The organism is Anaerococcus murdochii, from assembly GCF_019957155.1.
GTDB classification, from domain to species: domain Bacteria; phylum Bacillota; class Clostridia; order Tissierellales; family Peptoniphilaceae; genus Anaerococcus; species Anaerococcus murdochii.
In genome coordinates, this window is sequence record NZ_JAIPME010000002.1 from 1,441,788 (window position 1) to 1,557,130 (window position 115,343).

At 35.0% G+C, this 115,343-nt stretch carries 106 protein-coding genes (2 of these 106 cut by a window edge); 86 read left to right on the top strand and 20 right to left on the bottom strand.

What is annotated here, in order from left to right; genetic code table 11:
• Positions 1 to 277, bottom strand: partial view of an exodeoxyribonuclease III gene (locus tag K8P03_RS07345; RefSeq protein WP_223419923.1) — the beginning only. Its footprint begins 551 nt before the window's first position; 277 of the gene's 828 nt are visible here — the first part of the coding sequence; it begins with the start codon at positions 275 to 277; the stop codon falls past the left edge of the window.
• Positions 278 to 425: 148 nt separating this feature from the next.
• Here K8P03_RS07345 and K8P03_RS07350 point away from each other — a divergent pair, with 148 nt between their 5' ends.
• From K8P03_RS07350 to K8P03_RS07410, 13 genes are all read left to right on the top strand, one after another.
• On the top strand, positions 426 to 1,871 hold the full coding sequence (locus K8P03_RS07350) for a hypothetical protein (protein ID WP_223419925.1): 1,446 nt from the start codon (positions 426 to 428) through the stop codon (positions 1,869 to 1,871).
• A gap of 101 nt (positions 1,872 to 1,972) precedes the next feature.
• Entirely contained in the window at positions 1,973 to 3,472 is a 1,500-nt protein-coding gene (locus K8P03_RS07355) for a hypothetical protein (protein WP_223419927.1), read from the top strand.
• A gap of 4 nt (positions 3,473 to 3,476) precedes the next feature.
• Positions 3,477 to 4,784, top strand: a complete 1,308-nt coding sequence (locus K8P03_RS07360; RefSeq protein WP_223419930.1) for a serine hydrolase — start codon at positions 3,477 to 3,479, stop codon at positions 4,782 to 4,784.
• 20 nt (positions 4,785 to 4,804) lie between these two features.
• Positions 4,805 to 5,698, top strand: a complete 894-nt coding sequence (locus K8P03_RS07365; RefSeq protein WP_223419932.1) for an RluA family pseudouridine synthase — start codon at positions 4,805 to 4,807, stop codon at positions 5,696 to 5,698.
• A 282-nt stretch (positions 5,699 to 5,980) separates the two neighbouring features.
• Positions 5,981 to 8,710: a preprotein translocase subunit SecA gene (gene secA / locus K8P03_RS07370; RefSeq protein ID WP_223419934.1), complete on the top strand. Its 2,730-nt coding sequence runs from the start codon at positions 5,981 to 5,983 to the stop codon at positions 8,708 to 8,710.
• Position 8,711: 1 nt separating this feature from the next.
• Positions 8,712 to 9,822 (top strand): peptide chain release factor 2 gene (prfB, locus tag K8P03_RS07375; protein WP_223419936.1). Its coding sequence is split into 2 segments (ribosomal slippage): positions 8,712 to 8,786 and positions 8,788 to 9,822, totalling 1,110 coding nucleotides; the frame shifts between segments, so codons are not numbered across the junction.
• Between the two features lie 46 nt (positions 9,823 to 9,868).
• A complete protein-coding gene (gene trpS, locus K8P03_RS07380) occupies positions 9,869 to 10,954 on the top strand; it encodes a tryptophan--tRNA ligase (protein WP_223419938.1) in 1,086 nt (361 codons plus the stop codon).
• Between the two features lie 2 nt (positions 10,955 to 10,956).
• A complete protein-coding gene (locus K8P03_RS07385; RefSeq protein WP_223419939.1) occupies positions 10,957 to 12,255 on the top strand; it encodes a sodium-dependent transporter in 1,299 nt (432 codons plus the stop codon).
• Positions 12,256 to 12,432: 177 nt separating this feature from the next.
• On the top strand, positions 12,433 to 13,737 hold the full coding sequence (locus K8P03_RS07390; protein WP_223419941.1) for a sodium-dependent transporter: 1,305 nt from the start codon (positions 12,433 to 12,435) through the stop codon (positions 13,735 to 13,737).
• A gap of 171 nt (positions 13,738 to 13,908) precedes the next feature.
• Positions 13,909 to 14,562 carry a response regulator transcription factor gene (locus K8P03_RS07395; protein WP_223419943.1) on the top strand — a complete coding sequence of 218 codons (654 nt, stop codon included), beginning with the start codon at positions 13,909 to 13,911 and terminating at the stop codon, positions 14,560 to 14,562.
• Complete coding sequence (locus K8P03_RS07400; RefSeq protein ID WP_223419945.1) at positions 14,550 to 15,422, top strand: sensor histidine kinase; 873 nt, start codon at positions 14,550 to 14,552, stop codon at positions 15,420 to 15,422. Before K8P03_RS07395 ends, K8P03_RS07400 begins: the two co-directional genes overlap by 13 nt.
• Positions 15,423 to 15,511: 89 nt before the next feature.
• Positions 15,512 to 16,189: an ABC transporter ATP-binding protein gene (locus K8P03_RS07405; protein ID WP_223419947.1), complete on the top strand. Its 678-nt coding sequence runs from the start codon at positions 15,512 to 15,514 to the stop codon at positions 16,187 to 16,189.
• Positions 16,152 to 18,653, top strand: coding sequence for an ABC transporter permease (locus K8P03_RS07410; protein WP_317847328.1), 2,502 nt, complete (start codon positions 16,152 to 16,154; stop codon positions 18,651 to 18,653). The genes K8P03_RS07405 and K8P03_RS07410 overlap by 38 nt, the downstream gene beginning before the upstream one ends.
• A 161-nt stretch (positions 18,654 to 18,814) precedes the next feature.
• On the opposite strand, the gene K8P03_RS07415 is transcribed toward K8P03_RS07410, so the two are convergent.
• Positions 18,815 to 19,495 carry a phosphoribosylaminoimidazolesuccinocarboxamide synthase gene (locus K8P03_RS07415; protein WP_223419952.1) on the bottom strand — a complete coding sequence of 227 codons (681 nt, stop codon included), beginning with the start codon at positions 19,493 to 19,495 and terminating at the stop codon, positions 18,815 to 18,817.
• 182 nt (positions 19,496 to 19,677) lie between these two features.
• Here K8P03_RS07415 and purE point away from each other — a divergent pair, with 182 nt between their 5' ends.
• The 13 genes from purE (at position 19,678) to K8P03_RS07480 (ending at position 34,465) form a co-directional block, all read left to right on the top strand.
• Entirely contained in the window at positions 19,678 to 20,157 is a 480-nt protein-coding gene (gene purE / locus K8P03_RS07420) for a 5-(carboxyamino)imidazole ribonucleotide mutase (protein ID WP_223419954.1), read from the top strand.
• A complete protein-coding gene (locus K8P03_RS07425) occupies positions 20,154 to 21,194 on the top strand; it encodes a 5-(carboxyamino)imidazole ribonucleotide synthase (protein ID WP_223419957.1) in 1,041 nt (346 codons plus the stop codon). The genes purE and K8P03_RS07425 overlap by 4 nt, the downstream gene beginning before the upstream one ends.
• Entirely contained in the window at positions 21,181 to 24,849 is a 3,669-nt protein-coding gene (locus K8P03_RS07430; protein ID WP_223419959.1) for a phosphoribosylformylglycinamidine synthase, read from the top strand. The genes K8P03_RS07425 and K8P03_RS07430 overlap by 14 nt, the downstream gene beginning before the upstream one ends.
• Positions 24,850 to 24,869: 20 nt before the next feature.
• Entirely contained in the window at positions 24,870 to 26,285 is a 1,416-nt protein-coding gene (gene purF / locus K8P03_RS07435; RefSeq protein WP_223419961.1) for an amidophosphoribosyltransferase, read from the top strand.
• Positions 26,282 to 27,286 carry a phosphoribosylformylglycinamidine cyclo-ligase gene (gene purM / locus K8P03_RS07440; RefSeq protein WP_223419963.1) on the top strand — a complete coding sequence of 335 codons (1,005 nt, stop codon included), beginning with the start codon at positions 26,282 to 26,284 and terminating at the stop codon, positions 27,284 to 27,286. Before purF ends, purM begins: the two co-directional genes overlap by 4 nt.
• Entirely contained in the window at positions 27,283 to 27,846 is a 564-nt protein-coding gene (gene purN, locus K8P03_RS07445) for a phosphoribosylglycinamide formyltransferase (protein ID WP_223419966.1), read from the top strand. The genes purM and purN overlap by 4 nt, the downstream gene beginning before the upstream one ends.
• Complete coding sequence (gene purH / locus K8P03_RS07450) at positions 27,843 to 29,360, top strand: bifunctional phosphoribosylaminoimidazolecarboxamide formyltransferase/IMP cyclohydrolase (protein WP_223419968.1); 1,518 nt, start codon at positions 27,843 to 27,845, stop codon at positions 29,358 to 29,360. Before purN ends, purH begins: the two co-directional genes overlap by 4 nt.
• A gap of 1 nt (position 29,361) precedes the next feature.
• Positions 29,362 to 30,600 carry a phosphoribosylamine--glycine ligase gene (gene purD / locus K8P03_RS07455; protein WP_223419970.1) on the top strand — a complete coding sequence of 413 codons (1,239 nt, stop codon included), beginning with the start codon at positions 29,362 to 29,364 and terminating at the stop codon, positions 30,598 to 30,600.
• 6 nt (positions 30,601 to 30,606) lie between these two features.
• On the top strand, positions 30,607 to 32,250 hold the full coding sequence (locus tag K8P03_RS07460; protein ID WP_223419972.1) for a formate--tetrahydrofolate ligase: 1,644 nt from the start codon (positions 30,607 to 30,609) through the stop codon (positions 32,248 to 32,250).
• Positions 32,251 to 32,560: 310 nt separating this feature from the next.
• The gene (locus tag K8P03_RS07465; protein WP_223419974.1) at positions 32,561 to 33,145 is read left to right on the top strand and encodes a hypothetical protein; all 585 of its coding nucleotides are present in this window, start codon (positions 32,561 to 32,563) and stop codon (positions 33,143 to 33,145) included.
• A gap of 43 nt (positions 33,146 to 33,188) precedes the next feature.
• Positions 33,189 to 33,782, top strand: a complete 594-nt coding sequence (locus K8P03_RS07470; protein WP_223419976.1) for a hypothetical protein — start codon at positions 33,189 to 33,191, stop codon at positions 33,780 to 33,782.
• Positions 33,783 to 33,875: 93 nt separating this feature from the next.
• A complete protein-coding gene (locus K8P03_RS07475) occupies positions 33,876 to 34,169 on the top strand; it encodes a hypothetical protein (RefSeq protein WP_223419978.1) in 294 nt (97 codons plus the stop codon).
• Positions 34,169 to 34,465 (top strand): hypothetical protein, encoded by a 297-nt coding sequence (locus tag K8P03_RS07480; RefSeq protein ID WP_223419980.1) that lies wholly within the window; start codon positions 34,169 to 34,171, stop codon positions 34,463 to 34,465. Before K8P03_RS07475 ends, K8P03_RS07480 begins: the two co-directional genes overlap by 1 nt.
• 14 nt (positions 34,466 to 34,479) lie before the next feature.
• Here the strand turns inward: K8P03_RS07480 and K8P03_RS07485 are convergent, their stop codons facing one another.
• The 3 genes from K8P03_RS07485 to K8P03_RS07495 form a co-directional block, all read right to left on the bottom strand.
• Positions 34,480 to 35,187 carry a TraX family protein gene (locus K8P03_RS07485; protein ID WP_223419983.1) on the bottom strand — a complete coding sequence of 236 codons (708 nt, stop codon included), beginning with the start codon at positions 35,185 to 35,187 and terminating at the stop codon, positions 34,480 to 34,482.
• A gap of 113 nt (positions 35,188 to 35,300) precedes the next feature.
• Positions 35,301 to 37,925, bottom strand: a complete 2,625-nt coding sequence (ppdK, locus tag K8P03_RS07490) for a pyruvate, phosphate dikinase (protein WP_223419985.1) — start codon at positions 37,923 to 37,925, stop codon at positions 35,301 to 35,303.
• Positions 37,926 to 37,939: 14 nt separating this feature from the next.
• Positions 37,940 to 38,737 carry a pyruvate, water dikinase regulatory protein gene (locus K8P03_RS07495; RefSeq protein WP_223419987.1) on the bottom strand — a complete coding sequence of 266 codons (798 nt, stop codon included), beginning with the start codon at positions 38,735 to 38,737 and terminating at the stop codon, positions 37,940 to 37,942.
• Between the two features lie 462 nt (positions 38,738 to 39,199).
• Between K8P03_RS07495 and K8P03_RS07500 the strand changes: the two genes are divergently transcribed.
• From K8P03_RS07500 to K8P03_RS07525, 6 genes are all read left to right on the top strand, one after another.
• Positions 39,200 to 41,836 carry a valine--tRNA ligase gene (locus tag K8P03_RS07500; RefSeq protein ID WP_223419989.1) on the top strand — a complete coding sequence of 879 codons (2,637 nt, stop codon included), beginning with the start codon at positions 39,200 to 39,202 and terminating at the stop codon, positions 41,834 to 41,836.
• Positions 41,836 to 42,570: a class I SAM-dependent DNA methyltransferase gene (locus K8P03_RS07505; RefSeq protein WP_223419992.1), complete on the top strand. Its 735-nt coding sequence runs from the start codon at positions 41,836 to 41,838 to the stop codon at positions 42,568 to 42,570. The genes K8P03_RS07500 and K8P03_RS07505 overlap by 1 nt, the downstream gene beginning before the upstream one ends.
• Positions 42,567 to 42,767: a cold-shock protein gene (locus K8P03_RS07510; protein WP_223419994.1), complete on the top strand. Its 201-nt coding sequence runs from the start codon at positions 42,567 to 42,569 to the stop codon at positions 42,765 to 42,767. The genes K8P03_RS07505 and K8P03_RS07510 overlap by 4 nt, the downstream gene beginning before the upstream one ends.
• Before the next feature lie 110 nt (positions 42,768 to 42,877).
• Positions 42,878 to 43,246: a zinc ribbon domain-containing protein gene (locus tag K8P03_RS07515; RefSeq protein WP_223419996.1), complete on the top strand. Its 369-nt coding sequence runs from the start codon at positions 42,878 to 42,880 to the stop codon at positions 43,244 to 43,246.
• The gene (locus tag K8P03_RS07520) at positions 43,239 to 44,822 is read left to right on the top strand and encodes an ATP-binding cassette domain-containing protein (RefSeq protein WP_223419998.1); all 1,584 of its coding nucleotides are present in this window, start codon (positions 43,239 to 43,241) and stop codon (positions 44,820 to 44,822) included. Before K8P03_RS07515 ends, K8P03_RS07520 begins: the two co-directional genes overlap by 8 nt.
• A complete protein-coding gene (locus tag K8P03_RS07525) occupies positions 44,806 to 45,600 on the top strand; it encodes an ABC transporter permease (protein WP_223420001.1) in 795 nt (264 codons plus the stop codon). The genes K8P03_RS07520 and K8P03_RS07525 overlap by 17 nt, the downstream gene beginning before the upstream one ends.
• A gap of 22 nt (positions 45,601 to 45,622) precedes the next feature.
• Here the strand turns inward: K8P03_RS07525 and K8P03_RS07530 are convergent, their stop codons facing one another.
• Positions 45,623 to 45,919 (bottom strand): rhodanese-like domain-containing protein, encoded by a 297-nt coding sequence (locus tag K8P03_RS07530; RefSeq protein WP_223420003.1) that lies wholly within the window; start codon positions 45,917 to 45,919, stop codon positions 45,623 to 45,625.
• 89 nt (positions 45,920 to 46,008) lie between these two features.
• Between K8P03_RS07530 and pcp the strand changes: the two genes are divergently transcribed.
• The 15 genes from pcp to K8P03_RS07605 all read left to right on the top strand — a co-directional run bounded on the left by pcp (position 46,009) and on the right by K8P03_RS07605 (position 62,466).
• Positions 46,009 to 46,653 (top strand): pyroglutamyl-peptidase I, encoded by a 645-nt coding sequence (gene pcp, locus K8P03_RS07535; RefSeq protein WP_223420006.1) that lies wholly within the window; start codon positions 46,009 to 46,011, stop codon positions 46,651 to 46,653.
• A complete protein-coding gene (locus K8P03_RS07540) occupies positions 46,653 to 47,657 on the top strand; it encodes an alpha/beta fold hydrolase (protein ID WP_223420009.1) in 1,005 nt (334 codons plus the stop codon). Before pcp ends, K8P03_RS07540 begins: the two co-directional genes overlap by 1 nt.
• A gap of 90 nt (positions 47,658 to 47,747) precedes the next feature.
• Positions 47,748 to 48,755: a CAP domain-containing protein gene (locus K8P03_RS07545; protein WP_223420011.1), complete on the top strand. Its 1,008-nt coding sequence runs from the start codon at positions 47,748 to 47,750 to the stop codon at positions 48,753 to 48,755.
• Positions 48,756 to 48,851: 96 nt separating this feature from the next.
• Positions 48,852 to 49,703, top strand: a complete 852-nt coding sequence (locus K8P03_RS07550) for a fructosamine kinase family protein (protein WP_223420014.1) — start codon at positions 48,852 to 48,854, stop codon at positions 49,701 to 49,703.
• A 96-nt stretch (positions 49,704 to 49,799) separates the two neighbouring features.
• Positions 49,800 to 51,470: a tellurite resistance TerB C-terminal domain-containing protein gene (locus K8P03_RS07555; protein ID WP_223420016.1), complete on the top strand. Its 1,671-nt coding sequence runs from the start codon at positions 49,800 to 49,802 to the stop codon at positions 51,468 to 51,470.
• A complete protein-coding gene (locus K8P03_RS07560; protein WP_223420019.1) occupies positions 51,463 to 52,785 on the top strand; it encodes an ATP-binding protein in 1,323 nt (440 codons plus the stop codon). Before K8P03_RS07555 ends, K8P03_RS07560 begins: the two co-directional genes overlap by 8 nt.
• The gene (locus tag K8P03_RS07565) at positions 52,782 to 54,872 is read left to right on the top strand and encodes a DEAD/DEAH box helicase (RefSeq protein WP_223420021.1); all 2,091 of its coding nucleotides are present in this window, start codon (positions 52,782 to 52,784) and stop codon (positions 54,870 to 54,872) included. Before K8P03_RS07560 ends, K8P03_RS07565 begins: the two co-directional genes overlap by 4 nt.
• Positions 54,873 to 54,929: 57 nt before the next feature.
• Positions 54,930 to 55,655: a hypothetical protein gene (locus K8P03_RS07570; protein ID WP_223420024.1), complete on the top strand. Its 726-nt coding sequence runs from the start codon at positions 54,930 to 54,932 to the stop codon at positions 55,653 to 55,655.
• A complete protein-coding gene (locus K8P03_RS07575; protein ID WP_223420026.1) occupies positions 55,652 to 56,398 on the top strand; it encodes an ABC transporter ATP-binding protein in 747 nt (248 codons plus the stop codon). Before K8P03_RS07570 ends, K8P03_RS07575 begins: the two co-directional genes overlap by 4 nt.
• Positions 56,395 to 58,293, top strand: coding sequence for an FtsX-like permease family protein (locus tag K8P03_RS07580; protein ID WP_223420028.1), 1,899 nt, complete (start codon positions 56,395 to 56,397; stop codon positions 58,291 to 58,293). Before K8P03_RS07575 ends, K8P03_RS07580 begins: the two co-directional genes overlap by 4 nt.
• Entirely contained in the window at positions 58,271 to 58,939 is a 669-nt protein-coding gene (locus K8P03_RS07585; RefSeq protein ID WP_223420030.1) for a response regulator transcription factor, read from the top strand. The genes K8P03_RS07580 and K8P03_RS07585 overlap by 23 nt, the downstream gene beginning before the upstream one ends.
• Positions 58,932 to 59,900, top strand: a complete 969-nt coding sequence (locus K8P03_RS07590; protein ID WP_223420033.1) for a sensor histidine kinase — start codon at positions 58,932 to 58,934, stop codon at positions 59,898 to 59,900. The genes K8P03_RS07585 and K8P03_RS07590 overlap by 8 nt, the downstream gene beginning before the upstream one ends.
• Before the next feature lie 9 nt (positions 59,901 to 59,909).
• Positions 59,910 to 60,341, top strand: coding sequence for a hypothetical protein (locus K8P03_RS07595; protein ID WP_223420035.1), 432 nt, complete (start codon positions 59,910 to 59,912; stop codon positions 60,339 to 60,341).
• 1 nt (position 60,342) lies between these two features.
• Positions 60,343 to 61,254: a restriction endonuclease gene (locus tag K8P03_RS07600; protein ID WP_223420037.1), complete on the top strand. Its 912-nt coding sequence runs from the start codon at positions 60,343 to 60,345 to the stop codon at positions 61,252 to 61,254.
• A 99-nt stretch (positions 61,255 to 61,353) separates the two neighbouring features.
• Entirely contained in the window at positions 61,354 to 62,466 is a 1,113-nt protein-coding gene (locus K8P03_RS07605) for a TIGR04086 family membrane protein (protein ID WP_223420039.1), read from the top strand.
• A 40-nt stretch (positions 62,467 to 62,506) separates the two neighbouring features.
• Here the strand turns inward: K8P03_RS07605 and K8P03_RS07610 are convergent, their stop codons facing one another.
• Genes K8P03_RS07610 through K8P03_RS07620 form a run of 3 tightly spaced genes read right to left on the bottom strand, consistent with a single transcriptional unit; the run spans position 62,507 to position 65,934 of the window.
• On the bottom strand, positions 62,507 to 63,904 hold the full coding sequence (locus K8P03_RS07610) for a peptidase S41 (protein WP_223420041.1): 1,398 nt from the start codon (positions 63,902 to 63,904) through the stop codon (positions 62,507 to 62,509).
• Positions 63,876 to 65,240, bottom strand: a complete 1,365-nt coding sequence (locus tag K8P03_RS07615) for a sensor histidine kinase (RefSeq protein ID WP_223420043.1) — start codon at positions 65,238 to 65,240, stop codon at positions 63,876 to 63,878. Before K8P03_RS07615 ends, K8P03_RS07610 begins: the two co-directional genes overlap by 29 nt.
• Entirely contained in the window at positions 65,221 to 65,934 is a 714-nt protein-coding gene (locus tag K8P03_RS07620) for a response regulator transcription factor (RefSeq protein ID WP_209771456.1), read from the bottom strand. The genes K8P03_RS07615 and K8P03_RS07620 overlap by 20 nt, the downstream gene beginning before the upstream one ends.
• A gap of 126 nt (positions 65,935 to 66,060) precedes the next feature.
• Between K8P03_RS07620 and K8P03_RS07625 the strand changes: the two genes are divergently transcribed.
• On the top strand, positions 66,061 to 66,312 hold the full coding sequence (locus K8P03_RS07625) for a GlsB/YeaQ/YmgE family stress response membrane protein (RefSeq protein ID WP_223420046.1): 252 nt from the start codon (positions 66,061 to 66,063) through the stop codon (positions 66,310 to 66,312).
• A 195-nt stretch (positions 66,313 to 66,507) separates the two neighbouring features.
• Here K8P03_RS07625 and K8P03_RS07630 read toward each other — a convergent pair whose 3' ends face one another.
• Positions 66,508 to 69,411, bottom strand: a complete 2,904-nt coding sequence (locus K8P03_RS07630; protein ID WP_223420048.1) for a transglycosylase domain-containing protein — start codon at positions 69,409 to 69,411, stop codon at positions 66,508 to 66,510.
• 115 nt (positions 69,412 to 69,526) lie between these two features.
• Between K8P03_RS07630 and hflX the strand changes: the two genes are divergently transcribed.
• From hflX to K8P03_RS07730, 20 genes are all read left to right on the top strand, one after another.
• A complete protein-coding gene (hflX, locus tag K8P03_RS07635) occupies positions 69,527 to 70,762 on the top strand; it encodes a GTPase HflX (RefSeq protein WP_223420050.1) in 1,236 nt (411 codons plus the stop codon).
• Positions 70,740 to 71,384, top strand: a complete 645-nt coding sequence (locus tag K8P03_RS07640; protein WP_223420052.1) for a YigZ family protein — start codon at positions 70,740 to 70,742, stop codon at positions 71,382 to 71,384. The genes hflX and K8P03_RS07640 overlap by 23 nt, the downstream gene beginning before the upstream one ends.
• 2 nt (positions 71,385 to 71,386) lie before the next feature.
• Entirely contained in the window at positions 71,387 to 72,118 is a 732-nt protein-coding gene (locus tag K8P03_RS07645) for a YebC/PmpR family DNA-binding transcriptional regulator (RefSeq protein ID WP_223420054.1), read from the top strand.
• Between the two features lies 1 nt (position 72,119).
• On the top strand, positions 72,120 to 72,920 hold the full coding sequence (gene lgt, locus K8P03_RS07650; protein ID WP_223420056.1) for a prolipoprotein diacylglyceryl transferase: 801 nt from the start codon (positions 72,120 to 72,122) through the stop codon (positions 72,918 to 72,920).
• Positions 72,921 to 73,028: 108 nt separating this feature from the next.
• Positions 73,029 to 73,442: a division/cell wall cluster transcriptional repressor MraZ gene (gene mraZ, locus K8P03_RS07655; protein ID WP_223420058.1), complete on the top strand. Its 414-nt coding sequence runs from the start codon at positions 73,029 to 73,031 to the stop codon at positions 73,440 to 73,442.
• Between the two features lies 1 nt (position 73,443).
• Complete coding sequence (rsmH, locus tag K8P03_RS07660) at positions 73,444 to 74,364, top strand: 16S rRNA (cytosine(1402)-N(4))-methyltransferase RsmH (protein WP_223420061.1); 921 nt, start codon at positions 73,444 to 73,446, stop codon at positions 74,362 to 74,364.
• 1 nt (position 74,365) lies between these two features.
• A complete protein-coding gene (locus K8P03_RS07665) occupies positions 74,366 to 74,743 on the top strand; it encodes a hypothetical protein (RefSeq protein WP_223420063.1) in 378 nt (125 codons plus the stop codon).
• An 18-nt stretch (positions 74,744 to 74,761) separates the two neighbouring features.
• Entirely contained in the window at positions 74,762 to 75,712 is a 951-nt protein-coding gene (gene mraY / locus K8P03_RS07670) for a phospho-N-acetylmuramoyl-pentapeptide-transferase (RefSeq protein WP_223420065.1), read from the top strand.
• Positions 75,709 to 77,025 carry a UDP-N-acetylmuramoyl-L-alanine--D-glutamate ligase gene (murD, locus tag K8P03_RS07675; protein WP_223420067.1) on the top strand — a complete coding sequence of 439 codons (1,317 nt, stop codon included), beginning with the start codon at positions 75,709 to 75,711 and terminating at the stop codon, positions 77,023 to 77,025. The genes mraY and murD overlap by 4 nt, the downstream gene beginning before the upstream one ends.
• Positions 77,022 to 78,101, top strand: a complete 1,080-nt coding sequence (gene murG / locus K8P03_RS07680; protein WP_223420069.1) for an undecaprenyldiphospho-muramoylpentapeptide beta-N-acetylglucosaminyltransferase — start codon at positions 77,022 to 77,024, stop codon at positions 78,099 to 78,101. Before murD ends, murG begins: the two co-directional genes overlap by 4 nt.
• On the top strand, positions 78,102 to 78,899 hold the full coding sequence (locus K8P03_RS07685; protein WP_223420071.1) for a cell division protein FtsQ/DivIB: 798 nt from the start codon (positions 78,102 to 78,104) through the stop codon (positions 78,897 to 78,899).
• A gap of 51 nt (positions 78,900 to 78,950) precedes the next feature.
• Positions 78,951 to 80,045 (top strand): cell division protein FtsZ, encoded by a 1,095-nt coding sequence (gene ftsZ, locus K8P03_RS07690; protein ID WP_223420073.1) that lies wholly within the window; start codon positions 78,951 to 78,953, stop codon positions 80,043 to 80,045.
• Position 80,046: 1 nt separating this feature from the next.
• Positions 80,047 to 80,514, top strand: a complete 468-nt coding sequence (gene nrdR, locus K8P03_RS07695) for a transcriptional regulator NrdR (protein ID WP_223420076.1) — start codon at positions 80,047 to 80,049, stop codon at positions 80,512 to 80,514.
• A 25-nt stretch (positions 80,515 to 80,539) separates the two neighbouring features.
• Positions 80,540 to 81,859, top strand: coding sequence for a replication-associated recombination protein A (locus tag K8P03_RS07700; protein WP_223420079.1), 1,320 nt, complete (start codon positions 80,540 to 80,542; stop codon positions 81,857 to 81,859).
• The gene (gene asnS / locus K8P03_RS07705; protein WP_223420082.1) at positions 81,849 to 83,237 is read left to right on the top strand and encodes an asparagine--tRNA ligase; all 1,389 of its coding nucleotides are present in this window, start codon (positions 81,849 to 81,851) and stop codon (positions 83,235 to 83,237) included. Before K8P03_RS07700 ends, asnS begins: the two co-directional genes overlap by 11 nt.
• A gap of 8 nt (positions 83,238 to 83,245) precedes the next feature.
• Complete coding sequence (gene leuS / locus K8P03_RS07710; RefSeq protein WP_223420084.1) at positions 83,246 to 85,648, top strand: leucine--tRNA ligase; 2,403 nt, start codon at positions 83,246 to 83,248, stop codon at positions 85,646 to 85,648.
• Positions 85,649 to 85,846: 198 nt separating this feature from the next.
• On the top strand, positions 85,847 to 86,317 hold the full coding sequence (tnpA, locus tag K8P03_RS07715; RefSeq protein ID WP_223418082.1) for an IS200/IS605 family transposase: 471 nt from the start codon (positions 85,847 to 85,849) through the stop codon (positions 86,315 to 86,317).
• 210 nt (positions 86,318 to 86,527) lie between these two features.
• Positions 86,528 to 87,157 (top strand): TVP38/TMEM64 family protein, encoded by a 630-nt coding sequence (locus tag K8P03_RS07720; protein WP_223420086.1) that lies wholly within the window; start codon positions 86,528 to 86,530, stop codon positions 87,155 to 87,157.
• A gap of 8 nt (positions 87,158 to 87,165) precedes the next feature.
• Positions 87,166 to 87,504 (top strand): SdpI family protein, encoded by a 339-nt coding sequence (locus K8P03_RS07725; RefSeq protein ID WP_223420088.1) that lies wholly within the window; start codon positions 87,166 to 87,168, stop codon positions 87,502 to 87,504.
• 8 nt (positions 87,505 to 87,512) lie between these two features.
• Entirely contained in the window at positions 87,513 to 87,686 is a 174-nt protein-coding gene (locus K8P03_RS07730; protein WP_223420090.1) for a hypothetical protein, read from the top strand.
• Positions 87,687 to 87,749: 63 nt separating this feature from the next.
• Here the strand turns inward: K8P03_RS07730 and K8P03_RS07735 are convergent, their stop codons facing one another.
• From K8P03_RS07735 to K8P03_RS07750, 4 genes are all read right to left on the bottom strand, one after another.
• Positions 87,750 to 88,166, bottom strand: coding sequence for a DUF2871 family protein (locus K8P03_RS07735; RefSeq protein ID WP_223420092.1), 417 nt, complete (start codon positions 88,164 to 88,166; stop codon positions 87,750 to 87,752).
• Positions 88,147 to 88,827, bottom strand: coding sequence for a hypothetical protein (locus tag K8P03_RS07740; protein WP_223420094.1), 681 nt, complete (start codon positions 88,825 to 88,827; stop codon positions 88,147 to 88,149). The genes K8P03_RS07735 and K8P03_RS07740 overlap by 20 nt, the downstream gene beginning before the upstream one ends.
• A gap of 62 nt (positions 88,828 to 88,889) precedes the next feature.
• Entirely contained in the window at positions 88,890 to 89,438 is a 549-nt protein-coding gene (locus K8P03_RS07745; protein WP_223420096.1) for a TetR/AcrR family transcriptional regulator, read from the bottom strand.
• 49 nt (positions 89,439 to 89,487) lie between these two features.
• Positions 89,488 to 89,808: a DUF4491 family protein gene (locus K8P03_RS07750; protein ID WP_223420098.1), complete on the bottom strand. Its 321-nt coding sequence runs from the start codon at positions 89,806 to 89,808 to the stop codon at positions 89,488 to 89,490.
• A 169-nt stretch (positions 89,809 to 89,977) separates the two neighbouring features.
• On the opposite strand from K8P03_RS07750, the gene K8P03_RS07755 reads away from it, so the two are divergent.
• Positions 89,978 to 90,382 carry a helix-turn-helix domain-containing protein gene (locus tag K8P03_RS07755; protein WP_223420100.1) on the top strand — a complete coding sequence of 135 codons (405 nt, stop codon included), beginning with the start codon at positions 89,978 to 89,980 and terminating at the stop codon, positions 90,380 to 90,382.
• A gap of 9 nt (positions 90,383 to 90,391) precedes the next feature.
• Positions 90,392 to 90,739: a hypothetical protein gene (locus tag K8P03_RS07760; RefSeq protein WP_223420103.1), complete on the top strand. Its 348-nt coding sequence runs from the start codon at positions 90,392 to 90,394 to the stop codon at positions 90,737 to 90,739.
• A 41-nt stretch (positions 90,740 to 90,780) separates the two neighbouring features.
• Here K8P03_RS07760 and K8P03_RS07765 read toward each other — a convergent pair whose 3' ends face one another.
• From K8P03_RS07765 to K8P03_RS07775, 3 genes are all read right to left on the bottom strand, one after another.
• Positions 90,781 to 92,541, bottom strand: coding sequence for an ABC transporter ATP-binding protein (locus K8P03_RS07765; RefSeq protein WP_223420106.1), 1,761 nt, complete (start codon positions 92,539 to 92,541; stop codon positions 90,781 to 90,783).
• Positions 92,538 to 94,277, bottom strand: a complete 1,740-nt coding sequence (locus tag K8P03_RS07770; protein WP_223420109.1) for an ABC transporter ATP-binding protein — start codon at positions 94,275 to 94,277, stop codon at positions 92,538 to 92,540. Before K8P03_RS07770 ends, K8P03_RS07765 begins: the two co-directional genes overlap by 4 nt.
• 167 nt (positions 94,278 to 94,444) lie before the next feature.
• Complete coding sequence (locus K8P03_RS07775) at positions 94,445 to 95,056, bottom strand: hypothetical protein (protein ID WP_223420112.1); 612 nt, start codon at positions 95,054 to 95,056, stop codon at positions 94,445 to 94,447.
• A 53-nt stretch (positions 95,057 to 95,109) separates the two neighbouring features.
• Here K8P03_RS07775 and K8P03_RS07780 point away from each other — a divergent pair, with 53 nt between their 5' ends.
• Both K8P03_RS07780 and holA read left to right on the top strand, forming a co-directional pair.
• Positions 95,110 to 97,299: a DNA internalization-related competence protein ComEC/Rec2 gene (locus tag K8P03_RS07780; RefSeq protein WP_223420115.1), complete on the top strand. Its 2,190-nt coding sequence runs from the start codon at positions 95,110 to 95,112 to the stop codon at positions 97,297 to 97,299.
• Entirely contained in the window at positions 97,296 to 98,309 is a 1,014-nt protein-coding gene (gene holA, locus K8P03_RS07785; protein ID WP_223420117.1) for a DNA polymerase III subunit delta, read from the top strand. Before K8P03_RS07780 ends, holA begins: the two co-directional genes overlap by 4 nt.
• Positions 98,310 to 98,697: 388 nt before the next feature.
• Here the strand turns inward: holA and rpsT are convergent, their stop codons facing one another.
• Positions 98,698 to 98,955 carry a 30S ribosomal protein S20 gene (rpsT, locus tag K8P03_RS07790; RefSeq protein WP_223420119.1) on the bottom strand — a complete coding sequence of 86 codons (258 nt, stop codon included), beginning with the start codon at positions 98,953 to 98,955 and terminating at the stop codon, positions 98,698 to 98,700.
• 143 nt (positions 98,956 to 99,098) lie between these two features.
• On the opposite strand from rpsT, the gene lepB reads away from it, so the two are divergent.
• Both lepB and lepA read left to right on the top strand, forming a co-directional pair.
• Positions 99,099 to 99,671 carry a signal peptidase I gene (lepB, locus tag K8P03_RS07795; RefSeq protein WP_223420121.1) on the top strand — a complete coding sequence of 191 codons (573 nt, stop codon included), beginning with the start codon at positions 99,099 to 99,101 and terminating at the stop codon, positions 99,669 to 99,671.
• A gap of 14 nt (positions 99,672 to 99,685) precedes the next feature.
• Positions 99,686 to 101,497 (top strand): translation elongation factor 4, encoded by a 1,812-nt coding sequence (gene lepA, locus K8P03_RS07800; protein WP_223420123.1) that lies wholly within the window; start codon positions 99,686 to 99,688, stop codon positions 101,495 to 101,497.
• Positions 101,498 to 101,526: 29 nt separating this feature from the next.
• Here the strand turns inward: lepA and K8P03_RS07805 are convergent, their stop codons facing one another.
• Both K8P03_RS07805 and K8P03_RS07810 read right to left on the bottom strand, forming a co-directional pair.
• Positions 101,527 to 102,372: a zf-HC2 domain-containing protein gene (locus K8P03_RS07805; RefSeq protein WP_223420126.1), complete on the bottom strand. Its 846-nt coding sequence runs from the start codon at positions 102,370 to 102,372 to the stop codon at positions 101,527 to 101,529.
• Positions 102,365 to 102,847, bottom strand: coding sequence for an RNA polymerase sigma factor (locus tag K8P03_RS07810; protein WP_223420128.1), 483 nt, complete (start codon positions 102,845 to 102,847; stop codon positions 102,365 to 102,367). Before K8P03_RS07810 ends, K8P03_RS07805 begins: the two co-directional genes overlap by 8 nt.
• Positions 102,848 to 102,951: 104 nt before the next feature.
• Here K8P03_RS07810 and K8P03_RS07815 point away from each other — a divergent pair, with 104 nt between their 5' ends.
• The 12 genes from K8P03_RS07815 to uxuA all read left to right on the top strand — a co-directional run.
• On the top strand, positions 102,952 to 103,812 hold the full coding sequence (locus K8P03_RS07815) for a GNAT family N-acetyltransferase (protein WP_223420130.1): 861 nt from the start codon (positions 102,952 to 102,954) through the stop codon (positions 103,810 to 103,812).
• Positions 103,805 to 104,926: a radical SAM family heme chaperone HemW gene (gene hemW, locus K8P03_RS07820; RefSeq protein ID WP_223420133.1), complete on the top strand. Its 1,122-nt coding sequence runs from the start codon at positions 103,805 to 103,807 to the stop codon at positions 104,924 to 104,926. Before K8P03_RS07815 ends, hemW begins: the two co-directional genes overlap by 8 nt.
• A gap of 59 nt (positions 104,927 to 104,985) precedes the next feature.
• Positions 104,986 to 105,939, top strand: coding sequence for a 3-hydroxyacyl-CoA dehydrogenase (locus tag K8P03_RS07825; protein WP_223420135.1), 954 nt, complete (start codon positions 104,986 to 104,988; stop codon positions 105,937 to 105,939).
• 162 nt (positions 105,940 to 106,101) lie between these two features.
• Entirely contained in the window at positions 106,102 to 107,115 is a 1,014-nt protein-coding gene (gene hrcA, locus K8P03_RS07830; protein ID WP_223420137.1) for a heat-inducible transcriptional repressor HrcA, read from the top strand.
• Between the two features lie 16 nt (positions 107,116 to 107,131).
• Positions 107,132 to 107,683, top strand: a complete 552-nt coding sequence (gene grpE / locus K8P03_RS07835; RefSeq protein ID WP_223420139.1) for a nucleotide exchange factor GrpE — start codon at positions 107,132 to 107,134, stop codon at positions 107,681 to 107,683.
• An 11-nt stretch (positions 107,684 to 107,694) separates the two neighbouring features.
• On the top strand, positions 107,695 to 109,509 hold the full coding sequence (dnaK, locus tag K8P03_RS07840; RefSeq protein WP_223420141.1) for a molecular chaperone DnaK: 1,815 nt from the start codon (positions 107,695 to 107,697) through the stop codon (positions 109,507 to 109,509).
• Between the two features lie 96 nt (positions 109,510 to 109,605).
• A complete protein-coding gene (gene dnaJ, locus K8P03_RS07845; RefSeq protein ID WP_223420142.1) occupies positions 109,606 to 110,727 on the top strand; it encodes a molecular chaperone DnaJ in 1,122 nt (373 codons plus the stop codon).
• Positions 110,724 to 112,022 carry a tRNA (N(6)-L-threonylcarbamoyladenosine(37)-C(2))-methylthiotransferase MtaB gene (gene mtaB, locus K8P03_RS07850; protein ID WP_223420143.1) on the top strand — a complete coding sequence of 433 codons (1,299 nt, stop codon included), beginning with the start codon at positions 110,724 to 110,726 and terminating at the stop codon, positions 112,020 to 112,022. Before dnaJ ends, mtaB begins: the two co-directional genes overlap by 4 nt.
• Before the next feature lie 56 nt (positions 112,023 to 112,078).
• Positions 112,079 to 112,420: a histidine triad nucleotide-binding protein gene (locus tag K8P03_RS07855; RefSeq protein WP_223420144.1), complete on the top strand. Its 342-nt coding sequence runs from the start codon at positions 112,079 to 112,081 to the stop codon at positions 112,418 to 112,420.
• Between the two features lie 40 nt (positions 112,421 to 112,460).
• Positions 112,461 to 112,643 carry a 30S ribosomal protein S21 gene (gene rpsU, locus K8P03_RS07860; RefSeq protein WP_209771563.1) on the top strand — a complete coding sequence of 61 codons (183 nt, stop codon included), beginning with the start codon at positions 112,461 to 112,463 and terminating at the stop codon, positions 112,641 to 112,643.
• A 610-nt stretch (positions 112,644 to 113,253) separates the two neighbouring features.
• Positions 113,254 to 114,834 carry a mannitol dehydrogenase family protein gene (locus K8P03_RS07865; protein ID WP_223420145.1) on the top strand — a complete coding sequence of 527 codons (1,581 nt, stop codon included), beginning with the start codon at positions 113,254 to 113,256 and terminating at the stop codon, positions 114,832 to 114,834.
• Positions 114,835 to 114,852: 18 nt separating this feature from the next.
• Positions 114,853 to 115,343, top strand: the start of a protein-coding gene (gene uxuA / locus K8P03_RS07870; protein WP_223420146.1) for a mannonate dehydratase. The gene runs 580 nt beyond the window's last position; only the first 491 of its 1,071 coding nucleotides appear in the window; it begins with the start codon at positions 114,853 to 114,855; its stop codon lies off the right edge, out of view.

Consider the following 115,343-nt stretch of genomic DNA (forward strand, 5'->3'; position numbering starts at 1 on the left):
GACCTTTTTTGTAAAGGGTCATAGTCCCTGCATAAGATTTTCTCGCAGGCTCCTCGCTTTGCCTATAAACATAATCATATTCTGGGAAATATTCAGCAAGTTTTTCCACATGTTTTTTGCTAAGGCCAGAATAAGGAAGTTTGGTTTCTTGGATGGCTATTACATCAGCATCTTCTTTTACAAGCCTATCTAAAACCAAACGGCTCAATAAAGCCCTTGCAGAATCAGATGTAAGGGCAGCATTTAGTGAATCTATATTCCATGAAATAAATTTCATAATTACCTCTCTTTATTTATTCTCTCTTATTAATATACAACTTTAAAAAAACTTTCAAAATTTCTACAAATTTAACACAAAATTAACACCTTTTTGGGTATTATATAGTTAAGAAGACACTAATATAAGAATTTTTAAGGAGGGTGTCATGAAAAAATCTAAATTATTACTAGCCCTAGCAGTGTCAGCTATGTTGATTAATAGCGCCTATGCTAGCGAAATGAGAAATGATCAAAAAGTAAATGAAATCGAAGCAGAAGACCCTATTACAAATCCAAAAGTTGCAGAATACAAGGTAAAGAAAATTTATGAAGAAGGGGTTGATATTGTGGACGTTAATAACGAAGCTGATGTCTACAATGTTCCAAAATCTTATTTTAAGGGCATGGACCTTAAAGAAGGTAAGATTTTCACCCTTTATACAAATAGGGAAATTTTAGAATCAGATCCAGCAAAATTTGGCAAGGTTTATAAGGTTATTGAAGGCAAGGAAAGCCACGTTACTTCTGATATTTATGTAATTAAGACCATAAATGAAGAAGGAGTAGATTTATACCTTAAATCAAATCCTGATGACCTTTACAATGTTCCTAAGAAAGAATTTAAGGATATTGAATTAAAAGAAGGAAAAGAAGTGGAAATTGTAGCAGATGATGTACTTTACGCTTCATATCCAGCTAAATTTACAAAAATCCACAAAATAAGTGAAGTAAAACCTAAGGAAGAAAAGGTCGTAAGAGATTTTGTTGTTAAAGAAATCAACGAAGAAGGCGTCACCCTTTATGAAGTAGGAAACGAATCAAATCTTTACAATGTGCCAAAATCTGAATTTAAGGATATGAAAGTCGAAAAAGGCAAGGTCTTTACTATTACATCTGATAATATTTCTCTAAAATCCTACCCAGCTCAATTTGGCAAGATTTTCTCAATTGTAGAAAAGAAGATGCCAGCAAAAACTATGGTGAAATCTTATGTTGTAGAAAAAGTTGCCGACGATATGGTGACTGTTCACGAAAAAGATAACAAAGATAGCAAATATAATATAGCTAAAAAAGACTTTGGAAAAGCTATGCCAAAAGTAGGCGAGACTTATAAAATAGAAACATCAGAAGAAATCCTAACTTCAGATCCAGCCCAATTTGCGAAAGTAATAAAGGCAGAGCTAGAAAAAGAAGCTCCAAAAAAGGCAGAAAAGCCTGCTGATAAAAAGAAAACACCTGAAAAATCTAAGGAAAAACCAGCTAAAGAAGAAAAGGCTAAGGAAAAAACTCTTTCTGACATCTTTGTAGTAGAAAAAATCGACCAAGATGGTGTGACTGTTTATAGAAAGTCAAACAAGGAAGATAAGTACCTTGTTCCTAAAAAAGACTTCGGTAAACTTACAATCAAAGAAGGCAAGGAATATAAGATTTTCACAAATGATGTAGTTCTCACATCTTATCCAGCCCAATTTGGAAAGATTATAAAAATCGAAGAAGTAATGGCAGGAAAGAATAAACAGTCTGCTAAAAACCCAAAAACCGGTCTAGTAGGCACAAGCCTTGCTCTTGTTACTCTAATTGGTGCAGGAATCGGCTATAAGAAAATTAAATAGAATCTAGGATCAAACGGTACCTTAGGGTGCCGTTTTTTTGTCTTTAATTCCCTTTATTTGCAAATTATGATAAAATTATTAGTAGGATAAAGGAGGCAAGCATGAATAATTCTTATTTTAAAACCGACCTGGCCCACATCTTTGATGTCGCTGAAAGATATAATTTTGTAAAAGATGAAATCGGCCATTGTTTGCAATTTTTTGCGGCAGTTTATGGTCTAAGCCTAAGTGAACTTGAATTTTTAATAGATAGTATTCATTTTGAGAGGAGTGAAATCTTTAAAAACCTTGATTCTAGTGGGTTTTTTAAGGGAGAAGACGTTTTGGAAGAATTTTTATCTTTGGTTGATAAGGGATATTTGAAAATAGAAACTCAAAATCAAAGTGATGACAATTACTATTATTCATATTTACACACCCAAAAGGCAAAAAACCTTGCAAAAGACCTAGATAAAAGGCTATCAAGCCTCCTTGATGATTTTGGTCGTGGCAAAGACTTGGTTGATTTTGCCTATACAGACGTGATTGATAAGTTAAATTACCTTTTTGATGATTTGAGGATTTTGGGAAATGATAAGTACATATTGGATATAAAAGCTGATGGTGACCTAGATCCTGAATATACCAGGCGTTATGAATTAGTGAGGGACCTTAAAAAAGCCTTAAATGAGAAATACCCTTACCTATCTATAATTAATTTTGATGAATATAAGGAGCCTTCCTTTGATGACCTTGATGAAGATGATGAAAACTTTGAGGAAGATTTTGACGATATGGTTGAAAACTACCTAAAAGATGGCAGGCACCTTGTAGAAATTGAATACACTATGAATTCTAGAAGGGTTAAGACAAGTCTACTTGTAAATGCGGAAGACTTTTCGGATGTGATTGAAATGGGAGACTTGGATGCTGATGAAATGGAGGACGGCGAGGCCTTCACACATTTTGTGATGTTGATGGATGACTTTAACAAGAACCATAAAAAAATCAAGGAAAAATTGAGAAATCTCTATTCTTTCATCGCGCCAGCCTACGATTTAACAATAGGGGAATTTGAATTTTGCCTTTATTACTCAACAATTTATACTTGTGGTGAAGAAGAAATTTACGATATAGATGGATATTTTATCGACGATTCTAGGGAAATTGTGGCAAGTCTTCTTGAAAAAAGATACTTATATAAGGATGAAGATGGATTTACCCTTACAGAAAAATCTGATGCTGTTTTTAAGCATATGGGTGCACTATTTGCAACCACTATGGAGAAAAATAAGGAAGATTATAAGACTCTTTTAACTTGTGTCAACAATTATTATGATGCAAGTGAAAGCCTTGATAAATTTACTGACGATTTTGCCTATAGATTTTGCTTTGAAGGCTTCAATATTGAGGATAAGATAAGCGATGAAATAGACGAATATAGCTTGTCTGTGCCTTTTGACAAGGCGGTCTTTCCTATAGTTAGTAAACATTTTTCAAATCCTAAAATCCTAGCCGTAAAAGATGAAGGTTCTTATATCAGCATAATTTTTACAACCGATGACCAACCAGGCAAGGAAATCCTAGGCCGAATTTTTAAAACTGCTTTGGGAGATTTGTAAGATTATGAAAAAAATATTTAAGATTCTTTGTGCTTTTGCTTTGATAAATTTGACTTTAATTGGAAAATCTTTTGCAAGTGATGATGAAAAAATCCTTAAAGACGATCTTTATCAAGCCGTTAAAGGTACTATTGATGGCAAGTTTTACTATCAGGTAAATATAAAAACTGTTTACGGACCAAGTGATATCAATATTTACATGGCAAATGCCGACAAAGATACCTTGCCAGCGGCATCTACCATTAAGCCCTTCATAGGCCTAGCTCTTTTAGAAAAGGTTGAAAATGGCCAGATGATTTATACAGAAGAAATCAAAAAAGACCTTGATCTAAGCCTTCGCCTATCAGACAATGATGCGACAAATAGGCTAATTGAGGAAATAGGTGGTTTTGAGGAAGTAAATTCCTATATAAAATCCTTTACAAAAAATGACAGGACAAGTTTAAATAGACTGATGCTAGGCAAAGGCGAGGAAAATACCGCCAATGCTAAGGACCTAACTATAGCCTTGTATAAGATTTATAGAAATGATAGTGAAATTGGCCAAGATATGGCAGTTTCCTTGTCCAATTCTTCTACAAAGAGGGTTAAATTATTAAAAAATGTTAATCCAACCTATAAAACCATGAACAAAACTGGGGAGCTAGCCCACATCGAAAACGACGTCGCCCTTGTAGAAACAGGATCCCAGGCTTATATAATAAGTCTCATGACAGAAAATGATGATTTTATGGATACCTACAACCAAATCCTCCTCATAAATAAGCTTGGAGAAAAAGTTGCTAAGGCCTACGAGAAATATGAAATTGCTAATAAAAACAAGGAGAAAATCTCCGAAGCAAAGCTTTTGGAAAGGCTTGATAGCAAGGAGAAAAAACTTGCCTATGCTGTCTATAAAAACCAAATTTTTATAAACGCAGGCCAAACTCTCCTTGAGTCTGATTTGCCAGCCATAGACCAAATTAGACCTGTCCTTAGCGAGCAAATTGAAAATTCAAAGGCTGTTTTGGACAAATCTAAAAAGACTTTGGCAAATTTTTCTAAAGAGCCTATTCAAAGTGAGGAAGATATGATTGTAAACCTAGTAAGGCTTCTTTATACCAATAAGGATTTAAATTCTGACCTTAACAGAAAGCTTGCCATAGCCTTTTATAATAACAAGTCAGCGGCCATGGCGGGGAATATAATCCTAAAGGAAGCTCCAAAGAAAAGTCTTGGGATCAGAAGACCTCTTCTTAGAAATATCAAGGCCTCAGAAAAAATCCTAGAAAAAACTCAGTCCTACTTTGAAAAGTTAAATGCAGAAAATTAATTTTCTCATATAATAATCATATGATACTAATAGCAGATGACCTTATAAGAGTTGATAAATACATATCTGACGAACTTGACGAAATACCAAGGGAGAAGATAAAAGATTTTATCAAAGCTTCTTTAATAAAAGTAAATAATGAAAAAGTAAAGCCCTCAACCAAGCTTAAGATGGGCGATGAAATTTTTATAGATGATTCACTTTTTGAAGTCCCAGAGATTGTACCAGAGGATATTCCACTTGATATTGTCTATGAAAATGATGACTTAGCTATAATTAACAAGCAAAAAAACCTAATTGTCCACCCAGCAGGGTCAATTGTGACAGGGACCTTGGTGAATGCCCTGCTTTTTAAATACGGCTACGACGGCCTTTCCCACATTGGCGGGGAAGATAGGCCAGGGATTGTCCACAGACTTGATAAGGATACGACAGGCCTAATGGTGATTGCAAAAAATAATGAATCCTATCGATATTTAAAGGAGCTTTTTGAAACCAGACAGGTAAGAAAAGAATATCTGGCCATTGTCTTTGGAAATTTTGAACAAAAGTCTGGCAGGATAGAAAATTTCATGGATAGGGACCCTCATAATAGGCGCAAGATGGCAGTTCGTCCTAGTGGGAGAAAGGCAATTTCTGAATACCAAGTTCTAAGCGAAGTAGACGGTTTTAGCTTAGTGAAGGTCCACATCATAACAGGTAGGACCCACCAAATAAGAGTTCACATGACAGACATTAACCATCCACTTCTGGGAGATCCTGTCTATGGCAATTTTAAACATAAATTCAACCTAGACCATCCACTTCTCCACTGCACCCATTTGGCCTTTACCGACAAGAACGGCAGGGAAATGGTCTTTGATAAGGAAGTCCCAGAGGAATTTGAAAAATATAAAAATATCCTAGGTTTGTAAAATTTCAAAATATTAAGTAAAAAAATTTGATTTTCAATTAATACAAGGAGTCCTAAAGGAATTTAGGGCTTTTTTCTATTAAATTTGCCTTAAATTAGGAAAATAGATTGAATTAACCATAGAAAGCTATTATAATGTATAGTGGATTAAAATCATTATCAGTTTATTTTACAAAATTAATACTTAAGTATAAAAGGATTAATCCTTGCCTAGATTGCCTATTTTTGATTGAAATTTTGTATAATAAGGGTAGGATAAGTGAAGAATTGGAAGGTGAAAAATTTGGCATTATTTAATATATTTAAATCATTTAGTCAAAAAGAAATCGAAGAAAATAAAAAAATTGTCGATAAAATCTTAGCACTAGATGAAGATATGCAAAAGTTAAGTGACGAAGACTTAAAACATAAAACAGTTGAATTTAAAGAAAGATTAAAAAACGGAGAAACCCTTGATGACCTCTTAGTTGAGGCCTTTGCTGTAGTTAGAGAAGCAAGTGATAGGGTACTAGGAATCAAGCATTATCCAGTGCAACTTTTAGGTGGTATTGTACTACATAATGGACAGATAGCAGAAATGAAGACAGGTGAAGGTAAGACTCTTGTAGCAACACTTCCATCTTACTTAAATGCCTTATCTGGAAAGGGTGTTCACGTAGTAACAGTAAACGACTACCTTGCAAAGCGTGACCAAGAGTGGATGGGCAAGGTCCATACCTGGCTTGGTTTATCTGTAGGTTGTATAATTTACGGACTTACAAATAGCGAAAGAAGAGAAAATTATAACGCTGATATCACTTATGGTACAAACAACCAATTTGGTTTCGACTACCTAAGGGATAACATGGTTATCTATAAGGAAGACATGGTTCAACGTGGTCTAAACTACGCAATCGTAGACGAGGTTGACTCAATCTTAATAGATGAGGCAAGAACACCACTTATTATTTCAGGCCAAGGCGATGAATCAACAGATACCTACCAAAAGGCAAATGAGTTTATCCAAACTCTTGAAGGTAGAATCTTAGATCCTAATGAAGATGCAGATATTGACCCATTTGATAGGGAATTTAAAGTAGAAGACGTAGACTTCCTTGTAGATGAAAAGAGAAAATCATCAAACCTTACAGAAAAAGGTACAAAAAAGGCTGAAGAATTCTTTGGTATCGACAACCTTTCTGATACAGAAAACCTAGAATTATCTCACTATATCAACAACGCCCTAAAGGCTAATACAACAATGACAAGAGACATTGACTATGTTGTAAACCATGGCGAAGTTGAAATCGTAGACGAATTCACAGGTCGTATCATGCAAGGTAGGAGATTCTCAGATGGTCTTCACCAAGCGATAGAAGCTAAAGAAGGTGTAGAAGTTAAGGCAGAAAGTAAAACACTTGCTACCATTACCTTCCAAAACTACTTTAGAATGTATGATAAACTTTCAGGTATGACTGGTACTGCAAAAACAGAAGAAGACGAATTTGACGAAATCTACAAGCTAGACGTAGTTGAAATTCCAACTAATAGACCAGTTCAAAGGGAAGATGACAACGACCACGTTTATATCAACGAACGCGGCAAGTTCAACGCAATTATAAACGAAATTAACAAGGTCCACGCAACAGGCCAACCAATCCTTGTAGGTACTATTTCAATCGAGGCAAGTGAGAGACTTTCTGATGCCCTAAAACAAGCTGGCATCAAGCACACAGTCCTAAACGCTAAAAACCACGAAAGAGAAGCAGAAATAGTTGCCCAAGCAGGACGTCTTGGTTCAGTAACAATCGCAACCAACATGGCGGGCCGTGGTACAGATATTACCCTCGGCGGTAACGTAGATTTCATGGCTAAACAAAAGCTAAGAAGAGAAGGAATTTCAGACGAATTAATCGAAGAAGTTGACTCATTCTCAGCAACAGATAACCAAGAAATCCTTGATGTTAGAAAGAAATTTAGACATTATAAAGATCAATTTAGACCAGGAATCAAGGCTGAAGAAGCCGAAGTAATCAAGGCAGGTGGTCTATACATTATCGGTTCTGAAAGACACGAATCAAGACGTATCGATAACCAGCTAAGAGGACGTTCAGGCCGTCAAGGAGACCCTGGTAAGTCAAGATTCTTTATATCTCTAGAAGATGATCTAATCAGATTAAACGGTGGTGAAGCTGTAGCAAAATTTGTTCAAAAGGCAGATTTTGACGAAAATGAGCCAATCGTATCAAGAATGGTGACAAGGTCAATTGAAAAGGCTCAAACAAGAGTAGAAGCAAATAACTTTGCGACAAGAAAGAGAGTCCTTCAATACGACGACGTTATGAACAAGCAAAGAACAATCATCTACAACGAAAGACGTGAAGTTCTAATGGGTCATGACATGAAAGAAACCATCGTCGATATGATTAAACAAGTTATAAAAGATGCAGTTTATACCTTCACTAATCCTGAAGTCAAGCCTGAAAATTGGGAAATGACAGCCCTTCTAAACTACTTAAATGGTCTAGGAGTTCCTGTAACCCAACTTCATTTTGAAAATATAAATTCTTACACCCAAGATAACCTAATTGACTATATCACAGGTGCAACCCTTGCTAAATACGAAGACAAGGAAGCTACTTTCGGACCAGAAAACATGAGAGAAGTTGAAAGAGTAATACTTCTTAGGGTTATAGACCAAAAATGGATGGACCACATCGATGCAATGGATCAAATGCGTAAGGAAATCGGCGTTAGGGCTATGGGTCAAGAAGACCCAGTTAGAGCCTACACTAACGAAGGTTTTGATATGTACGAAGAAATGACCAGAGCAATCCAAGAAGACACTGTTAGATACATGATGAATGTAGAAATCAGACAAAATATCCAAAGAAAGCAAATTCTTGTTCCAGAAGAAGCTAGCCACGAGGATATAACAGGTCCTTCTACAGATGAAGAAGACTACGAAGGTCTAAACAGAGCTGAACGCAGAAGATTAGACCGTGAAGCCAAGAAATCAACTGTAAAGAAATAGTATGAGAGAAATATTTGAACTAAAAGAAGAAATCAAAAACCTCGAAGAAACTCTAAACCTAGTCGGAGATAGTCTTTGACCCGGCTAGGCTAAAAGAAGAAATAGATGGCCTACAAAAGAAATCAATTAGCCCAGATTTTTGGGATGATTCTGACAAGGCCCAAAATGTCATGGCGACCCTTTCTGATAAGAAAGAAGATTTAAAAGCCTACACTGACATTGAAGATGCTATCAAAGATAACCAAGATTTGATAGACTTGGTAGAATTAAGCGATGATGAAGAGCTTTCCACTCTAGAAGAGGTTGATTCTAACCTTAAAAAAATCAAAAAAGACCTAGGAAGCCTAAAACTTAAGACCCAATTAAATGGAGAATATGACAAAAACAATGCCTATCTTTCCATAAATGCAGGTGCAGGTGGTCTTGAGGCGACAGACTGGGCGGACATGCTCTTTAGGATGTACACCAGGTATTGCGAAAAAAGGGGCTTTAAGGTTGAGGTCAAGGACTTAAACAACGAGGAAGCAGGCGGGATTAAGTCTGTTACCCTCCATGTCAAGGGCCCTTACGCCTACGGCTATCTAAAGGGAGAAAAAGGGGTTCACAGACTTGTGAGGATTTCACCATTTGACAGCCAATCTAGGCGCCACACTTCTTTTTCTTCAGTAGATATATTTCCTGAATTAGACGAAGATACAAGCATAGAAATTGATCCATCAGATTTAAGGATTGATACCTACAGGGCAAGTGGGGCAGGCGGCCAGCACGTAAATAAGACTGACTCTGCGGTAAGGATCACCCACATTCCAACAGGAGTGGTTGCCACAAGCCAGGCTGAAAGAAGCCAGATGCAAAATAGGGAAACAGCGATGAACCTCCTTATTTCAAAACTAATTCAGATTAAAGAAGAAGAGAAAAAAGAAAAAATAGAAGATATCCAAGGCAAGTATTCGCAAATTGCCTGGGGTAGCCAGATAAGATCTTATGTTTTCCAACCTTATACCATGGTCAAAGACCACAGGACAAACTACGAGATGGGAAATGTAGAAGCAGTGATGGATGGGGACATCCAAGGCTTTATAGACGCTTATCTAGCAAAAAATGAAAATTAATAGGGAAGCAATAGCTTCCCCTTTTTTACATCAAAAGGAGAAAATTATGGGAGATATAATTTTAACAGGTGATAGGCCAACAGGTAGACTTCACCTTGGCCATTATGTAGGAAGCCTAAGAAATAGGGTAAAGATGCAGAATGAAGGTAACTATGATAAGATGTATGTCATGATTGCAGATAGCCAAGCCCTTACAGATAATTTTGCCAATCCAGCAAAAATCCGTGAAAACCTTATCGAAGTTGCCCTCGACTACCTAAGCGTGGGCATTGACCCAGAAAAGGTGAGCATTTTTGTTCAATCACAAGTGGCAGAGCTTACAGAACTGACATTTTATTTTCTAAACTTAGTTACACTTTCAAGACTTGAAAGGAACCCAACTGTTAAACAAGAAATTAAGCTAAGAAATTTTGAAACTAGCCTTCCAGCAGGGTTTTTAATCTATCCAGTAAGCCAGGCTGCAGATATTTTGCTCTTTGATGCCAATGTTGTACCGGTTGGTGAAGACCAGGAACCAATGCTAGAACAAGCTAGGGAACTTGCAAGAAGTTTTAATAATATCTACGGAGAAATTTTTGTAGAACCAAAGGCAGTTTTGCCAGAATCAAAAATGGCTCGCCGTATGCCTGGAATTGACGGGGCTGCTAAGATGAGCAAGTCTCTAGGAAATGCGATTTATCTTGCAGATGACAAAAAAACTGTCAAGAAAAAAGTCATGGCCATGTACACAGATCCAGACCATATCAATATCGACGATCCTGGCAAGGTGGAGGGAAATATAGTCTTTACCTACCTAGATGTATTTTCAAATGACAGCCATTTTGAAAAATATTTACCAGAATACAAAAATCTTGACGAACTAAAGGCCCACTACCAAAGGGGAGGTCTTGGTGATGTTAAGTGCAAGAAGTTTTTAATCAAGGTCCTAGAAGAGGAATTAGAACCAATAAGGGCAAGGCGTGCCGAATACGAAAAAGACATAGAAAAAGTCTTTGAAATCCTAGAAAAAGGCACTGCTGACGCTAGGGCCCAAGGCGCTAAGAAAATCGAAAGAGTCAAGGCTGCCATGGGTATAGATTATTTTGAAGATACAGAACTTATAAAAGAAATCCAAGAAAAATATAGGGGCTAGCCATGAAGCTCCCTAAGACAAAATCCAAAACCATCTTTGTCCTATCAGCCACAGGTTCTGCGGTTGGTATGGCAAATGTTTGGGGTTTTCCTTATAAGTTTCACAAGGGCGGGCTATTTTTCCTGATTTTTTACCTGATTTTCATCTCGCTTTTTTCCTATGTTGGCCTATCTAGCGAATTTGCCATAGGAAGGATGGGCAAGGGATCAGTTGTAAATTCTTACGAAAAAGCCATAAAAACATCCCGCCCAAATTCAAAAATAGCAAAAATTTATGGCTATTTTCCACTTTTAATTTCCCTAATCATAGCGGTTGGCTATACAATAATAGTTTCCTATGTGGCCAAGGCCTTGGTGGATACCATAAATGGTAAACTTTTACTAACCCCACCATCAGTTTGGTTTGAAGACTTTTCTTCAAGGTCCTTTGCTGTTATGGAAGTCCATTTATTGATAATTGTCATGGTAATTTTGATAAGTCTCGGTGGTTTTAAGTCGGTTCAAAAACTAAACTCGATTTTGATGCCATCAATGATTGTAATTTACCTAATAGTTTTAGTAAAGATGTTAATGCTTCCAAACATAGGGGAAGGCTACAGACTACTTTTTAGGTTTGACTGGAAAGATTGTAATATTGGCACAGCAATTTCTGCCATGGGAGATGCCCTCTTTGCCCTTTCTATTACGGGTTTTGGCATGATTTTTGTGGGAAGGATGCTTGCTGACAACCACGATATAGTCACAAACTCAAAACTTACAGGACTTTTTGATACCATAGTTGCTCTTTTGTCAGCCTTTATAATTGTGCCAGCAATAGCAGTTTTTTCTATGGGTCACGCTGAGGGACCTGCCTTAATTTTCCACATCCTGCCTAGCATTTTTAATTCTATGAGGATAGGAAGTGGCTTTGCAATTTTATTTTACATGGCCATAATAATGGCGGGATTGACTTCGCTTCAAACAATATTCGAATCGATTTCCCATACCCTAAACAAGGAATTTAAAATGGATGACAAACAAGCTCTTCTATTAGTAGGTACACTTGTTCTAATTTTGGGAATTGACCTCCACCCACTAGCTAGGTGGTCACATTTGATGGACATAACAATCTATTACCTAATCCCACTTGGGGCCATGCTTGGCGCTGTGGTTTGGTTTTTCGTAATGGATCCTAAGGTTCTCTTAAAAGAGATAAATCTTGGGGCTAAAAAGCAAAAAAATGAAAATTTCATAAAAATTGGTAGGTATGTATATACACCGCTTGTAATAATAGTTTGTATAGGTGCAATACTCTTCCATTAAATATTACTCCTACAGAGATTCTTTGCTAGAAACTTTCCAAGTTTTTAGGTAAATAGCCAATCTTTGTAGGAGATTTTTTTTCTTGAATTATTTTCAAAATGGGTTATAATTAGACTATGCTTTAAAGTGATATACCGACAAAGAAAATAAATTTTTATATAAATAAAGGAGAAAAAAATGAATAAGTTTAGTTCGAAATTAGGATTTATCCTCACGGCAGTCGGATCGGCCGTCGGTATGGCAAACGTGTGGGGCTTTCCATATAAATTCCAAAAAGGAGGCTTAGTTTTTTTAATAGCCTACATATTTTTTGTTAGTGTCTTCTCTTACTGCGGACTCGCTAGTGAGTTTGCAGTTGGAAGATATGCTCAAACAGGCACACTCGGTGCTTACCACAAGGCTTTCAAAAGCCGTAAAGAAGACACAGTTGTAGGCAAGTTTATAGGCTACATTCCATTAATTGGGTCTTTATTAATAGCTATTGGCTATGCAGTTATAGTTGCCTACGTTCTAAAAGCCTTGGTTGATTCTTTATCTGGATTTTTATTAACTACTGACACTACATCTTACTTTGATAGTTTTTCCTTAAAGCCATTCTCAGTAGTGCCTTACCACTTTTTTATAATTGCAATTACATTGCTTTCATGTATAGGTGGAGCAACAACCATTGAAAAATCAAACAAAATTATGATGCCAACCTTCTTTGTACTTTTTGTAATTTTAGCAATTAGGATTTTAACACTTCCAAATGCTATAGAAGGCTACAAATACATGTTTAGGTTTGATAAAGAAATGCTATCTTGGGGAACAATCCTTCAGGCCATGGGCCAGGCATTTTTCTCCCTATCTGTAACAGGATCGGGCATGCTAGTAGTAGGTGCGTATCTTTCTGATGATGAAGATATAGTTTCATCATCAAAAATGACAGGATTTCTTGATACTCTAGCAGCCATGCTAGCGTCTTTTGTAATGATTCCAGCAATTATTGTTTATAGTATGGACCAAGCAGGTGGACCTGGACTCTTATTCCAAGTTCTACCAACAATTCTTCAAGACATGGCAGCAGGAAGAATTTTTGCCATTATTTTATACGTAGCAGTTGTTTTCGGCGGTATATCATCCCTACAAAATATGTTTGAAGTAGTAGCAGAATCCCTTATGCAAAGGCATCCAAAATTAAAACGTAATTTGGTTTTAGTTTTAATCGGAATCGTAGTTTTTGCCATTGGTGTGAATATGGAAATGATTAGCCAGTGGGGGCCATTTATGGACATTATCTCAATCTATGTAATCCCAATAGGGGCAATGATTGGTGCAGTGACCTGGTTCTGGATTTTGAAAAAAGACCAATTACTCGGTGCAATAAACCTAGGTTCAAAGAAAGTCTACGGCGATACTTGGTACAATATTGGAAAATTCCTATACGTACCTTTAGCAGTTATTTTATGTTTAATTGCAGTCATATTTAGAATATCATTTTAATGAAAAAAGCGGGTCTAAGACTTGCTTTTCTTATGTTTTAGATGTTATAAAATTGTTTTTTATTTATGGTATAGTTACTATAGATAGTATATAAATTAGCATAAGTGAGTTTAAATATATTCAAATTCGTATTACGATTTTTTATTAGGATTTTTATGAATAGGAAATGGTATGAAAAAGATATTAATAATTGAAGATGATACAAATTTAAATAAAGGGCTTTCTATAGCCTTAAATAAAGAATATGAAGTTTTTTCTGTAAACACAATTAGTGAAGCTAAATCTTTTATTGATGATGCGGATTTGATTTTACTTGATATGAACTTACCAGATGGAGATGGGCTTGAAATAATAAAATATACCAGAGAAACTTCATCAATTCCTATTATAGTTTTATCAGCCATAGATCTAGAAGCATATATCATTTCAGCCATAAATTTAGGTGCAGATGATTATTTAACCAAGCCTTTTTCTTTAGGAATCTTAGAAGCAAAGATAAAAAGAGCTTTTGAAAAAATAGTGTCTAGTGATTTAAATCTTTATAAGAAAGATGGTCTAGACTTTAATTTCAATGAAAATACTTTCTATGTAGATAATAAAAATATAGATCTCACAAGAACAGAGACAAAAATTTTATACTACATGATAAAAAACAAGTCTCAAGTTATTACTAAGGAATTACTTTTTGATTTTGTTTGGGGAATAGATGATGACTTTATTGATCAAAATACATTGAGCGTCAATATTTCTAGGATACGAAATAAATTAAAACCCTATGACCCAATAGAAACAGTCTTTGGAGTTGGATATAAATGGAAATTTTAATAGGTCTTTTAGTAATTATAATTGGAATTCTTTTATATAAATATATTACCTTGAGAAATGAAATGCTTGAACTTTCAGACTATATTGATAAGGCTTTGGATGGAAATTTAGAAATCACAGAATTTGATGAAAAGGAATTATCTAAAATAAAATCAAAGCTCATTAAGTTTTTGTATGCCAGCCAAGTAAAAGAAGCGAAAATAAATATAGAAAAAAGTAAAACAAAAGATTTAATAGCAGATATATCACACCAAACCAAGACACCCATTACCAACCTTTCTTTATACATCAGTCTTTTAGAAGATGATCCGAAAGATGAGTATCTTGAAATTATAAAGTATGAGCTTAATAAACTAGAATTTTTAATTCAAAACCTAGTAAAATCTTCTAGGCTTGAATCAGATATTATTTCCTTACAAAAACATCAAGCAAATTTAAAAGACATAGTAGAAGATGTTTTGAGAGAATTTAAAGTAATATTATATGAAAAAAACATAAGCATAAATTTAAAAGACGAAGACTTAATTTTCAATTTAGACGAAAGATGGCTCAAAGAAGCTATCCACAATCTAGTAGATAATGCTATAAAATACTCGCCAAATGGTTCTACTATTAATATTTCAATTTATAAATCTTACCTAAACTATAATCTAGACATAGAAAATGAGTGCAAAGACATATCAGAAGAAGCTTTGCCGAAGATATTTGAAAGATTTTATAGAGGAAAAAATTCAGTTTCAAAGGATGGTTTGGGTTTAGGTCTTTTTATAGCCAGAGAAATTATAGAAAAGCATGGCGGAAATATAAGAGCGTCTTTGGATAATAACAGAATAAAATTTTCAGTAGACTTCCCATTGTGAGAAGTCTTTTTTCTTACAAAACTGTAAGAAGTCTTGTAAGTAATTTGTAAGATATGAATGTTAATATTAAATGTAAAGAGGTGATAGATATGTTAAAAGTGGAAAATTTAAAAAGATATTATAAAACAAATGATGTGGAAGTAAGAGCTCTTGATGGAGTATCTTTCGATGTAGAAAAAGGAGAATTTATTTCTATTATAGGAGCATCTGGATCTGGTAAATCAACCCTATTACATTTACTAGGAGGACTTGATTATCCTACAAGCGGAAAAGTTTTGATTGATGATACTGACATTTATGCATTGAAAGATGATGAGAGAACAATTTTTAGAAGAAGAAATATTGGTTTTGTCTTTCAAGCATATAATCTTTTGCCAATGTTAAATGTGTATGAGAATATAATTATTCCCTTTGGTCTAGATGGGGATGTGGTAGATAAGAAATATGTTGATTCCGTAATAGACATTCTAGAGATAAGTGATCAAAAATATAAAATGCCAAACGAATTATCTGGTGGACAGCAACAAAGAGTTGCTATAGCAAGAGCCTTGGTTACCAAACCTTCTTTAATTTTAGCTGACGAACCTACAGGAAATTTAGATTCAAAATCATCTTCTCAAGTTGTTTACTTACTAAAAAAGATTAATAAAGAGCTTGGAAATACTATTCTTATGATCACTCACGATGATGCGGTAGCTCAAGCCGCAGAAAGAACTTTAAGGATAGAAGATGGAAGGCTGGCGGGAAAAAATGAAAGTCAAAAATAAAGCTTATATAAGACGTCTTGCAAAAAGTATTTTAAATGCGAATAAAAGCAGGAGAAATATTCTCTTATTAGCAATTGCCTTAACTTCTATACTATTTACGAGCCTATTTTCAGTAGCCTTAGGGTTAGGAAAGAGCATGGAAACCCAAACAATGAAAACTATTGGTACAATCAGCCATGGCTGTTTTAAAGAACTTTCTGACAAAGACATAAATATTTTATCCAAGGATAAAGACATAAAGGATTTTTCAATAAGAGAGAAAGTTGGTATTCTTAATGATGAAAAAATAAGTGCAGAACTATCCTATATGGACAAAAATGGATTTGAATGGTCGCTAATAGAAAAAGTTAAAGGGAAATTTCCTGAAAAAGAAAACGACGTATTTATAGATTTAGCAACTGCAAAAAAATTAGGTTATAAGGGTGAAATTGGAGAAGAGATTGAAATTCCCTACAATATAGAAAAACCTTACACAGGAGAAATTATCGAAAATAAAAGTGATAAATTTATTATATCGGGGACTTTTCAAAATCCTATTGACTCTAATGTCGGTGTAGGTCAAATCTATTTATCAAAAGCTTATGTAGATAAATTATCCCTTCCAAAAAATAATAGCGATTTGGGAGTAATGTTAAATAATTCTTTTAAGATAGGGGATAAGCTTTTAAAAATTGCTGAGAGAAATGGTTATAAAGTGGTAGATGACCCTGGAAATCTATCCGACAAAGAAATAAGGATTGGTGTTAACTTTGCCTATCTTTTATCTGGTGATTCTAGTTTTGATTTTAAAACATTTCTACCCTTCTTAGCTTTTTTGATTTTGGTAATAGTCGCGGGATATCTGATAATAAATAATATTTTTAAGATATCCGTAAATGAAGATATTAAACTTCTAGGACTTTTAAAAACAATTGGAATGACAAAGCCACAAATCAAAAGGCTTATTCATCTTGAGTCTTTAGCAGTCGCACTTCCTTCAATAATAATTGGAGATATAATTGGAATTTCTATCGGAAAAATCATTTTAAACAAAATATTTGCAAGTAATGAGATGTTAACGGATGTAAAATTATCACTTGCTGTAATAATCTTAATTATCTTATTTTCGACAGCCTTTACATTGCTTACAGTATTTCTATCAGTGATGAGACCAGCTAGGTTCGCAGCAAAAGTTTCTCCAATAGATGCCAGCAGATACAATGAAATCCAAATAAAAAATAAGTATAAAAGCGAGGATATTTCTCTAGGTAAACTTGCTAGAAGACAAGTATTTTCCAATAAATTTAGATTTATATCCATAGTTCTATCTATTAGCCTTTCTGCAGTTATTTTGAATAGTGTCTTAACTTATACAAGCAATATTGATCTAGAAAAGGGAATTTCTGATGTAATTGCAACGGACTATAATATAGCAAGCCCAAAATATTTTAGGTATATGTACTCAGGAAGTGAAGACGGTATTAATGAAAAGTATATTGGTGAAATAGAAAACCATAAAGGATTTAAAAGTGGAGGTGCCTTATATTCATACGGATATGAGTACACATATCCGGTTATAAAAATAGAAGACAATAAAGTTGCTCCAATATTATTGGGAATAGATGATTATTTAATAAATAAACAAAAAATAATAGATGGAGAATTTGATAAAGAAAAATGGCAAACAGGAAATTATGTTATCATAGGAGAATATGGAGATAAAAAATCTGCATTTAAAGCTGGCGATAAAATAAAGATCAAAGTAAAAAATAGCATCAAAGAAGTCCAAATTATGGGAAAGATTAATTATAATTTTTCCGATGGATTGAGATATTTTCCTATTATCCAGGAAAATCAATTTGATGAGTCTAGCCCTGAGTTAGATTTAGAATATTTTTATTTAAATCCTAATTTGTACAAAGAACTCACAGGTGATAATAGTATAATGTCCTATGGATTTGATGTAGTAGATAGCGAAAAGGAAAATTTTGATAAGTTATTAAAATCTTTTGAAAATGAACCAGGATTTTCCTATGACTCAAGAGATCTTCAAATAAAGTCTTTTAAAGATTTCAAAAATCTTATAGAATTTGTGGGTTATAGTTTATCTATAGTATTGTTTTTAATTTCTGTACTGAATTTTATAAATGTTATTGCTACTGAAATTTTGAGAAATATGGTTAACTTATCAATTCTTGAAGCAATTGGAATGACAAAGAAAAATATTAAAAAATATTTGGTGAAAAAGAATTTGATCTATTCTTTATGTGGCTTAATATTTTCTTTCATCATTATGCTTCTTGTAGATAAATACATCTTGATGGATTTTATTGAACAGACTCAGTGGACTTCCTATAAATTTGTAATCATGCCACTTATACTTGTAAACTTTGTAAATATTATCATTGGTATAATATTTACAGGTAGATTCTATGAAAAGCATAGCCAAAATAGTCTTGTAGATAGAATAAGAAGTTTAGAATAAAAATTTCATCTTTAAATATAAAGATTTTATTGAGTTTCGATTTATAAATCTATAGTATAATAACATTATTAAAAAACAAATGTGTATACCAAATATATATAACTGAGATTTTCAATAAAATAAAATCCCTTTTTAAGTTTTTTAAAAAGGGATTTTTATAATTAGTCTAAAACCAAATCAGTAAGTCTAAGTGGTTCGATATATTCATCGCCCTTGTAGACTCTCATGTTGCCGCCAGATATTTCATCTATTAGGATGACTTTGTCATTTTCATCTAGGCCGAATTCTAGTTTTATATCATAAAGGTCAAGATTTTTTTCTTTTAGGATGTCACGGATTATGCCGCAAATTTCTTTTGTAAGCCTTTTTAGTTCTTCATATTGGTCAGCTGTTGCGATATTTAGAACTTCTAGGCAGTCTTTAGAAATTGTAGGGTCGCCTGCTGCGTCATCTTTGATTGTTACTTCAAAAAATGCGTCAAGTGGAGCGCCTTCTTCTATGTATTTGCCGTATCTTTTGTAAAAAGATCCTACAGCCCTGTATCTGCAAATAAATTCAAGACCCTTGCCAAATACTCTAGCTTTTCTAACTTCCATTGTGTTTTCACTTACATTTGCTTTTACATAATGGGTTGGGATATTTTTTTCATTTAGTTTATTAAAGAAAAATTCTGTCATCCTAAGACCTGCATTGCCTGCGCCTTCTATTGATAGGCCGACTTGGTTTTCACCTGGGTCAAAAACGCCGTCCTTGCCTGTAACGTCGTCTTTAAATTTCATCAAGATGTTGCCATTTTCGAGGCTGTAGATGTTCTTAGTCTTGCCTTTGTAAATTAAATCCATTATTTTCTCCTTATACATTTACAATAATGATATAATACTTACGACTTTCTTACAAATAAATTTTATTTACTAAGAATAATTTGTCAAGCCGACTTCATAAAAAATTTAATTTTCACTTTACCATTGAAAAAAATAATAAAATAGATATACTAATTTTGTAGAAGAAAAGTTAAGGAGTTAAAATGTCAAAAATAGCTGTCATAATGGGTTCAAAATCTGACTACAAGACTATGAAAGAGTGCTGTGCTGTACTTGATAAGTTTGGCATAGACTACGATAAGAGGGTTGTTAGTGCGCATAGGACACCTGAGTTAATGGTTGACTTTGCGAAAAATGCTAGGAAAAACGGCTACAGCCTTATTATTGCTGCGGCTGGTGGTGCTGCACATTTGCCAGGTATGGTTGCTGCGTCAACTACTCTACCTGTGATTGGTGTCCCAATTAAATCATCAACCCTAAACGGCGTTGACTCGCTTCTTTCTATTGTGCAAATGCCATATGGTGTGCCTGTTGCAACCATGGCTATAGGAGAGGCAGGTGCAAAAAACGCTGCTATTACTGCCCTTGCAATTCTTGCTATAAACGACGAAAAATTAGCAGAAAAGTACAGGGATTTTAAAATTGAATTAGAAAATATAGTAAAGGAAGATATGAAAATATGATCAAGACTATATTACCCAAAAGCACTATCGGTATAATCGGTGGCGGCCAACTTGGAAGGATGCTCGCTATGAGCGCAAAGGAAATGGGCTATAAAGTAGCAATTCTAGATCCGGGTGAAGACGCCTGCGCAAGAAAATTTGCAGATTATTTTATCCATAGTGCTTTTAATGTATACGAAAATATCGAAAAACTTTGCAAAATGAGTGATGTAGTGACTTTTGAGTTTGAAAATATAGATATAGAGTCCTATAAGAAACTTGAAAATAAGTACAATTTCGTCCAATCTTCAAGGCTTTTGGAAATTAGTCAGCACAGGCTAAGAGAGAAGGAATATGCCAAATCACTTGGGATTCCAACTGTAAAATACTTTGATGCAAACATTGACGATTACGATATTAACGGCAAGTATGTCATGAAAACCACCAGGTTTGGCTATGACGGCAAGGGGCAAAAAATTATTTCTTCAAATGAGGAAGTTGAAAAAGATACTATCCTTGAAGAATTAATCAACCTTGATAAGGAGATTTCTGTAGTTGCTGTTAAGGATATCGAGGGAATCGAGATTGTGGCTGTGGTTGAAAATGAACACAGAAACAACATTCTCTATAGGTCAAATATTCCAGCAAGAATTACAGAGGACCAAGAAGCTAAGGCTATCGATTATACAAAAAGAATCCTAGCCGACAATGACTATTATGGAGTTCTTACAGTTGAGTATTTCATATCAAATGGAGAGGTAATTTTCAATGAGATTGCCCCAAGAGTGCACAATTCTGGCCATATTACCCAAGAATCAGCGACCAAATCCCAATTTAGGGCCCACATAGAAGGTATTTGCGGACTTAAGGTAGGAAAAATCGAAAACAGGGAAGCGACTTTATATAATATCCTAGGCCAAAACGAAGAATATTTTATAAACCTAATCACCAAGAAACAAGGCTACCTTCACTTATACGAAAAGGAAGCTCGCCACAACAGGAAAATCGGACACATGAACTTTTTAGGAAGCGTATATTTGGAGGATGACTTTGAATAAAAGAATATTTGTACAAAAAAGACCAGCCTATGACAGGGAAAGTGAAAATTTAAAAAATCTTTTTAATAGGGACTTTGATCTAGACTTAAAAGACCTTAAGACTTATGTAATCTACGACCTTTATAACATAAGCGATGACCTTTATGAAAAATCAAAAACTAGAGTTTTTTCAGAAATAATGACAGACCAGGTTTTTGAAGAACTTGATTTATCTGGCAGAACATACATAGCCTACGAAACCCTCCCAGCCCAATATGACCAAAGGTCAGACTCTGCAATGCAGGCCCTAAAGTTAATTGACGATAAGGTAGATGTCTTGGTAAGGGCAGGCAAACTTGTTGTTTTAGACGGGGAAGTTTCAGAGGAAAAACTAAAAGAAATTAAAAAATACCTTATAAACCCAATCGAATCAAGCGAAAAAGACCTTGGTAAAATGGACTTTGCCATAGATTCACAGATGAAACCTCTAAAAGATTTAAGAGGTTTTAGGAATTATGGAAAAGAAGAATTAGAAGGACTTATTAAAGACCTTTCTCTAGCCCTAGATTTAGAAGATTTAGAATTTATCCAAGACCATTACAAAAAAGAAGAAAGGGATCCAAGTGAAACTGAAATCTACGTCCTAGATGTATTTTGGTCTGACCACTGCAGGCACACAACCTTTGAAACAAGCCTTGATGAGGTAAAAATCAGCTCAAAACTTTTCCAAAAGGAAATGCAAGACGCCTTTGATTATTATTTGAAATTAAGGGAAGAACTTGGAATTACAAAGGCAATTAGGCTTATGGATATGGCATCAATCTTTGGCAAATACCACACCAAGGTTTTGGGCGATACCAATATTGAAGTTTCTGAAGAAATTAACGCTTGTTCCTTCTTTACAGAAATTGAAAATAAGGGCAAGAAGGAAAGGTGGCTTATCCAATTTAAAAACGAAACCCACAACCACCCTTCAGAAATCGAGCCATTTGGCGGTGCTTCAACCTGTATAGGCGGTGCCATCAGAGATCCACTTTCAGGAAGGTCCTATGTTTACCAAGCTATGAGGGTGTCAGGTGCGGGCAATATCCTAGAAAAAAGAGAAGAAACCCTTGCCAACAAGCTACCACAAGTTGAAATTTCAAAGGGTAAGGCCTTAGGAAATTCTTCTTATGGTAACCAAATTGGCCTTGCGACTACCTTTGTTAGAGAAATCTACGACCCTTCTTATGTTGCAAAAACCATGGAAGTTGGGGCAGTTGTAGGAGCTGTTAAAGACGGTGATTACAAGAGAGAAGAGCTTGTTCCTGGTGATATAGTTGTCATGATTGGCGGCAGAACTGGTCGTGACGGCATCCAAGGAGCGTCAGGATCATCTGTAATCCACGATGACTCATCCCTAACTACAGCTTCAAGTCAGGTTCAAAAGGGAAACCCAGTCGAAGAGAGAAAAATCCAAAGACTCTTTAGAAAACCAGAAGTCACAAGACTTGTCAAAAAATCAAACGACTTCGGTGCTGGTGGTGTATCTGTAGCCATAGGCGAGCTTTCAGAAGGTATTGAAATCTTCCTTGACAGGGTTAAAACCAAGTATAAGGGACTTAATCCAACTGAAATAGCTATTTCTGAATCTCAGGAAAGAATGGCAGTAGGTATAGATAAAAAAGACTACGAGGCCTTTGTAAAAGAGTGTGAGAAAGAAAATCTCGAATACGTTCACGTTGCAAACATAACCGACAGAAACCGCCTAGAAATGTACTACGAAGACGCAAAAATTGTAGACTTTAGCGCAGAATTTTTAGCAACAGCAGGTGTCAGAAAACACGCCCAGGCAGATTTGGTTGATAATGTAAGGGAAAATCCTTTTGTCAAAAAAGAAGTCACTAAGGAAGCAATCCTAGATGAGCTAAAAGATTTAAATGTGACCAACCAAAAGGGTATGGTTTCAATGTTTGACTCAACAGTAGGTGCCCAAACAGTAATGATGCCATTTTCAGGCAAGGAAAGGATAACTCCAGTCCAAGCCTCAGTTGCAGCCATTCCGACACTTTATTCAACACCAGATACAGCGACCATATTGGCCTACGGTTTTATACCAAAGATTTCAAAATATTCTCCATTCCTATCAAGCATTTACGCAGTATTAGAATCTGTGGCAAAAGTTTATGCGGTTGGTGGAAATAAGGAAGATTTGTACTTCTCCTTCCAAGAATATTTTGAAAAACTCTTAGATGACCCAGAAAAATGGGGCAAGGTAAGCCAGGCAATGCTTGGTTCAATCATAGCCCAAAGGGAAATTGGTAGACCTTCTATAGGTGGAAAAGACTCAATGTCAGGATCTTTTAACGACCTAAATGTAGTTGAAACCTTGATTTCCTTTGCATGTACACCAGTAAAAATCGAAGACGTAATTACACCAGACCTTAAAAAAGTCGGTAATAAATTATATATAATAGAAATAGAAAAAGACGAAAAGGCCTATCCAAACCTAGCTAAGGCCATGGCAGACTTTGAGAAATTAAATTCTTATATCAAGGATAAAAAGGTCGTTTCCGCTTATGTCCAAGATTTTGGATCAGTCACTTCATCCTTAATCAAGATGTCTTTAGGAAATAAATTAGGATTTACTATTGATTATGACAAGGCCCTTGATTTCAATCCTTGCTCAATCGTCGTAGAATCTAATTGTGATTTAGACTTTAAGGAAATTGGTAGGGTGAGCGAAGAAATTTCTATAAATGGAATTAAAATCGACCTTGATGATGCTGAAAAATCCTACATGTCAACCTTAGAGGAAATCTATCCAACCTACTACAACAAAAATGATGGTAAGGTTGAAAATCTCGTATCAGAAAAAACTGAAGCTGTCTATTACAAGGAAAAAGTTGATGAGGTTAAGGTAGTAATTCCAGTATTTCCTGGCACTAACTCAGAATACGATACCCAAAAGGCCTTTGAAGAGGCAGGCGCATCTGTAACTCAAGTTGTCTTTACAAATACAAAGGAAGACGATATTGAAAAATCAATCGATGCCTTTGTTAAGGAAATTAAATCTTCCCACATCATAGCCTTCCCTGGTGGATTTTCTGCAGGTGATGAGCCAGATGGGTCAGCGAAATTTATAGTAAATATCCTAAAAAATGACAAGGTAAAAGATGCAATTCACGCCCACCTTGCTGACAAAAAGCTAATCCTTGGTATTTGTAACGGCTTCCAAGCCCTTATAAAATCTGGACTTTTACCTTATGGAAAGATCACAGACCTTGACGAAAACGACCTAAGCCTCTTTAGGAATGTTGGTTTTAGGCATATATCAGATACAGCTATTACTAGAGTGGCATCTACCAAGTCACCATGGACCCAAGGATTTGAAATTGGTGACCTTCATGAACTTGTATTTAGCCACGGAGAAGGAAGACTCGTTGGAAATAATATAGAGAAATTCAAACACCTTGCAGCCTTCCAATATGTAGACGCCGATGGGGATGCGACCTTAAACGGCAAATACAATCCAAATGGATCAGCCCTAGCCATAGAGGGAATGGTGAGTGAAGATGGTCTAATATTAGGAAAGATGGGCCATTCAGAAAGGTCTTACAAGACCCTTTACAAAACCAATACCCTAAAGGATAGGCAAGACATATTTAAAAATGGTGTGAAATATTTTACTAGATAGATTTTTTATAAGGAGTAAGGATGTTTGGAATTTGGAATATAGAAAAGGCTCCAAGTGTTGCCTTTTATGCCCTTCACGCCCTTCAACACAGGGGCCAACAAGGTGCAGGAATTGTCTCAACAGAAAGAACTAGACTTAGGGGATACAGAAATGTTGGTCTCTTAGCAGATGTTTTTAAGGATAATGGAAAACTAGAAAAAATCGATGGATCAGCTGCCTTGGGTGCCCTTTGGTACTCAAGCGGCAATTCTACCAACGTTCAAAATATAGAACCACTTTTGTATAAATTTAACGACGGCCACCTAGGAATTGCCATGAACGGAAATTTAAATAACGCCAAATGGTTAAGAGCCGAGCTTGAAGATGAGGGAGCAGTTTTCCACTCAGAAAGCCATGCAGAAATCATCATGCACCTAATTAGAAGGTCCAGAAAAGAAAGTATCGAAGAAAGATTTAAGGAAGCTTTAAACAAGCTTAAGGGATCATTTTCTGTAATGCTTCTAACCCAAGATGCCTTATATGGTGCCGTTGATAGACACGCAACAAGGCCTCTAGTCCTTGGAAAACTCGGAGATTCTTACACAATCGCTTCGGAGTCTTGTGCCCTAAATGTTATTGGAGCAGACTTTCTAAAGGATATTTCTGCTGGTGAAATTATAAAAATTGACGATGAAGGTTACGAAATAGGAAGCTTCACAGAAGCGTCAAATATAGCCATCGAATCCATGGAATTTATTTATTTTGCAAGGCCTGACTCAACCATCCTTGGCAAAAACGTCCACATAGTAAGGAAAAATACCGGTAGGGTTTTGGCGAGAGAATATCCTGTGGAAGCTGACATAGTTGTCGGTGTACCAAATTCTTCATTATCTCTTGCAACAGGTTATGCGGAAGAAATCGGCCTTCCATACGAGATGGGCCTTATCAAAAACCAATACATAGGAAGGACCTTTATCGAGCCTTCCCAAAATCTTAGGGATATTGCAGTAAAGATGAAATTATCAGCTCTTTCTGATGTTGTGAGAAATAAGAGGGTAATCCTACTTGATGACTCAATCGTAAGAGGCACTACCTCAAAGAGAATCATTTCCATGCTTAAAAAGGCAGGAGCAAGCGAAGTTCACTTAAGGATAGGTTCACCAGAGATAATCTTCCCATCTTTTTCTGGAATTGATATGAAAACCTCCAAGGAACTAATCGCTGCCAACCTTACAAAAGACGAAGTAAGGGATTTGATCGGTGCAGATAGTTTGGAATTTATAAGTGTTGAAGGCCTTAAGGAAGCGGTTGGCTTTGACTTTGACAGTCCAAATAAGGGAATTTCCCTAGATATTTTCACAGGCGACTATGTCGAAGGCTTAGGAAATTACGAAGAAGAATTTAAGGCGGAACTTACAGATATACAAAAAGAATTTTTAGCAAAGGGGAGTAAATGAGCGAGAAATACAAGGCGGCAGGTGTTAGCCTAAATGCCGGTTATGAATCAGTTGAGAGAATAAAAAAACACGTCGAATCCACAAAAAACAAGGGCATGATGGATATGATTGGATCTTTTGGCGGAGCCTTTGACCTTTCTGCCTACGGTTTTAAAAATCCAGTTCTTGTTAGCGGGACAGACGGGGTTGGAACCAAGCTTAAGCTTGCTTTTGACATGGATAAGCACGACACAATCGGCATCGACGCTGTTGCCATGTGTGTTAATGACATCCTTGCCCAAGGCGCAATTCCACTTTTCTTCCTAGACTACATTGCCTGTGGCAAAAACGACCCAGCCCAAATCGAAGCTATTGTAAAGGGTGTGGCTGATGGTTGTAGGCAGGCGGGGGCAGCTTTAGTAGGCGGGGAAACTGCTGAAATGCCAGGTTTTTATAAGGAAGGCGAATACGACATAGCAGGTTTTGCTGTTGGAGCTGCCGAAAAGGAAGATTTAATAAATCCAGAAAACACAAAGCCTGGCCAAGCGGTAATTGGTATTCCATCTACTGGTTTTCATTCAAATGGATTTTCACTAATTAGAAAGGTCCTAAAGGATGAAAATATAAGCTTAAATGACGAATTTAACGGGGAAACCATTGGCGAGGCCCTATTAAGACCTACAAGGATCTACGCTGAGGAAGTAAAAACTTTATTAGAAAATGTAAAGATTGCTGGCATTTCCCACATCACAGGTGGTGGCTTTATAGAAAACCTACCAAGAGCCCTCAAAAAAGGTCTGGGCATGAAAATTTACAGGGATTCTTATGAGGTTCCAGAAATTTTCAAGTTTATTGAAGAAGAAGGCAAAATCGATCACGACGAGATGTACCAAGTCTTTAATATGGGAGTAGGCCTTGCAGTAATTGTTGATGATGCTGACAAGGAAAAAGTCCTTGACCTAATCGACGACGCCTTTATCCTAGGAGAAGTCACAGATCAGGAAGGAATCGTCCTTCTATGAAAAAAATAGGAATATTTGCCTCTGGGACAGGCACAAACTTCGATGCTTTGGCAAGTTCAGATGAGATAAAAAAACTGGCAGACATTGAAATCATGGTTTGCGACAAGCCTGGAGCCAAGGTTATAAAAAAAGCTGAGGATAAAAATATTAAGACCTTTGTCTTTAATCCAAAAGACTATGACAATAAGGCAGCCTACGAAAAAGAAATCTTAGAAAAGGTAAAAGACCTAGATTATATTTTCCTAGCAGGTTATATGAGGATTTTATCTAAAGATTTTCTAGAAAAATTTAAGGGCAAGGTGGTTAATATACATCCTTCCCTCCTTCCAAAATATAAGGGCATAGAGTCAATCAAAAGGGCTTACGAAGCGGGAGAGGAATATATCGGAGTTACAATCCATTACGTAAACGAAGAAATCGACGGCGGAGAAATCCTCGCGCAAGATAAGTTTAAGGTTGATTATACAAAGAGTCTAGATGAGATAGAAAGTCAGGTTCATGACCTAGAGCATAGGCTTTACATAAAGACAGGAGCAGAAATCTTAAAGGGGGAAAAATGAAAAGAGCATTGATAAGTGTGAGCGATAAGGCTGGTGTTGCAGATTTTGCCAAAGGTCTTGTGGCAAATGGTTTTGAAATAATTTCTACAGGTGGGACTTTAAACCACCTTAGGGAAAATGGAGTTGATTGCATTTCCATAGAAGACTACACAGGATTTCCAGAAATTTTAGAAGGTAGGGTAAAGACCCTTCATCCAAAAGTTCATGGTGGTCTTCTTTCAAAAAGAGATAATGATAGCCATATTGAAGAGCTTAAGGCCAATGAGATAGGCTATATAGACCTAATTTGCGTTAATCTTTATCCTTTCGCAGAAACCCTTGCTAAAGTTGGGGTAAGCCATGATGAAATAATTGAAAACATCGACATCGGTGGTCCTTCTATGCTAAGATCTGCTGCAAAAAATTATAAATTTGTAACAGTTGTCACAGATAAAAATGACTATGAAACTATTCTTAAGGAATTAGAAGAAAAGGGAGAGACAAGCCTAGAAACAAGACAAAGGCTTGCAGGCAAAGTTTTTAGCAAAACAGCCCAATACGATTCTCTAATCGCTTCTTATTTTAATAAAATAAATGGAAGTGAAGAAACTTTGAATTTAACATTTAGATTAGAAGACGAACTAAGGTATGGAGAAAATCCTCACCAAAAAGCGGCCTTCTACGTTTCAGACGAGGAAGTTTCCTATGCCCTTCAAGATTGTGTCCAATTACATGGCAAGAAAATGTCTTACAACAATATCCAAGACGCCTCAGCTGCCCTTGATATTTTGCAAGAATTTGACGAGACAGTTTGTGTTGGCCTTAAACACATGAACCCATGCGGGGTTGCCACAGGAAAGACTGTTTATGAGGCATGGACTAGGGCTTTTGAAGCAGATCCTGTTTCTATTTTTGGTGGAATTGTTGCTATTAACGGCACAATTGATAAGAAAACTGCAGAAAAAATGCACGAAATTTTCCTTGAAATAATTCTTGCCTATGACTACGAAGACGAAGCCCTAGAAATCCTAGAAAAGAAGAAAAACGTTAGAATTTATAAGATTCCAAAGAAAACTAATAAAAATCCAAAATTAATAAAATCTGTAAGAGGCGGAATCCTAGTCCAAGATTACGATGACAAGGTTTTTGAAAAACTAGAAACAGTTACAGATACAAAGGTCAGCAAAGAAGACCTAAAGGACCTAGAATTTGCCTACAAGATTGTAAAACACGTCAAATCAAATGCAATCTTACTTGCCAAGGACGGCCAAACTGTAGGTGTGGGTGCTGGTCAAATGAATAGGGTAGGTGCAGCTGAAATTGCCTTTAAACAAGCAGGCGATAAGGCAAAGGGCGCAGTCCTTGCATCAGATGCTTTCTTCCCATTCAGGGATAGCGTTGATGAGGCAGCGGGACACGACATCAAGGCCATCATCCAACCAGGTGGATCAATAAGAGACCAAGAATCAATCGAAGCTTGTAACGAAAACGGCATAGCCATGGTATTTACTGGTATGCGCCACTTTAAACATTAATATGGCAAGGGTATTAGTAGTAGGAAATGGCGGCAGGGAGCATGCCATTTCTGATAAATTATATAGGGAAGGCCACGAAATATTTATGCTGGGAGAAAATCCTGGCGTGGCCCAGTTTGGAACATGCATCACTTGCGAGGTCGGAGAGCTTCCAGCTTTTTGCAAGGAAAATGCAATTGACCTGGTTTTTGTAGGTCCAGAAGCCTTTTTGGTTGACGGAATCGTAGACCTTTTAGAAAAAGAAAATATTAGGGTCTTTGGCCCAAATAAGGCCGCTGCCATCCTTGAAGGCTCAAAGGCTTTTGCCAAAGATTTGATGAAAAAATATGACATACCAACAGCATCCTATGAGACTTTTACAGATTACGAAAAAGCTCTAGCTTATGTTGAAAAATCTGAGTTTCCTTTGGTAATCAAAGCTGATGGAATAGCTGCAGGTAAGGGTGTAATTATTGCCCAAGATCTCGAAGAGGGAAGAGAAGCCCTCAAAGAGATTATGGTTGATCAGAAATTTGCAGAAGCTGGTGCATCTGTTGTTATAGAAGAATTTCTTGAGGGAGAAGAATTTTCCCTCCTAGCCTTTGTGTCAGGCGAAATAGTTATGCCTATGAAGGTTGTCCAAGACCACAAGAGGGCCTATGACAACGACCAAGGCCTAAATACTGGAGGCATGGGCGTTTATATGCCAATTAAGCACATCACTGACGCAGATATTGAAGAAGCCTTAGAAAAGGTCCTAAAACCAACAGCTAAGGATATGATTAAGGAAGGCCGCCCATTTAAGGGAATCTTATTTGCAGGCCTTATGAAAACCAAGGATGGAATAAAAACTATAGAATACAACGTCCGTTTTGGTGACCCTGAGACAGAAATTATCCTCTTGTCTATGGAAACTTCCCTTTACGACTTGGCTCAGGCAGTCCTAGACGGTAGGGAAATGGAAATTAAGTGGAAGGATAGGGCCTATATAGGAGTTGTCCTTGCATCAAAGGGTTATCCAGAATCCTATGAGAAAGGTTTTGAAATTACAGGTCTTGACGGCCTTGATTCAAAAGTTTTCCATATGGGTACAAAGGAAAGTGACGGAAAGATTCTTACAAATGGCGGCAGGGTTTTAATCGTGTGTGCCGAAGGAGAAACTTTGGCAGAAGCGAGAGAAGCCGCCTATAGGGACGTTGAAAAAATCAAGTGTGACAATCTTTTCTATAGAAAAGACATCGGACATTTATCATTAAAGTGAGGGAAAATGAAGACTGATTACGAAATATCTTTACAAGCAAAGAAAGAAAAAATAGAAGACGTTGCAGCAAAGATTGGCATTTCAGCCGATAAATTAATAAAATATGGTGACTACAAGGCAAAGATAAAAAGAGAAAATTTTGATAATTTATCTGAAAATCTTGTTTTAGTCACATCTATAAACCCAACCTCATCTGGGGAAGGAAAATCAACTGTTACTGTAGGCCTATCTGATGGTTTAAATAAAATTGGCAAAAAATCTACAGTTGCACTTAGGGAACCATCTTTTGGACCAGTTCTTGGTAGAAAAGGTGGGGCAACAGGCGGAGGCTTCGCCCAAGTTGTGCCAATGGATGAGATAAATCTACATTTTAATGGGGACTTTCACGCCATCACATCTGCCCACAATGCGATTATGGCCCTAATTAATAACCATATCTTCCAAGGAAACGAACTTGGTTTTAAGGAAGTTTTGTTTAACTATGTCATGGACATGAACGAAAGGGCCCTTAGAAGGATAAAAATCAACGCTAATGGCAAGGACGAGAGAGATTCCTCTTTTGACATCACAGTTGCAAGTGAAATCATGGCTATTTTATGCCTTGCAGAAGATCTAGAAGACCTAAGGTCTAGGATTGGCGATATCATGGTAGGCTATAACCAAGATGACAAACCTATTTTTGCAAAAGATATGGGCGTTGAAGGTGTAGTTGTGGCCATCCTTAAAGATGCCATGAATCCAAACCTTGTTCAATCTTTGGAAAACAACCCAGCAATCATCCACGGCGGCCCATTTGCCAATATTGCCCACGGCTGTAACTCTGTTATTGCAACAAAAACAGCCCTTAAATACTCCGATTATGTAATCACAGAAGCAGGTTTTGGTGCAGATCTAGGTGCTGAGAAATTCTTAGACATCAAATGTAGGGTTTCAGGTCTAAGACCAAAGGCAGCTGTTGTAGTTGCAACAATCAAGGCCCTTAAACTTCACGGCGGGGTTGATGAAAGTAAGCTCACCGAAGAAAATCTTGATGCCCTAAAAGAAGGGGTTAAAAACCTTGAAAAGCACGTAGAAAACATGAGAAAATACAATCTTCCTGTAATAGTTGCCCTCAATGAATTTGTGACAGATACAGATGCTGAAATCAAATTTATGGAAGACTGGGCAAGGGACTTTGACGTTGAATTTTCCCTAACCCAAGTATGGGCAAAAGGCGGTGACGGTGCGATTGACCTTGCTAATAAACTTGTGAATTTAGTTGAAAATAATAAGGAAGAAATGAAACTTCTTTACAAAGATGACCTATCAACAGAAGAGAAAATCAACACCATCGCCAAGGAAATCTACGGTGCAGGCAAGGTTAACTTTACAGATGAAGCAAGGGCGGTCCTTGATAAAATCGACCAACTGGGCTACAGGAATTTCCCAGTATGTATGGCTAAAACCCCAGCATCCCTAACAGATGATGGCAAAATTAAGGGTAGACCTCAAGGCTTTGAAATTACAGTTTCTGATATTAAAATCAAGACTGGATCAAGGTTTATAGTTGCCTACCTTAACAAGGTCCTAACTATGCCAGGCCTACCAAAACATCCAAACGCCCTAGACATTGATGTTGACGAAAATGATAATATAATAAACTTATTCTAGAAAATATAAGAAGGAAAGCAAGTTGAAAGACAAAATCATTAAATTTAAGGAAAATTTAGCTTATTATATAAAATCCTTGTACCTTACGAGTTCATATATAGAGGATCAAAAAATGTATAAGAGCACAGATTGGGAAAAGGAAGTTAAAATCTTGCCCATGGGTGCCAAGGTATGGATGGTACTTTTGCTTATCTTCTTATTAATAATTCTATAAAAGTTTACAAGCGGCTTCGGCCGCTTTTTTTGTGAAATTTATTTAGGAAATCCTTTTTTTGGGTATTATATAAGTAACAAGATAAAGGAGGATAAGATGAAAAAGTTTTTGTTAATTTGTGCCCTAGCCCTTGCTATTACAGGCTGTAATAAGGAAGCCAATCTAGAAGAAGGTGTAAAAATAAGTGAGGCTAAGACAAATGTGGATGTGGAAGAGTATTTTAGCAAAGAAAAGAATTTAGACCTTGCCTATAATACTTATTCCCTAAAAGGACTTGATACAGAAAAACTAGAAATGAACTTATTTACTATAAAAGACGGGGAAGTTTCTAACTTTGTAGATGGACCTTTAATTGATGCTAAAGAAAATTCTTTGCTTGGTATTGGTTTTAATGAAAATTCCTATACAGACTTTAGGATAGAAGGAGATAAAGTAAATTATAATTCAACTTATAAGTCAGATGCCGCTATGGACAAGGACTATTTTAACAAGACTTATTGGCTAGACCAAGCTGATATAAAAGATAAGGAGTCAACCATCCTCTTTGTTGGCATGTCTAAAGATGATAAGGATATTGATATAAAAAATATCACAAAAGAAGACCTTAAAAAAATGACTGATGAAGATAAGGACCTTAAAATATTGGCCTATGAACTTATTTTGGATAAGGAGGCAGAGTAATTTTTATATGCTGATTTAATTCCAAGGCACTAAGGAGATTGAAATGAAAAAGAAAAATATACTATTAAGTCTATTGCTCATAATAATCCTAGGGGCATGCAAAATCGAAAGCCAAAGTCCTGGGGAAGTGGGACTTGTAAAAGAAGATTTTGACCTTGATCTCATGGATAAATATGATGGTGGCAATATTGTCGATTTTGGAACTGGAGTTTATTCCATTAAGGGCGGCAAAGACTCAAATCTTAAACTGAAACTCACAAGTTTTGACAATGGAGAAGAAAATAAAATTTTTGAAATTAGCCTTCCAGATTTGGAAGAAGGGGAAAAACTAGGTTTTGAACTTTCTTCAAACCAAGTCAACGTTTATGAGATTTCAGACAAGAAAATTTCCCAAGTTACTAAATTTGATTATGAAAATCAAGTTTTTACAAATGGGGAATTCAAGGTTTCGGAATGGACAGAAGGCGGATTACTTAAGGAAAATAAGCCTTTCCCTGTATTTGCAGCCTTCCTTGTTGATTCAAATGAATTTTCATTTATAGGCATAGGAAATCCAGATTTTAGGTCTCAATTTAAAGATAATAAAGATCTATCGGCCCTAGTTTTGGAATTAAATATAAGCGATGATGAGAAATAGCAGTGGTCAAATCCACTGTTTTTTTCTTAAATATTTTGATGGTGTGGGATTTTATATTAGGTAAAGTATAGATTTTATAAGAAAGGATAAAATATGGAAATTCTAGGAAAAGCACTTTATTTATTACTTATTATAGTTTTTATGAGATTTTTCTATTTTGTGTTGAGAAAATCTTTTGAAGATAAAAATTCAACTACAGTGAAAATGGCAACAAGAGACATTGTCTTATCTATCTATACAATAGCGATTCTTTCACTATTTGCCATAGCGATTTTTATCCCGGCTGTGGGAATGACAAAAAGAGCTCTTGCAGGAGTTGTAGCTATCTTGATGTCAATATATTTTGGAATCATAGTTAAGAAATATATAAAAAAGGAAGCTTTCTAATGTGGCTTATTTTTGGGGCGGGTGCAATAATTACCGCCCTTTTAAATATAATGAATTTCAAAAACCTATCTGATCTTTTTAGATTTTTGTCTTTATCTATCACAAGCCTTACCGTCTGCGCTTTTTACGCCGATGGGGCAGGAAGAGTTGTTAGAGAGGATTGGAGCGGCATAATGGATACCATACCAACCATATCTAAGGCCCTTTGGATTTGTGTGGCTCTTTCAATTCTTATAAATTCCATTTCATTAATAAAATCTCATAGAAAAAAATTGCAAAATAAAAAGGCAGCTTAAAATTAAGCTGTATTTTAGATTTTAAAGACCATTCTTATTATTCCGAATATTAGCAAATGTACTGGATAAAATAGGTAGTTAAATATTTTATTTTGTTTGCCCTTTTCTCCGTTATAGAAAAGTACAGTTGCAAAACCCAGGATGGCGTATATTTCCTTAATTATCACAAGGTAGGAAAGTCCTGATGCCAGATGTCTTTTGTCATAGAAAAGATAGTATAGGTAAATTATTATAATGGCATAGTACTCATAGTCAGATGAAATGAGCATGGAGCCTAGGCTTGAAAGGACAACTATTAAGATAGAAACAAAAATCCATAGGGGTCTTTTTTTAATGTAATCTTTTAATTTATCAATTACCATGATTGTAAATAGTCCAAGGGCGAGGCCCCAGAGAATATTTTGTGACCAGGTATTTACAAATTCAGCCGACTGGAACATATCGTAAGGAATTTCAGAAATTACCGCAAAAATCAAAAGATTCCTTAAATATGACCAGCGTGATTTTGTTTTGAAAAAACCTTCCACAACCATAAAGGCAAAGATTGGAAAGGCAATCCTTCCCAAGATGTCAAAGATTGTTGTAATAATGACCATAGGGCCAGTTCCTGTTAAAAATGGTGTTATGATTGCCTTGTTGAAATGGTCTATAAACATTGAAGCGAAGGCTATATATTTTAATTGGGCACCGTTTATGCCCTTGATGCTTTTTATTTTTTCCATAAAATCTCCTTTAAGATTATTTGAAGATTTTATCCCAAATATATAAAAATTGCAAATTTTAGGCGAAAAAATCTCCGACTAGGATTTTTCCTAGTCGGAGATTAGTTTTAATCTTATTTATTTTTTTCAATTGCTGCTTGGGCTGCTGCAAGTTTAGCGATTGGAATTCTAAATGGTGAACAAGATACATAGTCAAGACCTACGTTGTATAGGTATTTAACAGTGTTTGGTTCTCCACCGTGCTCACCACAGATACCTAGGTGGAGGGCAGGATTAGATTTTCTACCTTTTTCAACAGCTGTTTCTACTAAGAAACCAACACCTTTTTGGTCTAGAACTTGGAAAGGATCCTTTTCTAGGATGTCTTTTTCGATGTATGCTGGTAGGAATTTACCTGCGTCATCTCTTGATAGACCGAAGGTCATTTGTGTCAAGTCGTTTGTACCAAAGCTGAAGAAGTCTGTGATTTGTGCGATTTCATCGGCAGTGATAGCAGCTCTTGGAATTTCAATCATGGTACCAAGTAGGTATTTGATTTCCATGCCTTGTTCTTCAAAGACTTTTTCGATTTCTTTTACAACTATATCTTTTACATAGGCAAGTTCGTGAACATCTGAAGATAGTGGAATCATGATTTCTGGAACTACATTTACGCCTTCTTTATTTAGTCTAATAGCAGCTTGCATGATTGCTCTTGCTTGCATTCTAGAGATTTCTGGATAGATAACGCCTAGTCTTAGACCTCTGAAACCTAACATTGGGTTTACTTCTTGAAGTTCTGAAATTCTTTCGTGAACTCTTGCTGGTTGGATTTTTAATTCTAGGGCAAGGTCAGCTATTTCTTTTTCTCCCTTTGGTAGGAATTCGTGAAGTGGTGGGTCAAGAAGTCTTACAGTTACTGGTCTTTCTTCCATTAATTTATAAATTTGATAGAAGTCTTCTTCTTGCATTGGAAGAATCTTATCAAGGGCAGCTTGTCTTGTTTCAACGTCAGCAGCAAGGATCATCTTTCTAACTTGGAAAATCCTGTCATCTGCAAAGAACATGTGCTCTGTCCTACATAGACCAATACCTTCAGCACCAAATTCTAGGGCTTGTTTAGCATCTCTTGGTGTATCAGCGTTTGTTCTAACTTTCATATCCCTATACTCATCAACCCATTGCATGAATTTACCAAAAGCACCGTGCATTTGTGGTGGTTGGGTAGCAAGGGCACCTGCAAAGATTTCACCAGTTGAACCGTCAATTGAGATTGTATCTTCGCTAGTTAGGACAACATCGCCTACTCTTAATGTATGTTCAAGTTCGTTAACGTGGATATCTTGGGCACCAGATACACAGCACTTACCCATACCTCTTGCAACTACTGCTGCGTGGGAAGTCATACCGCCTCTTGCAGTAAGGATACCAACTGCTGATACCATACCTTCAAGGTCTTCTGGGCTTGTTTCTTCACGAACAAGGATAACTGTTTCGCCGTCTTTTGCTCTTCTAGCTGCTTCAGGTGCTGAGAAAGCAATCTTACCAACAGCTGCTCCTGGAGATGCGGCAAGACCCTTTGTTAAAGCTTGGGCTTTTTTAACAGCTTCTTGAGTGAAGGTTGGGTGGAGAAGTCCGTCAAGATCTTGTGGGTTGACTCTTAATAGGGCTTCTTTTTCGTCAACTAATCCTTCTTCTACCATATCTACTGCTACTTGGACAGCTGCTTGGGCAGTTCTCTTACCATTTCTAGTTTGAAGTAGGTAAAGCTTGCCCTCTTGGATAGTAAATTCCATATCTTGCATGTCTTTGTAGTGTTTTTCAAGAGTTTGTGCTGTATTATAAAATTCATCATAAACTTCAGGCATTAATTCGTGAAGGTGGCTGATTGGTTCTGGTGTACGAACACCTGCTACTACGTCTTCACCTTGAGCGTTCATTAGGTATTCACCGTAAAGTACGTTTTCACCAGTTGCTGGGTTTCTTGAGAAAGCAACACCAGTACCAGAAGTTTCTCCCATGTTACCAAATACCATGGTTTGAACGTTTACAGCTGTACCCATTTTATCATCAATATCGTTTAACTTTCTATATAGGATAGCTCTTGGGTTATTCCATGAAGAAAATACTGCTGAAATAGCAAGGTCAAGTTGTTTTCTAGGATCTTGTGGGAATTCTTCTCCAGCAAGTTCTTTGTAAACTACCTTATATTTTTCAACAACGTCAACAAAGTCTTCTGCTACTAGGTCGTGGTCTGTTTTTACGCCTTTTTCCTCTTTTTTAGCTGTTAGGACTTCTTCAAATTTGTTTTTGTCAAGGCCCATAGCAACGTCAGCAAACATTTGGATAAATCTTCTGTAAGAATCATAGGCAAATCTCTTGTTGTTTGTCTTATTTTCAAGGCCTTTAACAGCTATATCGTTAAGACCAAGGTTTAAGATTGTATCCATCATACCTGGCATTGAAATAGGAGCGCCTGATCTAACTGATACTAGAAGTGGGTCTTCGTTGTTACCAAAGGTCTTGCCATTGTGTTTTTCAAGGTCTTTGATGTGGTTTGTGATTTCTTCATTTAAGGCATCCCAAAGTTTTTTGTCTTCTTTGTAATATCTAATACATGCCTCAGTTGTTACAGAAAAACCATATGGTACATTGATTCCCATATTTGTCATTTCTGCTAGGTTTGCACCCTTGCCGCCTAGAAGGTCTCTCATTGTTTTGTTACCTTCATCGAAATTGTAAACGTATTTTGTGCTCATAATTTTTTCCCTTTCTATATTTTATTTAATTTGCTTGTGATAATTTCTGAAGTTTCTTCTATAGACCTGTAAGTCACATCAATGATTGTGCAGTCCAAGTCATTCATAAGCTCAAGTGCATAATCGATTTCCTTGCCTATTCTTTCCTTTGACGAATAAAGAGAATCTACAGATAAGCCCAAAGACTTGAGTCTTTCTTCCCTGATTTTTTTTAGGACATCCTTATCGATTGTAAGGCCAAAGATCTTATTTGGATCTATTTCAAATAATTCTTGTGGGACCTTTGAGTCTACAAGGATTGGAATGTTGCTTACCTTATATCCCATACTCGCAAGATACATGGATAGGGGAGTCTTAGAAGATCTTGAAACTCCAATTATTGCTATGTCACAATATGCGAGTCCCCTAAAATCTTGTCCATCGTCAAAATCAATGGCAAAATCAAGGGCTGCTAGCCTCCTCTGGTGGACTGGGTCTAAGGAATTTTTGTTTTTCTTATTTTGTGGAAGATTTTCCAAAAACTCATTCATTTCCCTTACAGAATAATCTATTAGACCAATTTCCCTAAGGTTTCTACTAGCTAGGTAGTTTTTGACATAGGCCTTCATTTTAGAATCTCTAAATGAGTGGTAAATTATCGAAGAATTTGAATCTGTAATTGATGTTAGTAGCTTAGTTAAGTTTTCTCTATTAATAATCCTATCAAAAATCTTTATTTCATAGGGTTGATTAAAGTGGCTCATAGTTTCTTTTACTATATCTATTAGGCCAATAGAGCTACCATCTGAGATTATATATACTATTAATTTCATAATTTCTCCTACACCAAGACTCTATAGCTATTATACCAAAAAAATTAAAATAATGAAAATATTTTCATCAAAAATTTATAAATATCCTTAATTAATAGAAAATCTTATGATAATCATAGGCTTTTTATCAATATTTTTCATATTTATTAGAAAAAGGAAATCAATATCATGTAAGAGATTGACATTAAGATAACAAAGATAAAAAACATTGACTTTTGGGGATTTATTAATATAATAATCCCAACAGTTTAATACTAACAATGAAAGAGGATTAGCCTAGGAAGTCCTTTAGAGAGAAGATGGTTGGTGAAAATCTTTGGAATAAATAGGTGAAGGTTGCTTTCATATATGTTAATGTAGCATGCATAAATGCAAAGAGAGTCTTTTTATAAGAAATTTAGGTGGTAACGCGATAATTCGTCCTAGAATGCGTTGCCATTTTTTTAATTGAGAGGAGAAAATATGGATACAAAATATAGTCCACAGGATTTTGAGAAAAAAATCTACAAAGAATGGGAAGAAGGCGGCTATTTTAAGGCAGGAGTAAATCCTGACAAAAAACCATTTACAATTGTTATGCCACCACCAAATGTTACAGGCCAACTCCACTTAGGCCACGCCCTAAATAACACTTTGCAAGATATTATTATTAGGTATAAGAGGCTAGCTGGTTTTGAAGCCCTTTGGATACCAGGCACTGACCATGCTTCTATTTCTACAGAAGCAAAGGTAGTTGGGAAGATTGCCAAAGAAGGAAAAACCAAGGCGGACCTCGGCAGGGATGGTTTCCTTAAGGAAGCTTGGGATTGGACCCACGAATACGGCGGCACAATCAAAAGACAACTAAGGACAATAGGTGTTTCTTGCGACTGGGATCACGATTCCTTCACCATGGATGAAAACTTAACTTGTGCTGTTAAAAGAGTTTTCAAAAAAATGTACGATGACGGTTTGATTTATAGGGGCAACAGGATTGTAAACTGGGATCCAATGGCTGAAACTGCTATTTCAGATGCAGAAGTTTACCACAAAGACCAAAAAGGCAAGCTTTGGTATATCAAATACCATTATGAAGATTCTGATGATTTTATAACCATCGCTACAACCCGTCCAGAAACCATGCTAGGCGATTTGGCTGTGGCAGTAAATCCAGAAGATACAAGATTTAAAGATAAGATAGGCAAAAATTTAATTCTTCCACTTGTAGGTAGGAAAATTCCAATAATTGCTGACGATTATGTAGATATGGAATATGGTACAGGTTGTGTAAAAATAACCCCATCCCACGACCCTAACGACTTTGAAGTTGGCGCCCGCCACGACCTTGGCCAATGTGTTGTTCTTGACACTAAGGCCCACATTGTAGATGGCTATGGAAGATATTCTGGTATGGATAGGTATGAAGCTAGAAAAGCAATGCTAGCTGATCTTGAAGAGCAAGGATTACTTGTAAAAATCGAAGAAATCGACCACGCAGTTGGCTATTCTGAGAGAACTGATGTTGTAATCGAGCCACTTATTTCTAAGCAATGGTTTGTTAAGATGGATGGCTTTGCTAAGATGTGTATAGATGCCTACAATTCAGGCGAACTTACTCTTATTCCAGAAAACCTATCAAAAACCTATATGAACTGGCTTGAAAATATCAGAGACTGGACAATTTCCCGTCAGCTTTGGTGGGGTCACAGACTACCAGTTTTCTATACAGAAGACGGGGAAATCATAGTTTCAGAAGACGAACCAGATGAAAATGGCATGCTAGAAGGCAAAAAAGTAACCCAAGAAGAAGATACTCTCGATACTTGGTTCTCATCAGCTCTTTGGCCTTTCGCAACCCTAGGTTGGCCAGAAGAAAACGAAGAATTTGATTATTTCTTCCCAACAGATATTTTAATAACTGGCTATGACATAATCTTTTTCTGGGTAATAAGAATGGTATTTGCTTCTTTATATACAACTGGAAAAGTTCCGTTCTCCCACGTTTTATTTACAGGTCTAATCAGAGATAGCCAAGGCAGAAAAATGAGTAAATCACTTGGTAATGGTGTTGACCCAATAGACGTAGTTGATAAATACGGAGCAGACGCCCTTAGGTTTACCCTAATTACAGGCAATTCTCCAGGAAACGACATGAGATATGACGAAGATAGGCTCCTTGCATCTAGAAACTTTGCAAATAAGTTGTGGAATGCATCAAGATTTGTCCTTATGAATATAGATGAGTCTGATGATTTGGACTTTGATGGCAAAAATCTTACACTCGAAGATGAATGGATTCTAAAAAGGCTTAACCAAGTTATAGAAGACGTATCCAAAAACCTTGATAAATACGAAATAGGTCTGGCAGCTGATAGGATAGAGGACTTTATTTGGAACGAATATTGTGACTGGTATATAGAATTTGCTAAGATTAGACTTTATGGTGATGATGAAGAAGCAAAAGCTAATGTAAAGAAAGTTCTTCTTTACGTTCTAAAATCAATGCTAATCCTCCTTCATCCATTTATGCCATTTATAACAGAAGAAATTTATTCTTCCCTTCCAAACAAAAAGGACATGCTAATTGTTGAAGAATGGCCAGAGATTAAGGAAGAATTTAACTTCACTGAAGAAGAGAAAAACGTAAATTCTGTGATCAAGGCAATAACTGCAATCAGAAACCAAAGAGCAAGCCTAAATGTACCTGCAAAGACTAAGCAAAAATTAACTATAGTAGCAGAAAATGATAAAAATAAAGACTTACTTGAACAAATCAAGGCCCAATTTATCAACCTTGCTAGTGCAAGCGAAGTAGAAGTTTTAGAAAAGTCTCAAGCTAATATTTCTGATGACGGTCTTGTAAAACTTGTCTTTAACGAATTTTCAGTTTATATGTCCCTAGATGAATTGATGGACTATGAAAAAGAAAGAGAACGTCTAAGAGGCGAGATTAAGAAAATCGAATCTGAAATCAAAAGGGCAGAAGGCAAGCTTTCAAACAAGGGCTTTACAGACAAGGCTCCAGAGGCTGTAGTAAATAAAGAAAAAGAAAAACTAGCAGACTATAAGGATCTTTTAGAAAAAACAAAGGCCAGCCTTGAAGAAATAAAGGATAAGTAATGTACGGAGAGTTTTCCTATATCTATGATAAATTAAGTTTTGATATAGATTACGACTACTATGCTCAAAATATCAAGGATTTGGCCAAAGATTATAAAATTGGAAATGAGAATATGCTTGAGCTCGCTTGTGGCTCAGGCATGCTCACCCAATATTTTTTCGATGACTTTGATAGGATAGACGCCCTTGATATTTCAACAGATATGCTAAACTGTTTTGCAGAAAAATACGACAATGACAAGGTAAATCTCATCTATTATGACATGGTAGAATACGAGAAAAAAGACTTTTACGATCTAATAGTAATCCTTTTGGATAGTGTAAATTACGTCACAAATCCAGCTGACCTTGAGAAGTTATTTAGAAACTCCTATAACAACCTCAAGGACGATTCGCTTTTGGTTTTTGATATAAATTCAGAAATGAAAATGCGAGAAATTTTTGGGTCAGAATGTTATGTCTACGAGTATGAGGATATTTTCTATACTTGGGATAATTATATGGAAGATGACCTAATTGATATGAATCTAAACTTTTTCGTAGAAAATCCAGACGGAACATACAGGAGAATAGAAGAATACCAACAAGAAAGGATTTACGGGATTGACTATGTAAAAACTTTGCTTGAAAAGATTGGTTTTACTGATATAAGGATTTTTGACGAGGATACACTTGACGATGTAAATGAGGAAACTTTGAGAGTCCTATTTTCAGCAAGAAAGGCGGCAAAATGAGTATAGGTGTAGTTAAATTTTTTGATAATAAAAAAGGATTTGGCTTCATAAAATGGGGCGGAGAAGACCTCTTCGTCCATTTTTCAGATATTATTTCTGAGGAAGAATTTAAGAGGCTAGATACTGGAGATAATGTAGAATTTGAAAAAATAGATGCCCCAAGAGGCCCACAAGCAAAAAAAGTTAAGAAATTATAGTAAAAATCCCTCGGTTGAGGGATTTTTTTGCATATTGAATTTCTAATAAAATAATCAATTGATTAACAAGCTAAATTGTGCTAGTATAGAATCATAAGAAAGGATTAATTATGGATTTTTTAGACAGTGTTTTTTCAAAAGTTAGTAAGGCTTCTAACAAGGTTAGTGAATCTGCTAAAACAAAAATAGAAGAAAATAAACTAAAAAAAGAATATAAAAATTTGGAAGAAGAGATGAATCAAGCTCTAAGGCTTATGGGATGTGAGCTTTATGATAGGTTAGAAAAAGGCGAAAGTCTACCAGATTTTAAAGAGGAAAGAGAAAATATAAAAAAATTATATGAAAGACTCACAGACCTAAATAAGCAAATAATTATCCTAACAAATGCAACTAGAAAATGTCCTAATTGCGGGGCCATATATGAGGCAAACGCAAATTTTTGCCCTGTTTGCGGACAAAAGAGAGAATTAAATGGATAAGTATTTGTTAAAAGAAAAATGTCCTCAGTGTTCTTATGAATTAAAAATAGGCTATAAATATTGCCCTAATTGTGGAATTCTTGTAGGAAACGACGGGCCTAGGGTTAAGAGGACGTCTTTTATTGATTTAAAGGATACGACAAAAAAGACTGGACCAATTGCAAAACCTCTTATAGATATATATGACAATCTCAGTAAAAGCATAAATGCGTCAGATAAGATTTTAAATACCGATATTTATCCTCTTATAATTAAAATAGGTGAAAATCCCGAAATTATAAAGTTTAATAAGGAAATTATCTTAGAAAATGATGTTGTCTTAGCAAATGATTATAAGGGCTATTATATTGAGGTTAATCCAAGTTCGAACCTATTTGTAAACAAAAAAATTATAGACTCCACCAATAAATATTATCTTCATAACAATGATCTAATAGAATTAAAAGGCCTTATCCTAATTTATACAATTTTAGACCAGGAAGATGTTATATGGGAAAAGCAAAAAGTTGATGGAAGCTTTAACTTAGATGTCGATTTTATAAGATATGAAAATGCTAGACTTGTAATCAAGCCACCTTCTGAGGGACTTTTCTTAAATAATAAAAAAATTTATGATGAAATTTTATTTAATAATAATGATTTTGTCCAAAAAGACGGAAGGATGTTTATCCTAAGGGATGATTTCCTAATTTATCAAAAAGAATTAGAAGACTATCAGAAAAGATCCAAGGCTATTTTTGCTGTAAATATAGATAAGGATGATATCCTGGATGTAGATATTAAAGAAAAAGTGGTTATGACAGAAAATGGTCCTAAAACCCTACTTAAGGATATTAAATTTGAAGCAAAACCAGGGGAACTTATCTTAGTGCTAGGATCATCAGGAGCTGGCAAATCCACATTTTTCAATGAATTTTTAAATGAACATAACTCAAAGGCTCAAATAAGTATAGGCAATATAGACTTTGCCAAAAACTTTGATTTGGCCAAAAGAATGGTGTCGACAGTACCTCAATTTGACCTATCTAGAGACAATGATACGGTTTTTATGACTCTTAAAAACTCTGGGGAATTAAAACTTCCTAGGGACTTTACCAAGGATGATAACTTATTAGATGCTTACGTAATAGAAATCCTTGATATGATGAACCTTTCAAGGTTAAAAGAATCCTTAGTAAAAGATTTATCTGGAGGTGAGAGAAAAAGGCTATCCATAGCCAGTGAATATATTGCATCACCTGTAGTTTTTTTGCTAGATGAGCCAGATTCTGGGCTTGACGGCTATAATGCAAGGTCGATTATGGCAAACCTAAGGACAATAGCAGATAATGGCAAGATAATTATGGTAATTTCCCATAGCCCAGATAGGACTGTAGAATTATATGATAAAATCTTAGTTCTGGGTAAAAGTCAGACTGAAAATTGTGGTGAACTAGCCTTTTATGGAAGCCCAGATGAAGCTATGGAATTTTTTGATACAAAAAATATTGAAACAATTGTCGATAGACTTTTAGATGATACGGATTATTATGTAGAAAAATTTAATAAAGGGGAAAGAGATGAATTATCTATCTAAAAAAGAACAGATAAAAGTTTATTATGGAAAATTAATTAGGGATTTTAAAAATAAGTCAAAATTAGTAATTTTACTAGGAGCTATCACTACACCTTTAATAGTAAGGCTCATAACTGGTCCAGATAGTTTTTTAACAACATCGTCTGATGCTGGAACAGCTGTATTTATCTTGGCTTGTGCTTGTTTGTGGCTAGGGATTTTTAACTCCATCACATCAATTTGCAAGGAAAGAGACATAATAAAGCACGAATATAGGGAAGGACTAGATATAAAATCATATATAGCCAGTCATATGATCTTCGGTCTTTTGATAGTTTTAATAGAAGCTTTAATAATAACAATACTTCTTACAATTTTTTACCATCAAAATATGGATAATTATATTGTAATTCTTGGATTATTTATTAGTTTTTTCCTTATTATCTATGCTGCCAATGCCCTTGGAATTTTAATTTCTGCAGCAGTTAAAAATACAGAAATAGCAATGACTGTCATGCCTTTTGTCTTATTAATTCAACTGGTTTTGGCAGGAAATATCAAACTTGAAAAATTGTATCTCCAAGCCATATCATGCCTTATGATTAGTAAAAATGGCTATGATTCCATCTTAAGACTAACAGGTTTTACTGAAAGACCTGGGTCCTTCCATGGTGTTGGAAAATTTATTGACTACTCCAATGTAAGTCATTTTATAGTTTGTTGGTTGATGCTTATAGTCTTGTCAGTCCTATGTGGATACTTGGCAGGAAAAGTTTTAGAAAAAAACATAAACAAATAAAGGTCTTGCCTGGCAAGGCCTTTTATTTAATTAGCTTATAGTCAAAGAGTTCAACTCCTGGGGCAAGGCTTAGGTTTTTATAGCCAAGTGCAGCTAGTTTTTTAACAGCCATCTTAGATCTGCCATTTGTCCTGCAATGGATTATGAGTTTTTCATCTTTTCCAAGGTCAAAGTCATTTTCCAAAATTTTATCAAGTGGAATGTTTATGGCATTTTTGATGTGGCCATTTTTATATTCTTCTTCAGTTCTTACGTCGATAATTTTATATGTTGGGTCAAGTTTTAATAAGTCGTCGCCTGAAATTGCTTTAATATCCATACTTATCTCCTTTTCATCACTATACCATAAATTTATATTATTTTGTTTAAAAACTGACACTTTATGGTAAATAAATATAGAGGTGAATTATGAAAATTTTAATTACAGGATTTGATGCCTTTGGCGGAGAAAAAATAAACCCAGCAAGTCTAATTTTAAATAAGCTCGGAGATGAAATTGATGGTCACAGGTTAGAAAAACTCTTTCTTCCTACTAAGTTTGTTGGAAGTGCAGATATACTTGAAAAGAAAATAATCAAGACAAGGCCAGATATAATCATTTCTCTTGGTCAAGCAGGCGGGAGGACTGATATTACAGCAGAAAGGGTGGCTATAAATATAGCAGATGCTTCGATTGCTGATAACGATGGGAAGATGCCTATTGATGAAAAAATAAGATGGGATGGAGAAAATGCCTATTTTTCGACACTGCCAATTAAGGCAATAGTTGAAAATCTTAGAAAAGAAGAAATTCCTGCTTCAGTTTCAAACTCAGCTGGTACCTATGTTTGCAATTTCATCATGTATAACGACTTGTATTTTGCCGATAAATACAAAAATATATCAGCAGGCTTTATCCATGTCCCATATTTGCCAGCCCAGGTTTTAGATAAGAGGGGTATGGGATCTATGAGTCTTGAAAATATGGTCAAGGCTGTAGAAATTATTATAAAAACATCGATAGCATACAAGGGCAAGGAAGACTTGGCCAAAGCAGAAGGGAGGATATGCTAATGAACAAAATAATAATTATTTTATTAATTTTACTCATTCCACAAATTTATTATTTGATTAAGGAAATTCGTTATAAGTCACTTGATATGACAAAGAAGTTTTTTAGGAGGCAGACTGTAAAAAAAGATGGATTTTATGAGGAAGCCTACCTTACAAATACCGATGGTTTTGACTCTTTTGTAAGGATATTAAGTTGTGAAAATCCCAAGGCTATTGTTCAACTAATCCACGGTGTGGCAGAACATTCGGGAAATTATTTAGATTTTGCAAACTTTTTAAATAAAAATGGATACATAGTTGTAATAGGCGATCACAGGGGCCACGGCAAATCAATTTCAACTACCTATCCAAATGGCTATATGAAAAGGGCAGAAGAGATCGTGGACGATGAGATAATGGTTGCAAAATACATGAAAAAAGAATATCCAGGCCTTAAATATTATATGTTGGGCCATTCAATGGGATCTATGCTTGCTAGATTATTTATAAGGAAAAACGATGATTTAATAGACAAACTTATTTTAACTGGAACTGTGCCAACAAATCCTCTATCAGCCTTTGCCTTATTTTTCTTTAATATAGGATGTTTTTACTTTGGAGATAAGGGAGAAAGCAGGTTGATCGATGCCCTTGTTGGGGCAAAGGGTTTAGAATTTATATCTTATGATGGGGAAAATATAGAAATAAAAGCTAATGACCCACTTAGGATTTTTAAGTTTAAGACTGGTTATTCAAGGGTCTTAGTAGAGATTAATAAAAAATTAGGCCAAAAATCCACATATAAATGTAAAAATAAGGATTTGGAAATTTATAATATGGTTGGCGAAGATGACATTATAACCAAGGGAGATAAGGGAATTAAGTCCAGTCTAGATTTTTTAAAATCAATTGGTTATAAAAATATCCAAAATAAGGTCTATAAAAATATGAAACACGAAATTCTAAATGAAACCGACAAAAAAATGGTCTATGAGGATATATTGAATTTTTTTGAAGGTAAATAATTAAAGATTTTAATGTAACTTTACAATAAAATATTTTGTTATAAAAGTAACTTATGTTATAATAGTACTAATAAATATAAAGGAGCAGTCATGAAAAAAACAAAAAAAGTTCTAGCCTTAGCGCTATTAGCAAGTTTATCAGCAAATAGCCTAGCATTTGTAAATCCTCAAAGTGAAAATGTAGCTTATGCGAGCCAAAAGCTTGATTTTGGTATTTCTACAAAAAATTTTGAAAGTAAGGCTATCACCTTAAATTTAAAACAAGATGAGGAAAATAAATCTCAAGCACTTGCAGCAATTAGAAACTTAAGAGCAAAGATGTGGGATGAAAATGTACCATATATTTCTGATGCTGAATCAAATCCAACTAATATGAAGCTAAGAGAATATTTAAAGACTAAGGGAATCACATCAAAAGAAGCCTACATCAATAGAACAAAGTGGTCAACAGACCTTGAAAAAATAACCATTCAAAGGATGTATGAAGTTAGTCTTACAGGACTTTCTCACCAAAGACCTGACGGTAGTGATTGTGCTACAGCAGGGCTTCCAAGTGGTACAAGGACCTATGCTGAAATCCTTGCAAACAACTCTGATCCATATACACCTGAAAAAGCCTTCAATCAATGGGCTTACAGTAAGAGGGCAAATTATGGAGGCAAGAGTGAATATGATCTTCTGAAAGAATCAAACGGTGTTTACAACAACGGCAACGCCCACCTTCATATTATTCTTGACCCTGAATACGACCACATGGGTCTAAGCATAATTTATGCTGGTGACCTAAATTATGTAGGGGTTGAATTTGGCTACGCTGATAAGTCAGACTCAAATGCGACAGGTCTTGTTGGTGACTACACAATGTACTTTGGTCAAGCTAAGGAGGAAGAAAGCCCTAAAACAGATAAGAAACTTTCTAAAGAACAAAGAGAAAAATTAGAACAATCTATCAGCGAAAATAAGACACAAATATCAGCAGTAAAATTTTTGTTTGAAACAGCTCCAAAAAAGGTAGAGAAAGTCAAAGATAGACTTTTAGCACTGATGGATAAGTCAGAAAAATTAATTCAAAAAGCAGAAAAAATGTTACAACAATAAGTAATTACAATCCCCTAATCTTTTATGATTGGGGGATTTTCTAGTAAATTTTAAAAAATATAGTAAATTATAAGTAAAGAAAGAATAGGGGATATTATGGAAAAAATTATAGAATTATTACCTATTAATAATGTAACAAATATCAGCCCAATTGAAGGTGGGGATGTGAATGATTCCTACAAGCTTGAGGCTGATGGTGGATCTTATTTTATGAAGGTCCATAAAAACAAAGATGCTTCATTTTTTGAATGTGAAAAAGCCGGACTTAAGTTATTTGAAGAAAATGGAATTTTTGCGCCAAGAGCCCTCGCAAGTGGGGATATAGATGGGTCAGCATATTTACTCATGACCTACCATCACGAAGAAAGAGCTGGTAGCCAGGAAGACTTGGCTAAGGTTATTGCAGATATTCACAAGATAAAAAGTCCTGATGGGAAATTTGGTTTTCCTTATCCATTTATTGGTACAGCTTGTGATTTTGACAATGAATTTAAAGACACTTGGAAGGAAGTTTTTCTTTTCGAGAGAATGGACAAGCTAAGAGATATGCTTATAAAAACCAAACTTTGGGATGATAAGGATAGGATTAGGTACGAAGAAGTAAGGTTTGTCATAGAAAGAGAGCTTGATAAACATAAGTCAGAAGCGGTTTTACTCCACGGCGACCTATGGGCAGGAAACTTTATGTTTGATGAAGACGAAAGACCAATCGTATTTGACCCATCACCACTTTATGGTGATAGGGAATTTGATATTGGAGTTTCAACAGTTTTTGGCGGTTTTAGAAAGGCTTTCTATGAGGAATACAAGGACCTAATGCCACTTGATGAAGGCTATCAACAACGTCTTAATTTCTATAGACTCTATATTTTAATGAAATATATGTTAAGGTTTGGTCCAGTTTACGATTCATCTGTAAATGACCTAATGAAGATAATTACTAAGTAAAAAAGTGCTTCGGCACTTTTTTTATTGGAATTTTTTGCCTTTAGAAAAGCTCCTTACAGCAGTATAATGATACATAAGCTAGAAAAAGGAGGGGCCATGGATGATATTAAGGCTTTGATTGAAAATTTACTTAATGATATCAAAGATGTAGATAAAAAGAAAATTAAAAGAAAAATTAATACTGACCAAGTCAAAGCTTCTATCAACCTTGACCTAGGAGAGAAAAACGACGGCTATTACGTGTCAAAACTAAGGCTTACAGGTAATCTTTTGGATGTGCCAAGTCAGGTTAAGTCACAGAGCCTAAAGCTTTATATAAAGTTTGCAAGGCTTGGCGAAAAAGAAGTGAAAATTACAAAGTCTCCTTATTTTTATAACCAACTTTACGTCCTAGCCCGTGACTATGTTGAGGATTTTATAGATCCCTACCACGAAAAAAAATCGGCAAGGATCTATAGGAACATAAAAAGTCTTATAAATAGAGATTTAGAACCTCTTTTTGGTCCAGTTGCTGAAGATTTTTTAAAAAAATTTCCAAGCCTAAGCAAGGATGTAATTGATTTTTATAACCTAACCGCATCAGGGAAAGTGGCTGTATTTTGGGATATGGATGGGAAACTTCGTGATAGGTATGATTTTCAAAAAGATGAGGAAAGGGCCCTACTCCAATTAAGTCAAAGGAGAAATGTCCTTTGGGAAAATCCGATTTTGGCAGACCTAACTATAAATTTATTCCTTAAAAGTTTGAAAATAATTTTTACAAGGCCTGAAATTAATAGCGATATTTTAAAAACTTACGCCAGGCCCTATACACTTTCGAAAAATCTTTTGGATAGCCTATTTATAATGACAGAGGCTAATGTTAGGAATAAATTTTCCTTCTTAGCTGGGATTAAAACCCAAAGGGCTATAGATATTCTCTTAGAAAACCAATGCGATGACATCTTGAGTGTTTTTATGGATTATCAATTAGTTTTTCTTGATAATTTGGAAAATAAAAAAATAGAAGAAATTTACCTGGGATATCTTAAGGAAAATCCTCAAAAATCAAATGATATAGCGGCTTTCATAGAAAGTTTGAATCTTGACCGCCAAGAAGAAATCCTAAGGTCTTTTGATAATAGGGAAAATTTTGGAGAAATTTTAGATAGTCTTTTAAAAGCTGATTTTACGCCGACAAGGGTCTTGGCACTTTACTATATTTTCAAAAATAATATGGAAAGACCAAAAGATAAAAAGGCACTTTTTGAAATAATTAGGGACGAAAATTACCAAGATTTTTTGGACCTAATTAAGGATAGAAACTTTGATATTGACCTAGTTTCAGAAGTTTTAGACCTTAGGGAAATTAAGGCTAAGAGGATTAAACTTGATAAAAGCCTTGTGAAAAAATCAAGGAAAGACTTGTCAAAGACAGTCCAAACCATAAATGATTTTGTTGGCGGAGATGAAGAACTTCCTGTGAATGAGGAAATTCCAGAAGAACTTAAGACCGAGGATAAAAAGGAAGAAAATCAAATTTCTAATGAAAAGATTTCTTCATCAGCAAAATCTTTTCTAGAAAAAATCTTAAAAGAAGGCTTTATTTCAAAGAAGGAAGCGACTGGCCTTGCTATGGATCAAGGGCTTTTCTTAAATGTTTTTATTAATAATATTAATGACGAATTATTTGAATATATAAATGATCAGACTTTGGTAATTGAGGATGACAGGATCCTTATTGATGAGTTTTATGAACAAATGGTAAAGGAGTTAATTGATGGATAGGATAAATCCAAAAGAAGCGAGCACTATTATAAAAAGTCTTGAAGCGGGAGTTGTGCCAGACATTGGCCTTGGCCACCTCCTTGTAGGCAGAAAGGCTGAAGTTGACGAGCTTATAAAGATTTTGGCAAATATAGAAAATGGAGATTCTGACCTAAGGTTTTGGGTTGGCGATTTCGGGTCCGGCAAGTCTTTTATGCTTAAAACCATAGAAAACCTAGCCCTTTCTAAAAACTTTGTAGCATCAACCATTGATCTAAATCCATCAAGAAGATTTTATGCGACAGACAGGAAAGCTGTAAACTTATATTCTACAATTATTGAAAACCTCAAGACAAAAAACGCCAGGACTGGCAATGTAATTGAAATAATTTTTGAAGAATGGATTTCAAATATCTTTGCCAAGCTAAGCGCAGACAAAGGATACGACTTACAAGATTTGATGAGAGGCGAATATAAGGACGATGTAATAGGAATTATCCTTGAAACTCTGGCAAAATTTAGGACAGTTGGGCTTTCCTATGAATTAGGTCAAGCAATTTCAACATACTATGAGGGCTTTATTACGGGTAACAGAATCTTAAAGCTTAAGGCTATGAGGTGGATAAGGGGAGATATTACCACAAAGACAGAAGCTAAAAAAGACTTGGGCATAAATGAAATAATTAATGATGATAATTATTTTGAAGCTATAAAAAATCTTGCCGAGCTTTTTCAAGAAATTGGCTATGCTGGTTTTGTAATAAATTTTGATGAGGCGGTAAACCTCTACAAACTCCCACACGCCACAACCAGGGAAAGAAATTACGAAAAGATTTTAAATATTTACAACGAATGTAAGTCAAACCAAGCCAAGGGTTTGTTTATAAATTTTGGGGCAACAAGAAAGACTGTTTTTGACGAATCGAGGGGACTTGCTTCCTATGGTGCCCTAAAAGGCAGGCTTGGAAGCGAAGCCTCTATGGATAGTGATTTTGTAAATACCAATAAAACTGTCCTTGGCCTTAAGGTATTAAGTGACGAAGAGATTTACACCTTGCTTGAAAATCTGGTAAATATTTACAACACTCATTATAAAGCTGAAATAGATGTATCAAGTTCTGAAATAATTTCCTACATGGAAGGTCAGCTAAATAGGCCGGGTGCCGATGAATTTTTGACCCCAAGGGCAGTAATCAAGGACTTTATAGAAATACTTGATATTAAAAGACAAAATCCAGAGACAGAAATTTCTGATCTTTTAGCTGATAAGTTTGGAAATATTCTTCCTGTTGCCAAAGACCCTGACAATTTAGATGATGAAATAGAAGTGATATGACAAGTTCTTATGATTTATTAGCCAGGGATATGAGAAAGTATATCTACGAAAAAGGCTGGCCATCACTTACAAAAATCCAAGATGCTGCTATTAAACACCTATATGGTTCGGAGAATAATTTAATCTTAGCAGCACCAACAGCATCTGGAAAAACTGAGGCAGCCTTTTTGCCAGCCATATCCCAGTCCACAGATATTAAAAATAAGCTAAAAATTTTATATATTTCACCTCTTATTGCCCTTATAAATGACCAATTTAAAAGAATTACTGATATGTGTGAGGACCTTGATATTGGTGTCACTAGCTGGCATTCTGAGGCATCGGTCAGTCAAAAGGAAAAACTTGTGGAAAATCCTTCGGGTATTTTACTTATAACTCCAGAATCCCTGGAAGCCATGCTAGTTTCCGATAAGGGGAGGGCAGAAATATTATTTAAGGACCTGGATTTTATCATAGTTGATGAAATCCACGGATTTTTGGATTCAAATAGGGGATTACAATTAAAGTCTCTCCTTGTAAGAATACAAAATTATACAGAAAAAAACCCTAGAATGCTGGGCCTTTCTGCAACTATAGGGGATAAAAACTACGACTTAGCTAAAAATTTTTTCTTAAATGGGAGGGAGACTAATATCCTCCTTGATAGGTCGAAAAACGACTTAGTGACTAGTCTTGATTATATAGAATGCACAGATGTAAATGAAGAAATTGCTAAAAAAATTTTGGAATATTCCCTAGGAAAATCAACCCTAGTTTTTCCAAATTCTAGGGCAAAGGTGGAGAAATTATCTTACTTGCTAAAAAAACTTGTGGCAGAAAATTCCTATGAAATTAGGGTTTTCTCCCATCATTCGTCAATATCAAAGCTAAAGCGAACTGAGATAGAAAATTTTGCCAAAACTAGCAGGCAAGATTTTATAATTGTGGCAACTTCTACCCTAGAACTGGGAATTGACATAGGGGCGGTTGACCAAGTAATTCAAGTAGGATCTGCAGCTTCGGTTTTATCTTTATCTCAAAGACTCGGTAGGTCAGGAAGAAGGACTCGAAAATCAGTCATCCATCAAATCGCCACAGATAAATGGGACTTAGTCCAGGCCTTGGCATCACTAAAGCTTTTTGAAGAAGGCAAGCTTGATAAAATTGACGTTCCAAGAAAATCTTATGATATTTTTGCCCACCAGGTCTTATCGACCCTACTTGAAAAAAACGGTCTTTTAATTGAGGATTTTTACAATTTAAACCAAGATTTAAAATCTTTCGCAGATATTTCTGATGAAGAATTTAAGACCATAACTAAATATCTTTTAGATAAAGATTTTGTGGAAGAAATTGACGGCCAATATATAGTCGGCAAAGAAGCTGAAAAACTAATGACCATGGGATCTTTTTATAACCAATTTGTGGCGAAAAAAACTTACAAGGTCCAAACTGATAAGCTAGTCTTGGGAGAAATTGAACTTGGAGAAAATTTAAGAATCGCCGATAGGATTTACCTTTCTGGAGGGGTTTGGAAAATCGAAGCCATAAACCACAAGACTCGAAAAATTAGAGTCAGCCTTTCTGATAAGGCAAACGCCAGGAGTTTTGCTGGAACAGGTGGATTTGAAATTAGCGGTCAAGTAAGGGCAAAGATGGAAGAAATTTTATTAAATCCTGAGGGCCTTGACCTTGATGAAAAAATAAAAGAAATAATAAAGGATTTATGCGAGGAGATAAGTGAAGAGGCTTATCATTTTGTAGACCTCGATGGCAAGACTGGCCTTAGGACTTTTAGGTCAACAAAAATAAATAAAACCCTGGCTCTTATGCTAAATATCAAAACAAAGTCCCTTGATTATTATGTAGAAGATAAGTCTTCAACTATTTTGGGACCGAAAATTAAAAAAGACTTTGAAAACCTAAGGGAAAATCCACTTGAATATTCTGATATAGAAGCTTATCTTGCTGAAAATCCAAGGCTTATAGAAGGCTATATTTCCTTAAATAAGTTTATGGTCCTTGTACCAGATTCTTTGAAAGTTATTTATATTATAGAAAATATCTTAGACCTAGGTGGAGCAAATGAATACTTACAAAACTTGTAATTAAATATTTCCTTATTTCATGTTATTATTTAATTAACAAAAAATAAGGAGGATATCATGAAACACGCAAAAGAAATGTTACTTATAGGTCTAATAGTTTTTGGAGGAATTTTTCTAAAAGCATCTGGATCTATAGGACAAAAAGACTATGAAAATGAATTAAGAGATAAGAAGGCCAAGGTAGAAGAATATTTGGGCCAGGTTGATGGAGTAGAAAAAGAATTTGTAGAAAAATATCTAAATCACGAGGATGAAGATCCAAGTGTGGTTGTTAGCGAAAATACAAACCTTGATACAGGCGAGTCATATAAATATATACAAGCTAGAGATTCAGAAATAAATATTGATATTGGCGGCAGGCTTGATGGGGTAATCTTCTTTAGAAAAGGCAATGAAAGATGTTGGATAGATACAAATAAAAAGATTTATTATACAGATACTTTCGATTATAGCAAAAATCCTAAGGAAGACTCTATAATTTCTAGTAATGAAGAAATGATTTACGAAAAATTCTTAGATGGCTACGACAAAGAAGTCGAAAAACTAGAAAACGGCTACAAAGTAACTAGTCTTGATGATTTAAACAAGGGATCATATGATATCTATGATGAGGATATTAACTTAATTGAATCCTTCACAGACAACAGCCAAGGTAGGTGGAAAGAAGTTATTGTTTCAAGATCCGCAGATGTTAATGAAACTTATGAGAAGCTCCTAGGCCTAAAAGACACCTATACAATGGTTGACGATTTAGGTCAAATAAAAAACAAAGGTAAGCAATGAAATTTGAGAGAATTTTAAAAGTAGAAAATCTTGAAAAATATTATGGTAAGGAAGACAAAAGAGTCTTATCCCAGCTAAACTTTGACCTTCTTGAAGGCGAGTTTTTAGGCTTAATGGGCAAGTCCGGCTCGGGAAAGACTACTATCCTTAATTGTCTAGCAAGCATAGGGTCCTTTAATAAGGGCTCTATTTCCTATTTTGATAAGGATATTTCCCTTTTTAATAGGAGGGCGATTTCTTCTTATAGAAAAAATGTAATTTCCTATATCTACCAAGATTTTAAACTAATTGATATTCTCACTGCCTATGAAAATATAATCTTGCCTTTAAATATTTCAAATAAACAAATAGATAAGGCAAGGGTCTTAGAAATTGCAAAGATTTTAGAAATTGAGGACATACTTGATTCTTATCCGGAAAGTCTTTCTGGCGGGGAAAAGCAAAGGGTAGCCATAGCTAGGGCTTTGATAAAAGAATCAAAGATTATCTTAGCAGACGAGCCAACAAGTTCTCTAGATAGTAAGCTTAGTGCAAATGTCCTAAGACTTTTAAAAACTTTTAATAAGGTCCACAAAAGATCAATAATAATGGCAAGTCACGACACAAGAGCAATTTCTTTTACAGATAGGGTTTTATTTTTAGATGACGGCAAGATTTATAACGAGCTTAGACGTAAGGAAAATGAGTCTAGGGAAGAATTTCTAGAAAGAATTGAAAATGCAGATAGGAAGTTTTTAAGATGAAAAGAAATGAATCTAGCAAAAAACTTTATCTTTTAATCTTAATAATATCTTCCATCACATCCTACATAATTTTATCCATCGATAAGTCTGAAGTTTTTTCCTATATCTACGAGGAAAATAGGTATTATCTCCTTGATACGGTCAGGCTAATTTACCTAGTTTCCCTAATTTTTATTTTTATTTTGATTTATTATGCAAGTTTTTACATGATAAGCGAGAGGAAAAATGACATCGGGCTTTTGATGGCAGAAGGGCTAGGACAAAAGAAATTATTTATCTTACTTTTTAAAGACTCCCTAAAAGACCTTTTGAGGGCAAATATTTTGGGCCTATCCATATCTATTTTCATCAATGAATTTATAAACCTTTTGACTGTAAAGGTCCTAAGTCTGGGTCTGACTTTCCATAATTTTAGCGTATCATTTAAGGCCATTATTTTGACCCTGGCTATAAGTTTGTTTTTAAACAGCCTATCAATTTACACTATTGTTAGAGATTTTTATAAGAAAAATCCTGATGAAATTTTTAGGGGAGAAATAAGGTCAAGGTCAGATTCTTTTTTATTTTTGGCACTAGTTTTGTTTTTACTAGGAACAATTTTAAATTATGATTATTTTTGGGAAGATTTACTGGTCTTACTAAGTCTTATAAGTATATTTTTGCTTATACTTTTTTTTATATTATCAAAAATTCTCCAAAAGACCAGCGGGAAGAATTTGATTGTAAGGAAAAGTTTGAGCCTAACTTTTAAGAAAGACAAGGCTTCCTTGCTTTTTACAAGCTTTATGCTTATTTTAGGGACCCTTATCCTGGCTTACACAATCTTAACAAGTATAGCGTCCAGAAATGCCTTAGAAAGGCCAGCTGACTTTACCCTTTATGATTCTAAGGAAAAGATAGATATCCTATCGAAAGACCAAGATATGGCTCAAATGATAGGGGAAATTTATCCGGTTTTTGGTTATGAGTATTGGGATATTGATTCAGATGAACTTAATAATCTGGTTAAGGCAAATATCAGCCTTGATAGACAAAGTAGGAATGAATTTTATTTTGAGCCCGGGTTTTTATTAAGAGAGTCTTCTTTTGAAAATATTTATAAGATAGAAGCTGACTTAGGAGATAATGAAGCTATTGTTCTTGCAAAAACAGAAAATGAAAAATATGCCCTTGAAGAGACACTAGCTAAGAAAGACTCATCTCTTATAATAGGGGGCAAAAATTATAGGCTAAGAAATATTGTAAAATCAAATAAGATTTTTTCTAACGATGTAATTGGCCTAGCCAGTATGGTTGTTGTTAATGATAAGGTTTATGACTCTTTGATTTCTAAAAAAGAACCCTTTGCCTATAATATAAATCTTTCAAAAGACTTTGTAAACTCCTTTGGTTTTTCCAAAGGATCTGATATGCTAAGACAGGCTTTCATCGACGGGGGCTATAAGTATGAATCCTACATCTGGCAGGCGAAAAATGCTATTTCTCAAATTACAGAAAATCTCTACACTTATTTTTATTTGAGTTTTATTTTTATTCTGGCAGGGCTTAGCTTTTTTACAATTAGGATCTTTATCCTCTTTGAAAAATCCAAGGAAAAATTAAGAATCCTAAGCTTGATGGGTCAGGATATGGATGAAATAAGGGCTATAATCAAAAAGGAATACACAACGCTTTTTCTCACTGTAGGTCTTGTTTCACTTATTGTGTCAATATTTTTATTTACCAAAATACCATATACAATGAATATATTTTTCAAACTAAAACTTAGCAAAATAATTGGAAGCTTAGCCTTAATCAGCCTAGCACTTTTGATTTTAATGGGCCTATTTTTGAGGTTTATCCTAAGAATGAGCTATGAAAGGATACTTAATTATGAAGAAGATTTTAATAATTGAAGATGATAGAAACCTCCTAAATGAACTAAGGGAATTTCTTGAAAATATGGGATATGAAGTGGCAAGCGTGGATAATTTTCTAAAGGCAAATGATCTTGCCCTTAAAATGAGGCCTGACCTTGTGATTTTGGATATAAATCTTCCTGGGATTTCTGGTTTTGATATTTGTAGGGAAATAAAAGAAAAATCAAATATTCCTGTTTTGATGCTCACATCTAGGGTTGGGATTGAAGATGAAATAAAGGGTCTTGAAATAGGGGCTGATGAATATCTAGCCAAGCCAGTTGATACCAGGAGATTGATTTTGAGGATGGAAAAACTCCTAGATCTATTTGATCATTTCCAAGATATTATAAGTGTAGGTGACTTAAGCCTTGAATTATCAACATGTAAATTATCCTACAAGGAAGCCTACCTAATTTTGCCACAAACAGAGTCCGATATTATAAAAAAACTAATGGAATCCTATCCAGAGATTGTGACAAAGGATGACCTCTTAAAAGCAGTTTGGTCTACAATTTACATTGACGAAAATATCCTGCAAGTAAATATAACAAGGCTACGTAAAAAACTTAAAAATCTGGGCCCTTATAATATTTATAACAAGAGAGGCCAGGGCTACGGTCTAGGAGAGATAGATGAATAGCACATTAAAAGATGGACTTCTTTGGATAATAGCCTTTCTTGCCTTGGATGCTTTATTTATTTTTTTAATTTACCTAATAAGTCCAGGCCTAATAAGAAATTTCATAATATTTATCCTCTTATTTACAATTTTGGCCCTTGCCTTTATTCTTAGGTCAATAAAAAGGAAAAATGATAAGAAAAAGGCCTTACTAGAGGAATTTTTGCTAAATAATTCCTTTATGGCCAAGGATTTGCTTGTAGCAGAATTTGGCCATGATTATGGTCAAATCTTTGGTGACTTTCAAAGGGCTATAAAGATTAAGGATAAGAGGCTCGAAGAATCAAGGGCTAAGCTAATATCCTATAGGGATTTTATAGAAATGTGGGCCCACGAAATAAAAACTCCCCTTGCTTTTGCAAATTTATTTCTTGAAAACCACAAAAATGATTTTGACAGGGAAATCCTTGATAAGTTAAGCCTTGCCAACACAAATATAGAAAATTATATCAACCAAATCCTTTACTACGCAAGAGTAGATGCAAACAAAAAAGACTACAAGATGGAAGATGTCCTCCTTAGAGAATGCCTGGATGAAGCCATCAAGGCCTATTATCCATTGATTGCAGAAGAGGGGATTATTATAAAGGAAGAAGTAGGAGAAGCCAAAGTTTTCACTGACAAAAATACCCTGGTATTTATCATTTCCCAGATTATTTCAAATGCCATTAAATACTGTGATGGAGTTATAAATATCACCAATAAGGGTAAAAATCTTTATATAGGAAATAACGGACCAAAGGTTGCCGACCAAGACCTAGCCTTTATCTTTGAAAAGGCCTTCACAGGCGAAGTTGACAAGATTCATAAATCAACAGGCATGGGTCTTTATCTGGCAAAACTTTATGCAAAAGACCTTGCCATAGATATAGAGGTTGCTGAAAATAGGAATGGTAACTTTGTAATAGGCCTAAAACTTTAAGGAGAATCTATGATTTTAAAACCCGAAAAGCTTGTATTTAGCCTACACGATTCGAAAATTTTCTATATAAATAGAAGGGAAAGGAACCTTGAAATAAGCTTATCAAGTATGGTTATTTTTGAAAATGGCAAGACTTTTGCTATCAATAATCCTAAAATCATCTGCCATGACCTTATAGATATAGAAGCTAATATGGATTATCCTGTGAGAATACTTGCTTTTGAAAAAAATCCTATAAATTTAAGTCTAGATGAATTTAAGGACTACACCTTTGATATTATTGAAGAAGCCTACGGCCAAGGCCTCATTCACTTTTATGGGATAGGTAATACTTATAAAGATGGGAAACCATCCACCTATGATATGTCAATTGATATTTTCTATAGGGGAGAATTAGAGGCTATTTGGGATAGGAAAGACCAGGTTGAAATTAAGGGATAGTATGGAATTAAGTAAGAAGTTTGAGCTTCAAAAGTGTAAAAACAAAATAAAATACCAGATAAAGCATGAAGATGTGCCTATTAAGCTTGATCCAAACCTTGATGAAGCCATTAAATACCTCTTGTGGTATGTGCCCAATATAAATTCTGAGCAGGCCAAAAAAGAAGACCTTCTTACCAACATGGAATACGACGACTACGTATTTGTGGAATTGATGGCTGCCATGAAGCTTAGGGATGAGGATGTACTTTTTACCGAGGCAATAAAAAAGTCAATCGTGGATGATTTTAGGGGTGGAATTTGCCCAAATGATCAAAAAATCGTTATGACTTTAGCGGACGGTGAGACTAAGACAATGAGCCTTTTAAGACACGTAAGAAATGCCATAGCCCATGGGAATTTCAATGTGGTTGAAGGTTTGCTTGTTGGTTTTGATATCAAAAGGCAGGCTGACGATAAGATTCAATATAAGGGAATATTTAAAATTTATCCTGAGGGACTTTTAAGAGCCCTAAGGAAAATCCACTTTGACCTATCAAGCCAGGAATTTATTTCAGAAGCCTTCAGAAGAGCTGGTTATAGGGTAGAGCCTTACCAAGAACAATACCAAAGAAGTCACCGTTTTGACCTCTACGCCAAAAAGAATGACAGGCGTTTTGCCCTAGAAATAAGAAATTACGAGTATGGTCACAAGGTGTCAAAGAAAGAAATTTCTAAAATGATAAAAGACTTTAGGGGCGGGGCTGATGATTTAATTCCAGTTTTAATTATAAATTCTAATTATCTTACAGATGCGGCTAGAAATAAGCTCTTGAGGGAAAAAGTTATAATACTAGATATAAAAAATATTAAGAAGATGCACAAGGGCAGGGACATGGTATCAGAAATCCTTAGAGATAATTTAGTTTTCTAATAAGAAATTAAAGAAAATTGACAAAAACTTTAAATTTTTTTAAGGTCTGGTATAATGAACCTACATCGCAAGTTTGTAACGATGTATTTAGGAGGAATTATGACAGACATAAACAATCAAAATCAAGGCGAAAATCTAAGAAAAAATCGTCAAGAAAGAAGAAGAGATATTGCCATCGAAAGAGAAGGCAAATTAGAAGCAGGTAGAAACCTTTCATGGGGATCTATCATAGCAGGAGCAGTTTCAGGTGCGGCAGTATTTACTGTACTAAGTCTTTTGACAGCAGCCCTAGGCTTTGGAATTTTTTCTGCAACATCAGCTAATCCATTTGCAGGAATCGGATTTTTCACTGGCCTTTGGACAGCAATTACACTTATAGTTTCATTTTGCGTAGGTGGTTTTGTAGCAGGTTATGCGGCAAGATCTACAGGTCTACTACATGGTGCAATTACTTGGGCAGTAACAGTTTTACTACTTTTTACCCTTGTATTTAACGCAGTAGCAACCACACTTGGTATTGCAGGTCAAGCAGCAGGAGCTGTTGCAGGAACAGCGGCAAATGTAGCTGGAAGCGCCCTAAGTGGTGCAGGAGATGCAGCAAGCTCAGCTATTGGAGCAGCAGTTGATAAGGTTGGCGAAGGACTTGGTGATGTAGATACAGAAGAACTTCAAGGAAACCTTGAAAAATACCTAGCTGACACAGATGTTAAGGAACTTCAACCTGACTATCTTGAAGGCCAAGTAAAGGAAAGTAAGGATGAAATTGCTGCAACAGTTAAGGCAATTGCCCTTAATCCAGAAAATGCTGGATCAGAAATTGATAAGCTAACAAAATCACTTTCTAAGAAAGCTGAGACAATTGCAAATGCAGCAGATGAAGATGCTATAGCAAGTGCCGTAGCAGAAAATTCACAACTAAGCGAAGCAGAAGCTAAAGAAATAGGCAAGAACATCTATGATGAACTTGATAAGGCATCTGTTGAAACAAGCAAGGCAATCAATCAGGCAAGTGATAAGATTAATGAACTTGCTAAAGAAGCAAAACTTACAGCAGACGAGACAGTAGAAAAAGCTAAAAAAGGTGCTGACAAGGCATCAAACGCAGTTTCTATTGGTTCAGTTCTAACCTTCCTAGGCCTAATCGCAGCTCTAGCAATATCAGCAATAGCTGGTAGAAAAGGTGAAGAATTTGCCGTAAAAAACTTTAGATAAGCATAAAAATAGACCCTCTTGGGTCTATTTCTTTGTCCATTTATCCAATGATTGAAAGTATGGATGAGATTGGATATTTTGAATTTATTCTTTGGTTGTACTCTAGATACCTATTTGGGTTTTCGGACCTGGCTGTATTTAGGGAAATAATGAGCCCTGAATGGTCAAGAACGAAAAGAGATGGTGGAAACTCGTAAATCCTATCTTCAGCTGTAGGATTAGGATCAAGTGCGTTTTTCACCACATATGCATTTGATGATTCCTTAAGGATTGAAGCAAGCTTAATCGCTTCGTTGGCCGTATTTGAATTTGTCAAAATATAAATATTTCTTGATGCAAAAGTCGGGTCTTTTTTAATTTTTAAGGAAACCTGGTCGTAGTACATATAAGGATCAAGGTCGAAATGCTCGATTTTTTCCTTATATTTACTAGAAAGATTTTTTACAAAGGCTGTTTGATAAGGTGAATTTTCATCAGATTTTATATCTTTTAGATTATTTTCAATCAAATTTCCCCTGTAGAAAATCAAGTCTTTCTTGGTGTAGTCTTGGTGGATAAAATACTTGGCAAATTCGTTTACAAATAAATTGTTTAGCGAATTATTATCTGACAAGTCAATTACCATAGTAGAAATACCAGGTGCTGCTGTGACATTTTTAATTACTTCATCAATAATTTTTTTAAGGTCATTTACCCTAAAATTTGGTAGGGAAATCCTTAAAACATAGCCGCTTTCGATGCCAACTGAAGCTTCGTTAACATTTTTATCGTTTATTATCCTTTTATAGCGGTTTACAACCTGTGGATTTTCCAAAATTTCCTTCATGGCAGATCCGGTTTTGTTTTTATAGTAGTTAAATAAGTCGGTATAGCTATCCTTATCCAAAATCTTTGTGTAGGAGTCATTTATCAGGCTCAAATATTCACCTAAGAGCATAAAGAAATCTTGGTCGGTCTTTGAGCTGGTAATTTTTTTCCTGTATTCATCGCTTTTTTTTGTAAATTCTCCAAAAGATTCTGCATTTGACTTATCAACAGCAAAATTTTTGACTATGGTTTCATAGAGAATATCAAAGTCAGCGCTTTTCTCGGCACTGGTGAGACTCCTGCCTTCGGTAGAGGAGATGAAAGCTGTTTTTGATAGGTCATCAAGGACCTCATCTCTGAAGGCAGGATAGCCGGTCTTGGCATAGGTATTTAACCTTTTGATTATAAAAAAGCTTGGAATTACTATTAGTAATACTGCAAGGGCAGAGAGAATTATCCTGCGCCTTTTGTAGACTCTTTCTCTCTCACGCCTGGATCTTTTTCTCCTAGATATTTCTCTTGGAGTAAGATTTTCATCATCTTTTACAATCCTGATTTGACTAGGCCTAGACTCTTTCCTTCTTGTATTTTCTGTTTTTCTTCTAGAGTAATTTCTCTTTCTTCTTGTCATTGGTCATCCTGTTATTTTTTTCGAAAATTATAGCAAAATCGCTGCCTTCGCCAAGCTTTGATTTTACTTTAATCTTGCCAGATAGGGCTTCGACGAAATTTTTTGTAATGGCAAGGCCGAGGCCAACGCCATTTTCCTTAGTATTTCTAGCATCTTCAACCCTATAAAATCTTTCAAAAATTCTCTGTATATTATCTTCTTCGATACCAATACCAGTATCAATTACATTTATAATAATTTCCTTGTCAGTTTCTCTAAGGTGGATATCAATGGTTCCGTCCTTGCCAATAGCCTTGATAGCGTTTGAGACAAGGTTTTGGATAATTTGAGTGAGTTTATCTCTGTCAGTTGAAAATATAACATCCTTGTCAAGGTGGGTTTCAATAGTGATATTATTTAATCTCGCCTTGGCAAGAAAGGTAGATGCAATATTTTCAATCAATTCAGTAATATTAACATTAGATTTAGATAAAATGGCATAGGACACATTTTCATCAAAGGTATTTTTAAGACCTACTACAAGGCCCTCAAGCCTTATAATTTCATTTGATAAAATATCCAAAGTCGCTGGATCTGCATCCACAACACCGTCTTTCATAGCCTCAATGTAGAGTTTGAGATTGGTAAGGGGAGTTCTAAGCTCGTGGGAAATATCCTGGGCGTATTGCTTTCTTATGGATTCCTGTTTTTTTAGGTTGTTTGACAGATAATTTATATTATCTCTTAAGCTTTCTATTTCTTGAATATCAGAATCTTCCACAATTACATCATAGTTTCCTTCCTTGATGGCAACTGTTGATTCGTCTATAGATATAATTGGTTTTGAAATATTTGTCGAAAGAATAATAGCTATCACAAGGCCAATGGCAAGGGAAATTGTGATTGCATACAAAACTGCCTGGGTAAAATTACCTTTCATTTCATTTACGCCAGTGTAGTCTCTATTGTAGTAAATTTCTATCTTTCCTGCCTTGGAATTGTTATTCTCATCGATAAAACTATATTCCTTGGTCAAAATCTTTGAATGGTCCGACTCGTCACGGCCCTTCAATTCCTTGATTAGATTATTATTTTCATCGTAATATTTTATATCTACCATTTGGTCGATGGCCATATTCGAAAGATAAGCCCACATAGATTGGCCGCTTATATTTGGATCGTTGTTTAACCTTGTAAATTGCTCTACAACTTCCTTGGGCCTCTTATCGTCTATAGCCTTAAAAAGGTCATTGTAGTTGATTGTGACAAGGAGGGTAATAAGGATAGAAAAAACTAAGATACAGGAAAGAATCCCCGCTATAAAGTTTTTTATTATCTTATTCTTGAGGGTAGTCATCTATACCGCCAGACTTATAACCCATGCCGTAGATGGTTTTGATATACATTGGTTTTTTTGGATTGTCTTCGATTTTTTGCCTGATGTTTTTGATGTGGGTATCAATAGCCCTGTCATATGCATCGTAGTCATAACCGAAGGTAATTTCTATAATCTCATCCCTGGTATAAATCTTGTTAGGGTTTGAAAATAGGGTCTTAAGGATAGAAAATTCATTTTTTGTTAGGTATATTTCCACACCGTCCTTGAAAAATCTGTTGTATTCAAGGTCCATTTCAAGCCTACCATCAAGGGTTTTAATAATATCAGCCCTTGGGATATTGTATTTTTCGATACGTCTAAGGACAGCTTTGATTCTTTCTATAAGCTCCCTTGCAGAAAATGGTTTGGTTACATAATCATCAGCTCCAAGCCTTAGGCCAGTGACCTTATCGTCCTCTTCAACCTTGGCAGATAGCATGATTACTGGTACTGAGGACCTATTTCTGATTTCCTTCATCACATCTTCGCCAAGCATTTTTGGTAGCATTAGATCAAGGATAACAAGGTCAATATCTTCTGATAAAAACTTCTTTAGTCCTTCTTCACCGTCAAAGGCCTGGTAAACTTCATAGCCTTCTTTGACTAGGTAGGACTTAACGATATTATTGATACTTTCTTCGTCTTCTATTATTAAAATTTTAATCTTTTCCATAGTTCACCTTCCACAATTATTATACCATATTCAGGCCAATATTTCGTCAATCTTTAGCTAATGTTTAAAATAATGAAAATTGGATATAAATATAAGGAGAAAATAATGAAACCCAAAGGAGGAAATATGGGAAATTTAGGATTTATTTGGACATTAATTATAGGAGCCCTTGCAGGTTATATTGCAAGTAGAATAATGAAAAGAGACGCCGAAATGGGCGGCATTGCAAATATATTTACAGGTGTGCTTGGTGGTTACCTTGGTAACTGGCTACTTGGAAACTATATGGGAGGCAAATTCTCACAAATAATTTCAGCTGTAATAGGTGCAGTAATTTTATTATTCATCCTAGGATTAATCCAAAACCGAAAAAAATAAGAATTTATGCCAGGCTTGAGCCTGGCTTTTTTATATGCAAATCAATATATTTTATTTAAGAATAATACAATTTGAAATCTACATAATAAACTTGAACGTAATTTGATCAATAGAGGAGAGCATTATTGGTTAAATATTGCATATGAAACAAATTATTATATAGAAAAAGGGGCTGCGTCTGCAGTCCCTTTTAACTTATGGTTCTGGATTTTCAGGGTTTTCTTCTGGATGACTTTCTTTTTCTTCGCCTTCAGGTTTTTCTCCATTTTCTCCTTTTTTATCTTTATCTTTGTCCTTATCCTTATCTTTTTCTTCGTCCTCGTCTTCATCTTCCTCTTCGCCTAGGTCTGAATAGGCTTTTGGCATCCTGTTTTTCCAGTCTCTAGGATAGATATTGCCGAAGTTTGCTGGATTGTAGTTGGACTTTGGATTTATAAAGGACCTTGTTGTTACGAATTCTTCAGGAGTCTGTTCACTTACTAGGAGGTTGTTCCTAGAATCGACAGTAGCCCATTCGTGGACATCATCTTTTTGTGTTGGTTTGTTGTTTGGTCCAAATATTTCTGTTCTTACAGTTCCCCTAGGATCTGCATATGAAGCTTTTGTTGGAAGCATACCGCTCATGGTATCAACTTCCATAGAGATAATTCCTTTTGGCACTTCAAATTGTGCAGGTTCATATCCTTCGAGGATTTTATTATTTATCACATTCCACATGAGGGCTGCACGATCTGCAGAGTTACCTGTTAGGGAAATATTTTGGTTATCACAACCCATCCAGATTCCAACTGTATAATAAGGGGTATAACCCATACACCAAAAGTCGTTATCATCATCTGTTGTACCAGTTTTTGTAGCAAATTCTGTTCCGTTTAGGAAGATATTTCCATAAAACTTGCCCGCATCTTCTAGGGCAGAAGTGATTTGGTAAGCTGTTTCTGGACTTGTAACCTCGTGAGAAATCTTATCCTTATCTTCAAATAAAACCTTGCCTGTTGAGTCAACTATTTTTGAAAATGTAAGTGGCTCAAGATATTTACCGCCATTTGCAAGGGCTGCGTAGGCACCAGTCATATCTAGGGCTGTAAGGCCGTTTGTCATGGCACCAAGTCCCATAGCTGCAAGGTTTTCGTCGTTGGTTTCCCTGTTTTCATCACTTGTTACAAAGTTATCTTTGCCATCTTCTTTTATAATGCCAAAGTTTTTGAGATATTGTAGTGATGTGTCAATACCAACCTTGTCAAGGGTTGATACTGCAGTTGTATTTATGGAAAGTTTGAGGGCTTCTCTTAGAGGCTTAACTCCCATAAAGTATCCATAGACGTTGTTTGGCCAAGGCTTGCCATCTTCATCCATCATAAAAGGTACATCATCAAGGCCTGTTGCAAGGTTAAATCCATTGTCAAGGGCTGGGGTATAAGTTGCAAGAGGTTTCATTGATGAACCAGGTTGGCGGGGAACAGATGAGGCCCTGTCTAAGATCCTTTGGCCTTTTTGATCACGTCCACCCATGATTGCCTTGATGTGGCCAGTCTTGTGGTCAATAATTACAGATGATGATTGAGGCTGGATAACCCCTTCTAGGTCCATAGCATAAAAGTCCTTGCTTACAGAAAATGTTCCGTCTTCGTAAGATTTTATGAAGTTTTCGTTTTCATCTAAATAATTCTTGGCAATAACAATATGTTCTTCATCGTCTAGGTAGATATTTTTATTAGAAGTAAGATCAACCATACCAACCCTGTGGGTTCTTAGGTTTTTATTTTCCTCATCTAGGGAATAGTAGTCTCTAAAAACTAGCTTGGTTTGGTCTAGGTAGGCCTTATTTGTAGTTAAAACTAAATTTCCCTTATCATCAAGGTGGGCATCATCGGCTGAAAGCCTGATGTCGTTGTTTTCATTTAGGAAATTATTCCTTGCATAGTAAAGGAGCCTACCGCTTGAATTTACAATATTTCCCCACTTATCATATTTCATGTCAAGGAGGGGAGGAACATTCCAACCAGAAGTATCACCCATGAGGTAGGATGAAAAGTTAGCATATATATCTTCAAGTTTTCTTTGCATTTCTTGGTCAAGGGTTGTTGTAATCTTAAGTCCGCCATAATAAAGCCTGTCCCAAGCTTGGTTTTCACTCATATCTTGAGTTTCCATTAGTTTTGCTACAACTTGCTTTTCAAGAAGGGTGTTGAAATATGATGTAATTTCTGTATTTGCCCTTTCGGCAGGTTCTATTGATTTGGCAATGTCAAAGCTTTTCGCTTCTTCCATTTCCTCTTCGCTAATATAACCAAGCTCTAGCATCTTATCTAGGACATAATTTTCTCTTTTAAGTGGTGCATCATTAAAAACTGCAGAATATTTTGTCCCGTCAATGGTAAATTCTCCAAGAACTCTCTCATCAGTCACTTCACTTGTCTTAATAGCCTTATAGAGAGAATATTCTGATGGAGATTGGACAATACCTGCAAGAGCCGCACATTGGGCAAGGTTTAAGTCCTTTACATCCTTGTTAAAATAAGTATTTGCAGCAGCTTGGACACCGTAGGAATTTTGCCCCATAAAGACCCTATTGAGGTAGGCACCTAAGATTTCCTCTTTTGAAAGGTGGTCTTCTATCTCAAGGGCTAGGTATATTTCCTTAATCTTTCTTTGGTAGGTTTGGTCGTTTGTAAGGTAGGTATTTCTAGCAAGCTGTTGGGTAATAGTTGACCCACCTCTAACAATGCCGCCTGCCTTGATATTTTCAAACATTGAACCAATTATAGAAACAATATCTATACCCTTATGTTCCTTAAACCTTTCGTCTTCAACAGCTATGAAGGCGTTTTTTAAATTGTCTGGTATTTGATCATAGGGAACAATTTCTCTATATTGGCTTGTAGCAATTGCATCAACTTCGTTGCCATCTTCATCAACGACAGTCGAGTTTTGACTCATTTCAAATTTGATTGCATCTGCATCTATCTCTGGTGCAGTCTTCATAACTTCAAGGATTGCTCCTCCGGTTATTCCTGCAAAAACTATCATAATCGACCCTATGAATAGGATAACTATTAGTAGGAGTTTTAATATGATAGCGGATATTTTTTTAGTCATGTGGCCTCCGTTTAATTTTTAATTTATACTTACTTCTATTTTATCATTTTTTGCGGGTAAGTTCCATCCTTTATTAAATTTTAGATAAAAGTATAATGAAATGGAAAGGATTTTTATGCAAGAAGTTATACAAGTCAACGTCCTAGGTAAGGATGATGACGAAGAAATAAAAATATATGAATTAGAATCTCTGATTAACACTGCTGGTGGCGAGTCAGTTGCCTTTGTAAGCCAAGTTGTGACTAAGGTTAACCCAAGGTTTTATATAGGCAAGGGCAAGCTTGAAGAAATCAGAGATTTGGCAGATAAATTAGAAGTTAAGACAGTAATATTTGATGTGGAATTATCGGCCAGTCAATTATATAACCTAGAAGAAGAATTAAAACTAAAGGTTGTTGACTGGACATCTTTAATTTTGGATATTTTTGCCCAAAGGGCCCATACCAAGGAAGCTAGGCTTAAAATAAAACTAGCCCAACTTAAATACCAACTACCAAGGATAAACAAGTGGTTTGCCTATCTATCACGCCAGGCAGGTGGAATTGGAACCAGAGGTCCAGGTGAAACCATGCTTGAGACTGATAGGAGGGCTATTGAAAGGGACATCAGGTCCTTAGAAAAGGCCCTAAAAGATATAGAAAAAACCAAGCGCCTAAATCGTAAATCTAGGGATAGTACCTATAATATTTCCTTAGTTGGTTATACAAATGCCGGAAAATCTACGATCTTAAATGGAATGATGAAATTATTTGGGTCAGAAAAATATGTTTATTCTGATGACCTTCTTTTCGCAACCTTAGATACATCCACAAGACGCCTTGATTTTTCAAATACCAAGGTCACTCTTACAGATACTGTTGGTTTTATAGACAACCTATCAAAGGAATTAAATGATTCCTTCCTAACAACCCTAGAAGAAATCAAGTTTGCTGATATGCTTTTAATTGTAATTGATTCTTCAAATAATATAGAAGGGCAAATTGCAACTATAGACAAGTCCCTATCTGAAATTGAGATGGATGATAAGGAAATAATCTATGTTTTCAATAAGATGGATAGGATTAAGGATGATACAGCGGTTTCTTTGTACAAGAGGGACTATGAGAGGATTTTTATCTCGGCTAAGGATGATAAGGATCTTGAGAGATTAAAAGATGAGATTGTAAAGGTCATCAAGGAAGACTATAGAGAGGTTACCATGCACATTCCTTTTTCTAAGGGAGCGGTCCTTGATTATTTTATGACCAATTACGATATTCTAAAAACAGATTATGATAATGAGGGGACTATTATTAACCTTGAGATAAATAAGGGAGACTATGGTAAGTATGAATCCTACATCAACAAATGACTACAAGACAATAAAGGGTACTGTGGTTTCTGAGTTTGAGGTTGAAAAATCAGTCTTCATCACAACTGCTAAGCACGTTGAAAGTGAAGAAGAAGCCATAGAATTTATAGAAGAAATTAGGGAAAAATATAAGGACGCAACTCACAATTGCACAGCCTATATAATTAACAAAACCCCTGTAATTAAAAGATATAATGACGACGGCGAGCCCCAGGGTTCTGCAGGACTTCCTATGTTATCAGTTTTAGAAAAAGAGGAAGTCACAAATGTAGCTGTGGTCGTAACAAGGTATTTTGGAGGCAAACTTCTTGGCAAGGGCGGGCTAATCCGTGCCTACACCAAGGGAGTGGCTGATACAGTCGGCCCAAATGCCCTTTACAAAAGAGACTATTTGAGAGTAGAATTAATTTTGTCTTATACTATCCTAGGTCAAATCGAAAATTATTTGAATGAAGAAAAGTACCAAGTGATTGACAAGGCTTACACAGATGAAGTTAAAATTGAGCTTTACGTAAGAAGTGACAGGTACGAGAAATTTTCTGAAGACCTAATAAATATGACAAGTGCAAATATTATTATAAATAAAAAAGAAGAGCTGATGCTCTATGAAGTAAGGAGTTAAAAATGTCTGGACATAATAAGTGGAGTAAAATCAAAAATAAAAAAGGTAGTGAAGATGCCAAAAAAGGCAAAATTTTCACCAAACACGCTAGAAATATCACAGTAGCTGCTAGAGAAGGCGGACTTGATCCTGACTATAATGCCAGCCTTAAAACTGCAATCGAAATGGCCAAGGCTGATAATATGCCAAATGACAATATCGATAGGGCTATCAAAAAGGCAAGCGGTGAGGCAGGTGGTGGTAATTTTGAAAGAATTATCTACGAAGGCTACGGCCCAGGCGGAGTTGCCTTTATAGTTGACTGCCTAACTGACAATAAAAACAGGACTGCACCAGATATTAGACATATCTTCGATAAATTTGGTGGCAATCTCGGTACAGACGGATCTGTAATGTTCCTTTTTGAGAAAAAAGGAGAAATTGTTGTAAATGGCGAAGGCAAGGATTTTGATGAATTTATGATGGATGCCTTAGAAGCGGGTGCAAGTGATGTAGATGACCTTGAAGAAGGATACTTCGAAGCCCTAACAGAAGTAAGTGATTTTAACGATTCTGTTGATAAACTTAGGGAAATGGGCTATAAAATCGAAAGAGCAAATATTTCTTACCTAGCAAACGAAATTGAGGTTGACCCTGACCATCATGAAAAACTTTTCAAATTAGTAGACGCCCTTGAAGATAACGACGACGTCCAAGAAGTCTACAACAACTGGGCTAGCCCAAGCGAGGACTAGGATGGAATTTGACATAAATAGGGTCGCCTTTACAATCTTTGGCCTAGATGTCTATTGGTACGGGATAATAATTGTAGCTGGCATCCTCGTTTCAGCGATTTTTGCAAAAAAAGAATTCGAAAGAAGGGGCTATAAGGCTGATATTGTTGACGATATTCTTTTTGCCATCCTTCCAGTAGGAGTAATTGGTGCAAGGATTTGGTATGTGATTTTTGAATGGGACTACTACGGTGCCCATCCAAATGAAATTATCGACATCAGAGGAGGAGGTCTTGCCATCCAAGGGGGGATTATCTTTGGCTTAATCGCCCTATATATCTTTAGTAAAAGGCGTGACATACCAATGATTGACCTTACAGATATACTTTCTCCATCCCTTGCTTTTGCTCAGGCAGTTGGCCGTTGGGGAAATTTTGCCAATGCCGAAGCCCACGGTTATCCAACAGATCTTCCATGGGGAATTATCATTGATGGGGTTAAGGTCCATCCAACATTTTTCTACGAATCTTTTGGGGACTTTTTGATATTTTTATTTTTGGTTCTCTATAGAAAGAAAAATCCGTCTAAGGGTTTCATTTCAGGAATATATTTCCTTGCTTATGGCCTTGTCAGATTTTTTGTAGAAGGTTTGAGAACTGATTCCCTATATGTATTTGGCCTAAGAACAGCCCAGCTTGTTTCAATCGTATTTATGGTTGTAGGAGTTTGTTTATTAATTTATGCCAAGAGGGAAAATCTCCCACCACATTTTTATAAAGAAAAGAAAAAACTAAAAGAAGATAAGATTATCAAATTTAAATAATATAAAGATTTCGACCGGTTATAAAAACCGGTCTTTTTGTTTGCTTTTTTCTGCTAAATAGGATAAAATATAAATGAAGTGGAAGATAGTGGTAAAAGGTGGTACAAAATGTTCCTAGGTGAATACATTCATAAATTGGATAACAAGAATAGAATAATGATGCCTAGTGACTTTAGGGAAGATCTTGACGGATATTTCTACCTTACTAAGGGGCCAGAAAAGTCTCTTATTGTTTATACCGAGGAAGAATTTCAAAAAAGATCAGCCGCACTTGACCAACTAGTTTATGAAAATAAGAAAAATCGTGCCATAAAAAGGCTATTTTTCTCATCCACTGTCAAAGTCAACCTTGATAAGCAAGGGAGGATTTTGATCAACAAATCTTTGAAGGACTATGCCGGGATCTCAGATGAGGCCATGATAATTGGTAATAACACAACCATAGAAATATGGGATAAGGATATCTGGGATGAATATATAAATGAAGTCGAGGTGAATTTGTCCGATATTATGGACGAATAATATGAAATTTGAACATACACCAGTTCTCTATAGGGAATGTATAGAAAATTTAAATATAAAACCTGATGGAATTTATGCAGATTTGACCCTTGGTAAGGGAGGTCATTCTAAATTAATTTTAGAAAATCTTTCACCAAAGGGACTATTAATAGGCATAGACCAAGACAAAGCTGCCATTGAAGCGGCTTCAGAAAACCTAAAGGACTATGACAACAAGGTTTTTTTCAATACTAATTTTGAAAACATAGGAAAGGTTTTAACTGAAGCAGGTTTTGATAAAATTGATGGTGCTCTAATGGACATTGGCGTTTCTTCGTATCAAATTGACAATCCAGAGCGTGGATTTTCCTATATGCACGATGGACCTCTTGATATGAGAATGAATAGGCAAAATGAGTTAACAGCAGAAATAATTGTCAATGAATACTCCCAGGATGAGCTTTCTAGAATATTTTTCGACTACGGTGAAGAAAGATTTTCCAAAGCCATAGCTAGAAATATTGTAAAAGCTCGCGCAACCGAAAGAATTAATACCACTTTCAAACTCCGAAATATTGTTATGAAATCTGCGAGATTTTCGGAAGTTCATCCTGAGAAGAGAGTATTTCAAGCCCTACGAATCGAAGTAAATAGGGAACTTGATGTCCTAACAAAGGCAATCGACACAATAATAGATTTTATTGATAAAGATGGCAGACTAGCGATAATTACTTTCCATTCTTTAGAAGATAGGATAGTTAAAAATAAATTTAAGGATTTGGCAACAGGGTGTATATGCCCGCCAGAAATCCCAGTCTGTGTATGTAATCACGAGGCTAAGGTAAAAATCATTACCAAAAAGCCAATTACAGCTAAGGCTGATGAACTAAAAGAAAATTCCAGGTCAAAACCTGCGAAATTAAGAGTATGTCAAAGGATATGATATGGCTGAACGTTTTGAAAAAAGATTAGTAAAAAATAATAATAAAAACCGTGTCAGACTCAAAGTCAAGGAAAAACCAAAAGTTATGAGGTCATACCAGGTAGATAAGCTTAGGAAAAGAGATAGGAAGGTAAAATACGCTATTTCTTTATTGGTTTTTGCCTTTATAGGAGCTTTGACAACTCTATTAATAATTAAGAGAATTAACTTGTCAAATGACAGATTTGAGTATAATAGACTACAGGCAGAAATTGTAAGCTATGAGCTCCAAAGAAACAGACTTCAAGATAATCTTGATGAGGCAATTGACCTAAACAGGATTCAAAGATATGCTATCGAAGATTTGGGCATGGTTTATAAAAATGACAAAAATAATTAACTGCCGTTAGGAATTATTATGGACAATATATATTTAATAACTATTATTGGCATTTGTTTGAGTATGGGACTTGGGAAAGTCATAATTCCCATGCTTGAAAGAAAGAAAATTGGACAAAATATCAGAAAGGTAGGACCTCAAAGCCACATGGCTAAGGCAGGCACACCTACTATGGGCGGGATTATATTTATAATAGTAGCCTTTGCTATGAGTCTAATTATTCTACCAAAAAATCTAGAAACTTTTATCTTAGTTATTTCTATGTTGGGATTTGGAGCAATTGGTTTTATTGATGACTTTAGAAAACTTGTTCTCCACCAGTCTGAAGGCCTTAAACCTAAACAAAAATTGGTTTTACAATTTGCCTTGGCAGCCTTAATAACAATCCTTGCATATTTAAATGACAAAGAATCTATAACTAAACTTTTAATACCATTTACAACTACCTACCTACCAGTGTCAGTCCTTGGTATTCCTATAATGATTTTTATAATTGTAGGAACTTCAAACGCCACAAACCTAACTGACGGGCTTGATGGACTCTTGGTAAGTGTGTCTATTCCAGTTTTTATAACTCTTGCAATTCTTGCAGGAAGTGGAACAAATAAATTATTTGCTGTAATTATGCTAGGCGCAATTCTAGGATTTTTAATTTTCAATTCAAATCCAGCCAGCGTTTTTATGGGAGATACTGGATCAATGGCTATTGGTGGAGCTGTAGTGGCCCTTGCCATTAACCTAAAAATTCCAATATATCTTGTGATATTTGGAGGAGTATATGTGATGGAGACCTTATCTGTAATTATCCAGGTCATTTCTTATAGGTATAGGAATAAGAAAAGAGTATTTCTAATGACACCTATCCATCATCATTTTGAATTAAAAGGTTATAAGGAGCAAAAAATTGTAGTAGGATTTATGATTTTATCTACGATCCTATGTCTAATTACTTTGGTGGCAATACTATGAAAAAAGTTTTAGTTTACGGACTCGGTGTAACAGGAATATCTTCAGTTAAGGCTTTAGATAAGCTTGGATATGAAGTTTACACCTATGATAAAAATAAAAAAAATATTAAAGAACTTGAGGGCTATGACTATAGCCCTATTTCTGATGAAAATTTTGGCAAATACGACTTTGTTTTAAAATCGCCTGGAATCAAGCCAAGTGATGATATTGTGAAAATTTTAGAAAAAGATAATGAAATAATATCTGATATAGAAGCAAGTCAGAGACTTTTTCCAGATAAGGAAAAAATTGCTATAACAGGCACAAATGGTAAGACTTCTACAACTTCTATGGTCACTCATATTTTAAATGAGTGTGGTCATCCTGCTTACGCTGTAGGAAATATCGGTGAGGGAATTTTGTGGCAGATGTATGATAAGAAAGGAGTTTTTGTAGAAGAACTTTCATCTTTTCAACTTCATGATACACAGACTTATAAACCACATATTGGTGCAATTTTAAATATCAAAGAAGATCACATAGATTGGCATGGATCTTTTGAAGATTATATAGATAGCAAATTAAAACTTGCGTCAAATCAAGATGAAAACGACTTTTTGGTTATTAACCACGAAGATGAGATAAGCCAGAACCATTTGGGAGATTTTAAGGCTCAAGTTTATGAGTTTTCAAGCCAAAATATGGTGGAAAGGGGTCTTTTCCTTGATGATAATAAAATCTGCTTTAGAAATGGCGGTTGTAATATTGCAGAAATCCTAGATGTTAGAGACTTATCTGTAATTGGAAACCACAATTACGAGAATGTTATGGCTGCGATATTGCTTACTTATTTGTATGGCTTAGATTTAGTTGATATTGTTAAAGCAGTAAAAACTTTCAAATCAATTTCCCATAGACTTGAATATGTGAGGACCCTTGATGGAATAGATTTTTACAATGATTCTAAGGGAACAAACGTAGATAGCTCTGTAAAGGCAATAGAAAGTTTTGATAGACCAATACTTATAATTGCAGGTGGCTATGATAAACATATTGACTACACTGATTTTGTTAAGGCTTTTAAGAAAAATGGCAAGATCATGGTTCTAATGGGAGCGACCAAGGAAAAATTAAGGCTTTTGTGCGAAAAATACCAGATTAAATATATTTTGGTTAAGGATATGAAAGAAGCAATTGATACAGCATATGAAAACGGTGAAAAGGGCGATGTGGTCTTACTTTCTCCAGCTAGTGCTTCTTGGGATATGTATAAATCTTATGAGGTAAGGGGAGATGAGTTTAAGGCCCTTGTAAATAGATTGGAAGAAAAATGAGAGTAATACTATCAGGTGGTGGAACGGGTGGACATATCTATCCGGCCATTGCTATTGGACAAAAAATCATGGAAGAAAAACCAGATAGCCAGATAATTTATGTTGGAATTAAGGGTGGCCCAGAAGAGAAGATTGCTGCAAAAAATGGCTATGAATTTAAAGCTATTGAAGCTATGGGGATTCCTAGAAAAATCAATAAAAGGCTTTTTAAGGCCCTAGCCACAAATCTTAAGGGTTTTAAGGAAGCAAAAAAAATCATCAAAGATTTTAAGCCAGACCTTGTAATTGGAACAGGCGGTTATGTTTGTGCCCCAATTTTATACCAAGCAAGCAAAGCAAAAATACCATCAATTGTTCACGAATCAAATTCTTATCCAGGAATGGCTTCTAAATTTTTATCAAAAAAAGTCGACAGGGTTTTGATTTCCTACAAGGAAGCTGCCGCACATTTTAAAAACAAAGACAATATTGTAGTTACAGGAAATCCAGTTAGGAATAATTTTGATTTGTCATTTACGGATGAAGACCTAAATCAACTAGGCATTGACAAATCTATTCCAGTTGTATTTTCCTTTGGCGGATCAAATGGTTCTTTCGCCTTAAATAAGGCGGTTATAGAAATGAGCGGGGATTTAAATGGAGAATTTTATCTCCTCCACCAAACAGGAAATAGGTTTTATGATGATTTTCTTAATAAGGCTCATAAATCGAAATACCTTAAAGCCTTTGCTTATATAGATAATATTGATTTGTTCTATGGGGTATCAGACTTAGTCATTGCTTCAAGCGGAGCTATGAGTTTGGCTGAAATATCTTCTGTTGGTAGACCTTCGATTTTGATTCCAAAAGCCTACACAACTGAAAACCATCAGGAATACAATGCCCGTACCTATGTCGATCATGGAGCAAGTCTAATGATTTTAGAAAAAGATTTATCTGGCTCCCTCCTAAAAAAAGAGATTATGAGTATAATAAAAGATAGAGAAAAAATTAAGCAAATGGGGGAGAAGGCTTACGACCTTGCTGATGAAGATGCCTTAGACAAGATTTACCAGCAAATCGAAGAGCTAATATAGATGACAAATAAAAACGACGATAGGTTAATAAAAAAAGGATCTAGAGTATTTAACAAAAAATATATAGCCAAAAAACGCAGTTTGGAAGAAGAAAAAAGAGGGAATTCGAAAGCCTTTATTTTTCTCTTAGTTTTGGCTTTTTTATTGGGAGTTTTTTACAATCTCTACACCCACCCTTTTATGAAAATCCAGGATATATACATAAATGGAAATAGGGTTACTGAGGATACTGAGATTATAAAAAAACTTAAGTCACCTCTAGGCAAAAATATTTTATTATATAATCCGACTAAGTACGAAGAAGATATAGAAAATTTAGAGTATATAAAATCGGCCAAGGTGAGGAAGGTTTTTCCAAAGATGTTATCTGTTAAGGTTGAAGAAGATTTTCCTATGTTTGTAATTAAAAAATACGGCAAGGAAATTATTGTGACAAATAACGGATTGGTTACAGATAAAAAGCCTTATAGCAAGGAGGCGAAGCTTATAGAAATAAAAACCAAGGGTGTAGAAACTACTCTTGGCCAAAGTTTCACTTCATCACAGGCAATAGGGGATTTTATCAAAGAATTGCAAGCTTCCTCTTTAATAGGGAGCCTAAGCCAATTAAATTTGGAAAATAAGCTTGATATTGGTATAATGATACAAGATATTGAGGTTAAATTTGGCGATTTAAATAATATTTCTTATAAAATTAAATTGCTGGAGAAAATTTTACAAGACATTAAAAGCAAGGGACTAGAAGCTGTAAGCATCAACTTAAACAATGGAGATAATCCTCTTGTGGTTGTAAAATAGAAGTCTTTTAGTAAAAATCTTAATAAGTAGAATAAAACAATGGGGGATTTTATGGCAAATATTAACATTGATATGGACAACAACTCTTTAGCTAAGATTAAAGTTATAGGAGTTGGTGGTGGTGGCAACAATGCTATCAGCAGAATGAGAGACAACGGACTATCAGGAGTAGAGTTTTTAGCTCTAAATACAGACCTACAAACACTTCAAGAATCAAACGCAGATTTAAGACTACAAATTGGTGAAAAACTAACTAGAGGTCTTGGTGCTGGTGCAAATCCAAGTGTTGGAGAAAAAGCAGCAGAAGAATCTAAGGGCGAAATTGAAGAAGCAATCAAGGGCGCTGACATGGTATTTATCACAGCCGGTATGGGCGGTGGTACAGGCACAGGTGCAGCTCCAATCGTAGCTCAAGTTGCTAAAGAAATGGACATCCTAACTGTAGGTGTAGTTACAAAACCATTCACATTTGAAGGTAGAAAAAGAGCAACTCAAGCAGAAGCAGGTATTGAAAAACTAAAGGAAAATGTAGATACACTTATCACTATTCCAAATGATAGACTTTTACAAATAGTTGAAAAAAGAACATCAATGGTTGAAGCTTTCCAAATGGCTGACCAAGTACTTATGGATGCTGTTAGCGGTATTTCAGAGCTAATCGCAGTTCCAAATGTAATCAACCTTGACTTTGCTGACGTTGAATCAATTATGAGTGATCAAGGTATTGCTCACATGGGAATCGGCAGGGCAAGCGGAGAAAATAGAGCTGTTGACGCTGCTAAAGCTGCAGTTAATTCTCCACTACTTGAAACAAGCATTGACGGAGCAAACGCAGTTCTTCTTAACGTAACAGCTGCAGAAGTTGGCTTAATGGAAGCAAACGAAGCTGCAGAATTAATTAGAGAATCAATTGACTCTGATGCAAACATCATCTTTGGTGTTGGCCAAGATGAATCTCTAGGAGATGAAATCAAGATTACTGTTATCGCAACAGGTTTTGACAACAGTTCTAGATCTCGTAGGGCTGATAGAAATTCTAACAGAGCTGATGAACTAAGAGCTCCACAAAGAAATTCCCAACCTAGCCAACAAAGAAAATCATCAAATCCTTTTGATGATATAGATCTTCCAGACTTCTTAAAATAAGATGAGATGTCCCTATTGCAACTCAACAAATACTAGGGTAGTTGACTCAAGGTCGACAGATGACGACAGGGCCATCCGTAGGAGAAGGCTTTGCGAAGATTGTGACAAGAGATTTTCAACCTACGAAAGGTATGAAGATTCTACAGTCATGATAATAAAAAAGGATAATACTAGAGAAGCCTTTGACCCAAGAAAGGTCATATCAGGTATAGTGAAATCCTGTCAAAAACGTCCAGTATCTATGGATCAAATAGAAGAAGTAGCAAAAAATATCGAAACCAAAGTCAACCACACTGGTAAAAAGGAAGTGACCTCAACATATATAGGCGAGCTTGTCATGGATGAGCTAAAAGACCTTGATTCTGTAGCCTATGTCAGATTTGCTTCTGTATATAGGGAATTTAAGGATTTGGAGTCCTTCTATGAGGAGATTATAAATTTAAAAGATGATAAAGGTGCTAATTCTTAGCATCTTTTTTCTTTAAGGAAGAAGAATGGATTTATTTGAACTAAATAGAAAAATTGAATTAGAAAAATCTGCCCCTCTAGCTGATAGGCTTAGGCCAAAAAGCCTAGATGCATACATAGGTCAAGACCACTTGGTAGGAGAGGGCAAAATCATAAGAAGGATGATCAAGGCTGATAGGATTTATTCAATGATTTTTTATGGGCCGCCTGGTGTAGGAAAGACTACCCTAGCAAAGATTATCTCAAACTCAACCAACATGGCTTTTGAGGAAGTCTCAGCTGTGGCAAGTGGGATATCTGACCTTAAGGAAAAAATTCAGATAGCCAAGGATAACCTGTCCTACGAAAATAAGAAAACCATATTATTTGTAGATGAGATCCATAGGTTTAATAAGAGCCAGCAAGATTACCTCTTACCTTTTGTGGAAGATGCCACAATTATATTAATTGGTGCAACAACAGAAAATCCTTATTTTGAGGTAAATAAGGCTTTGATTTCAAGGATGTATGTCTTTGAATTAAAAGAACTTACAGAAAAAAATCTTAGTGATTTGATTGATCTTGCCCTGAATACTGATGAGGTTTTAAAAAATAAAAACATAAACCTAAGCCAAGCTGCTAGGGATAAGTTAATAAAATATTCAAATGGTGATTCGAGAGCCCTTTTAAATGCCTTAGAAATCGCCATATTTTCAGAAAATGAAAAAGATGGTAGAATAGAAATAGACTCTGAAACTATAGAGAATTCTACAACAAAAAAAATTGCTGTTTATGACAAAAATGGTGACAGGCACTATGATACCATATCGGCCTTTATAAAGTCGATGAGAGGGTCAGATATAGATGCGAGTTTGTATTATTTGGCAAAGATGCTAGTTTCTGGAGAAGATATAAAATTTATAGCAAGAAGGATGATAATTTTTGCGGCAGAGGATATATCAAATGCAGATCCTTTTGCCTTGGTTTTGGCAAATTCGACTTTTGAGGCGGTAAACAAGATAGGTATGCCTGAAGCAAGGATTATCCTTGCCCAAACGGTAACCTACCTAGCGGCAGCAATAAAGAGTAATTCAACTTATCTTGCAATTGATAAGGCCCTTGACTTTGTAAGAACCAACCAGGATAAGACCGTACCAAATAAATTAAAGGATAGCCATTACGCAGGAAGTAAAAATCTGATTACAGAAGAATACTTATATCCGCACGACCACGGCGGTTATGTAGACACAAACTACTTGCCAGATGATTTTGCTGGTGAAAAATTTTACCAGGCAAAATATTTAGGCTATGAAAAAGAAATGATCGAAAGATTAGAAAAAATAAAGGAAGGCAAAAATGAAGATTAGAGAATTAATGAGAGAAGCTGATAGCTTTGTTGATAAGGAAGTAAAAATCGAAGGTTGGATAAGAAACTCAAGATTTAGCAAAAACGTAGGTTTTATCGACCTAAATGATGGTTCTACTTTTAAGAACATCCAAGTTGTAGTTGGTAAAGAAATCGAAAACTACGACGAACTTGACAAACAACACCTATCTGCAAGTCTAAGTGTAGAAGGAAAATTTGTAGCAACAGGTAATAACAAAAATCCTTACGAAATCCAAGCAAATAAGGTTAGCGTTTTAGGCGAATCATCAGAAAAATTCCCAATTCAAAAGCAAAGACAAACCTTTGAATTTATGAGAACTATCCCACATCTTAGACCAAGAACAAATACCTACAGGGCTGTTTTTAGACTTCGTTCAATCCTAGCCTTTGGTCTTCATAAGTTCTTCCAAGAAAGAGACTTTGTTTATGTAAACCCACCAATCATCACAGCAAGCGATGCTGAAGGTGCTGGTGAGATGTTTAACGTAACAACAATAGACCCTAATGACCCACCAAGAAGAGAAGATGGTAAAGTTGATTACAATAAAGACTTCTTTAGCAAAAAATCTTATATGACAGTATCTGGTCAGCTTGAAGCAGAAGACTATGCCCTTGCTTTTGGTAATGTTTATACTTTTGGTCCAACTTTTAGGGCAGAAGTTTCAAACACACCAAGGCATGCTGCAGAATTTTGGATGCTAGAGCCTGAAATGGCCTTTGCAGACTACAATGTATGTATGGATACAGCTGAAGATATGATTAAATATGCAATTGACTATATCCTAGAAAATGCCAAAGATGAAATGGAATTCTTCAACCAATGGATTGACAAAGGCTTAATTGAAAGATTAACAAAACTTCGTGATTCTGAATTTGCAAGAATTACCTATACAAAGGCTATTGAATTACTAAAAGAATCTGGCGAAAAATTCGAATTCCCAGTTGAATGGGGCATGGACCTACAAACAGAACACGAAAGATACCTATCAGAAAAAATCGTAGGTGGTCCAGTATTCGTAACAGATTATCCAAAAGACATCAAGGCCTTCTACATGAAGAGAAACGACGACGGTAAGACTGTTGCTGCTTTTGATATGCTTGTGCCAGGAGTTGGAGAATTAATCGGTGGTTCTCAAAGAGAAGAAAGATATGATGAACTTGTAAAATCCATGATTGATAATGGCTTAAAACCAGAAGAATACCAAAACTACCTTGACCTAAGAAGATTTGGTACAGTTGTTCACTCTGGATACGGTCTAGGTTTTGAAAGAGCTATGATGTATGTAACAGGTATGAAAAACATCAGGGACGTGATTGCCTATCCTAGATATGTAAACGCCTTTGCAAGGGAAAATTAGGAGGAAAGATGAGGGAATATAATCCAAATGCCATTGAGAAAAAATGGCAAAAAATATGGAAAGAAGAAAAAACTTTTAAATCCGAAATAGATCCAAATAAAAAGAAATTTTACCCACTTGTAGAATTTCCTTATCCATCAGGCCAAGGACTTCACGTTGGCCACCCACGTCCATACACAGCTATAGATGTTGTGGCTCGTAAGAGAAGACTTGAGGGAGAAAATGTAATCTATACTATGGGTTGGGATGCCTTTGGCCTTCCAGCAGAAAACTATGCAATAGAAAACAAAATCCACCCAGCTATTATTACAGAAAAAAACATCGACCACTTTAGGGGCCAAATGGAATCAATTGGTTTCTCATTCGACTGGGATAGGGAAATCAATACAACAGATCCAGAATACTATAAGTGGACCCAATGGATTTTCCTACAAATGTATAAGATGGGCCTTGCCTATAAGTCTGAAACATCAGTAAACTGGTGTCCATCCTGTCTTGTAGGTCTTGCAAACGAAGAAGTTGTGGACGGCAAGTGTGAAAGATGTGGGGCAGATGTTGAGCATAAACTTAAAAACCAATGGATGCTAAAGATAACTGCCTATGCCGATAGGCTAATCGATGACCTTGAGGGAGTTGATTTTGAAGATAGGATAAAGACTAGCCAAATCAACTGGATTGGCAGAAGCCACGGCGCAGATGTTAATTTCAAAATCAAGGGCAAGGAAGAAAAGCTAACAGTTTATACAACCAGACCTGACACAATTTTTGGTGTATCTTACATGGTTGTATCTCCTGAACACCCAATCCTTGAAAAATATAAAGATGAAATTAAAAACTACGATGCAATTGTAGAATATCAACACCAAGCAAGTCTTAAATCTGACTTTGAAAGATCAGAATTAAATAAGGATAAGACAGGTGTTATGATTGATGGTTTATCTGCAATTAATCCACTAAATGAAAAAGAAATTCCAATTTGGGTTTCTGACTATGTTTTAATGGGTTATGGTACAGGTGCTATCATGGCAGTTCCTGCCCACGATGAACGTGACTTTGAATTTGCTAAGAAATTTGATATGCCAATCGTCCGTGTATATGACTCAGAAGAAGACCTTCCTGTTACAGATATTGAAAAAGGAATTTCAATTAATTCTGATTTCTTAAATGGACTTACTGCAAGCGAGGCAAAGAAAAAAGCTATTGAATATATAGAAGAAAAAGTTCTTGGCAAAGCAAAAACAAACTTCAAACTCCGTGACTGGGTATTTTCTAGACAAAGATATTGGGGTGAGCCAATTCCAATGGTTTATTGTGATGACTGCGGTTGGGTGCCAGTAGATGAAAAAGACCTACCAGTAAAATTACCTGAAATTGAGTCTTACACACCAACAGCCACAGGTGAATCTCCACTTGCAAAGATTGACGAATTTGTAAACACAACCTGTCCTCACTGCGGCAAACCTGCCAAAAGAGAGACAGATACCATGCCACAATGGGCAGGATCATCTTGGTACTACCTAAGATATGTAGATCCATATAACAAGGAAGCTCTTGCAAGCAAGGAAGCCCTTGATTATTACACACCTGTTGATTGGTATAATGGAGGAATGGAACATACCACTCTCCACTTACTCTATTCAAGATTTTGGCATAAGGTCCTATACGACATTGGAGTTGTTCCTACCAAAGAGCCTTACATGAAGAGGACAAGCCACGGCATGATCCTAGGTCCTGATGGACAAAAGATGAGTAAATCACGTGGAAATGTAATTAATCCAGATGATATCATCAGAGATTTTGGTGCAGATACACTTAGGACTTATGAAATGTTCATGGGAGACTTCTCGTCAGTTGCAAAATGGTCAGATGAGGGAGTCAAGGGCTGTAGGAAATATCTTGAAAGAGTTTATAACCTTCTAGACCTAGTGGAAGATGGAGATGATTATTCTAAAGAATTAGAAATCCTAACCAACCAAACAATTAAAAAGGTAAGCGAAGATTATGAAAACCTCAAGTTTAATACAGCTATAGCTCAATTAATGACTTTATCAAATGAGATGAGATCACTTGGAAAAATTACTAAAAAAGATTTCAAGACCTACATTACTTTATTAAATCCAGTTGCTCCTCACCTTACAGAAGAGCTTTGGGAAATGGCAGGCTTTGAAGGAAGGTTAACAGATACTACTTGGCCTACTTATGATGAAAACAAGCTTAGCCTTGATACAGTAGACCTTCCAGTTCAAGTTAATGGCAAGATGCGTGGCAAGATTACAATTTCAAAAACTGCTACCCAAATAGAAGCCCTAGCTCTTGCTAACCTAGATAAAAATGTAAATACCTATATCAAAGATAAAGAACTTAGAAAGGTAATCTATGTTCCAGGAAAGATTTTAAATATAGTTGTATAAAAAAATAAAATCCATTGACCGAGTCTGGTCTTTGGATTTTTCTTGTCCACTTTAGTGAGTTGAGCGAACGAAAGAGAGCGAAACAAAAAACCACCTGCTATGCAGGTGGAGGGATTTAGCTTTAGCTTCAAGCACCAAGAAAACCTCCTTAAAGTATAATTGTGATAGTCACATGCACAATTAAACAAGGAGGTAATCATGGATAAAAATACTTTATCACATACAAGCTGGAGATGCAAATATCATATAGTTTTTGCGCCAAAATATAGAAGACAAGTAATATATAGACAACTAAGGAAAGATATAGGAAGCATACTTCGAGAATTATGTTCAAGAAAAGGAGTAAACATAATAGAAGCAGAGTTATGCCCAGATCATGTCCATATGTTGGTAGAAATACCACCAAAATATTCAATATCACAAATAATGGGATATTTAAAAGGAAAAAGTTCGCTGATAATATTCGATAGACATGCCAACTTAAAATATAAATATGGAAACAGACATTTTTGGTGTAGAGGATACTATGTAGATACTGTAGGCAGAAATGAAAAGAAAATAAAAGAATATATACAAAATCAATTAAAAGAAGATTATTATGCTGACCAAATAAGTATAAAAGAATACCATGACCCGTTTACGGGAGAGTCAGTAAATAAAAACAAATAAAAAACTGCTTCAGCAGTAGTTGGGATAGTGGTGCATGTGATGGAATATTCGGAGCCCCAATAGGGGCGTGCCGGTATTCGCGCCTTATAGGCGCTGCACAAACTACCAGCTAAGCTGGTAGTTTTGATTTGTAAAATTTCTATCTTTACCAAATCTTCACAAAAGTATGGTATCATAATGTAGTAATTGACAGATGGGAAAGATAGATGTATGATAGCACTACATACATCATACAGCGGAGTAAATATGGAAAAGTTTGTAAAAGATCAAATTTTTAATATAATAGGGGCAATAATCTTAATCTTGGGTATTATCCTGGGTTTTGTTGGCTTCCATAAGGGATACTTTAATTCTCTTGATACTTTTAGGGAATTAATTTTGGCCAAGGGAGCCTGGGCACCTATTGTTTTTATGGGCCTACAAATAGTTCAAATAATCGTGCCGGTGATACCAGGTGGTCTTACCTGTGTTGCAGGAGTGGTGATTTTCGGAGCCTTTTGGGGATTTATTTATAACTACATATCAATATGCCTAGGATCTATACTTGTATTTTTCATTTCAAGAACCTTTGGTAGGTCTATTGTAATAAGAATATTTGGTGAAGAACTTTATGATAAGTATAAGGGAAAACTAAATGAAGATAGGTACGACAAGTTTTTTGCCCTTGCTATTTTCTTGCCAGTTGCACCAGATGATTTTTTATGCTACCTAACAGGCCTTACTGAAATGTCTGTAAAGAAATTTGTTGCAATCATTCTTCTTTGTAAACCCCTTAGCATTTTTGCTTATTCTATGGCCTGGGCCCTTGGTTTTGACTTTTTAATTAAAAAATATTTGTAGGAGAAATAATGAAATTTGAAGATTTTTTAATATTTTTATTCCCAGCCTACTTTGTAATAGTTGGCTTCATTTCAAATATGATAAAGGATAAGCCCATTGATAAAAAATACGGCTATAGGACAGAACTTTCAATGAAGTCCAAGCAAAACTGGTATTTTGCAAATTCTTTTATGGCGAAAGGTTCCTTTGCCCTTGCCTTTATCTTTATGGCCTTGGGTTTAGTCTTGAATAATTTTGCCGATATGACAAGGTATAGGAGGATTTTATTTATTATAATAGAATTTATGTCCTATATAATTTTAGGAATTACGCTTGAAAATAGGCTTAAGACAGCCCACAAAAAATAGGAGGAGATATGTTAAGACTACTTATTTATTTTTTATTCGTCCTTGGGAATATATTCTTTATTCCAAGCACCTATAGAAAGTACAAGGAGAGTAGAGATAAGCTAGATTTAGCTGAGCTAATCGGTCTTATTCTTATGCTACCCCTTCCTATAGTAATGATACTTGATAGATTTATCCACTAAAAAGCTCTCTAACTTGGAAATTTCAAGCCGGAGAGCTTTTTAAGAGAGTAATATACTTAACTTTTAACACTTTTCTATATATGATTTTAGGTAAGTGTATAAAAAGTAAAAGGCAAATGAAATTCCTATGTGGCCGATGCCAGCGATTGCTGATATGGCTGCACTTATGGCACTATTATCTAAGCTATAGATTTGATAAAAACCTCTTGCAATTAGGGTTCCTATGACTAATATCAAAGAAAAGTTATAGGTATTGAAAAATCTTTTTTCTTTTTTGTCTTCTCTTAGATCAAAACTTTTAGCAAATAAGCTTAGGATTATAAATAAAATAAAACCTAAGACAAGAGTGTGGGTGTGGGCAAGTCCTAAATTTGTAGGACCTTTAAAACCAATAATCCTTGTACATTCTCTGTAGAAAGCTCCTATAAATAAGCCAAAAAGTGCATAGATGAATGATGTCTTAAAGTATTTTTTTGTCATTTTTTTCTCCTTTCATAGCCTTATAGCCGATTAAAACTGTCCAGATATAGGCACAAGTTTTTGGCACCATAAGGGCGCCGATGGATGGTAGGCTTTGGTCAAAAAGTACAACCGGTAAATAAAAACCAAAGCTTAAGAGAATGGTAAGCCAGAGATTTTTAAAGGCAGTGTCTTTTCTCTCCATTGATTTTTGGTAAAATATTATAATTATAATTAGACCCATTATTGTAAATGGAATATTCCTATAAATCCCCCAGGCAAGTGGGGATGGGCTGGTTAAAAATTTATTTTCTGGACAAAGAACTAGTAAAATCCTTAAGACTGCTAAGACCCAGATAGTAAAGGTAAGTCCTTTTTTATTTATAATCTTATAACGCTCTCTCCAAACGTAGTAGAGGATTAGGTAGAAAATCGTCATAGTTATGGAAGTGATTAGCTTGCCAAGGCCAAGTGATCTTGTGAAAGATTCAAGACCTGTTGTATTTAGGGCTATGGCACGCGGTATCAGATGAAAGGCATCACCAAAGCCTAAAACCAGGGCCATTAGACCGAATAAATAGTATACTCTATCAAATTTTCCTTCTTTGAGCATTTTTGTGCCGAGAAATATAACAGTTCCTAGGTAAAAAATATCAAAAATTGTTTCAAATAATGCTTGCATATAAACTCCTTACTGAACATTGTTCATTTTATTGCCTTATAAATCCCGCTTCAAATAGCGGGTTAATATAAGGTCTTTTTTACAATTTTTAATAGCAAGTCTTTGTTATAATTTTTATCAACAATAAAACAAAGGCTAGTTGATAGGATAAATTCAACCAAATCATCCTTAGTAAAGTCATCGTCAAAAGCATCATTTTTGATATTGGGATCCTTATCCAGGATATAAATCAAATTTTCTCTGAGTTTTTCGATGTAGGTGGCCATTGAGTCCTTGGCCTTACCAATACTTTGCGATTTAAAACTTAGGGAGTGGATGGTAAAAAAGTTTGGATACTTTTCTATGCCAAGACTTAGGTGGGTAAAAATATCCGATAGGTATTTCAAAAAGTCATCGGCTTTTTGGTCTTGATCTTCTATTCGGAATATATCTTCCCAAACACTTTCTATAGTTGAAATCATAAGGTCATCCTTGGATGAAAAGTAGTTATAGATTGTACCTACTGCAAGGTCACATTTTTTTGCTAACTTCCTTATGCTTAGGGCATCTAAGCCTTCGCTTGCAACTAAATCTCTAGACTCTTTAAGGATTTTTTCTTTGGATATAATCATATATGACTCCTAGATGAACATTGTTCATTATCATTATAAGCTGAAATTTTTACTTGTCAAGATTTCTTTTATTTCTTAATTCATCATAGTGGGCTTTTCTTTTAGGATTTTCCTTAAACCAACCCTTAAGAACTCTTTGTTCTTGCTCAATAACTTCACCAATTGACCAAAAACAGCAACAGGCAATTACACCAGCAAAGATGCTAGGGATAAGAGATTTGATGTAAAGGGAAAGGGCAACAAAAATTATACCAAATAAAATAAAAAATTTGTTAACCTTTCTCCCAAAATAATATTCGCCCTTGATCACAAGGGGATGAAAAATTCCTATTAAAAAAAATGTCACGACGCCAATAATAATTCCTTCCATAAATCCTCCTTATATAATTATCATATACATTGAAAAATTGGTCAAATATTTAAGAAAACCCTTAAAATTAAAGAATGTAAAAGGGTTTTTACATAAAAAAACTTGAGTGTAAAGTGATATAGATAGACTAAATAAATAAAATTTTTTAATATAGACTTAGGAGGTAAGAATGAAAATCGGAGATAAATTAAAAAATGCCAGGTTAAAAAAATCCATGACCCAAGAAGAAGTTGCAGAAAAACTTTTTGTCTCCAGGCAATCAATATCAAACTGGGAAAATAACAAAACATATCCTGACATTGGAAATGTAATCGCCTTGTCAGACTTATACCAAATAAGTCTTGATGAGCTTTTAAAAGGGAGTGATAATTTTATGAAACACTTAGAAGAATCAACAAACATTGTAGAATCAAACAAAAAACTCATTTTTATTATAGTAATTGCTTTAATAGCAATGATTGTAATGGCACTTTTTACAGAATTTTTGCCAGAAAAAGTATTTTTGATTTCAATATTTAGCCTTGCAGTAATAGTAACAGGCTTAGTTTATAGCGAGATTATTAAAAGATTTTAGGAGAAAGATATGGATATAAAATTAATAATAATGATAATTAGCGGGGCAGTTTTTGTGGTTGGTGGTTTTATCCTCCAATATAATATCTACCAAATGACTCAAATTGATGCAAAAGCGAGGGGACTTAAACACCCTAGATTATTGGGTGTCTTAAATATTTCAGGCAATAATGGCAATGCATTTTTGCTAGCATATTTAATTGGTAGGAAAAAATATCCTATACAAAATATTTCTAGTAAGGATTTGGCAGATTTAGAATCCTATAAGAAAAAATCTCTCCTTGCCTTATCAATGAACCTTATAGCATCCTTGGTTTTTGTAATAGCCTTTATATACTATAAGGGGATGACATTATAAAGACTTAAAAAGCTTAGGCAATTTCTCGCCTAAGCTTTTTTCTATACATATAATTCTGCTTGCGTTGTGAACATCTCTTTATAGAGGCCGTCCTCTTTTATTAATTGGTCATGGGTCCCGTTTTCTGTGATTTTTCCAGCATCACAGACAATTATTCTATCTGCATATTTGGTAGACGATAGTCTGTGGGAGATGAAAAGGGAAGTTTGCCCTTTAGAAATTTTTAGCATATTTTCAAAGATTTCCTGTTCACTTCTCGGATCTAGGGCGCTGGTTGGTTCATCCATGATAAAAAACTTTCCTTCATGGAAGATTGAACGGGCAAGGGCGATTTTTTGACCGATGCCACCTGATGGCTCGACAGATTTATCTGAGAAAAGATAGGTAAGGAAGGTATCTTCCTTTTCTAATTGTTTACCTATCCAATCCGACAAATTTAAGATGTCAAAGGCCCTATCCATATCCCTGTATTCATCATCACTGATATCTTCCTTTAGTTTACTAGTAATATTTTCGCTAATCCTAAAAGGAAAGAGCCTAAAGTCTTGGAAGGTAGGAGATAAGATTTCATAATATTTTTTTGTTGAAATCTCAGATATATCTATATCGTTTAGGTAGATATGGCCCTCAGTGGGTTCGTAAAATTTACACAAGAGTTTTACTATTGTTGATTTGCCAGCTCCGTTTTTGCCTACAAGTGCAAGGGTTTCTCCATTTTTTATTTCAAAGGAACAATCTTTTAGGACATAATCTTCACTTGCTGGATACTTAAAGGATACATTTTCAAATCTTATCCTAATCTCATTTGTATCAATATCTGTAATTTCTCCCTTATCAAGCAGGCCTTCTTCCATTTCAAGGAAATTGAAAAATACATCAAGTTGGGAATTTACAGAAATAACCTTAGCGTAGTTTTGCTGGATGAGATTAGTTGCGTTTATAACCTGGATTAAGGAGTTGAAGTACATGGTGAAGTTTGCAAGGCTAATTGTCTTATCGATTAATTTATAGGTTAGGTAAATTAAAGTAAGTATTATTGATCCATTTGCACTTACATTCATAATCCCAGTGTAGATTCCGTTTTTGTTGAAGTAGTCGGTTGATGATTTAATCATCTCATTTTGGTAGTAATCAGCTTTTTCAAGAACTAATTCTTGACCATCATAGATTTCAATGTCTTTAAAATATCTTAGATCTGATGCAAAATTAGCAAAAAACCTGTATGACCTTAGGTCAGAGATGTTATTTTCTTGGTATTTTAGTTCGTTTTCTTTAATTAGTGTCACAATTTTCTTGTTTATCAAAACTAACAAAACCAACAAGATAATGATAGCAGGATTTAGCTTTACAAGTATTCCTAAAGATAAGATTCCTGTTATCACTGCCGATATTACTAAGACAATTATGTCATAAAGGGTGTACATTTCCCAAACGGCATAGTGGGCCTGCTCCATCATGTCCTGGATTTCTTTGGAGTCGGATTTTTCTATGGGTAGTCTTAGGGATTTTTTTGCTATCTTAAAGGTGAGTTTGTCTGACATATCTTCAAAGGTGAGAGTCAGATAATTGTTTAGCCATCTATAGGTTACTTCTTTGATAAAACCTAGGACTATAACCAAGAGGCCAAGGCCTAGACAAAATGAAATTCTTTTTTGTCCCATAAGCTCATCTATAATTAGCTTTGGAGCGAAAATATTTATAAGAGGCAAGAACCCAAGGACTAGGTTTGTTATAATGACTTTGAGGGTAAAACCTGGGCGGTAGGTGTCTATTAATTTAAAAAGTTTTCTTATATTTTTCATAGGACCTCCTTGTAATTGTCTGCTTGGAGATTATAGAGGTCTTTATAATCCTCACAAGTATTCATCAGCTCATCATGAGTCCCATTTGCGAGAATCTTACCGTCTTTAAGATAAATTATCCTGTCACAAAACTTAGTCGATGCCAGTCTGTGGGAGATAAAAATCGAAGACTTATCTTTGGTGAGATTATCGTAGAGCATATAAAGCTCTCTTTCGTTAAGGGCATCAAGTTGGGCTGTCGGCTCATCTAGAATAAGAAGCTTAGCCTTAGATTTTGCAATAGCTCTGGCTAAAAATAGTCTTTGCTTTTGACCACCAGATAAATCAACCCCGTCATTATCCAGAATCCTTAGAAGAGTCTGGTCATCTTTTTTATCATATTTATTTATGATTTCATCTAGGTGGGTCATCTTGTAAATATCGTCTATATCTCTATTCTCAGTTGACATTAGAATATTTTCCTTAAAGGAAAATGGCAAGAGATTTGAATCTTGAAAGACAGCTGAGATTAGCTTTTTATAATCTATTTGCGAATTCTTTATATCTTCACCATTTATCAAAAGTTTGCCTTCTGTCGGTTCGTACAGTCCAGCAAGAAGGAGGGCAAGGGTAGACTTACCAGCACCATTTTCACCTACAAGGGCGATTGTTTCTGAGTCTTTTATCTTTAAATTTATATTTCTAAGAACATAGTCATCTGTACCTGGATATTTAAAAGAAACATAGTCAAGTACAATTTCTACTTGTTCTGGATAAATTTCTTGTTTTTGGTCCTTATAGACATCTGTAATCTTAAAAAATGGCTTAAACATAGTGAAGTTTCTCCTGATATCAGAAAAAACCCACATGGTCTGGTGGTTAAAGGCAATAAATGCGAAAATCGCTGTAAAATAGACATAGAAAGATGCTATAGAAATTCCACCTCCAATAAGGCCTGTCATTAGCCAATAAATAATAAGACCGTCTCTGATTAGGTTAAAAATATTTGCCAAGGTAAAAATTCTTAGAGTCTTTGTGTTAACATCTCCGAGGCGAATTATCCTATCTTTATTTGTTTTGCCATAATAAGATTTAAATATCCTTATGGTATCGAAAATCAAAATATCTTGCTTAGATAGGGGAGATTTCATTTCGTTATTAAGCTTTGCAAACTTATCCCAATTTGGACTCACTTCGTCCCAGTATCTGTTATAAGATTTTGGGACTTGGTTTAAAAGTGCCCAAGAAAGGCCAGTTAGGATTAGTGTTGTGATTAAGACCCAAAGATCCATTGTAGTAAAAATCCACAAAAATCCACCGATAGAAATCATCATGGAAAAGACATTTGGTAGATCCATCATAATGCCACCAGCTCCGAGCCAAGGCGATTCTACAGCCTTCATGGCATCACTTATTTTTTCGGATTCTTTCTTTTCTTTTTTAAGAGCGTAGGGTAGGTAGAGCGAATACTCTGTGATCATATTCATTAGCTTATAGCGGACGTGGTTCATCCTCATCCTGTAATTGCCCATAACAAAGGCATCAAAAAAGCTAATTAATGAAGAAATAAAAAATAAGCCTATGAAAAACATGGGAAAAACTTCAGGATTTCCTTGGTAGTTTTCTAGTATATAGGCAGGCGAAATAATCCATAAGAAGGGTTTGATCCCTACAAATAGACCGTAAAGTGCGATTAGTAAAAACATAATTGGCTCCAAATGAGCCATCTTTTTAATCAAAAATTTAAATTCTTTCATAGTGCCGAAAATTCGGCATCCTCCTTGGTTTTTCATATGTAAGTCAAGGAGCTATCCTTACTTACTAGTTACGGGTTTTCTTTCTTTTTCTTAATTTTGTCATTTTTCTTTTCTCCTTTCTTTAAACTTCTAATAATTTACCACGGTAGAATATTTATGTCAAATATTTATCTACCAGTAGCAAAGGAAATGATAGTATTTTTTCCTTCTTTTCTGATGTCTAAAACCTTAAATCTCCTGATTTTATAAGTATTATCAAAATTGATATAAGAATTAATCACAGTGCCAAGACCTGCCACTTCTGTAATTCCTGCTTTTGTTGTGATAGGTAGGTTAGAATCGATGGCGTAATTTATCATCTCATCGAAAAGCTCAGCATCTATATCAGATGTGCAATCTAATAGGGTAATATAAGCCTTATCTTCGCTTAGAAATAAGTTTGTTTTAACATTACCATAAAATCCTTCTAGGAAAATTTGAAAGAGAATGTAGGCTGTATTGTAGGATAGGTTTCTGTATCTTAAAGCCTTATCAACAACTAATTCGATTGTATCTTCTGTATATCTGCCCTTTACAGAAATAAGGTCTTTGCCTTTATTTTCCTTGACTTCGACAACCTCAAGACCTCCTGCAGTCTTGTAATCGTTTATCAAAAAATCATCACTAGGCATAAAGATAGTTTTTTCTACTAGAAGCTGGCTAATATTATTTTTAAATCTCTTATCTTTTACTTCTGCGGTGAAGGATAAGATTTCTGGATATTTTTCGTAAATTTTCATGATTTTCTCCTCTAATCTATTATATCATATGATATAATGAAATAGAGGTTTTTATGAAAAAAAGAATCGCCCCTTTTCTTTTGGGTTTAATCCTTGGAATTCTGGGCTTTATTAATTTTGAAAATGTGAATATCCTTTTTTTTGGACTTATTTTTGGAACCCTTTTTTTATTTTTTTATAGGAAAAGCAAAGAATACGCTATATTTTTTCTTGCAATCCTAATAGGATTTTCTTTGGCAAGTTTTAAATTTTCTAGGATTAATCCTAAGGAAAGTAAAAATGTAAATATAAATTTTACTATAATTGATAAAAAGATGAGCAAAAACTCATTAAGATATACTATTAAAATTGATGAAAATGGGAAAAAAGCCTTCATGTTTGATGAAAATGACTTTGATATTGGAGATAAAATCTCATGTGCTGGAGACCTTAAGCTTGTAAGGAGAAATACCAATCCAAATCTCTTTTCCTATAGATCTTATGCTATTTCAAAGGGAATTGGTCTTGAATTTAAGCCTAGAAACCTAAATCAAGAAGTTATAAGGACGAGATCTTCGAATATTTTCCTAAGTCTAAGAAGATCTTTTACATCTTATTTAAACAGGATTTTTAGGGAATATTTATCCAAAGATTCTGCTGACTTTGTTATTTCGGTAATTTTGGCGGACAATCTTTTTGAAAAGGGAGATATAAATAAGCTTGGTCTTGCTCATATCCTTGCTATTTCAGGCTTTCACTTAAATCTCTTGATGAATTTTATGGTTTTAATCTTATCCAAAATTGGCCTTTCCTATAAGAAATCCATGATACTTTCACTAATATTAGCTAGTCTTTATGGCTATATAATTGGTTTTGCCTATTCAATCCTTAGGGTAATAATAGTTAGTACAATTGTTTTTCTTGGGTTTTTATTAAGACGTGGAGTTGATAGGGTCAAGGCCTTGATGGTTGCAGCAATTTTGATTTTATTTATAAATCCTTTTGCCATCCTAAACACTGGTTTTATTCTTACCTTTGTAACCATGCTTGCAATTTACAAGATTTATCCAAGACTTAAGGCTTATTTTAAGGAAGGATTCATTAGGAAAAACCTTGCCTTTACAACCAGTATCCAAATCGCAGCTCTGCCTTTTACTGCCTATTACTTTAGGTATTTTAATTTCCTTAGCATCATTGCAAACTTTTTGGTAGTGCCTGTTTTTGAATTTGGCATGTATATTATTTTCAGCCTGATATTTTTATATCCGATTTTTAAAGGCTTACTAAAACCAGGATTTATGGTCCTTGATATAATGATTAGGTCAATATTTAATATGACGGAAATACTCGCAAAAATTAGGTTTTTATCTTTTGATTTTATAGCAGAAAGTATCTTTATAAGCCTCTACCTTTTTGCACTTATCTTTGTACTTACAAATATAAAAAATAAAAAAGGCTTAGGTAAATTTTTTAAGGCTTCTTTTGTCATTGTTATCTTATCAATGGCTGTTAGAAGTCTCGATAGACCAATAGAATACCAAATGATAGATATTGGCCAAGGAGACGCATTTTTGCTTAATGATAGGGGCAAATATTATATGATAGATGTGGGTGGACCAAAGTACAAGGACTATGATTCGGGAGAAAGAATCCTTGTGCCTTACTTAAAAAGTCTTGGAATCAAGGAAATTGAGGCCGTATTTATAAGTCATGAAGACTCTGATCACGCTGGCAATCTTGATATATTAAGGAAAAATATAAGAATTAAGAAAATTGTAACTGATAATAAGGTTTCAAAAGAATTTATAGAAAAATACCAGCCAAGTTTTATGGGAATAGGTGATGAGTTTAAGTTAAAATCTGGTAAAATTACCTGTATCTATGATGGGGCTGGGGGAGACCTTGATAAAAATGACCAGTCCCTAGGGCTTTTACTTAACATTAGGGGCAATAAAATTTTGACTATGGGGGATTTATCATCGCCTTATGAAGATAAACTTAAAGTCGAGGCAGATATTTTAAAATTATCCCACCATGGTTCAGCTTCATCTAGCTCCAAGGAATTTATAGATCAAGTTAATCCAATGATGGTATTAATTTCTGCTGGAAGGGATAATACTTACGGCCATCCAAATAAAAAAGTTCTAGAAAATGTTGGCGATATTAAAAAATATAACACCCAAACTGATGGTCTTGTAAAAATCAACTTTTATAAGGGCAGGGTCAAGGTAGAAAAATATTTGAAGGGAGGATTTTTTAGGTGAAATATATTGATTTTTTTAAAAACTTTTCGGGCTTAAAAACATCTGGCATATATTTATTTGATTCCAAAGAGGAATATTTAAATACAACTATAATCGAAGAAGCGGAAAGACTTATAAATATAAAAGATTTTAACCTTATAAAAATAAAGGGAGAGACCGATTTTGACACAATAAAAAATTCCTACGAAACTTATCCGGTCATGGAAGATAGGAAGATTATTATTTGGCAAAATATAGACTTATCCAAGGATGGGGTCAAAAATTATAAGGAAATTTTAGATAAGCTAGGGGAAGATGCTAAGGACTTTCCTCCTTATGCAAGTTTTTTGATTTTTTCAGACACCAAACCATTTAAGGGAAAATTTTATAAGGAAATTGCTAAAAATGGGACAATTGTCGAAATTGATAGACTAAATAATAATGAACTAAGGTCTTTTATCGGCAGAAGATTTATAAAAAATAATAAAAAGATTTCAAATGCTTATATAGATGAGATTATAGGTAGGTTTTCTTATTTGTCTTATAATAGCGAAATTGATTTATTTGAGATTGTAAATTCGGTTGATAAGATAATTTCAAATTCAAATGACGAAATAATAAAAAAAGAAGATATAGATGACCAGCTAGACCAGGTTTTAAATTTAAATATCTTTAATCTTACAGATGCTATTGCCAGCAAAAATATAAAAGAAGCCTTAAAAACCCTTCTTTTAATGGAAAAATCTGGAGAAGACCTCTTTATGATTTACCATATGTTAATAAGACAGTTTAGGATTTTGACAGCTGTAAAAAGTTTGATCCAGGCAAATTATAATGATTCTTTTATAATTAAGGCCGCCCAAATTGGTTCTTTTGAATTAAGAAAAGCCAAGGCTAATATAAGAAATTATTCATTAGACGAATTGATAGATATAAATGAAAGGCTAATGGATATGGAAATAAGATCAAAGTCCGAAGCCTTTGAGATGAAGGATGAATTGATGAAATTAATCGCTTTTGTGGGGATTTAAAAAGAGTGGAGTAACCACTCTTTTTTGATACTTATATTTAATTAATTCCTCGACATCGCTCGGGATAAATTCATCGCACTGGACTATTTTCCCTGCATAAAGATTTTCTATTATTTTCCTGCGTGCTTCGCACTTGTAAAATAATGAAAAACGAGCAGATATTGCTTGCAAAACACGTGTAATTTGCGACTACGAAAAAAGAACGCTCCTGTTCGTCGCGTCCTTTTTTCTCCGCTGCATAAGGTTTTTCTATTATTTTCCTGCGTGCTTCGCACTTGTAAAATAATGAAAAACGCACAAATTTTGCTTGCAAAATTTGTGCTACCATTAAATGAGTGATTATCAGTAGTCATATGTTAGGATCCATTACTGATTATCACTCATTTTATTATGCGTTTAGTTTTCTAGCTAATTTTGATGTAGTTGCTGCTACTCTGTTTTTGTGGATAACATTTTTGCTTTCAGCTTGTTTTAGCTTTTTGTCAACTACTTTAAAGATTTCTCTAGCTTCTTCAAGATTGCCTGCTTCTACTGCAGCTTCAAATTTTTTGATGTATGTCTTGATTTCTGATTTTCTAGATTTGTTTCTAAGGTTATTTCTCTTAGCAACTTCTATTCTTTTTTGACTTGATTTAATATTTGCCATCTATTTTTCACCTCTCTTCTGTTTTGCTTGACTTATGTATTCTACCATAATTTATTAAAAAGCTCAAGTTTTTATTTATCTTATGTAAATTTTTGAGAATTGACCCAAACTAGTATATAATTAATAAGAATGAGAGGTTAGCTATGAATGAAGAAAACAAACAAATAAAAAAAGAAAATTCACTATTAAATACCATTTGGGATTGGGTTAAAACCATCCTTATCGCCTTGGCTATTACATTTTTTGTTAAGGCTTTTATCATTGATGCAACAAGGGTAGCGGGCAAGTCTATGCTAAATACCCTCCACGATGGAGATATGCTTATGGTTAATAAAATCGGCAAGCATTTTAGGGACTATAAGAGGGGAGAGATTGTAATTTTGCATGCTCCTGATTATCCAAACAGACTTTATGTAAAAAGAGTAATCGGTACTCCTGGCGATCTTGTTGAGTTAAAAGATGGTGATGTATACATCAACGGTGAAAAACTTGAAGAAAAATATGTTTCAGTTGACGAAACCCTTGCCAAGACAGAACAAACAGGTTGGGTCCTTGGTGATAAGGAATATTTAGTTTTTGGTGATAACAGAGCCAATTCTAATGATTCAAGGGATTTTGGACAAATTTATAAAGAAGAGATTGTAGGCCATGCATTTTTTAGGATTTATCCTTTTGAAGATGCAGGTTTAATTGATAACAATCCTTATGGAAATTAATTAGTAGGAGTTATATGACAAAGAAAAAAGATAATATTAGGAATTTTTCTATCATTGCCCACATCGACCACGGAAAGTCAACTCTTGCTGATAGGCTTATAGAAAGAAGCGAAAATATCAGCCAAAGGGATATAAAAGAGCAGATGCTTGATGATATGGAGCTTGAGCAGGAACGTGGGATTACAATTAAATTAAAATCAATTAAAATCCACTACAAGGCTAATGATGGAAAAGTTTATGACCTAAATCTAATTGATACTCCAGGCCATGTTGACTTTAACTATGAGGTTTCAAGATCTCTTAAGGCATGTGAGGGGGCTATTCTTGTTGTTGATGCTAGTCAAGGTGTAGAAGCACAAACTTTGGCCAATACTTATTTGGCACTTGAACAAGATTTGGAAATCCTTCCAGTTTTAAATAAAATCGACCTACCAAGCGCTAGAGTTGATGAAGTTAAACTTGAGATTGAACACCAAATTGGTCTTGATACTGATAAGGCACCTTTGGTGTCAGCAAAAACCGGCCTAAATATTGAAGATGTTCTAGAAGATATAGTTGAAAATATACCAGCACCAGAAGATCACGATGATAAACCGCTTAAGGCTCTTATTTTTGACTCTTATTACGATTCCTATGTGGGAGTAATTTGTTACATAAGAGTTTTTGAAGGGGTAGTTCGTCCTGGTGATGAAATTAAGATGATGAATACTGGCAAGGTTTTTGAAGTAAACCAAGTTGGCTATACATCAAGAGGCAGGATTGCTACCAAAGAACTTAGGTCTGGTGACGTTGGTTTTATCGAAGCATCTATAAAGCAAGTTAAGGATGCAAGAGTTGGTGATACTATCACAACAGTAGAAAATCCAACAGATAAACCACTTACTGGTTATAAGGAAGTCCTACCTATGGTTTATTCTGGTATTTATCCAGCAGAAGGCGAATCTTTTGATAAATTGAGGGACTCGCTTGAAAAGCTCCAGGTAAATGACGCAGCCTTAGTATTTGAACAAGAAAATTCTCAGGCCCTAGGTGTTGGTCTAAGGGCAGGTTTCCTTGGACTTTTACACATGGATATCATTACCCAGAGGCTTGAAAGGGAATATGACCTTGATATCATCGCAACAGCTCCATCTGTAATTTACAAGCTTAAGTTAAAGGGTCAGGATAATGAAAAGGAATTACAAAATCCTAATGATTTCCCAGATCCAACAGAAATCCAATATATTAAGGAACCTGTAACTATATCTGAAATTATCACTCCAAAAGATTATATAGGCCAAGTAATGGACCTTGCCCAATCTAGACGTGGTGAGTTGATAAATATGACCTACATTGATGAATCCAGGGTGTCAATCAAGTACAAAATCCCTCTAAGCGAGGTAATTTACAACTTCTTTGATTCTTTGAAATCAAGGACAAAGGGCTACGCTTCACTTGATTATGAAGTAACTGACTACCAAGTTTCAGATTTAGTTAAGCTTGATATCTTGATTAACGAGCAAAACGTTGATGCCCTTTCTCTTATCGTTCATAGGGATAATGCCTACTCAAGGGGCCGTGGTATTGTTGAAAAACTAAAGGATGAGATTCCTAGACAACAATTCGCTGTTCCAATCCAGGCTGCTATCGGTGGCAAGATTATTGCAAGAGAAACAGTTAGAGCTCTTAGAAAAGACGTAATCGCTAAGTGCTACGGCGGCGATATTTCAAGAAAGAAAAAGCTTCTTGAAAAACAAAAAGAAGGTAAGAAGAAGATGCGTCAACTTGGTAACGTTGAAGTTCCACAAGACGCCTTCCTTGCAGTATTAAAATTAGATGATGAATAAAAAATAGGTATTTTAAAAGGATGTGAAATTCACATCCTTTTTTGTTCCCTTGCTATGCTTAGGAAGATCAAAAACAAATATATTCCTAAAGCTAGAAAGGCGATATATTTAAAATCGGTCATTGGGTAATAGGTCGGTGTATTTAGTCCCTTAATAGCAATAATTGCTAGGAAAAGCGATAGGGGTGCTCCTATTAGGAGGGTTTTTATTGGTAGACTTATGGCTTTTTTTCTTGATTTTTCTATCAAAAATATTAATAGTACAAGGCCTACAAAACCTATTAAAGAAAGTCTTGCATAAAATCCTAATAACAATCTAGGAAGGAGGGTTTGGTGAACTTCTCCAGAGCCAATAACCATATTTGGCATGGAATCGTGGTTTTGATATAGAACTGTTTTAAAATTATCCTTATGGAAAGTTAAAGATTTTCGCAGCCTTCTTTTATTAAAAATCTCGTCATATTTTGTAGAATAGGCATCAAGATAGATGGCGTCTTCTGTATCAGTGTAATCAATTCCACTTACCTTGTCAGAAAATTCCACAGTATATATTTTATCATTCCTATAAACTTTATATAAGTCCTTGTCATACTCAATATGCCTTGGAGTATTTAGGTATGACATGATAAAAATTAGGATAGACCCGATTAGAGCGATAGTAGCTAGAGTTGAGTATCGAGCCTCTTTTTTAATCCTTTTTTCAACAAAATCAAGTGGCTTTGTATTTTTACTTTCAATTTTAATTTCCTCTTTTAAAAGATTTTCGCACTCAGGACATGTTTTTAAATGGTCTTCTACAAAAGTTTTTGATTCTTCGCTTAAGAGATCTTCCTGATATAAGGGAAGCAAATCTTTTATAATTTCACAATTATTCATTTTTTTCCTCCAATAATATTTTTAATTTTTCTTTTGCCCTGTGGTAGACAACACAGGCCCAGTTTTGGTTTTTGTTGTAAATTTCTCCAATTTCCTTAAAAGATAAGTCGTTTAGTCTGAGTTTAACTATATCTTTGTAGGGATTTTCAAGCTTATTTATTGCTCTTTCTAAAGCAGTTAAATTTTCTTTTTCCAAAATATCTTTCTCAAAAGATTCCAAAGCTAAGTCAAAATCTTCGGTATTTTCTGTTAGTACAATCCTATTGTTTTTCTTATAATAGTTGTAATAGGTATTTTTGCCTATTTGAAATAGGTAGGATTTGACCTTTGAATCTTCTATATTTTCTATATTTTTCATAGCTTTTATAAAAGACTCTGAACATATATCCTGGGCAACTTCTTTGTTTTTGCATAGATACAGCAAAAACCTATATAAGTCGTCAAAATATATCCTATAAATTTTTTCTATATCCATGACCCCTCCTTCATATAGTAGACAAATAACTTAATCATATCTTACAAAATTTTAAAAAAAAATCCATTATTGTATAGTATTCCTATCAGAGCAAAGGAGAAATTATGGATATTAAAGTTGATTTTACTGATTTGCTAATTAGAATTGACAGGCTAACACTAAGAGCTTTTAATGATAATGACTTGGAAGATTTTTACGAATACGCCAAGACACCAGGACTTGGAGAAATGGCTGGCTGGCCTCATCATGAAAGTATAGATGATACTAGGGAAGTTTTAGAAAGATTTAAGAAAAACAAGGATGTTCTTGCTATAGAAAAGGATGGGAAAGTTATTGGATCAATCGGACTTCATCCTGTGGATGCTGAGTTTTATAAAGACTTTGAAGATAAAAAGGGCAAGGAAATAGGATTTGTATTAAGCGAAGCTTTCCAAAGGCAAAAAATAATGACCGAAGCTGTAAAAGCCCTTATGAAATATGCCTTTGAGGAATTAGACCTTGACTATATTTCAGCTGGTTATTTTAGGAACAATTTTAAGTCTAGGTCTTTTCAGAAAAAATTGGGTTTTACTTATTATGGAAGCCATATTGTGAAAATTCCGCTTGGAATTGTAGCGCCTGTCCATCAAACAATTTTTACTAAAGAAGATTATCAAAACAATAAGACTGGCCATGTGGAAGAGAAAAAAAATCCTAAAGCGAGCCAAGAATTAGTATTGAAATCAGACTCTGAAATCATAAAGAGATTGTATTTTGAAAAGGAAAATGAATTCGTTCCAAAAAATAGCGACAATCCTTATTATATTATTGTTATTGAGGGTAGGATTAGGGTTATTTCTGAAAATAAGGAATATACTTATTTTCCAGCCGATGCCCTAAGGATAAGTAAAGGCCAGGATTTTAAGATTATATCAAGATCTGATGCCAAAGTAGTATTGATAGAAATGACAGGTAAGAATGAATAAGGTTGGAGCCTATATCCACATTCCTTTTTGCGAGAAAAAGTGCTATTATTGCGATTTTGCAGCCTTTCCTAACTTGGAATCTTGGATAGAGCCTTATGTAGAAAATCTAATTAAAGAAATAAGACTTTATAGGGAGAGGATGGATGTCCTTATCGATTCAATTTACATTGGTGGGGGGACGCCTTCCTATATCGATCCTATATTTATAGAGAAAATTGTAGGTGAAATTTATAAATTTAAGACCGATCTTAAGGAATTTACCATAGAAGCAAACCCTAAGTCGCTTGACATGAGAAAATTGCAAACCTATAAGGCTTTGGGAATTAATAGGATTTCCTTAGGTGTCCAGTCCTTTGATGATACGGTTTTAAAAAATATTGGTAGAAACCATACTAGCCAAATAGCCATCAAAGATATTGAAATGATAAAAAATGCAGGTTTTGATAATCTTTCCTTTGATCTCATGTTAAACTTACCAGGTCAAGATTTTGCTAGTGTGAAAAGAGATTTGGAAATGGTTAAGGAATTAAAACCTAAGCATATTTCTTGGTATTCTTTAATTTTAGATAAGGGTTCAAGGTTTTATGCTCTAGAAAAGCAAGGAAAGCTTGACCTAATGGATTCTGATCTCGAAGTTGATATTTTTTCTTATTTGATAGACCAACTTGATAATCTTGGCCTTCATCGTTATGAGGTATCAAATTTTGCCCAAAAGGGTTTTGAGTCTTTCCATAACAAAAAATATTGGAACCAGGAAGGCTACCTAGGCTTTGGGATTGGAGCAGCAGGTTATCTTTCAAATCTTAGATACAATAATACTAGAAATCTTGCAGTTTACGATAAGATGCTCAAATCAAACAAGATTCCTATAATTAATAAGGATTTTGTTGATAAGGTTGAAAATGAAAAAGAATATATAATTTTCAAACTCAGAGAAACAGAGGGCATAAATCTGGAGGCCTTTAGGGATAAATACGGTATAGACTTTTTGGAAAAATATAAAGACCAAATAAATAAATTTAAAGATGATGGATTTTTTGAAATTGATAAAGTTATAAAATTTACAAAAAAAGGCATGAGCCTATCTAATGAATTTTTTGTAGAAATAATATAGGCTTTTAATTTCTATATTTTTGGGTATATAGGAAATATGAGAATTAAGGAGATGAAATTATGACAATACAAAAAGTAACAATAGCTGGCGGTGGTGTTTTGGGTGCACAAATTGCCTATGCAGCAGCCTTTCATGGATATGACGTAACAATTTGGGGAAGACGTGATGATTCAATCGAAAGAATCAAACCAAGAGTGGACCGTCTACATCAAATATATAGCGAAGAACTAGAAGTGGCTCCTTCTTATATTGGTGAGAAAAATCCAAACTACCCAAGATCATTTTTTGCTTCTAAAGAAGAAATTACTGAAGAAAGAATAGCTGAACTAAAAGAAGTTAACGAAAAAGTCTATAAGAGTTTTATATACACAACAGACTTAGAAGAAGGTTTTGGTCATGCAGACCTAGTTATAGAAGCAATTGCTGAAGTAGTTGACCAAAAGAAAGATTTCTATGAAAAAATTGCTCCATTCTTAAAGGAAGAGGCAATCCTTGTAACCAACTCTTCAACCCTACTACCTTCAATGTTTAGGGAATATACTGGTAGAGAAGAAAGGTTTTTAAGCCTTCACTTTGCAAATAATATCCACAGACAAAACTTAGCTGAGGTTATGAAACACGATAAGACCGATGATGGAGTAATGAAAGAAGTTGTTGAATTCGCAAGATCAATTGGTATGTATCCAGCTGTATTAAGAAAGGAACAACCAGGCTATATTCTAAACTCAATCCTTGTTCCAGTTCTAGGAGCAGGACTTACCCTATATGGAAATGATGTAGCAGACCCAGTTGACATCGACATGGACTGGAAAATCGGAACAGGTTCACCAAAGGGTCCATTTGAGATAATTGACTTAGTAGGCCTAACTACAGTTATCAATATCTTAAGTAATAATCCTGCATCACAAGACCCATCAACACCAATTGGTAAGGCTATGATCAAGCTAAAAGAAATGGCAGATAAGGGACATATTGGTATAGAATCTGGTCAAGGCTTCTATAAATATAAGTAGAAATCTTATAAAAGTGGCTAAAATGCCACTTTTTCTGTGAGAATAAAAGAAAAACTTAAAATAATTTAATATTTGATTTTAATTTACTTGACAATTAATCCTAACTTAGTATATTATTATTAGCAGTCGGAAGTAAAGAGTGCTAAAAAGGAGTGAAAGACTTTGAAAGATAGAAGAATGCAGATACTTTTCACTATCATAAATTCTTATATCTTGGGAGGAGAGCCAGTCGGTTCTAAGTCTTTGGCGGATGATTATTCCTTTGATGTATCAGCTGCCACAATTAGAAACGACATGAGTGATCTTGAGAAAAAAGGTCTCTTGAAAAAGGCCCACACTTCAAGCGGTAGACTCCCATCAGACAAGGGTTATAGGTTTTTTGTAGACTATTTACTTGAAAATGGTCTTATAAATGAAAGGCCTAGACCAGACTATACTAGTTTGAAAGATTCACTAGATAAGAGATACCACAATGCTACGGATATAGTAAGCTCCGCTACAAAGATTTTGGCAGGAATTACAAATCTAACAGCAGTATCAGTTACTTACAAAAATCAAATCAAATTAATTGCTAATATCGAAATGTTAAGGGTAAGCGAATCTTCCTTGCTCTTGATAGTAGTTTATGATAATGGCTTGATAGTAAACGACTTGATTAGGTTAAATTATAGTCCAGAAGACGAAGACCTGGAATTTTTAAACAGGCTCTTGCAAAGAGAGTTAATCGGGTCAAATATTTTAGACTTGTCTGATAAGATTAGGAAAATTGAAGAAAAGTTAAACCTCAATTATAAGTATTTACTCGATATAATCCAAACTAAGATGAAAAACGAATCTGACAAAGATTCGAAAAAAGAAATCAAGATAGAGGGTTTGGGTAATATATTCAGATTCAAAGAATTTGATGATATAGTAAAGGCTAAGGAATTTATCAATCTCTTTGAAAGTCCAGATATTATTACAGATTTTCTAACTGATAAAAATGATAAAAGCCTTGTCATCACTATCGGAGAAGAAAACGAAATCGACCAGTTAAAAGAAAATACAATCATAACTTCATATTTTAATGTAGATGAAAACACCATTGGTACAATCGGTGTGGTAGGTCTAACTAGGATAAATTATAAGGAAGTAATCGAGAGTATTAAACTAGTTTCAGATTTATTAAATCAATAAGAGGAAGGTGAATGATTTGGCAGACGATATCAAAAAAGACGAAAATCTCGACGAAGAAGCCAGAGATATAAAGGATATAGAAGACGAAATAGAAGCAGACCTTGATGAAGAAATAATTGACGCAGAAATAGTTGATGATGAAAAAGATGCTTCAGGAAATAACGAATATATAGAAAAATACCAAAGATTAATGGCTGACTTTGCAAATTACAAGCAAAGGGAAGAAAAGGCCAAGGCAGATTTTAAGAAGTTTGCATCAAGCTCTTTGATAGAAAAATTATTGCCAGTTCTTGATAATTTCGATAGGGCTCTCAAGGATAAGGACCCAGAAGACCCATTTGTTAAGGGTGTTATAATGACAAGAGATGAACTTGTCAAAACTCTTAAAAATGAAGGTCTAGAAGAAATCCCATCAGACGGCGAAAAATTTGATCACAATCTTCACCATGCAGTCATGACAGAAGAAAGTGACACTGTTAAAGAAGATTATATTATAGAAACATTCCAAAAAGGATATACATTAAACGGCAGAATCCTTAGACCAGCAATGGTTAAGGTAAGCAAGTAGGAGGAAAAATTATGGCAAAAATTATAGGAATTGACTTAGGTACAACAAACTCAGCAGTAGCTGTTATGGAAGGTGGCACACCAACTATTATCCCTAATAGCGAAGGTAATAGAACTACTCCATCAGTAGTAGCTTTCTCAAAAGACGGAGAAAGACTTGTAGGTGAAACAGCTAAAAGACAAGCAATCACCAACCCACACAGAACAATATCATCAGTTAAAAGAGAGATGGGCCACGACTGGAAAAGCCCTGAAATTGATGGCAAACAATATACACCTGAAGAAATATCTGCAATGATTCTTCAAAAATTGAAGGCAGACGCAGAGGCTTATCTAAATGATACAGTAACAAATGCAGTAATTACTGTACCTGCATACTTTACAGACGCTCAAAGACAAGCTACTAAAGATGCTGGACAAATCGCAGGTCTAAAAGTAGACAGAATTATAAACGAACCAACCGCAGCAGCTCTTGCATATGGTATGGATAAGGAAACTGACCAATCTAAGATTATGGTTTACGACCTTGGTGGTGGTACATTCGATGTTTCAATCCTAGAAGTAGGTGACGGAGTATTTGAAGTATTATCTACAAGAGGAAACAACAAACTAGGTGGAGATGACTTTGATAATGCAGTTGTAGATTATCTAGCAGCAGAATTTAAGAAAGAATCAGGCGTTGATCTTACAAAAGATTTAACAGCTATGCAAAGACTTAAAGATGCAGCTGAGAAAGCTAAGAAAGAATTATCTTCAACTCTAACAACAAATGTTAACTTACCATTCATTACAGCAGTAGATGGTCAACCTGTCCACTTAGACATCAACCTATCAAGGGCAAAATTTGATGAATTAACTCATGACCTAGTAGAAAAAACTAGAAAACCAGTAGAAGATGCTCTTCACGACGCAGGTCTATCAGAATCTGACATTGACAAGGTTCTTTTAGTAGGTGGTTCTACAAGGGTACCAGCTGTTCAAGAATTAGTTAAGAAAATAATTGGCAAAGACCCACAAAAAGATATCAACCCAGATGAATCAGTTGCAATCGGTGCAGCTATCCAAGGTGGTGTTTTAACAGGTGAAGTTAAAGACCTATTATTACTAGATGTAACACCTCTATCACTAGGTATTGAAACCCTTGGTGGAGTTGCTACAAAATTAATTGAAAGAAATACAACTATCCCAACCAAGAAATCACAAATATTCACAACTGCAGCAGATGGACAAACAGAAGTAGACATCCACGTAGTGCAAGGTGAACGTGAAATGGCAGCAGACAATACTACTCTAGGTAGGTTCCAACTTACAGGTATACCAGCAGCTAGACGTGGTGTGCCACAAATCGAAGTAACTTTCGATATAGATGCTAACGGTATTGTAAATGTAACAGCTAAGGACCAAGGTTCTGGCAAGGAACAAAAGATTACAATCACATCTTCATCTAACTTATCCGAAGAAGAAATTGATAAGAAAATCAAAGAAGCAGAGAAATTTGCAGAAGAAGATAAGAAGAAAAAAGAAGATATAGACGCTAAAAACAACGCAGAAAACCTAGTTTACCAAGCAAGAAAAACTGTAGAAGACGCTAAACTTGAAGGGGCTGATAAGGAAAATATCGAAGCTAAGGCAAAAGAACTTGAAGAAGCTATTAAAGCTAACGATATTGACAAAATCAAGAGCCTATCAGAAGAATTAACAAACGAAATCTACAAGGTAAGCGAAAAAATGTATAAGGCAAATGAAGCAAGCCAAGGCGAGGCTAGCGGAAAAGACGAAGACGTTGTTGATGCTGACTATGAAGTAATCGACGAAGACGAAGAATAATCTTTTGAAAGATTTACTATAGCTAGTATAATAAAAACAATTGATAAAAGGAGCTATTTCCTAGTGAAATAGCTTTTTTTAGTGATTGGAGGAGAAATGAGAGATCCATATGAAGTGCTGGGCGTTGGTAAAAACGCCTCAACTGATGAAATAAAAAGAGAATATAGGAAACTTGCCAAAAAATACCATCCAGACCTAAACCCAGATGATAAGGAAGCTGAGCAAAAATTTAAGGAAGCAACCTTATCCTATGAAATTCTTTCAGATCCAGAAAAGAAACAAAAATACGACACCTATGGAGCAGCAGCATTTGAAAACGGTGGTGCAGGCTTTAATGGCGGCTTTGGTGGAGGTTTTGGTGGCTTTGGTGATATTTTTGGTGATTTATTTGGAGATATATTTAATCAAGGTTATCAAAATAATGCAAAAAGACCAGTAAAGGGTGCAGACATCCAGCAAGTTGTAAACCTAACTTTCCAAGAAGCTGCCTTTGGTACAGAAAAGGAAATCCAAGTTAGACGAGAGGTAGAATGCCATGTTTGTCATGGTTCTAAGGCTGAGGAAGGATCAGAAAGCCATACTTGCCCAGATTGCCACGGTCAAGGTGTGGTTAATGAAATATCAAGAACACCTTTTGGAACCATGTCTAGGACTGTAACATGTTCTAAATGTCATGGAACTGGTGAAATTATTGATAAGCCATGCAAAAATTGCCATGGTTCAGGCAAGGAATATAAGTCTGAAAAAATTAAAATTGATATTCCATCAGGAGTTGAAGATAAAAATGTAATTAGACTTTCTGGCAAGGGTCATGTTGGGGAAAATGGAGGTCCTTTTGGTGATTTATATGTAATCCTTAGAGTATCTGACCATGAAATCTTTAAGCGAGATGGTCTTGATATTTATTATGAGATGCCAATTAGCTTTCCAACAGCAGCGCTAGGTGGCAAGATAAATGTGGCAACACTTAGAAAACCAGTAGAATTTGAAATCCCAGCAGGAACTCAAACCGGGGAAAGATTTACCATCAAAAATGAAGGAATCGAAGATAATAGAAAGGGAATTACTGGTAATCTTTATTTTTACGTAAAAGTCATAACTCCAACTAAGCTATCCAAAGAACAAAAAGAAGCCCTAAAGGCATATGCTGAGGCAAGTGGGGATGACGTTAAGGAAAACAAGTCATTTTTTGATAAAGTAAAGGACTTTTTTGAATGAAAAAAACATTTAACATACTAACCCTAGGCTGCAAGGTAAACCAGTACGAGTCAGAGGCCGTTGAGGAAATTTTTGAGTCAAGGGGCTTTGAAAGAGATGAAAAAAACGCAAGTGTCTACGTTATAAATACCTGCACAGTTACAAATATGTCTGACAGAAAGAGCCGTCAGATGATTTCAAGGGCTAGAAAAGATAATCCAGATGCCATAATAGCTGTAATGGGTTGTTATTCCCAAGTAAAACCAGAAGATGTGGCAAAAATCGAAGGCGTTGATATAATTTTAGGTTCAAGAAATAAGGAAGAAGTAGTAGATCTTTGTGAGGATATGCTTCAAAACAAGGAAGCAATTGATCAAGTAATCTCAGTTTCTGAGGAAAAAACCTTTGAAGACCTACAAATTTCAAACCAAACAGAAATGACCAGGGCCTATATGAAAATCCAAGACGGATGTAATATGTATTGCTCATACTGCCTCATTCCTTACGCAAGGGGCAATGTTGTAAGCCGTCCTATGGATTCTATTGTTAAAGAAGCTGAAAGATTAGCTCAAAATGGCTTTAAGGAAATAGTACTCACAGGCATCCACGTTGCAAGCTACGGCAAGGACATTAAGGACGGGACAAGCCTAATAGATGTAATTGAAAATGTGGCCAAGGTAGAAGGTATAGAAAGAATTCGACTTTCTTCAATGGAACCTAGACATATAACTAAAGATTTCCTCGAAAGGATGAAGGCTACTGAGAAGGCATGTGACCACTTCCACCTATCCCTCCAATCAGGATCAGATGATATCCTAAAGGCTATGAATAGGAAATACGATACAGCCATATTTAAAGAAAAGACTGACTTAATTAGAGAAGTCTTTCCAAACGCAGGACTTACAACAGATATTATTGTAGGTTTTCCTGGAGAAACTGACGAAAATCATAAAGAAACAATAGATTTTGTAAAAGAAATTAAATTTGCCAAAACTCATTTATTCAAATATTCAAAAAGAGATGGGACAAAAGCGGCTAGCATGAAAGACCAGGTTAATGGAAATATCAAAAAAGAACGCTTAAAAGATTTAGAAGCTATAGAGAAAATTAATAGGGAAGAATTTTTAAAAAAGCAAATTGGAAAGACACTTTCAGTTTTATTTGAAGAAAAATCTGACATGGCTGGATTCAAATCCGGATATTCAACAAATTATCTAAGGGTAAATGTGAAAAATGATAGTCTTCCAAGTAATGAAATCTATGACGTATTAATAACTGGTATAGAAAATGATGAATTAATTGGAGAAATAAGGTAAAAATACTTTACTCTTAAAAATAATTGTGGTAACATATATATTAATGGGGGTGAAGTATGGATTGTGTATTTTGTAAGATTGTAGATGGACAAATCCCATCTAAGATAATCTACGAAGATGAAGAGTTAATTGCATTTGACGATTTAGATCCACAAGCACCTATCCATTTTCTTGTTATACCAAAAAAGCACATCCAAAGTTTAGAAACTCTCGATGAGGCTGATAGTGAATTGATAGGCAAGATATTTTTGGCAATCAGAAAGATAGCCCATGATAAGGGTATAGCTGATTCTGGATATAGGATAGTCAACAACATAGGAGAAGATGGAGGACAAACTGTTCCTCACATGCATTTCCATGTTCTTGGCGATAGAAGCCTACAATGGCCACCAGGCTGATTTAAGTCTAGACCGTGCATATACGAGAGGGGGGATAGAGATGACAGAAATCAGAGTTGGAGAAAACGAATCAATCGACAGTGCGATTAAAAGATTCAAAAGACAATGCGCAAGATCCGGTGTACTTTCTGAATATAGAAGAAGAGAACACTACGAAAAACCAAGCGTTATAAAGAAAAAGAAAATCGACGCTGCTAAAAGAAAAAACAGAAAAAGAAAATAATAATTTAACCATCCACAATGTGGGTGGTTTTTTTATGGATTTTGAAAATGATTAAAAGCTAATTTTATAATTAAAGAGAGGCAAACTTTCTTATATTTTAATAAGTAATTATAAAAATATTTCTTTAAATTTTTCGGATTTTAACTTAGTATTTTATTTAATTCATAATACTTTGCAATAATAGTTCTATTTTTCTTACTTTAATTTATCCAATTTAATAAATTATAAACAAATAATCAGGGTTATAATTTTAACAATCATTGACTATGTTGAGTATATATTATATAATTTTAATGAGAAAACGTTAACGAAGATATTTGTCACTAACTTTACTAACTACTTTACTTGTAGTTTTTTTATATTTTCACTAAATTATTTGGTGAAAAAATATAGGGCAAATAGCCCTATAAAAATTTTTCAGTAAAATGTAACCGCTTACAAATATAAATTAAGATATTATAAAAACTTTATATTTTATTTTAAATTCTTGGTTAAGATTGATTTATTCGGGGTAGTAAAGTTATGAAAATATCTTGGTAATGGATTCTATTATAAAGATACTTGAAGTTATAAATGGGATGAGAACAATAAGTAAAAGAAAGGATTGTGTATGAAATTAAATTTAGAAAATTTATCTAAGGCAAATGAAAAGGTTGACAAAAAGGTATCCTATGATGTCAAACAATTAAGGGAAGATTCTATAAGAGACCCTAAGTGGTTGGCTTTTGGATCTGGAAATATTTTTAGAGCCTATATTGCAAGAATTGGTCAAGACTTGGTCAATGAGGGATATTTTGATAGGGGAATTTCTGTTGTTGAGACCTTTGATACAGAAATTATTGAAAAGACCTATAAACCATTCGACAATCTTTGCTTATCTGTGACTCTTCATAAAGATGGTAACTTTGATACTAACTTGATTGCGAACTTAGCGGAAAGTCTAACCTTAAAGGACCTTGAAAGAATTACAGAAATATTTTTAAATGATAATCTTCAAATAGCATCCTTTACAATTACTGAAAAAGGTTACAATCTTTATGCTCCGAATGGTGAGTTAATGGATGTTGTTAAGGCTGATTTAGAAAATGATCCTGAAGATAGCAAACATCTTATGAGTATAGTTACAAGTCTACTTTATAAGAGATTTAGTAAGAATGAAAAGCCACTTACACTTCTAAGCCTTGATAACTGCTCAGAAAATGGGGATAAGGTCAAAGCTTCTATCATGCTTATAGCTAAGAAATGGAATGAAAATGGGAAAGTAAATGATGATTTCATCAAATACCTAGAAGAAAAAGTTTCTTTCCCACTAACTATGATTGATAAAATTACTCCAAGACCAGCTAGCGAAGTTAAAAAATATGTAGAAAATCTTGGTTTTGAAGATATGGATATTGTAGTTACCTCAAAAAATACCTACACAGCACCATTTGTAAATAGTGAAGAGTCTGAATATTTAGTAATGGAAGATGATTTCAAAAATGGTAGACCAGATTTCACAAAAGTAGGTGTTTTCCTAACTGATAGGGATACTGTAAATAAGGTTGAGACAATGAAGGTAACAACCTGTCTAAATCCTTTGCACACAGTTTTAGCAACTTATGGCTGCGTTTTAGGTCATACAACAATTGCAGAAGAAATGCAAGATGAAGATTTAGTTAAATTAATAAAGAAAATCGGTTATGATGAGGGATTAAAGGTAGTTGTTGATCCTGGTATCATAAATCCTAAAGACTTTATTGATGAAGTTATCAATGTGAGATTCCCAAATAAATTTATGCCTGATACACCACAAAGGATTGCAACTGATACATCTCAGAAGATTTCTGTAAGATTTGGCCAAACCATTAAAGGGTATATAAAAGATAAGGACCTTAAGGTAGAAGACCTTAAATTCATACCACTAGCCTTAGCAGGTTACTTAAGATACCTATTAGGGGTAAATGATGAGGGAGAAGCTTTTGAGCTTTCAAGTGATCCTTTGATGGATTACCTAAAAGAAAGTCTTGATGGAATCACTCTTGGAAACTTTAAAGTAACAGAAGGTTTGAAAGATATTTTAAGAAATAAAGAAATATTTGGTCTTGATTTGGAAGAAGTTGGTCTTGATAAAATTGTTACTGATTACTTCGAAGAATTGTCAGCTGGTCCAGGAAGTGTAAGAGCTACACTTGAAAAATATCTAGGATAGAAAAGGAGAGATAAGCTTATGAAAATGACTTTTAGACACTATGGAAACAACGACCCAATTTCACTTGAGTACATTGCCCAGATTCCAGGTGTGACTGGTGTAATGGTAATGATGAACGAGTGGGAAGCAGGAGAAGTTTGGGAGAAAGATGTATTCCAAGAATATGTTGATAAATGCCATGCTGTAGGTCTTGAATGTGAAATAATTGAGTCAATCAACGTTCACGAAGATATTAAAATGGGTCTTCCTACTAGGGATAAATACATTGAAAATTATAAACAATCTCTTAGAAATGTCGCTGCTTGTGGTGTAAAGACTGTAATTTATAACTTCATGCCAGTATTTGACTGGGTAAAGACAGAATTATATAAAGTTCTTCCAGATGGTTCAAACACACTTGCCTTTGACCAAGCAAAAGTAGAAGGCCTATCACCTCGTGATATGGTTAATGAAATCCTTGATGGGGCTGGAAACTTTGAACTTCCAGGCTGGGAACCAGAAAGATTAGC

Coding starts and splice junctions, on each gene's coding strand:
- K8P03_RS07810 (WP_223420128.1), bottom strand. CDS start 102,847: ATGGATATAGAAAAAATTTATAGGATATATTTTGACGACTTATATAGG.
- K8P03_RS07805 (WP_223420126.1), bottom strand. CDS start 102,372: ATGAATAATTGTGAAATTATAAAAGATTTGCTTCCCTTATATCAGGAA.
- K8P03_RS07685 (WP_223420071.1), top strand. CDS start 78,102: ATGACAAATAAAAACGACGATAGGTTAATAAAAAAAGGATCTAGAGTA.
- K8P03_RS07615 (WP_223420043.1), bottom strand. CDS start 65,240: ATGACTACCCTCAAGAATAAGATAATAAAAAACTTTATAGCGGGGATT.
- K8P03_RS07645 (WP_223420054.1), top strand. CDS start 71,387: ATGTCTGGACATAATAAGTGGAGTAAAATCAAAAATAAAAAAGGTAGT.
- K8P03_RS07470 (WP_223419976.1), top strand. CDS start 33,189: ATGAAAAAGAAAAATATACTATTAAGTCTATTGCTCATAATAATCCTA.
- rsmH (WP_223420061.1), top strand. CDS start 73,444: ATGAAATTTGAACATACACCAGTTCTCTATAGGGAATGTATAGAAAAT.
- ppdK (WP_223419985.1), bottom strand. CDS start 37,925: ATGAGCACAAAATACGTTTACAATTTCGATGAAGGTAACAAAACAATG.
- K8P03_RS07410 (WP_317847328.1), top strand. CDS start 16,152: ATGGAAGGCTGGCGGGAAAAAATGAAAGTCAAAAATAAAGCTTATATA.
- K8P03_RS07485 (WP_223419983.1), bottom strand. CDS start 35,187: ATGGAAAAAATAAAAAGCATCAAGGGCATAAACGGTGCCCAATTAAAA.
- murG (WP_223420069.1), top strand. CDS start 77,022: ATGAGAGTAATACTATCAGGTGGTGGAACGGGTGGACATATCTATCCG.
- K8P03_RS07750 (WP_223420098.1), bottom strand. CDS start 89,808: ATGGAAGGAATTATTATTGGCGTCGTGACATTTTTTTTAATAGGAATT.
- dnaK (WP_223420141.1), top strand. CDS start 107,695: ATGGCAAAAATTATAGGAATTGACTTAGGTACAACAAACTCAGCAGTA.
- K8P03_RS07520 (WP_223419998.1), top strand. CDS start 43,239: ATGGATAAGTATTTGTTAAAAGAAAAATGTCCTCAGTGTTCTTATGAA.
- K8P03_RS07515 (WP_223419996.1), top strand. CDS start 42,878: ATGGATTTTTTAGACAGTGTTTTTTCAAAAGTTAGTAAGGCTTCTAAC.
- K8P03_RS07585 (WP_223420030.1), top strand. CDS start 58,271: ATGAAGAAGATTTTAATAATTGAAGATGATAGAAACCTCCTAAATGAA.
- K8P03_RS07550 (WP_223420014.1), top strand. CDS start 48,852: ATGGAAAAAATTATAGAATTATTACCTATTAATAATGTAACAAATATC.
- K8P03_RS07855 (WP_223420144.1), top strand. CDS start 112,079: ATGGATTGTGTATTTTGTAAGATTGTAGATGGACAAATCCCATCTAAG.
- K8P03_RS07465 (WP_223419974.1), top strand. CDS start 32,561: ATGAAAAAGTTTTTGTTAATTTGTGCCCTAGCCCTTGCTATTACAGGC.
- pcp (WP_223420006.1), top strand. CDS start 46,009: ATGAAAATTTTAATTACAGGATTTGATGCCTTTGGCGGAGAAAAAATA.
- K8P03_RS07580 (WP_223420028.1), top strand. CDS start 56,395: ATGAAAAGAAATGAATCTAGCAAAAAACTTTATCTTTTAATCTTAATA.
- K8P03_RS07500 (WP_223419989.1), top strand. CDS start 39,200: ATGGATACAAAATATAGTCCACAGGATTTTGAGAAAAAAATCTACAAA.
- purE (WP_223419954.1), top strand. CDS start 19,678: ATGTCAAAAATAGCTGTCATAATGGGTTCAAAATCTGACTACAAGACT.
- purM (WP_223419963.1), top strand. CDS start 26,282: ATGAGCGAGAAATACAAGGCGGCAGGTGTTAGCCTAAATGCCGGTTAT.
- K8P03_RS07425 (WP_223419957.1), top strand. CDS start 20,154: ATGATCAAGACTATATTACCCAAAAGCACTATCGGTATAATCGGTGGC.
- K8P03_RS07775 (WP_223420112.1), bottom strand. CDS start 95,056: ATGAAAATTTACGAAAAATATCCAGAAATCTTATCCTTCACCGCAGAA.
- purD (WP_223419970.1), top strand. CDS start 29,362: ATGGCAAGGGTATTAGTAGTAGGAAATGGCGGCAGGGAGCATGCCATT.
- rpsT (WP_223420119.1), bottom strand. CDS start 98,955: ATGGCAAATATTAAATCAAGTCAAAAAAGAATAGAAGTTGCTAAGAGA.
- K8P03_RS07575 (WP_223420026.1), top strand. CDS start 55,652: ATGAAATTTGAGAGAATTTTAAAAGTAGAAAATCTTGAAAAATATTAT.
- mraY (WP_223420065.1), top strand. CDS start 74,762: ATGGACAATATATATTTAATAACTATTATTGGCATTTGTTTGAGTATG.
- K8P03_RS07625 (WP_223420046.1), top strand. CDS start 66,061: ATGGGAAATTTAGGATTTATTTGGACATTAATTATAGGAGCCCTTGCA.
- K8P03_RS07400 (WP_223419945.1), top strand. CDS start 14,550: ATGGAAATTTTAATAGGTCTTTTAGTAATTATAATTGGAATTCTTTTA.
- trpS (WP_223419938.1), top strand. CDS start 9,869: ATGGGAGATATAATTTTAACAGGTGATAGGCCAACAGGTAGACTTCAC.
- K8P03_RS07530 (WP_223420003.1), bottom strand. CDS start 45,919: ATGGATATTAAAGCAATTTCAGGCGACGACTTATTAAAACTTGACCCA.
- ftsZ (WP_223420073.1), top strand. CDS start 78,951: ATGGCAAATATTAACATTGATATGGACAACAACTCTTTAGCTAAGATT.
- K8P03_RS07590 (WP_223420033.1), top strand. CDS start 58,932: ATGAATAGCACATTAAAAGATGGACTTCTTTGGATAATAGCCTTTCTT.
- purH (WP_223419968.1), top strand. CDS start 27,843: ATGAAAAGAGCATTGATAAGTGTGAGCGATAAGGCTGGTGTTGCAGAT.
- K8P03_RS07565 (WP_223420021.1), top strand. CDS start 52,782: ATGACAAGTTCTTATGATTTATTAGCCAGGGATATGAGAAAGTATATC.
- K8P03_RS07350 (WP_223419925.1), top strand. CDS start 426: ATGAAAAAATCTAAATTATTACTAGCCCTAGCAGTGTCAGCTATGTTG.
- K8P03_RS07545 (WP_223420011.1), top strand. CDS start 47,748: ATGAAAAAAACAAAAAAAGTTCTAGCCTTAGCGCTATTAGCAAGTTTA.
- K8P03_RS07390 (WP_223419941.1), top strand. CDS start 12,433: ATGAATAAGTTTAGTTCGAAATTAGGATTTATCCTCACGGCAGTCGGA.
- purF (WP_223419961.1), top strand. CDS start 24,870: ATGTTTGGAATTTGGAATATAGAAAAGGCTCCAAGTGTTGCCTTTTAT.
- K8P03_RS07505 (WP_223419992.1), top strand. CDS start 41,836: ATGTACGGAGAGTTTTCCTATATCTATGATAAATTAAGTTTTGATATA.
- hflX (WP_223420050.1), top strand. CDS start 69,527: ATGCAAGAAGTTATACAAGTCAACGTCCTAGGTAAGGATGATGACGAA.
- K8P03_RS07815 (WP_223420130.1), top strand. CDS start 102,952: ATGGATATTAAAGTTGATTTTACTGATTTGCTAATTAGAATTGACAGG.
- K8P03_RS07540 (WP_223420009.1), top strand. CDS start 46,653: ATGAACAAAATAATAATTATTTTATTAATTTTACTCATTCCACAAATT.
- hemW (WP_223420133.1), top strand. CDS start 103,805: ATGAATAAGGTTGGAGCCTATATCCACATTCCTTTTTGCGAGAAAAAG.
- K8P03_RS07475 (WP_223419978.1), top strand. CDS start 33,876: ATGGAAATTCTAGGAAAAGCACTTTATTTATTACTTATTATAGTTTTT.
- K8P03_RS07365 (WP_223419932.1), top strand. CDS start 4,805: ATGATACTAATAGCAGATGACCTTATAAGAGTTGATAAATACATATCT.
- K8P03_RS07620 (WP_209771456.1), bottom strand. CDS start 65,934: ATGGAAAAGATTAAAATTTTAATAATAGAAGACGAAGAAAGTATCAAT.
- K8P03_RS07745 (WP_223420096.1), bottom strand. CDS start 89,438: ATGATTATATCCAAAGAAAAAATCCTTAAAGAGTCTAGAGATTTAGTT.
- K8P03_RS07395 (WP_223419943.1), top strand. CDS start 13,909: ATGAAAAAGATATTAATAATTGAAGATGATACAAATTTAAATAAAGGG.
- K8P03_RS07730 (WP_223420090.1), top strand. CDS start 87,513: ATGTTAAGACTACTTATTTATTTTTTATTCGTCCTTGGGAATATATTC.
- asnS (WP_223420082.1), top strand. CDS start 81,849: ATGAAGATTAGAGAATTAATGAGAGAAGCTGATAGCTTTGTTGATAAG.
- dnaJ (WP_223420142.1), top strand. CDS start 109,606: ATGAGAGATCCATATGAAGTGCTGGGCGTTGGTAAAAACGCCTCAACT.
- purN (WP_223419966.1), top strand. CDS start 27,283: ATGAAAAAAATAGGAATATTTGCCTCTGGGACAGGCACAAACTTCGAT.
- K8P03_RS07770 (WP_223420109.1), bottom strand. CDS start 94,277: ATGAAAGAATTTAAATTTTTGATTAAAAAGATGGCTCATTTGGAGCCA.
- K8P03_RS07600 (WP_223420037.1), top strand. CDS start 60,343: ATGGAATTAAGTAAGAAGTTTGAGCTTCAAAAGTGTAAAAACAAAATA.
- K8P03_RS07560 (WP_223420019.1), top strand. CDS start 51,463: ATGGATAGGATAAATCCAAAAGAAGCGAGCACTATTATAAAAAGTCTT.
- K8P03_RS07725 (WP_223420088.1), top strand. CDS start 87,166: ATGAAATTTGAAGATTTTTTAATATTTTTATTCCCAGCCTACTTTGTA.
- K8P03_RS07735 (WP_223420092.1), bottom strand. CDS start 88,166: ATGACAAAAAAATACTTTAAGACATCATTCATCTATGCACTTTTTGGC.
- K8P03_RS07630 (WP_223420048.1), bottom strand. CDS start 69,411: ATGACTAAAAAAATATCCGCTATCATATTAAAACTCCTACTAATAGTT.
- mraZ (WP_223420058.1), top strand. CDS start 73,029: ATGTTCCTAGGTGAATACATTCATAAATTGGATAACAAGAATAGAATA.
- K8P03_RS07460 (WP_223419972.1), top strand. CDS start 30,607: ATGAAGACTGATTACGAAATATCTTTACAAGCAAAGAAAGAAAAAATA.
- K8P03_RS07865 (WP_223420145.1), top strand. CDS start 113,254: ATGAAATTAAATTTAGAAAATTTATCTAAGGCAAATGAAAAGGTTGAC.
- K8P03_RS07405 (WP_223419947.1), top strand. CDS start 15,512: ATGTTAAAAGTGGAAAATTTAAAAAGATATTATAAAACAAATGATGTG.
- lepA (WP_223420123.1), top strand. CDS start 99,686: ATGACAAAGAAAAAAGATAATATTAGGAATTTTTCTATCATTGCCCAC.
- K8P03_RS07570 (WP_223420024.1), top strand. CDS start 54,930: ATGAAACACGCAAAAGAAATGTTACTTATAGGTCTAATAGTTTTTGGA.
- K8P03_RS07525 (WP_223420001.1), top strand. CDS start 44,806: ATGAATTATCTATCTAAAAAAGAACAGATAAAAGTTTATTATGGAAAA.
- tnpA (WP_223418082.1), top strand. CDS start 85,847: ATGGATAAAAATACTTTATCACATACAAGCTGGAGATGCAAATATCAT.
- K8P03_RS07640 (WP_223420052.1), top strand. CDS start 70,740: ATGAATCCTACATCAACAAATGACTACAAGACAATAAAGGGTACTGTG.
- K8P03_RS07720 (WP_223420086.1), top strand. CDS start 86,528: ATGATAGCACTACATACATCATACAGCGGAGTAAATATGGAAAAGTTT.
- K8P03_RS07755 (WP_223420100.1), top strand. CDS start 89,978: ATGAAAATCGGAGATAAATTAAAAAATGCCAGGTTAAAAAAATCCATG.
- K8P03_RS07480 (WP_223419980.1), top strand. CDS start 34,169: ATGTGGCTTATTTTTGGGGCGGGTGCAATAATTACCGCCCTTTTAAAT.
- leuS (WP_223420084.1), top strand. CDS start 83,246: ATGAGGGAATATAATCCAAATGCCATTGAGAAAAAATGGCAAAAAATA.
- K8P03_RS07760 (WP_223420103.1), top strand. CDS start 90,392: ATGGATATAAAATTAATAATAATGATAATTAGCGGGGCAGTTTTTGTG.
- K8P03_RS07740 (WP_223420094.1), bottom strand. CDS start 88,827: ATGCAAGCATTATTTGAAACAATTTTTGATATTTTTTACCTAGGAACT.
- K8P03_RS07700 (WP_223420079.1), top strand. CDS start 80,540: ATGGATTTATTTGAACTAAATAGAAAAATTGAATTAGAAAAATCTGCC.
- K8P03_RS07665 (WP_223420063.1), top strand. CDS start 74,366: ATGGCTGAACGTTTTGAAAAAAGATTAGTAAAAAATAATAATAAAAAC.
- K8P03_RS07605 (WP_223420039.1), top strand. CDS start 61,354: ATGACAGACATAAACAATCAAAATCAAGGCGAAAATCTAAGAAAAAAT.
- K8P03_RS07495 (WP_223419987.1), bottom strand. CDS start 38,737: ATGAAATTAATAGTATATATAATCTCAGATGGTAGCTCTATTGGCCTA.
- K8P03_RS07385 (WP_223419939.1), top strand. CDS start 10,957: ATGAAGCTCCCTAAGACAAAATCCAAAACCATCTTTGTCCTATCAGCC.
- lepB (WP_223420121.1), top strand. CDS start 99,099: ATGAATGAAGAAAACAAACAAATAAAAAAAGAAAATTCACTATTAAAT.
- K8P03_RS07595 (WP_223420035.1), top strand. CDS start 59,910: ATGATTTTAAAACCCGAAAAGCTTGTATTTAGCCTACACGATTCGAAA.
- murD (WP_223420067.1), top strand. CDS start 75,709: ATGAAAAAAGTTTTAGTTTACGGACTCGGTGTAACAGGAATATCTTCA.
- mtaB (WP_223420143.1), top strand. CDS start 110,724: ATGAAAAAAACATTTAACATACTAACCCTAGGCTGCAAGGTAAACCAG.
- K8P03_RS07825 (WP_223420135.1), top strand. CDS start 104,986: ATGACAATACAAAAAGTAACAATAGCTGGCGGTGGTGTTTTGGGTGCA.
- rpsU (WP_209771563.1), top strand. CDS start 112,461: ATGACAGAAATCAGAGTTGGAGAAAACGAATCAATCGACAGTGCGATT.
- K8P03_RS07510 (WP_223419994.1), top strand. CDS start 42,567: ATGAGTATAGGTGTAGTTAAATTTTTTGATAATAAAAAAGGATTTGGC.
- lgt (WP_223420056.1), top strand. CDS start 72,120: ATGGAATTTGACATAAATAGGGTCGCCTTTACAATCTTTGGCCTAGAT.
- K8P03_RS07355 (WP_223419927.1), top strand. CDS start 1,973: ATGAATAATTCTTATTTTAAAACCGACCTGGCCCACATCTTTGATGTC.
- K8P03_RS07765 (WP_223420106.1), bottom strand. CDS start 92,541: ATGAAAAATATAAGAAAACTTTTTAAATTAATAGACACCTACCGCCCA.
- K8P03_RS07780 (WP_223420115.1), top strand. CDS start 95,110: ATGAAAAAAAGAATCGCCCCTTTTCTTTTGGGTTTAATCCTTGGAATT.
- K8P03_RS07610 (WP_223420041.1), bottom strand. CDS start 63,904: ATGACAAGAAGAAAGAGAAATTACTCTAGAAGAAAAACAGAAAATACA.
- K8P03_RS07555 (WP_223420016.1), top strand. CDS start 49,800: ATGGATGATATTAAGGCTTTGATTGAAAATTTACTTAATGATATCAAA.
- nrdR (WP_223420076.1), top strand. CDS start 80,047: ATGAGATGTCCCTATTGCAACTCAACAAATACTAGGGTAGTTGACTCA.
- K8P03_RS07360 (WP_223419930.1), top strand. CDS start 3,477: ATGAAAAAAATATTTAAGATTCTTTGTGCTTTTGCTTTGATAAATTTG.
- K8P03_RS07430 (WP_223419959.1), top strand. CDS start 21,181: ATGACTTTGAATAAAAGAATATTTGTACAAAAAAGACCAGCCTATGAC.
- K8P03_RS07415 (WP_223419952.1), bottom strand. CDS start 19,495: ATGGATTTAATTTACAAAGGCAAGACTAAGAACATCTACAGCCTCGAA.